Here is a 115,343-nt window from a genome sequence, read left to right as displayed (position 1 = left end):
GTCCCGATAGCTATCGGGATGTTGTTCTGGCTGCTTGTGCGGCATGGCCTCGTGCGTAAAGAAGCCTCTTGCCGATGAGCCTTTTGATTACTTTTTGGCTAAAAAGTAATAGCCCAACCCGCGGCGATTGAGCGGGGCTAACATTCACTATAGCACAAACAATCAAAAAAAGCAATAAACCACGCTTCCCCTCCGTTAACCTCCACAAGCAAAGCGCACGCATAATTCCGAAATAAAATTACCTTTGCTTATTATAATTTATGAAGATCTTAGTTACAGGTACAGCAGGATTTATCGGCTTTTTTGTAGCCCAGCGTTTGGCAGCATTAGGGCACGAGGTAATTGGCGTTGATAATATTAACGATTACTACGATGTTAACCTTAAATACGGCCGGCTAAAAGCAAGTGGTATTGATATTAAACTGCTTACCAGCAGTGCACCTATCCAAAGCGCTATCTACCCTAATTACAGCTTTATAAAAATCGATATCTCGGATAAAAATAAAGTCAAAGAACTTTTCGAAATACATCAATTCGATGTGGTATGCCATTTGGCTGCGCAGGCAGGTGTACGTTATTCGATCACCAACCCTTACGATTATGCTTTGAGTAACCTTTCGGGTTTCCTTAGCATTTTAGAGGGTTGCCGCAGTGTGCAGGTTAAACATTTGGTTTTTGCCAGCAGCTCCAGCGTTTATGGTTTAAATGCAAATACGCCATTCTCGGTACATCAGGGTGCAGATCACCCGGTGAGCTTGTATGCAGCCAGCAAAAAAAGTAATGAGATGATGGCGCACAGTTATAGCCATCTGTATAATATCCCAACTACCGGTCTGCGTTTCTTTACGGTATACGGCCCCTGGGGACGTCCTGATATGGCTTACTTCAGTTTTGCCGATGCTATCATCAAAGGCAAGCCCATCAACGTGTACAATAACGGCGAAATGCAACGTGATTTTACTTATGTTGATGATATTGTGGAAGGCGTGATCCGCGTGATTAATAAACCAGCCACACCTAACCCTAACTGGGATAACAAAAACCCTGATCCGGCTACATCAAGTGCACCTTACCAGTTGTATAATATCGGTAATTCGTCTCCTGTTAAGTTGCTTAATTTTATTGAGGCTATTGAAAATGCAGTAGGTAAAAAAGCGATCAAAAATATGCTTCCAATGCAGCCAGGCGATGTAATATCAACCGATGCTGATATGAGCGACCTGGAAAACGATTTCCACTATCATCCTAAAACTGATATACAAACCGGTATTAAGGAGTTTGTGAAGTGGTTTAAAGAGTTTTATTCGGTTTAGAGAGTTTTATTCCAACCTTGTCATTGCGAGGTACGAAGCAATCGCGAACTTTACAGAGCGACTCTGTATATCGGTGCTTCGACGTATATCGGTGCTTCGACGGAGCTCAGCATGACAAAGTTCATACTCGCAATGACGGTGTTTTTTGTTACCGCAATGACTACATAACTTCCTTTCCATTTCTACCGACCAAATTATCAGTACACTCATTCTGATTATTATCTCAAATGAGCTCTGCTAAGTTCAAACCTTATTTTCACATTTTCGCTGGCGCTGTTTTGACAGCATCCTCAATGCATCAATGACTAATGCCCAATGAACTAATGAACCGATAAGAAACAACCAAGCTTTTTTATATTTTTGCAGAAACTATACATCTGCGAAATTCATAACCCAGTGCAATTTTCGTGGTTGCTGCACGTCATACAATAAATGGATATATCTGTAGTAGTACCTTTATACAACGAGGTTGAATCGTTACCCGAGCTAACCGCATGGATAAGCCGTGTAATGGCCGAAAATAATTTCAGTTACGAGATCATACTGGTTGACGATGGTAGCAAAGACGGTTCGTGGGAACTGATCTGCGAGTTAAATCAAGCTAATCCCGCCATCAGGGGCATTAAGTTCAGAAGGAACTACGGTAAATCTGCCGCGTTAAATACCGGCTTCGAGGCCGTGCGAGGTAACGTGGTAATTACTATGGATGCCGATTTACAGGATAGCCCCGATGAGATCCCGGAACTGTACCGCCGTATTGTTGAAGAAAAATTTGATCTGATATCGGGCTGGAAAGCCAAGCGATATGACCCGCTGAGCAAAACCATCCCTACCAAACTTTTTAATGCTGCAACCCGCAAGGCATCGGGCATTGATAACCTGCACGATTTTAACTGCGGTTTAAAAGCCTACCGAAAAACGGTGGTAAAAAACATTGAGATATACGGCGAAATGCACCGCTATATTCCTGTACTGGCTAAGTGGGCCGGCTTCACCAAAATTGGCGAACAGGTAGTTGAGCACCGCGCCCGTAAATATGGCACCACCAAATTTGGTATGAGCCGCTTTGTAAACGGTTTTTTAGATCTGCTTTCTATCCTCTTTGTAGGTAAATTTGGCAAACGCCCTATGCACTTGTTTGGCGCAATGGGCACATTGAGTTTTTTGGCTGGTTTAATTATCACAGTCTGGATCATTAGTGAAAAGCTTTACCACATTGCACACAACGAAAAATATCGCGATGCCACAGATAATCCCCTTTTCTACATCGCGCTGGTAGCTATTATATTGGGTTCGCAACTTTTTTTAACTGGTTTTGTTTCAGAAATGGTTGCCCGCAGCTCTAATGATCGTAACAATTACCAGATTGAAGAAACAGTTTAATTTGGCAATTTGATAATTCGGCAATTTGTCAATTATTATGCATCTATAATCTCATTAACAAATTATCAAATCGACAAATTAACACATTGAAGTTTTCCATCATCATACCGCTCTACAATCGCCCGCAGGAAATTAAAGAACTGCTGGAAACTTTGGTATTGCAAACCTATAAGCAGTTTGAGGTTCTGGTAATTGAGGATGGTTCTACCAAAGATGCTGCCGCGATAGTTGAGAACTTTAAAGATCAATTAAACATCCGCTATTTTGTTAAACCTAATGCAGGCCAGGGTTTTGCCCGTAACTTTGGTTTCGAGCGTGCGCAGGGTGATTACTTCGTGATATTCGATTCAGATTGCCTCATCCCTGCCGATTACCTGGAGATCGTAAACAACAGCCTGCAAACCAGCTGGCTCGATGCTTATGGCGGGCCAGATGATGCACATCCTTCATTCACTCCTATCCAAAAAGCCATCAGCTATTCCATGACTTCGCCTTTTACAACAGGTGGTATCCGTGGTAATAAAAAGGCAATTGGAGGGCAGTTTCACCCGCGCAGTTTTAACATGGGTATTTCGCGACAGGTATGGGAAAAAGCAGGCGGTTTTATCATCACCCGTTTGGGCGAGGATATTGAGTACAGCATCCGCATCCACGGTATGGGCTTTAAAATTGGGCTGATACCCGATGCTAAGGTTTATCATAAACGCCGCACCAGTTTTTACCAGTTTTACATGCAGTTACATTTCTTCGGCAGGGCTCGTATCAATATTTATAAGTTCTTTCCGGGCAGCTTAAAAGCGGTTCACTTTTTCCCGGCGGCTTTTACGCTTTTATTAGGCTTTACATTAATTACCAACATTTTAGCATGGCCAATTGCACTACTGTGCAATATTTTTTTGGCTGTGTTAATTTTGTTAATATTTTTTCACGCCTGGAGTAAAAACAAATCGGCAAAAGTTGCATTTTTGAGCATAATAGCTGCCTTTATACAGTTAACCGCTTACGGGTTAGGATTTATACAGGATTTTTGGAAGCGCGTAATATTTAAACAGTCATAATAGGTATGTATCATCCTTTCTCTATTGCAGATACCATAAAATCTGCATGGAACATTATTAAAAAGAATTATATCTCACTTATTGTATACTCAATAATGTCACTGGCATGCTATTGGGCTATCAGTTTTGTAACGAGCTTTATTTTTGTTTACGATAATGCCTACAGCCAGGTAACTTTTGTGCTGTTTATGATGCTCATCCAATCGTACTTAGTACTTAGTTTCTATAAACTGATACTAACCTTAATGGATAAGGAGTATTACGATTTTGATTTCAGCGATATTATCCCATCCCTAAAAATGGCATTCAATTGCGTTTTAATCGGTTTGGCTTATACCATTGTAATTGGTACTGTCATATTTATAAATCTTCGGTTTAAAGAATATGAAATGCTCATCAGTATACTCGATAAGCTCGAAATGCTCGGCGTAGGCTACCTGCTTATCCGCTCTATATTTTGCCTTTGCTTTATTGTTGACGACGACTCTGGCGCTGCCGAATGCCTAAAACAAAGCTTCAGCATTACCCGCAATAACGTGCTCAAAATCATCGGGATGATCTTCATCGTGCTTTTCTTTATTGCACTGTTGTTACTGGTAATCAACGGTATTATCACCGTATTTGTTGACGAAAACAGCCCGAGCAAGGATTACGCCTTCAAAATTGCGGGCATCTGCTGGTTTGCCATCTCATTCCCATTTGTGCAGGTAATGATTATGGCTACTTACCGCAAACTGGTTTACAGCCACCTGGATGTTGACGACGACGTTACCGAAACTATTTAAGCAATGGGTATCAAAGCATTTTTAGGCAAGCTGTATGCGGGCATTGTGCAGAAAAATATCGAGAATATGCGCAAAAACGGCGTTGCCCTGCAGAATAAAACTTTTCAGCACATTGTACACGAAGCAGCCACTACGATTTTTGGCGTAGATCACGGTTTTGCCGATATAAAAACTTACGAAGATTTTAAGAAGCGTGTCCCTATTCGTGATTACGAAGACCTTCGCCCCTACATCGACCGTATTATGCGCGGCGAAGACGATGTGCTTTGGCCGGGCCGACCAGAGTACCTGGCTAAAACATCTGGTACCACATCGGGCGTAAAATATATTCCCATCTCTAAACAAAGCATGCCCGAGCATATTACCGCGGCACGTAATGCCCTGCTTAATTATGCTTATGAAACCGGCAATACCGGGTTTATAGATGGCAAAATGATTTTTCTACAAGGCAGCCCCGAGCTGCACGAAATAGCTAATATCCCCGTAGGCCGCCTGTCTGGCATTGTGGCTAACCATGTGCCCGCCTACCTGCAAAGCAACCGCATGCCCAGCTATAAAACCAATTGCATTGAAGACTGGGAAGAAAAGGTTGATGCTATCGTTGAAGAAACCTTTAACAAGGACATGACCCTTATTTCGGGCATCCCGCCCTGGTGCCAGATGTATTTCGACAGGCTTTCGGCAAAGGCAGGTGGCAAAAAAATCAAGGATATTTTCCCCAATTTCAAGCTCTTTGTATACGGTGGCGTAAACTACGAACCCTACCGCGCACGTATTGAAGAAAGCATTGGCTTCGCGATTGATACTATCGAAACCTACCCTGCGTCTGAAGGTTTTATCGCTTTTCAGGATTCTCAGAAAGATAAAAGCTTATTGCTGTTGGTTGATGCCGGGATGTTTTACGAGTTTATCCCGGCCGAAGAATTCTTCAATGAGAACCCTACCCGCCTGATGCTAAAGGACGTAGAGCTGAATAAAAACTACGCGTTAATACTCAACACCAACGCAGGTTTATGGGGATACAGCATTGGTGATACCATTAAATTCGTATCTAAAAATCCGTATAAGATTCTGGTTACCGGCCGCATCAAACATTATATCTCTGCCTTTGGCGAACACGTAATTGGCGAAGAGGTTGAGCAAGCATTGATGAAAGTAGCGGGCGAAGAAGGCCTTGATGTGGTAGAGTTTACCGTTGCCCCTCAGGTTAATGCACCGGCAGAGCAACTCCCTTATCATGAGTGGTTTATCGAGTTCGGCAAAGCACCGGCAGATCTGCAATCCTTCTCACAAAAAGTAGATAAGGTACTTCAGGAAAAAAATATTTACTATGCCGACCTTATTGGTGGTAACATTTTACAGCCTTTGATTGTCAAAGTGCTAAAAAAGAATGCATTTGTTGATTATATGCGTTCTGAAGGGAAACTGGGCGGCCAAAATAAAGTGCCAAGGCTCTCTAACGACAGAAAGATTGCCGACCAGCTTACAGAATACATATTAAATTAATAACTTTATCGTTTAAGGCCTGTCCTTACTATTTGATTAATTATAAACCAGCGTACTGGCTTTAAACATGTCTGAAATAAATAATCGTCTGAAAAACATAGCCATATTAGGCTCAACCGGTAGTGTCGGTACCCAGGCGTTGGAAGTGATAGAGGGGAATGCGGATTTATTTAAAGCGTACATTTTAACCGCACAAAACAACGCAGAACTGCTTATAGCGCAGTGTTTAAAATTTGCACCGGCTTATGCCGTAATCTGCAACACCGATAAATATACCCAGGTAAAAGAAGCGCTTGCCCATACCAGTGTAAGGGTTATGGCCGGCCACGATAGCGTTAAAGATATTGTAACCGATGCCGAGATAGACATTGTGTTAACCGCCATGGTTGGCTTTGCCGGGCTTGAACCTACTATCAATGCTATTAAAGCTGGCAAAGACATCGCCCTGGCCAATAAAGAAACTTTGGTAGTAGCGGGTGAAATAATTACCGCCCTGGCCAAACAGCATAACGTTAAATTATTACCGGTTGATTCCGAGCATTCGGCTATATTTCAATGTTTGGCTGGTGAAGAGTTGAACCCGATCGAAAAGATCATCATCACAGCCTCAGGCGGCCCATTCCGTGGTAAAACTGCCGAACATTTGGCTGAGGTTACCCGTAACGAAGCACTTAAACACCCTAACTGGGTAATGGGCGCTAAAATAACCATCGACTCGGCTTCGTTAATGAACAAAGGTTTGGAGGTGATTGAGGCGAAGTGGTTGTTTGATTTAAACCTGGATCAAATTGATGTGGTAATTCACCCGCAATCTATCGTACACTCTTTGGTGCAGTTTCAGGATGGTTCTATCAAGGCGCAACTGGGCCTGCCCGATATGAAATTGCCGATACAATACGCACTCACCTACCCCAACCGCATACCCAACCAGTTTAAACGGTTCGATTTTACGGCATACCCTAATCTTACCTTCGAAAAACCGGATACCCAAACATTCCGTAATCTACAGTTAGCTTATACAGCTTTAGATAAAGGTGGCAATGCGCCGTGCATTATCAACGCTGCAAATGAGATAGCCGTAGCCGGATTTTTAAACAATGAACTGGGCTTTTTAGCCATGAGCGATGTAATTGAAACCTGTATGCAGCGCATAAATTACATAGCAAACCCGGTTTTAGATGATTATTTGAATACTGACAAAGAAACACGCATCTTAGCACAAGAATTAGTACAACAAATGCCTAAGGCATTAACATATTTGACATAAATAAGGAATGAGTATAGTGATTATGGTAGGCCAGTTAATACTGGGCCTCTCAATTTTAGTAATTTTGCATGAACTTGGGCACTTTGTGGCCGCCCGCGCCTTCGGCATTAAGGTAGAGAAGTTCTACCTGTTCTTCGATGCCTGGAACATTAAACTGTTTAAATTCAATTATAAAGGGGTTGAGTACGGTATTGGATGGCTGCCGCTTGGTGGCTATGTAAAAATTGCCGGTATGATTGACGAGTCAATGGATACCGATCAGTTAGCCGGTCCGCCACAGCCCTGGGAGTTCCGTTCTAAACCAGCCTGGCAGCGATTGATCGTGATGCTTGGCGGTGTAACTGTTAACATCGTTTTGGGTATCCTCATTTTCTGGATGCTTACCCTTAAATACGGCGAAAGCTATATCCCTAATGATAATGTGAAATACGGCATTGTACCGGGTATTGTAGGTAAAGAAATTGGTTTAAAAGCCGGCGACAAAATCACCGCCATAAATGGTAAGCCACTTGTTAAGTTTGATGAGCTCATCAGCTCTAAAGTGCTGATGGGTAATACAGAACTTTCTGTTAACCGTAACGGTAGGGATACTACTGTTAAAGTACCTGCCAACATTTTAAATGATGTATCTGATTACGGTATCGGCGAATTTGTTCGCCCGCGTATGAAATTTGCTATTGATTCTGTAGTAGCTAACAGCTATGCAGCCAAAGCAGGGATATTGAAAGGTGATAGTATTAAAGCGGTTAACGGAGTTCCTGTTATCTTCCAGGATCAGTTAAGCGATCAGATAAAACTGTATAAAAACAAGCAGGTTAAATTACTGCTTAAACGCAAAGGAGATACACTTACTGTAACTTCTGCCGTAAATAAAGCAGGTTCATTAGGTTTCCCTGATGGTAGCTGGGGTATTAAAATGTCGGATGATTTTCCAGCCAGCAAAACTATTAAATTTGGTTTCGCTGGTGCATTGCCGGTTGGCGCATCAAAAGCCTGGGGCACTTTCGCTGATAATGCCAAAGGTTTAGGCAAAGTATTTAAAGGCGAAGTAAAAGCAGGTAAAGCGTTTACAGGCCCTGTAGGCATTGCAAACTTGTTTGGCAGTCATATTGACTGGGGACATTTTTGGAGCCTTGTAGGCTTGTTATCAATGGCCTTAGCGTTAATGAACTTATTGCCAATCCCTGCATTAGACGGTGGTCATGCTCTGTTCCTCATCATCGAGATGATTAAAGGCAAACCACTAAGCGATAAATTTTTAGAGCGTGCCCAGATTGTTGGTTTCGTGATATTGGTTACGCTGATGGTGTTTGTTTTCGGTAACGACATCCTGAAACACGTAGGTAAAAAATAACAATCCCGTAGAGACACAATATTTTGTGTCTCTCTGCGCGAAGAAATCATTATACAGAGACACAAAATATTGTGTCTCTACGATTTAAAGCCTGTTTGAAATTCAAACAGGTTTTTTTATTAAATTTACTTTAAAGAGCTTAACCCAATGGCCAAAAACAAAACCACCGAAACTACAGGCAGTGTAAGTGATTTTTTAAACACAGTTGCCGATGAAGGCAAACGTGCCGACAGTTTCAAAATTGCCGAACTGATGCAGCAGCAAACAGGCATGGAACCTAAAATGTGGGGACCGGCTATTGTGGGTTTTGGTAGTTACCATTACAAATATGACAGCGGCCACGAGGGCAATGCCCCGCTTATTGCTTTTTCGCCCCGGGCAAATGCAATTTCATTGTATATGTGCCAATTCGATAGTCGTGAAGATCTGCTCCGGATCATCGGCAAACATAAAATGGCTAAGGCCTGCATCTACATCAAAAAACTCTCTGACATAGATGTTGATGTGTTTAAGCAATTGATCAAGGATGCGTTCGAACAGGCTAAAATCCTGCACGCGTAAGCACTCACAGTTTCCACCTGATTGCAGCCGTAGGATAAATCTCTAAGACATTATCTATTGTATTAACATGGTAAAACATGTTCACCTTCGATCCCACAGAAAACTTTTTGTTGATATTATACCATGCCTGTGGCTCTGCAAAAAAGAAAAACCGCTTTCCCGATTGCCCTTTGGTAGCATCATCGCCATGATTTCTATTCTCTGTCCAGATCGAAAAATCGCCCGCTATTTCAGCTTTGTAGTTAAATAATCCATGGTAAAAATACATCGTATACAGAAAATCATTACTTGGTTTACTATACGGCACATACCTGTAAAATAGTATACTACTCAAATAAGCCTGCCCTATCTTAAACGGGTAACTGATACCTGCCGAATAGGTATTCAAAATATAATAACTATACTGTCGTGGTGTAGTGATACCCAAGCCTCCACTATATTGCAGATCGATAAAAAACTTCGGCCTCCAGAAACGAAACTCTTGCGATACCTGCATATAATACTTGCCGATATTGTCTTGATCGCCAGTAAAATCGGCCTGGGTTTTGAGCAGGAATGAGCCGGGTTTGATGAATAGCTTGCCGGTATCCAACTGTTTATAATATTCGAAATACAATGTCGGGAAATTCTTTGGGTTGCGTTTGGGGGCAATTGTGTGCCTAAAATCGTAATGCAATTGCAAGCTTTGCGAAAATGCGCATAACGAAAGCAGGGATAACAAAATTACAATCAGAAATTTCATATTTTAGAGATTAATCGGTGTGATTTTTGAACCGATACAAATGTGCCCCGGATACTTTCTGCGATGCGGAATTCGTATGGAAATCTGTAGAATTGTACCGGAAACCTGAACACACCGAACCATAACCGACCAAAATGAAGGATTTAAACGATGCCGCTTTTATCAATTTATTTAAAGAAGCCTGCCAAAAATGCTTCGGGCATCCCCTATCCGAACCGCTTTCCGAAACAGAGAGCAGGCATTTAGCCAGCCAGATCTTCGAGGCTACCGGGCTGGTAATTGGTGCAAAAAGTTTAAAGAATTATTCGATCCATGTGGCAAGCGGTACAGATGTAAGGGCCGAAAATCCTTCTGTTGCTACCTTAGACACACTGGCGCGTTATGTAGCAAACGCGCCCTACATCAGTGAAATTCAGCGAAAGGATAGCGAGGGCCACTATCCTTATTGGTTTCAATACAAAAGCAGTTTAGCAACTCCTCCCGTGCCCGAACGTAGAAACCGTAAGTCTAACAGTGACTTTTCTACAGCCACTATAGCTGCAGTTATTGCGGTTGTGATTTTAATAATCGCCGGGGCCATCATCATGACAGGCGTTTACAAGAAAACATCAAATGCGTTTTTTAAAGAGGCCTTCCGTACCGTGAACGAGAACGTATTAACATCGCATGGCTGGATCATTAAAAATAAGGACACCACTTGGTGGAAACAGCGTTACCAAAGGCCAGGCCAGCTTACCCTCTACACCCTGCGCGGCGATAACTGGGCCGACTCGGCCAATAAACCGGCTATCAAGAATTTACTAATGCGAAAATTAACTTCGGACTGCTTCGTAGCCGAATTACGCTTAGATGAGTTTACACCTTTACAAAACTGGCAGCAGGCAGGTATTCTATTATTGGAAGACAGTACCCTTAACAGTAAAAGCGTAAGGTTATCTATCGCTTATAACGATTATTTTGGCGGCTATAAAAAACCCGATGAGATTATAATTCAAGCCATTACTTCTGATAGTACCAATTTAAGTAAACCTGAAGAGATTGTTCACCAGCCTGTATTGACCTTCCAACACGGTCAGTCCAATTTAGCGAGCCGCAACATGCTGCGGTCGGCCCTAAAACTTGTGAAGAATGGCGATCATTTCCGGTTCCTGTACTCTACAGGCGTACGCGATAATTTTGCCTATAAAGAAGCCTTGAGTAAAGATCTTAATATCAAACCCAAATACATAGCCATTTTTGCGCTACAGGGCTTTGTGGATAAGCCGAAACCGATACCCGCGCATATCAGGTTTTTCAGCATTATGGATACGCCTTGTAAATAAGAAATTATTCTCTCCGTAGAGACACAACATTTTGTGTCTCTCTGCTCTTTCACATTTACCTGTATAGAGGCACAAAGTATTGTGCCTCTACGGAAACATCTTTTACCTCTTACAATACACAATCAACGATGCCTTGGCAATCACCTGCCCATTCAGCATAAATCCGGTTAAGGCGGCAGTTGACGTCGCTGTATTACCCAGCTTATCTGTTTTAAGGGCATAAACCGTAATTACATAGCGATGTGCTGCATCATGCTCGGGCGGGCATGGGCCTAAATAGCCTGGGAAACCGGCATCGTTGATACTTTGCAAACTGTTGGCCGGGGCTACGTTTGATTTGGCATCCCCTGCTCCTGCTTTCAACTCATGTACTGTTGCCGGGATGTTGACTATAACCCAATGCCAGAAACCGCTGCCGGTTGGCGCATCAGGATCGTACATGGTAACGGCGAAACTTTTGGTACCTTCGGGTGCATTAGCCCAACTCAGTTCGGGCGATTTATTGCTGCCGTTGCAGCCAAAAGCGTTGGCAGTAAATTCATTGGTGAACTGGCCGCCCAGGTCGTTGCTTTTTAAAGTAAAGGTTTGTGCCGATGCGGTTTTGATTGCTATGAAAGCGATTAGAATACAGAAAAAATTTCTCATGATAATGATTATTTGTTTCTGCCAAAACTACCCAGAGGACGGTATTTAAGAATATTGCAAACAGCCCAAACCAATATTGCAAACGGTTCAAATTTGGCTATTACGGTAAGCCAGCGGAGTTAGTCCGTATTTTTTCTTAAAAGCTGTATTAAAGTTGGACGGATTATCATATCCATATACATGGTAAAGCTCGCTGGCCGCTTTACCTTTTAACAACTCTGCACAGGCAATTTCGAGTTTACGCTCGCGAATGTATCGCTGAGGTGAAACCTGGTATAATTGCTCGAAATCGCGTTTAAAAGATGACAAACTACGATTGGCCAGAAAAGCTAATTCATCAATGGTCAGATTATTAAAGAGATTTTCTTCGATGAGATTTTTGAGCGATAACTGTACGGGCTGCTGTTCATCAAACAAAGAGACGAATTGCTCCGGGAAAAGCTCATATACCGCCAACAACAACTCTTCGAGCTTATGAAGCGCCATTGCGCAAGATAATTGCTGCCCGCTTGTAATCAACGCAGTTAAGCTGCGCAAATACTCATTTAAATACGGTGTGCGTGAGAAAAGAATGTAAGGAGAAGCAGCTTTTGACTGATTACTATGATGAGCAGCGATCGCTTTTTTGGCCAGAAACTGTGTTACCAGTTTTTTAGGAAAAAAAGCGATCAGGCTGCTGTAAAGGTCATCATTTAAAGTACGTTCGGCAATAATAGAATGGCCGCCAGGTATCAGGATACCCTGATGCGAACCTATTACCGTATTACCTGCCGAACGGTAAAGTTCTTTTTGTCCATTGAGCACAAAACTGATGGCGTAATGGCTAAAAACCACCCTGTTTTTACCTGCGCTGTCTTTTTCGCGATAATACACAAAAGAGATTTCGCCGGCATTTATTTGCTGCTGATGCCTAACGTCCTGAGGAACAGAAACATTTTGCATAGCTAAAATTATACAATGGGGTCTTGCTCTTGCAGGGCCGCAGTATCAAACAATGGGGGATCTTTCTTTAGGATGGCTGCAAAAATCATAGAAATTACAAATATGAAGATCAATGAAATACCGAAATTACTGGCAATTTTAGCCGGCGTGTTTTCCCGTTGTTCTTCAAATTTCTTTTTCACGCTTTCTAAGCGGTCATCTATCTGGGCCTGGTCTACGCCTTGCTTTTCCATCATCTCTTCCGAAGCTTTTATTACCGCATCCTGGGTTTTTTCAACCATGTGAGGCTCTATTACTTTGGCAAAAAGAAGGTTGGTACCTACATAATTAATAGCATAACAAACCAAAAACATTACAAAGAAACCGGTAACTGCCTGCCTGAAATTCCAATAACCGCCAATTTTTTTGCGCAGGTCTATACAAAACAGTACTGCAACAATAATAGGTAGGGTAACAGAAAAAATAAGCGGGCCAAACGATACCAGCCAAAATGAGGTGGCAATACTGGTTATAAAGTAAAAAGAAAAAATGCTGAGTACCATTACAACAAGGCCAAGTAATACACCGGTTCCTGCTGCTTTTTTCCTCAATTCCTGATCTGTAACTTTCATGCTTTTATGTGGTTAGGTTGTTTTTATAAATTTTATTCGAAAGTATCTAATATACTGTACACTGCGGTATCAAAACCCGGGTCAATTGCATTGGCTGCAAATTCTTCAGGTGAGCTTTCGCCATTTTGTACGTCTTGGAAGAAAACCATCATTGGGTAAAACAGCTCCTTCAGTTCAGATTCGATATCCAGCTCAAGTGCAACTCTTTTAATTTCACTTACCGGGCTTTCCATTAATATCTGGTTGGCAATTACAGGCTCATAGATGCTGTATTCGTCCTGAAACTCGTCTTCATCAACCAATAAAAACTCTTTCAGATAGTCATCTAACGATGGCTCAATTTCTTCGTCGCGGCACTCGTTAAGGTACAGCAACAGGTTTAACAGCTCGGTACCACGATCAAGGGTTTCCTCTTCAATATCTTCCCACTCCTGGGTTTCAAGGTAATCCTCTTCCAACTTCTTCACATCAGCGCTAAAGAAGTTGATCATCAGCAAATCGAAGAAAATCTCGCGCAAAGGCTCCAGTTGCGGCATGTCGTCAAAAACGGCATCCACATCGTCAACCTTGCTTAAAAAATCTTTGTCAGAAGCAAAAGCTTCATCAAACCGGGCTTCAGCAACTGCTTCAACCGGGTGGTATTTGTTAAACGCCTGCAAAGCAGCGCGAATAGCCGCATGAATTTTTGGATCTGTCATTACTTTATTAGATTAAATAATTGATTATTGTTACAGGTTAACAACACTTGCCCCTTTAACGTTTGCCCAATAAATGGCGAATTGTATGATTTAGAGAAATTATTTTCGCGGGTGTACGTCCACTCCTTTTCGGTATCAACCAAAGTGAAATTAGCGCTGGTATCAACGGCAATATTTGCAGTCGGTGCATTTAATATTTTACGTGGGTTAACCGATAGCTTTTCCACAATCAAATCGAGCGGCAAACCTGCTTTCAAAGCTAGTATAAAGGCCGTCTGTAAGCCAACAATACCAAACTCAGCTACTTCAAATTCTACGTTCTTATATTCTACTTCGTGTGGGGTATGCTGCGATACAATGGTATCAATGGTACCATCTTTTAAACCGGCTATCAGCGCATCAACATCTTTCTGGATACGCAATGGCGGTTTCACTTTATATTGACTGTCGAAGCCCGTTAAAGCTTCATCAGTCAACACCAGATGATGGGCGGCCACATCGCAGGTAACCTGCAGGCCACGCTGGCGTGCCTGACGGATCAGATCAACCGAACGCCAGGTTGAGATCGTAGAAAAGTGGATTGGCGAACCTGTATACTCTGACAAGTAAAGATCGCGCGCCACCATCAACTCTTCGGCCAGTGAGGGGATCCCTTTCATACCCAGCAGGGTACTTACTTCACCCTCATTCACCTTGGCTTTACCTGCAATGGCGGTATCTTCGGGGTACGAAAATATTAAGGCGTTGAAACCGTGTGCATAAAGTAGTGCACGTTCCATCAAACCGGCATCCTGCACCGGGTTATTGCCATCTGTAAATGCACGGGCACCGCTTTGCAGCATGTCGTACATTTCGGCCATATCCTTGCCTTCGCGTTTGTAGGAGATAGCACCCAGTGGCACTACATCAACCAAGTTACCTTTCGATTTATTAACCAGGTACTCTACCTCGGCTTTTGAGTGTACAGGCTTTTGCGTATTAGGCATTAGTGCTATACCTGTAAAACCTCCGGCTGCGGCGGCTGCTGTGCCACTTTGCAGGTCTTCTTTGGTTTCGTAACCCAGTTCGCCAATATTACAATTGAGGTCGAAGAAACCCGGCAGCAGATATTTGCCTGTTGCGTCGAAAATTTCCACCTCGGCTGTTATATCCTTGCCAATTTGGGTAATTACACCGTTTTCAATTAAAATATCGGTAACCTGCTTATTAAAGGGAGAGTTTGGGTCAACAACGGTAGCAGATTTGATGAGCAAATTCATGAATGTTGATTTGTAGCCTGTATTGTTTTGGCTCTTTCAACCTAAGAAACCACTGTTTTGCCCGGTTTATAAAACCTAACTAACAGTATTTCGATGGCCAGAAAAACCAATGCCAAAAGTAGACAAAGTTTCCATAATTGTAAGCCAAAATTTGTTTCGGTTAACATGGTTTTTATCGATGCGCTTCCGGGCGCCAAAACATTACTCTTTTTAGGTAGTAAATTTTGCAGTTCGGCCTTGCTAAAATAATGCAGATCAGACTCGGACCGGTTATTATTAAAGGCCAGCCATTGCACCGTGCTATCCTGCTTCATCAACTGGTAATGGCCGGGTTTGTGCAATTGGTCCGACACATAGAGCAGCGTACTCCCCTCCTGCCTGCGCACATCGGGAATAATTTTTTGATCGCCCTGCACTAGGGTCAAGATCTCATTAGGGCCTGTTTGGATCGGCGCTGTTTCTATCGATTGATTGTTGCCTAAAGTATAATACAAGGCTTGGTCGTGCCCGCTCAGCAATGCAATCCTTAACATAGTGGTTACAAACAACGCGTGGCGTGGCAGGTTGCTAAACGTTTCATCCAACGGCACAGCGCTTATATAAACCTTACCCTGCTGATATTTAAACTGTTCCCAAAATGGCAGGTTACCGGCAAGGCTCAATAGTTTCTCACCTGATGCGGATAGGTTATTGTTTAACTGGTAATAGGCCTTCACTTGTGGCAGATCAGGATTTTGAGGCATGTTCTCAAAAGTATTTCGGTACACCTGAGCTTGCAAATTAATGCCTGTAACTTTAGTATCTCTCTTTATTAATTTTTCAGGAAAAGCTGCATTGAGTGGTTGAAGTAATGATTGGTAAGTACCCAGATCAGCATCGAAAGATGGGAATACAGCCAAAGTGCCACCCTTTTGTACATATACTTTTAATTGCTGAGCCAAACCACCCGAAATGGCTTTTACATTGCTGATAACGATGATAGGGTATTGCAACAGGTTGCTATAATCTACATGCCCATCCGTGGTTTGGGTGATTTTGAAAAATGGATCGCTCCCGAAAACAGCGTTGAGGTAAACATCAGGTTTATCGCCACTCACTAATAGCACAGGCATTTGCGCTTGTACATAAAAGCTAAAGTAAAACTGGTTATCAAAAGTTACCGGGTTATCCTGTAGTTGCAGTTCGACACGCTGCCAACCGGCTTGCAGGCCCGAAAAGGCAAGCGTATCTGTTTGGATTGAATTTGGGTTGATGGTGTAGCTACCCAATGCCTTTTGAGCACCATTTATGCTTAGTTTAAGCGGCACATTCACCCCCTTTTCATCAGCATAATTATGCAACCGGATCACCAGTTTTTCGCTCTCTCCGGGGCGATGGACAGCATTGAGCAGCCAAACACTGTCAGCTGCAATATTGGGTAAGGTGTTGGCTTTAAGCTGGATGAAATTGACGTTCAGATTGGTGTCGATATTCAGTTTGACACCACCCATGTTTTTTTGAAAATCTGATACGATAAAGGCCGAGCCTTTTGCATGTCCCTGCGTTTGCAGCAAGCTTTGCTGTCTGTTGATGATGGCTTGCATAGCACGGCTTTGTGCGCTGATCTTAATAGCATCTACCGCATCATTAAACTCGTCACGGCTTAATAAACGCTGATGTTTCCCTTCAAAATCCTGCGTAAGGATTTGGAAACGGGTATTGATATCAAAGGTCTGGGCAATTTCTTTAGCGCGGGTTTTGGCTTCGTCCAACAAAGTGCCTTCGCGGCTGAGGGCTTGCATGGAGTACGAATTATCTACAAACACACTTACCACCTGTTGTTGCCCGGGTTTTGCGCTGATTTTTCCGGGGAGATAAGGCCGGGCGAATGCGAATACTAAAAAAGTGATGGCCAATAAGCGAGATGCCAGTATTAACCGCTCTTTTAAATTACGGCCCGAGGCTTGCTGCTCCTGCACTTCTTTTAAAAACTGCACATTGCTGAAATAGACTTTATGATACCGCCTGAAATTAAACAGGTGGATAATTACAGGTATTACTAAAGCAAACAGCGCAAATAAGAAAGCCGGATAAACAAATTGCATTTTAAACGTATAGCCTCATTTCAAATATGCAAAATTGTGGCTGTAATTATGGCGGGATGGAAATTAATTATTGACGGTACTTTAAACTACCTGATCGCTACTGCGCCTGAAATGATAATATGGCGCTGTAACATTTGTAAGTACGATGGTAAATGTACTGCCTTCTCCCTGCTCACTCTCAATCGTTAGGGAACCGTCAATTTTAGTAATCAGATCACGGATGAGCATCAGGCCCAGACCGCTGCCATCTTCGCCTGCTGTACCCCTTGAAGTATAATGGCTAAGTCCCTGGATACGGCTTAATGTATTAGGGTTCATACCCACGCCATTATCCCTGATCGAAATCCTGATGTTTCCCCCATCCATTTCAGATGTAAATTGAATAGTGCCATCGGAATTAGTAAATTTTATGGCGTTGCTAAGCAGGTTCCTGAAAATGATCTTCAGCACTTCATTCTCGGCATATATTTCCAGATCGGTATCAACCTTATTAAAAATGAGGATCTCTTTTTTCTGAAGCGATAGCTTTTGTTCTTCAACCAGTGAGTTTAATATCTGGTAAAGGTTTATGGTGGTTTTCTCAACCTTGCCGTCGTGTACCTGGCTTTTAATCCAATATAACAGGTTATCGAGCAAATTTATAGCCCTGTTATATTGCGCTTCTAAATGCTGATATAAGTGCCCGGCTTCCTGGTTTGATACCAGATGAAGGTTAATCAGTTCGATAATACTCTTGGTATTAGTAAGCGGGTGCCGTAAATCGTGCGAGATGATAGATAACAGGGTACTTTTTAAATTATTATCTTCTTCCAGAATGGTATTTTGCCCTAATATCTGCTCGTTAAGCCGGTCAACCGAATCGGCATGCTCATTTATCTGCCTGTTTTTCTCGTTCAAATCGGCAGCATATATTTTAGCCTTTTTGTAATTGTAACTTACCGAAAATATCAGCAGCACCACAATAAGCATAATTACCAAAATACATAAGAGCACAACACTTTTGGTTTCCGATTCTTTCTGGATCTCAGAGATCTGTTTTTGTATGGCCAGCTGTTTCTCTTGCTGTTGCTTTAAAACCTCAACAAAAAGTACGGCATCGTTTCTATTTGCCTCGCTGCTGGCGCGCTCAACCTGCAGTAGCTTTTGCTGCCACTGCGTAACCCCAGCCAGGTCTTCTTTCTGATTGTATGCCTTTATCAATAACTCAATAGCTTCAACCAGTAAATTTTGCGCATGTACGCTATCGGCATTTAATTGCGCGTTATTAGCGTAACTGATAGACTTATTTAGCTGCCCGCCCTTAAGGTATACATTACTTAGGCCAATGTATGATAAGGCTTTGCCAAACTGGTCTTTCGTTAATGTATCTATCCGCAGGGTGATATTATAATAATGGATGGCTGAGTCGGTATTGTTAAGATCAGCGTACATTTCGGCACGGTCGAAATAGCTTTTCTTTTCTCCGTACAAATAATTGATCTTTTTGGCAAGTACACATGAAGCTTCGTACATTTTCAAAGCTTCATCGTGTTTCTTTTGCTTTTCTTTAAGCACGCCAATACGCTGTTGTATGTTAACCATATCAACAGGCTTATTCAGTTTTTCGAGGCGGTTTAAACTGCTGTATAGCAGTCGCCCGGCTTCTTTTAAATTTCCCTGGTTTCTTTGTATCGAACTTAGGTGTTCTTCGGCACGGGCAATATTATACTCGTCTTTATTCTGGCGGCTAAGATCGATGGCGTGATTATACAGAAGCTGGGCCCGCTTTAAATAGCCGCGCTGGTTAAATACTTCGGCCTGGTACAGGTAATTTACGGCTAATCCTTTTTTGTAATTGGTTTTGATACACAATTGCTCGGCATCAGAAAGCATGAGCAGGGTTTTAGCCAGATTATTGTGTATTTGCCTGTAGGCCCTTTCATTAAGCGAATCAATATCAGCATGATTTACCGCATCAGATTTACCTATACGTGCGCCCGCTTTAAAATGCAAGATTAGTATAGCGGCTATACAGTAAACTACGATTCTCTTAATCATTTAATCAGGCTCCCCAGGAATCTAAACCTTTAAGTAAGTTGTTTTACGAATTAACTAAAATATTTGTTTCGAAACGTATAGGAAAGAGAATTTGTCAATTAGGTAATTTGTCGATTTGACAATGGCAGCTCAATTAGCCAATTTGTTGATTAGGCAATTTCAGGCACGTCATGCCAATAAACAAGCACGTCATGCCGAATTTATTTCGGCACCCCACTTGCTAAGTCTGCGATATATAAACCGTAGACCTGTCCTGTGGGATGCTGAAACAAGTTCAGCATGACGTGCGGGGTCAATTTGTCAATGAAGCTTCAATTGACAAATTGCCGAATTATCAAATTGCCTAATTAGAGCTATGGTGCTTTTTATGCTTCTTCTTAGTCTCGGTTTTGGTCGACTTTTTCTTGCCTGTAGTTTCCTTTTTAGATGACGATTTCTTAGTATCACCACTCTTTTTAACTACCGGTGCCGGGGTTACAGCAACATCTGCTTTTTTAGCATTAGCCGAAGTATCTGAACTTACCGTACGTACAGAGAAACTGTTACTGTGCAGGCTATATTCTAACAAACGCTTTTCACCGGTTGGTTTGGTTCCATCAAAAATTGGGAACTGGCGCATTAATTTGCTATCCTTAATATACAGGTTATCTTCTCCACGGTAGCCTTTGCGTTGCGAGGCCGTCATCCGTGGGAAATCTATCTTTTGCGATTTGGTACCATTGTATTCGTACACAAAAACATTGGTGTAGCGCGAAGTATCTATAGATTTGGCCTGGATGATAATTTCCGGGTTACCGTCAATATCCAGATCGGCATTTAATACATCCTGAATAGGGCCCTCCAGGTCGCCGGTAGTACTGTCATATTGCTGGTCGGTAGAGTCAGACCGCAAGATCATGTAAGCACCGCCACCTTTGGCACCACGGCCCCAGCTTAGTACATCATAATACCTGCCGGGAGCTACTTCTATCATTTTATGATATTTAAAGGGCTCTTCGAGCGTTGGCTTTTTGGCTACAGGCGCAACGGTAACCGGCGCAGTTTTTTGATCCTGGTTACAGGACGCTATACCCACACAAGCCGCAACAAGCAGTAGTATAGTTTTAAAGTTCATGGTTTTATATTAGTTAAATCAATTGGCTTAGTTAAAAAGATAGTCGGTTGTAAGATCCATCTTTATTTTGCCCGGCTGTGTCCAATACACCTGTACCGTACCTGCCGAGCCAACATCAAAATACTTTACCTTGAAACGGTGATAGCCTTTTTGCAGCAACACTTCTCCCCCCCGTTCAAAAATGCTGTGTTTGTTATCATTGCTCACAATTACCTGGTCATCAATCAATAACACAGAGCCATCGTACGATTTTACAGAGAAAATGTACTTTCCATCATTATCAATACGAATATAACCGTCATATATTATCCCGAACCCGTTCTTGTAGGCCTTTTTAAAGTCGGTGGTATAGAAACCTTTAGCTATGCCGGTATCAATAGCCGCCGCCGGATTTATCTGATCTGTATTAGCCAACGTACCTGAAACCACCAGGTATTTCAAACCCACTTTAGTTGGCTGATAAGCAATAGCCGGGAAAGCCGGGCGATTATAAATTGTGCCCTTAGTTACCACGCTCCTTTTTCCGGAAGGTGTGATTACAATAGTTTGCAACTGGCGATACTGACCATCTGGCACATTAATAGTGAAGGGATGCTCGTACAGATTATCGGTTTCGCGTGGGGTGTAATCATCTATCGTATAATAGATCTTTGCACCGTCAACCGGACTTTTTAAATTCACATTTAAGGCCGAACCTACCATGATACTGTCGGGCGCACCAATGGCAGAAGGTACACGATAGTTGATATTGTTTTTATCGAGCTGAGCCAGATGTTTAGGCAAACGGTTCTCTTTAAAATCGTTAAAATCCTTATTAGCCAACGGCGACCATGCTACCTCTGACAAAGCCATCAACCTTGGCGACAACATGTATTCCAGTTTGGCATCAGTTGGGATGTATTCCGTCCAGATGTTAGCTTGTACCCCAATGATGTATTTTTGCTGTGCTGGCGTTAAAGCTGCAGGTGTTGGGTTGTAGCTGTAGGTTTTGTTTAGCGGTGCATAATTACCAATGCCGAAAGGTTCCAGATCTGATTTGCCCTGGGCCATATCAAGATATAAACCACCGCTACCCGGGGTCATAATTACATTGTGGTTTTGCTTAGCGGCTTCAATACCACCGGCTTCGCCTCTCCAGCTCATTACGGTTGCATTTGGTGCAAGCCCGCCTTCTAAAATCTCGTCCCAGCCAATAATGCTGCGGCCTTTAGAATTTACAAATTTTTCGATCCGTTGAATAAAATAGCTTTGCAGGCCATGCTCGTTTTTAAGCTTCAACCGCTTAATCAAAGCCTGGCAAAACGCCGAACGCTGCCAGGCATCTTTAGGAGTTTCGTCGCCGCCAATGTGGATGTATTTTGATGGGAACAGCTCCATCACCTCGGTCAGCACATCTTCTAAAAATGCGAAGGTTTTATCTGTAGGGCAATAAATATCGTGAAAAACGCCCCATGTTTGTGCCACCTGGTATTGTTTGTCAGGCTCGCAGCCAAACTCGGCATAAGCGGCCAAAGCAGCTGTTGAGTGGCCAGGCATTTCAATTTCGGGCACTACATTTATATATCTTTCGGCAGCATATTTAACTACATCGCGGATCTGATCCTGCGTATAAAAACCACCATAAGGTGTGTTATCGTATTGCTGTGGTGTACGGTCGTGGTAGTTACCGATAACGGTTTGCGCACGCTGACTGCCAACAGTAGTTAGTTTTGGATATTTTTTAATCTCGATCCTCCAGCCTTGGTCATCAGTTAAATGCCAGTGGAAGGTATTGAGTTTATAAGCGGCCATGAGATCGATATATTGCTTAATCATTTCTACCGAAAAGAAATGACGGCACACATCAAGATGCAAACCACGATAGCCGAAACGAGGGTAATCTTCAATAGCCAGACAAGGCAATTCGGCTGTTCCGGCACGTTCTAAAGGTAATAGCTGGATCAACGTCTGTACACCATAAAACAAGCCTGCACCTTTACCTGCCAGCGTAATTTGCTGCGGGGTAATAGTTAAGCGGTAACCTTCGGCCGGCAAATTTTCTGTACCTGCGCTGGTTAGGATAATAGCATTTGCTGATGTGTTACTTCCTGAATTTGCAGTCAACTGATTGCTCAGCATCCATTTGCTTTTTAGGTATTCGGCAAAAAATACAACAGCCTTGTTGGTTACCGAATCGGCCACCAGTTTGGTTTGCTGGCTCAACACAAAACTACCCGGCGCTTTGGTAAGCGTTACCGGTGCAGGAATAATCCCGGCGTACTTGTCGGCGGTTTGAGCAAATGTATTTTTTGGGGGAAACGAAAGAAATACTATGAATGAGAACGCAAATAGTTTAATCAAATTAGTTTTAATCATCAGAGAATTTTGTGAGAGTTATTCTTGAGCCGTGAAATTAGCAGATTTTTTCACTTACCCATAAGTAAGTGTGTAAAAAATACGTGAGGAACCTTATTATTTATCAATATTTTAAACAAATGATGTTATCACTATATTTATTAAACCAAATTGAACCAAATGGAAAAGCCAACCTTTATACCCATGCTGGGTATTAAAACCGGCACGCAGGAATTAGATTTTTATAAAAATGTTTTCGGTGCTGTAGAGATACGCCGGTTTAGTAATGATGACGGTAGTATCCATGTTTCGGAACAATCAATTAATGGTACCCTGTTCCGCTTTCATGAAGAAAACAAGCACATTAAAAGTCCCTGGGATTTCGGCAACTCTACCGTAAACATACACCTGATGGTTAACCATGTTGATGCCATAATTGCCCGTGCAATTGAATTTGGAGCAACCGATATAAGCCCGGCCGTTGATTATGATTATGGGTACAGGCAAGGCGAGTTTACTGATCCGCTGGGGCACAGGTGGGTGATTGAGAAAGTGATATAGTTAATTCTGTCCTACGTTCAAAAACCACGTCATTGCGAGGTACGAAGCAATCTCAGACCTATTAGCAGTGACTTTGTTAACGCAGAACTTCCATCGCACAATCCGTTTTCCATTAGGAATGGTAGTGTGATTTATTCATCGTCAGTGGATGTTCTTTTCTTTGGCCGCCAAAGAAAATGAACCAAAAGAAAGCTCGTGGCTGCTCTATTTTCTTTTGAAGAGAGTGCTGTGGCAGGGACATTGCTACCCGAAAATCGAGAGGCCACATTTAGGACGGTTATTGGGGGTTTGTGGGAGCAGTTTTTCCTGTTGTTATTTAGAGCGTCGGCTGTCATGTTGTCCCGACTATAGTTGGGACGAAACATGGTGGGGAAAGGCCCTCTGCACCATACTTCGACGATGCTCTGTATGACAACCAACGCGTAGGTATAAGAAAACAAAAAAGCCATTCACCTTTCGGCAAATGGCTTTCATATATCATTAGAATATCTACTTAAACCTTAGCATGCGCCTCAGCTTCTACAGCATATTCTTTATCAGCTAAATATCTTTCGGCTTCCAGAGCTGCCATACAACCTGTACCTGCGGCTGTTACAGCCTGGCGGAAAACGCTGTCTTGTGCATCGCCGCAGCAGAAAACACCTTCGACGTTGGTTTGGGTGGTGCCTGGTTTGGTTTGGATATAGCCGGTTTCGTCCATATCAATAATACCTTTAAAAATATCGGTATTAGGATGATGACCAATGGCAACGAAGAAGCCGGTTACATCAATTATCTTTTCTTCGTTAGTTTGGTTATTTAAAACGCGTACACCTGTTACAGACTGACCGTCGCCTACAATCTCTTTGGTTTCGGTATTGTAAATTACTTCGATGTTAGGGGTAGCCAACACACGGTTAACCATTGCTTTTGAAGCACGGAACTCATCACGGCGAACCAGCATGTATACTTTACGGCAAAGTTTAGCCAGGTAAGTAGCTTCTTCGGCAGCGGTATCACCGGCACCTACCAGGGCAACATCCTGGCCTTTAAAGAAGAAGCCATCGCACACGGCACAGGCAGAAACACCAAAGCCATTATATTTTTGTTCTGACTCGAGGCCTAACCATTTGGCCGAAGCTCCGGTGGAAATAATTACAGTATCAGCAAGGATGGTAACGGTTTCGTCAACCACCACTTTGCGTGGGAAACTTGAAAAATCAACAGAACTTACATAACCGAAACGGATCTCGGTGCCAAAACGTTCTGCTTGCTTACGGAAGTCTTCCATCATCTCAGGGCCCATAATGCCTTGCGGGTAACCCGGAAAGTTCTCAACATCAGTGGTTTGTGTAAGCTGGCCGCCGGCAATCATCCCGGTATATAAAACAGGTTTTAAATCGGCACGGGCAGCATAAATAGCAGCAGTATATCCAGCAGGACCTGATCCAATGATCAGGCATTTTACGTGTTCAGTATCTTGAGACATGGTATTCTTGAAATAGGAAACAAATTTACGATTTATTGGCCAAGCCCCCAAAATAAACCGGTCAGTATATTGTAGTAATTAAAGCCAGTTTTGAATGAGTGAGTTATAATAGTTGTGAATTAGCGAATGAGTGAGTTTTGAGTTGATGGAAGTTTTATTCACTAACTCAAAACTCACTCATTCAAAACTGATTCGCTAACTCATTCATTCACTAACTCAAAACTAAATTCATCGGCCTACATTCGCCCTCAACACCCTTATGAAGTTGCCTCCCATTATATTCTGGATGTCTTTATTGCTATAGTGCAGCTTCATTAGTTCGGCAGTGATTTTGGGGTAATCAGCTACGCTGTCTAAGCCTAATGGATAAGATTCGGCACCATCGAAATCAGAACCGATGCCTACGTGATCGGCGCCAATGAGTTTAACCATATAGTCGATATGTTTGATGAGCAGGCTCAAAGGAGGCCGGATTGCATCAGATTGAGCTTTGTAAATAGTATTAAGGTGTATTGTAGCCAGATCTTCATCCTTGTAAACCTTAACGAGTGAATCGAGCTCCGCTTTATGTGCGTGCAAAAAAGCCGTTTGTTTATCGTTATAGGTACTATCTAAAAAGCCGCTGTAAAAATTCACAAACACTACGCCGCCGTTTTTGGCGAGAGCTTTCAGCTGGTCGTCTTTTAAATTACGTTGATGCGGGCAAAGTGCATACACACAGCTGTGCGATGCAATAACCGGCTTGGTGGTTGCGGCCAGCACGTCGTAAAAAGTATGCTCTCCCACGTGCGATACATCAACCATTACACCTAAATTATTGAGGCGGTATATTACTTGTTTACCAAAATCTGTGAGCCCTAAATGTGGTAATGAGTCAGCTTTATAGCGTTCTTCTTTGGCCGATGTAGCCCAGGGGGTGCTGTTATTCCATGTAAGTGTAAGATAACGCATACCACGCTTGGCGAGGCTATCGATATAATCCAATTTATCTTCAATCATGTGGCCGCCCTCTACTCCTATTAATGCAGCCATCTTTTTATGCATAACCGCAGCTGCCAGATCATGAGCGTTATAAACCAATTGAATTTTATCCGGGTTACGGCGAATCAGGGCATACAATGAATCAATTTCCCTGTTAGCAAAAGCATACGCCGACCCATGCCCGTACTGCGGACCACACCAGACAGAAAACACCTGTACATCAAGGCCGCCCTCTTTAGCACGTACCAAGTCAAAATTGCCATCGGTCTGTTTTTTGGCCAGATCTGCACGGGTGATTATTTGGTTTGATAAGGCATCGTTATGGGTATCTGCCAGTACAAAATGCCTGTGTATAGCAGCGGTATCTTGTGCCGATACTGTGGTTATTGTAATCAGGAATAACAGGTAAAGAAGGTTTTTCATGAATACAATATAGCTCTTTTTATAATTTGTCATTGCGAGCGATAGCGCGGCAATCTCGTCGCCAATGTTTATAGATCTGTATGGCTACGAGATTGCCACGTCGTTCCTCCTCGCAATGACATAAAGAGAAGAAGTATTTAAATATTTAAAACAAAAGTTAAATATTTTTCGTTTAATAACCAAATCACTAATCATGCTCATCATTACCGTAATCTATCTGTGTAAAAGGTTTAATGCAGTTGAACGCGTTAAAACATTTATACTGTTCAGAAAATTAAAGATGGCGTTTGTGTAATTACCGGCTCAGTAATTCAATAATCTTATTTTTATCGGCAATCTGGCTTTCCAGTAATTCAATTTGTCTTTTTAATCCGTCACGTTCGGCAGCGTATTCGGCATGTGATTCTGTGATGCCTATTTGATCCGGTTTCCAGCTTGGCGATTGGGCACTGCCGCGCGGAGAAACAAACTCCCCAAAAAAAGTATGAATAGGGATTTTTAGAAATTCGGCAATTTTTCGGAGTGTTTTTACTTTGATACTTTCGGTCGAAAGCATTTTGTAGAAGCCGGCTTCGGTCATATCAATTCCTGCAGCAAGCTCAGACAGGGTTATTCTTTGATGCTTAGCATGCTGACGAATATTTTGCTCTATTCGTGCAAAAAAAATATCATGTTGATTATCAGACATGTATTTCAGGAAATTATAAAAAAGTTATGGTTTATATTGGTAATACTTAACTTTACTTTTGCTTAGTTGTGTAAAACTTTGCTTAAACATAGAAAATTTTTACTAAAAAAACGATGAATGAACCAGTTTTTAAGTATCGCATCGATGAATTACTTAACAAGCTAACCGTTAAGGACTATCGCAAAGCGCTACTTATTGTGCCCCAACTGCTCAATATAAGCCAAAAAACCTTCAATAATTATCGCAAAATAAAGCTTGAAGATAAGCAGGATATTCCGCACGAAAAAGTTGTAATACTCGAAAAATTATTTGCCATCAACACCGGTGAGCTACAGAATTTCACTTTTATTGTGGAACCGATATTTAGCTTTAACGAAGAAGAGGATTTGGAACCGTTGAGGGTACAGCAGTAGTGAGTAGTGAGTAATGAGTAGTGAGTAGTGAGTAGTGAGTAGTGAGTAGTGAGTAGTGAGTAGTGAGTAGTGAGTAGTGAGTAGTGAGTAGTGAGTAGTGAGTAGTGAGTAGTGAGTAGTGAGTAGTGAGTAGTGAAAATTTCTTTTTTAAATGTTTTGTTTTATTAAATATTTCCTTTTGTCATATTGAACGACAGTGAAATATCTTCTGCGCTAAAATGAATCTGGTGAAGAAGATCCTTCGCTATCGCTCTGGATGACAAATTTAAAGCGTTAATGAGAGGAGACCAATACCTAATGATTAAATTAAATTCCTATCCTTAAACCAAACCTCATCTGGCTCAGCTTTAAAATTATCCATCAGGTTAACCAACTCAATGGCATCGGTTGATGTAATTACCAATTCACGGTTAACAGGTTTCAGGAACTTTTGCTCTACCATTACATCCATTTGCTTCAGCAGGAAATCGTAGAAACCGCCTACGTTCAAGATACCGATAGGCTTTTTGTGCAGGCCTAACTGCAGCCAGGTTAACACTTCAAAAAACTCCTCCAATGTACCGAAACCGCCGGGCAATGTGATAATGCCATCGCACAGATCATTCATCATTTGCTTGCGCTGATGCATGTTCTCAACAATATGTAATTCGGTTAAACCGGTATGGCCAACCTCTTTATTCATCAAGAACTCGGGGATAATACCAATGGCTTTTCCACCACGGTCAATAACTGCATTAGCCAACAAACCCATCACACCTACCCTGCCACCGCCAAAAATAAGGCTGATATCGCGGCTTACCATGATCTCGGCCAGTTGATCAACAGCAGCAGCTAAAGCAGGATCGCCGTTAAAATTAGAACCACAGAATACGCAGATAGCTTTCATTTTAATTTGTCAATTAGTTGATTCGGTAATTTGTCAATGCTTTTCTATCGGTAAAGCAATTTGTCAATTTATTAATTAAGTAATCATTAACAAATTGACAAATTAGCTAATTGACAAATTGCCGAATTAACGTGTATAGTTCGGAGATTCTTTAGTGATCGTAATATCGTGCGGGTGCGATTCGCGCATACCGGCTGCGGTGATGCGTACAAATTTGGCATCCTGCAACTGAGGGATATTGGTAGAGCCGCAGTAGTGCATACCTGCACGTAAACCACCTACGTATTGATAAATTACTTCGGCAAGGGTACCTTTATAAGGTACACGGCCAACAATACCTTCTGGCACCAGTTTGGTTACCACATCAGTTTCGTCCTGGAAGTAGCGGTCTTTCGAGCCTTGTTCCATTGCATCAACCGAACCCATACCGCGGTATGATTTAAACTTACGGCCTTCGTAAATAATAGTTTCGCCTGGTGATTCTTCAACCCCTGCAAATAACGAACCTGCCATAATTGAGCTTGCACCGGCAGCAATGGCCTTCACAATATCACCGGTTTGTTTAATACCACCATCGGCAATTACCGGGATGCCTGTACCTTTCAAGGCCTGGGCACACTCGTAAACGGCATATAATTGCGGTACACCTACACCAGCCACAATACGAGTAGTACAGATAGAACCCGGCCCAATACCTACTTTAACTGCATCGGCACCTGCATCAGCCAGGGCGCGGGCAGCTTCGGCAGTAGCAATGTTACCTGCGATAACCTGCAGGTTAGGGAAAAGCTGCTTGGTCGCTTTTACCATATCAATTACACCTTTTGAGTGGCCGTGCGCTGTATCAATTGTAATTACATCAACACCGGCGGCAACTAAGGCTTTTACGCGATCAATATTATCGCCCGATACGCCAACAGCAGCGCCAACACGCAGGCGGCCATGTTCGTCTTTGCAAGCTTTAGGATAATTTTTGAATTTCTGGATATCTTTGAAAGTGATTAAACCAACCAGTTTATAATCCTGATCAACTACTAATAACTTTTCAATTTTATGGTTTTGGAGTATTTCTTCGGCCTGAAATAATGTAGTGCCTTGTGGCGCAACAATCAGGTTCTCTTTGGTCATCACATCGCGTACCGGTATGTTCATATCCTTTTGGAAACGTAAATCGCGGTTGGTAATGATACCTACCAATGTATTATCTGCGCTGATGATTGGGATACCACCTACACGATACTCACGCATAATTTTAACAGCATCGCCTACCAAAGCATCTTCGTGCAGGGTAACCGGATCCTGGATCATACCACTTTCAGAACGTTTTACACGGCGCACTTCATCGGCCTGGGCCTGTATGCTCATGTTTTTATGCAGTATACCTATACCACCCGCCTGTGCAATAGCAATAGCCAATTGCGAACCGGTAACAGTATCCATCGCTGCAGAAACAATAGGCACATTAAGTTTAATGGTACGGGTTAAAAAAGAGCTGGTATCAACATCGCGGGGTAATACTTCAGAGTATGCCGGTACAAGCAGCACATCATCATACGTTAAACCTTCGGCGATAAATTTAGAGGAATCGAGCATGGCAAATAATATTTTGGGATTGATTACTTGCCGGGCAAAGGTAGCAATTATTTCGGATTTTAGAAACCCTGCCGAGGATTTTGCCGCTTAATGCAATTATATAGCATTAAGATTACAATTTATTTATATCGGATTTCGGATGTTCAATTTCGGATTTAGCACCTTGCATGCTCAAAAAAAGAACGTCATTGCGAGGTACGAAGCAATCGCGAACTACACAGAGCGGCTCTGTAGGTTGGGGATTGCTTCGTTCCTCGCAATGACGCGTAAAGGTAAATCCGAAATCGAACATCCGAAATCTCTTAATACTTCCCTACTATCACCTTATACATCTTATCAAAATCCAGATATTTATTCGCCAGGTCTAAAATATCCTGCGGGGTAACGGCTTTGATAACGTTGGTATAGCGATCGTAATAGCTGTAATCGAGGCCGGAAAAGTATACATTCTTGAACTTATCGGCATGTGAAAACACATTCTCCAGGCTGCCTAAAAGCGAGCCCAGCATATAGTTACGCACCAGGTCCAGTTCTTCCTGCGGTACCAGTTCTGTTTTAAGGCGGTTGATCTCTTTTTCAATTTCTGATAAGGCATCTTTGCATACATCTGCCCCTACTTCTGTAGCGATGAATATTGAACCGCAATGCTTTAGCGAGGTCATGCCAGAGCCAATGCCATAGGTATAACCTTTGTCCTCGCGGATATTAGCCATCAGCCTTGATCCGAAGTAACCACCTAAAATGGTGTTTAACACCTGCAAAGCAGGGAAATCGGGATGATTGCGATTGATAATACGCGAACCGATACGGATAGCTGATTGTATGGCATCGGGCTTTTCGATATAATAAAAATGCTCGTCGGCCGAGCTTATCTCGGGCTGTGTTGTGTCCGCGGCTTCTTCGCCATTTGCCCAGCTATCGCCAAAGGCATCGGTAATGAGTTTTAAGATACTATCATCAATTTTACCTGCCAAAAATATAGTACAGTTTGATGGCTGAAACATTTGTTTAAAATGCACCAACATATCTTCACGCTGTAATTGCTGATAGTCTGCAGCATCGGCAGCCAGACCATACAGCGAATCGCCGTTCATGGCTTTGTTAAAGGTGCGGCGTGCTACCACATCATTTTTTTGCAAGCTTACCTGCAGTTTTTGTTGTTGGTTACGCACGTAGGTTTCCAGTTCGCTTTCCGGGAAAACAGAGTCGGTAACCATATCCTTAATTACCGGCAAAGTACTGCCCAAATGTTTGCTCAGGCTGTACAGCGTAACTATCGAATTATCGTAACCAAATTCTGATTGCAAAAAGGCGCCGTAAAAATCAATCTGATCGGCAATTTGTGAGGCCGAAAGTTTACTTGTACCCTCGGTAAGCATGGTTACTACCGCACTGTTCAACAACGGCTTAGCCGGGTTAAAGCGCAGGTTACCAAATACCCACTCTATGCGTACTAAATCCTGTTCGCCAGAGTTAAAGTAATAAAGGTTACAACCGTTAGGCAATTTAATGTGTCCCGGTTCAACCAGTTTAATATGTTCTATTGCACCAAAATGTGGTGCTAAGGTTCTGTCTAACATTTTAATACTGAGATTATTCAGTTTCTATTTCTTGTGCTGCATTTTGTTCGGCCAGGTAAATTAAGGTCGATGAATTATCCTTGCGGAAAATCTTATTAGCCTGCTCCCTAATCTGCGCTGCAGTAATGTGTAAATAATGGTCAGCTTCCTGGTTTAGCAAATCGCCATCGCCCAACAGCTCGTAATAAGCCAAATTCATGGCTTTATCCAGTAACGACATTTCTGAAAACATCAGTGTCGATTCTGTTTTGTTTTTTACCTTGGTCAGCTCATCAGCCGGGATGTCGTTTTGTTTCAATAACTCCAGTTGCTCCCAAATTGCGGCTTCGGCCTGTTCGATACTCACAGTTTCCAGAGGCTTACCTTCTACCACAAACATTCCGGTATCAAAGCTGCCGGTCATGTAAGCATGGATCTCGCTGAATAACTGTTGGTCTTTCACCAAACTGCGATATAAACGCGATGAGTTACCGCGCGATAGTACATCGCCCATCAAATCAACAGCATAATAGCCATCATCCATCCGCGCTGGGGCCTGGAAAGCAATATAAACATCGTTCAACGGTACTTTTGCAGTAACAGTTTCACGACGTTCTTCACGTTGTGCAGGCTCTTGCGGAATGTTGCGTACATACTTTTCACCTGCCGGTATCGGCCCGAACCATTTTTCGGCAAGGGCTTTAACGTCTTCGGTTTTCACATCGCCCCCAACTACCATAATGGCATTTTGCGGGTTATAATGTTTTTTGAAGAATGCCTTTACATCGTCAATATGTGCGTTCTCGATATGCGAAAGTTCTTTACCAATGGTAGCCCAGCGGTAAGGGTGCTGCTTGTAAACCATCGGGCGCAAACGCAACCATACATCGCCATAAGGCTGGTTAAGATAGCGTTGCTTAAACTCTTCCATTACTACGTTGCGCTGTACTTCAAGGCTTTTCTCGCTGAAGGCCAGGCTTAGCATACGGTCGCTCTCGAGCCAAAACGCCGTTTCGAGGTTTACGGCAGGTAGGGTAACATAATAATTGGTAATATCATTACTGGTGAAGGCATTGTTTTCGCCGCCAACACGCTGTAAAGGTTCATCATAAGTGGGTATATTTACAGAGCCCCCAAACATGAGGTGCTCAAACAGGTGCGCGAAGCCTGTTTGCGACTCATCTTCGTCGCGGGCGCCCACATCGTACAATATATTTACCACCGCCATTGGGGTAGTATTATCTTCGTGCACAAGCACGCGAAGGCCGTTACTTAGTGTAAAACGGTTAAATTTAACCATGTATTAATGTATTATATATGCAGCAAATGTATAATTTTTACCTTAAAACCAACCAAAAGGCTAACCGGCATCGCAGCGGTAAACATATTTTTGCAACCTTAATTAAGCCATTGCGTACAAACGGTAACCGCAAACCTTATAATCTCCGGGCTTTTGTCACAATGCTTAATAAAGATCAACTGTTACAGCAGATTAATGCTACGATGGGTAAAACCAAAGTGCTCGAATTAACAGCAATTCTGCAACATAAGAATTTTAAACTTCGCGACCTGATAGAGCTTACATTTTATGACAATAAAAAGATAGCTTTCAGGGCTGCATGGCTGCTCGAAAATTTGTTTTTACAACGCCCGGATGCTTATTTATCCGATCTGGAATACCTGGTTAACTGTTTCCCCTATATTAACCATGGCAGCTGCAAACGCCATTATGCCAAAATTGCCATGCATATTACTGCACCGCAAGCTTCGCCACGTATTAAACAAGCTTTGTTTGAAATTGATATGGAACCGGTAATAAACCAGTGTTTTGATTGGGTGATTGACCCTAAAGTACTGGTAGCCGTAAAAGCATTTGCTACCGAAGCATTATTTAACCTACGCCATCGTTATCCCTGGATAGCTGAGGAGTTATCGGCCCAATTAGAATACCTGATGCGAGATGGAAGCCCCGCCATACAAAGCAAAGGAGAGAAGTTATTAGCGTATTTACATCCCCTGGCCTAAGCAAGGGGATGTATTATGTTTTAGTTTGAAGCCGTAGGGCGATCCTCGCCATGCAGGTGATCGCTTACCTGGTGATGATGTAATTTAGCCTCAATAGCCGACGAACTGTTATTGGCATAAGTACCATAAGCATCAACCAAAACACCTTTAAGATTGTGTTTAGGCGAAGAGATAGCATATACGATCGACATATCAGACGGGTTACTTGCGCCCTCGAAGCGGTAAAACTCATCTACCTCAAAATCATCGGCAGTAAGCTGTATATTCTGTGATTTATCCTGGATACTGTCTGTTCCGTCTTCGAAACTTAAGTTGGCAGTATAGCCTCTTTGTAAAAGGTCGTTAGTGGCATCCACTAAGGTTTCATAATTTTTCATGGTGGTTGATGTTAAGTGCGACAAGCTTTGCGCTTGCTATATTGTAAACCAATGAGCAGCCAATTTGTTGATTTGGCAATTAGATAATTTGCTAATGTTACCCTGCACGTCATGCTGAACTTGTTTCAGCACCCCACAGGACAGGTATATATTTTGCATAGTTCGCTTAACATGTGAGTTGCCGAAAAAAGTTCGGCATGACGGTACTGTTTGAAGAACCCTCAAACTGATTAACAATAATTAACAAATCAACAAATTGCCTAATTGACAAATTAATTTAACTTTGATTGCTACAAATACTAAGCCCATGTTTAAATCACTTTTTATAGCAGCAAGTTTTATTGCATGCGGTGCTTTAGCAAAAGCACAAAGTTTAAATAGCTACAAATTAGCTCCGCTTGATAACTCTAAAACATTATCAAACCAATTACCACAGTTTAAAATCGATACTTCATTTACTTATAAATTACCACAAACTGTTCCCTATACACAGTTTATGCCTGTACAGCCTTTGCAAAAAGATTATTCTGAATTTTTAACAGCAGATAATTTTAACAGCAACATGCCAGTAGTTAAGCTGCAATCGACCGATAAAATGCCTGTATTAAAGCTGGGTGATAGCGAGACAACGCACTATACTATGTTAATTAAACGCATTGGCAGTGAGGCAACCAACGATAAGCCAAGGCCGTAACTAAGGTATGTTCATCCTATCCAAAGTATTGCTCTTCCTGCTTTTTCCTATTACTTGGGTATTTGCCATCTTTGTATTGGCCATATTCTCCAAAAACCAACGCCGAAAACAGCGTTTAATAATTGCCGGGGTTGTAGTATTTTACATTTTCTCGATGCCTTTTTTGTTGGATAATTTTGCCCGAAACGTATGGGATTACCCTCTTGCAAAACTGGATAAGAACACCAAATATAGCTGTGTAATTGTTCTGGGAGGTTTTTCGTCCGAGAAAGCTGACAGTACAGGCATGTTCAACGGCGCATCTGACCGGTTTATACAAGGCCTAAAACTTCATGCAACAGGGCAGGCATCGCACATATTAATAACCAGCGGCAACGGCACGTTGGATCCCGACGGCTTTTCGGAGGGCAACTGGGTATATACCCAATTAAAACAATTTAACCTGCCCGATAGCAGTATTTTGATAGAAAACAAATCGCGTAACACGATTGAGAACGCAGTATTTACCAAAAAGCTTTTGCTTGAAAAACATCTGTCCCCGCCATACTTACTGGTAACATCAGCCTTCCACATGAGGCGGTCTATGCTGATATTCAAAAAGGCCGGATTAGAAACCGTGCCCTACCCTTGTAATTACATTGCCGGTTTTGGCAAATTCACCGTCTATTCTTTTTGGCCAAGTACCGAGACTTTTAATGCCTGGGGATATTACAATAAAGAATTGGTTGGGTATGTGGTGGCGTGGATGAGGAAGTTTTAATTCAATTTGTTAATTTGATAATTTGTCAATGGGTTCACTATAGATTCGTCATTGCGAGGAACGAAGCAATCGCGAACTGTACAGAGCGGTTCTGTAGATCGGGGATTGCTTCGTTCCTCGCAATGACGATCTGGTGTTGAGAGAGCTCCATAAAACAAAAAAAGCATCCACTTTCAGCGGATGCTTTCTATTCATTAATTCACTGATGCCGTTAGCCATTAACCGGCTCCTTCTTCATCTAATCAATCTAAATCACACAAATCAATCACACATCACTGCCAGTCAACAGACTAACGGTCAAATGAATCAATGAATTAGTATTATTCGTTCAGGAACACAAACTGGTTGTCGAACATGTCCAGTTTTATCTTACTGTCTTTATCAATTTTACCTGCGAGGATCTGTTTAGACAACTCATTCAGGATCTTTTTCTGGATCACACGTTTCAGCGGACGGGCACCATACTGCGGGTCATACCCCAACTGAGCCAGCCAGTCTAAAGCCTCATCGCTGGCTTCCATTGTGATACCCATTTCTTGCAAAGTATTTTGCAATTGTTTAAACTGTAATTTCACAATAGCGCCAATTTCGCTGCGGCCAAGTGGTGTAAACATGATAATCTCGTCGATACGGTTCAAAAACTCCGGACGGATGGTACGTTTCAGCAAGTCAAACAACTGCGATTTGGTACGTGCCATCAGTTCGTCTTTATCACCTTCATCATAGGTCTCAAAGTTCTCCTGGATAATGTTCGAACCAATGTTCGAGGTCATGATGATGATGGTATTTTTAAAGTTTACCACGCGGCCTTTATTATCAGTTAAACGGCCATCATCCAAAACCTGTAACAAGATATTGAATACATCCGGGTGCGCTTTTTCGATCTCATCCAGCAGGATTACGCTGTATGGTTTACGACGAACGGCTTCAGTTAATTGTCCGCCTTCATCATAACCCACGTAGCCCGGAGGCGCTCCTATCAGCCTTGATACCGCATGCCGTTCCTGGTACTCCGACATGTCGATCCGCACCATTGATTGCTCATCATTGAACAGATAATCGGCCAATGCTTTAGCCAGCTCTGTTTTACCCACACCGGTAGTTCCCAGGAATATGAACGACCCGATTGGTTTACGTTTATCCTGCAAGCCCGCACGGCTGCGGCGTATGGCATCACTAATAGCTTCAATTGCTTCTTCCTGCCCGGCGACACGTTTATGCAGTTCATCTTCCAGGTTCAGCAGTTTTTCACGCTCGCTTTGCACCATTTTGCTAACCGGGATGCCTGTCCAGCGGGCAACCACACCGGCAATATCATCGGCAGTAACTTCCTCTTTCAGCATCCGGCTGGTTGATTGATTAACCAGCAATGCTTCTTTCAGCTTATCAACTTCTTCCTGCGCTTCGCGGATGCGGCCGTAGCGGATCTCTGCTACCTTACCGTAATCCCCAGCACGCTCGGCCTGTTCAGCTTCCAGTTTATAGTTTTCTATCTGCTCTATTTTAGAGTTGATACCATCAACCAAATCTTTTTCACTTTGCCATTTGGCGCGTAACTCATCGCGGTCGGCAGATAGGTTGGCGATTTCTTCGCTCAACTCGGTAACCTTGCGGCTATCGTTTTCGCGTTTAATCGCTTCGCGCTCAATTTCCAGTTGCATAATGCGGCGTTCCAGTTCATCAACAGCTTCTGGTACCGAATCCATTTCCAGACGGAGTTTAGAAGCAGCCTCGTCCATCAAGTCAATCGCTTTATCCGGTAAAAACCTGTCGGCAATATAGCGCTGCGACATTTCTACCGAAGCAATAATGGCTTCATCCAAAATCCGCACCTTGTGGTGTGTTTCGTAACGCTCCTTCAATCCACGCAGGATTGAAATGGCATCGGCAGCATCCGGTTCATCAACCTGTACGCGTTGGAAACGACGCTCGAGGGCTTTATCTTTCTCTATATATTTTTGATACTCATTAAGCGTGGTTGCACCAATGGCCCTTAATTCGCCACGGGCAAGGGCTGGTTTCAGAATGTTTGCGGCATCCATAGCACCTTCGCCACCACCAGCACCAACCAACGTGTGGATTTCATCTATAAATAATATGATCTCGCTATCACTTTGGGTAACCTCTTTAATAACGGCTTTTAAACGCTCTTCAAATTCGCCTTTGTATTTGGCACCAGCAACCAGTGCGCCCATATCCAGCGAATACACGGTTTTGGTTTTCAGGTTCTCGGGCACGTCGCCTTTGATAATCCTGAACGCGATACCTTCGGCAATGGCTGTTTTACCAACACCTGGCTCGCCCACCAGTACCGGGTTATTTTTGGTACGACGCGATAAGATCTGGATTACACGACGAATCTCTTCATCACGGCCAATAACCGGGTCGAGCTTGCCAGATTCGGCGTACTCATTCAGGTTGCGGGCATATTTGTTTAACGCGTTATACGTCGCTTCGGCATTTTGGTCGGTCACTTTATTATCGCCGCGTAATTCTACAATGGCTTTTTTAAGGTCTTTCTCGTTAACGCCGGCATCTTTTAACGCATTACCCGCAGGGTCATTTACCGACAGGATACCCAGCAATACATGCTCTACAGACACAAATTCGTCCTTAAATTCTTTCAGGTAGCTCTGTGCCTTTTGCAATGCCGAATTGGCGTTTGATGACAGGTAGATATTGCTGCCACTCACCTTTGGATACGAGGAAATTTGTTTATCCAGTATATCGTTGAGGCGGGTAATATTTACATTTAATTTCTTTAACAGGTACGATACAACGTTTTCATCAGCCAGTAACAAACCTTTGAGCAGGTGCGCATTTTCAATGGCCTGCTGCTGATTGGCAGTTGCAATTTCTGAAGCCTTTTGGATGGCCTCTTGTGCTTTTATGGTATAGTTGTTAAAATTCATAACACACTTATTTCAATTTACTTGCCAGCACTTTAAAAATGATAAAATGACAGCCAGAATTAGTTTAAAGCGACATTTTGGCTACAACCCACCGCTTTGTTACAAACAAAACGGACATAAGGGCGTATATTTAAGTACATCTTATGAATATGAAAAAAGTCGCATTATCTATAATCGCTTTGCTGGCATTAATTGTTTGCATAATTGCTTACTTTCTGGGAATTGGGAAGGATACTTCTAAGAATAGGGCGATTGATTTAAACTAACCGTCATGCCGAATTTATTTCGGCACCCCGCAGGACAGGTGTAAACCAAGCAATCGTAAACTTAACATGTGGGATGCCGAAATAAATTCGGCATGATGGGCGGAGAGAATTAACTCAATCAACCACTCACTTAATCCAACTACTCACTCCCCTCCTGATTACCGAAATAATTTGATATTTTTGGTTAATCATTTAAACTTACATTGGAAACCTACTTTTTCAGAAGCATACCCGCCAAGTACCGCACCGGGTATCGTAAGTATTACATGCTGCAAAATTTGAAGGCAGTATATATTGCCGCGCTTATATTTTTTGCACTGAATGTAATTTTGAGATTGTTTTACACCTTCCTTTCCGAAGGGTTAACCCACGCACAGAATTTCCCGGAGTTTAATATTACCAACTGGATCTATATTGCCGTTACGCCATTTTTTATTCTGATCAGTAATTATCAGATAGGCATATTTAATAAAAGCAAACGACCGAGCAAGGCTTTTTCGCTCACTATCATCCTGTTTTGTATCTATTTGATAACAGGTGGCTTGGTATCGAGTATTATAGCCACACACGATCCGAGAAATAGCCTTATCCTATACCTTTTCGCCATTTTTGTGGTAGCCGTTGTGTTTTTGTTTGAGTACGAGGACACCCTGGCGCTTACCATAGTTACTGAAATACTATTTACTGCAGCCCTGTTTTACTGCAATATTGATAGTACGGAGATTATCTACAATCAGCTGATTTCAGCCTTTGTACTGGCCGGCTTTTTCTTTATGTCGAGATATGCCTACTCTTTTAGGGCAATGCATTACTTGCAGCTGAACGAGATTAAGGAGAAGAATGCCGAAATTGAAAAAGCCAGTGCATTTAAGAACGAAGTACTGGGCATGGTAGCACATGACCTGCGCAACCCCATTGGCGCCATTGAGTCGGTAACGCTGATTATGGAACTGGACGAGATGGACGATGACACGGCCGATAATGTATACATGATCAAGGCTTCGTGCACCAAAGCCATGTCCATCATTAATGATCTGCTTGAGGTTGCCAAAAACGACAATAGCGATGTAATAGAAACCCAGCGACTGGAGCTAAACCAGCTACTACGTAATATCATCGAAATGTGGCGCTTTAGGGAAAATATTAAGAACGATATTGTGCTTACCAGTAACCAGCCCGAAGTATTTGCGGCTATTAACGTTGAGAAGTTTCAGCGGGTAATTGATAACCTCATCAGCAATGCCATTAAATTCTCGAAGGAAACCGACAAGATTGAGGTAAACGTAACCCAAAGTAAAACAGGCATCCTGATAGAAGTTAAAGACTACGGCCTGGGTATCCCCAAAGAAATGCTGCCCCACATCTTCGAACGTTTCTCTAAAGCAGGCCGTCAGGGCGTCCGCGGTGAGCAATCAACCGGCCTCGGCCTAAGTATAGTGCGCCAGATTGTAGAAAAACATCACGGGCAAATTGAGGTGCAGAGTGAAGAGAAAAAAGGTTCGACGTTTAGGATAAGTTTGCCGCAGGCGGTTTAGCCGCCACGTCATCCCGAACTTGTTTCACTGTTGTCCGGTAAAAAATGAAGGAGATAGTAAAAGAGGCATTGAGTGGGTTTTAGAGGGATTAAGTTTTAAAACCAAATTGTGAGCCCCCTAATTTTAATTGCTTTTCCCCGGTGATTGTAGTGGACAGCCTTTCAGGATCGTTCAGAAAATTGAATAGATGTATATAACTCATCAGATGTAACCTGATAATAGCACTCAAATTGGAGAAAGCCCATTTCCTTTTAAGTTGAACCTGTACAAGTTTAATGAGCAGGTCGGCAATAAAAGCACCCCATATTTGGATCTTGATCGCATTTTCATTGTCTCCCAGGAAGTATTTGAGGGGGAAGTTTTGTTTGATCCTTTTAAACAGGATCTCGATTTGCCAGCGTTTTCTATAAAGATCAGCTATCTGTAGTGGTGATAATGAAAAGTTATTAGTGAGGAATTCAAATTTTCTGGCTTTTTGCTTATCGAAAAAGGTAATTTGACGGCTTTTAAGCTTGATTTTTTTACGATGGGTGCGTGTGCCGAGGGTGATCAAACGGTCAGCAATTATACCAGATGCCTTGTCTTCAGGGCTAACTTCATTTGAACCAGTAACCACATACCGGGCATCTTTTTTCTGGCGGGTGACAAAAAATACCCCTTCATTAGTTAAACGTTCATATTGACTGTAATCTACATAGCCTTTATCAAAAACGATAAATGAACCGGCTTCCAGGTTGATCTCCTTTAGAAAGGTCATATCATTTGCACTCGCTGCCGTGAAACTAACCTGAATGGCAACGTCATCGGTTGCATCGATCAGCGTATGTACTTTAATACCGCCTTTCCTTTTACCGTTGAACTTACCCGGACTGGGGGCTTTGAGTATTTGTTGAAACAAAGTGATGGTAGAGGCATCCGCTATAAAAAGTTTGAGGTTATTTACCGACCGGCTGTCCGGTAAAAGTTGCTTATGCCTGCGATAAATCTGCTCATATAATAACTCGAAAACCTTATAGGAACGTTTCATATTGGCATCGCATAGTGTGCTCCTTCCCGGCGCCTTTTGTATACCTGCATGTTCGAGTTTATTACTACAGGCTTTCATCCCGCTAACCACTTCCCGGCTGCTTGTACACTTGTTTAACACACAATAAAGCATGGTGACTAAATGTGTATGCGTATCAAAATAACGATAATAACGGTCATATTGTCCCGCTCTTGCCAATGCCTTTACTGAATTGCGGTCAATCAAATTCAGCAGCTGATTCAATACCGGCTGTCCGGTAAAAAAAGTACTTTTGCCCATGTTGAATATTGAAGTGTGGTAACTCTAATATCAACACAAAAAAGGGGTAGCCGAAAAGCTACCCCTTATCTTTTTCAAAAAAATCGTTTACCGGACAACAGTGAACTTGTTTCGGGATCCCACAAGACAGGTAGCAGACTTTGTATATCGCAGACTTAGCAAGTGGGGTGCTGAAACAAGTTCAGCATGACGGGTGGAGAGGCAGGGCTTCAACTCAATCAACCACTCAGCCAATCAACTACTCACTACCAACAGCATAAAACTTTTCGCTAAAATTAACCAGATATAACTCCTGCCTTGCACGGGTACAGGCAGTGTATAGCCAACGTAGGAAATCTGTGTTTACCATTTCGTCGGTAAGATACCCTTGATCTACAAAAACGGCATCCCATTGGCCACCCTGCGCTTTGTGGCAGGTTACCGCGTACGAGAATTTGATTTGCAGTGCATTGTAGTATGGGTTCAGTTTTAGCTCGTTGAGCTTGGCACGGCGGTTCAGGATATGCTCATAATCCTTCATCACCTCGGTATAAAACTGTTTTTGATCGGTTGATGACAGCGCGGGCGATTCGGCTGTGAGCGTATCCAGCATTACTTTACATTCTATGGTTCGCTCTTCGGTATAATCTAAAAATTGCAGCTGCACATCGGCAAATCGCAAACCGTACATTTCTTCGGTGCGGCGCACACGTTTAACAATAGCCATGTCGCCGTTGGCAATAAAACCGGTGCTATCCTCTTCCTTGTTATCCTGTAGCCAGAAGTAGTTATTGCGTACCACCATAATCTGGTCGCCGCCGGTGAGCTCTTCTTCGCGGTATAAGATCCGGTTACGGATCTGCTGGTTATATAAATTAGCGTTCTTGTTCGATCGGCAGATGATAAGTGTATTCTCCTTACCATATTTACGGTAAGCATACTCCAGGCCTTCTTCCAAACGCTCACCCGTCATGCGGTAAACGTCTTTAAAGCCTTTGGTAGTTATCTGCGGATATGCTTCCTCTTCCTTGCGGATAATATCGCGGATGCCCGTTACATTATATAAAATCCCCGATTTTTTTTGCTGGCGAAGCACATCCGTCAGCTCATAACTATGGATCTCCAATCCGTAATTATCCTTCATCAGCTTGGCATCCAGCGCCGGGCTATACTCCGACCCTACCGGCGGCAATTGTGCAGTATCGCCAACTAACAATAACTTACAGTTCTGATTATTGTAAACATATTCTACCAGATCATGCAGCAAAGTACTATGCCCGATGCCGCCCATCTCGTCGGAAATCATTGAGGCCTCATCCACAATAAACAGGGTATCTTCGGCCAGGTTGGGTGCAGGCATAAAGCCCTCATCAATATTCATGGCCGATTTTTTTCGATAGATGCGTTTATGAATGGTAAAAGCCTTGCGGTCCGAATAACTGGTGATTACCTTGGCCGCACGGCCAGTAGGCGCCATCAATACCGATTTTTGATTATAATACTTCAGTGCCTTTACTAATGCGCTTACAATGGTAGTTTTACCTGTACCGGCATATCCTTTTAAAATAAAGCAATCGTACCCCGTATTGCTGCGCAAAAAGCTATCCAGCTTTAAAAACAGTTCGGCCTGCTGTTCGGTAGGCTGGTGTGGGAATGCTTTAACAATATAATCAACAGCGGACATGGAGGCGTTAGTTATTGGGTTATCAGTTATTAAGTTACGGGCGCAATTTATTAACTTAATAACAAATAACTTTAACAAGAAGTAGCAATAACCATTAACCTAATAACTCAATAACCACATTTAACCAATTTATACTACATTTGCCCATAGCATGACCAGCCACTCTAAACTGTATTTTAGTGATGATTTTAGCCCGGAGAAGGCTAAAGATTATACCCTTTTAATCCAGATCAGAAATACTGATTTCTCTTTCGCCGTGGTTTACCAAAGCGCACTGCTGGCCTGGGGCAATGGCTACCCATTGAGTGAGCTGATCAATCCGACAGATTTTATACACTTCCTTACGCCTACTGATTATCAAAAGGTTGTTATTGGTATTGTACCGGCAGTTTTCAATATCGTGCCAAAAGCAATATATCAGGAAAAGCATTTGGCACAACTCGTAAAATTGTTAGACGTTAACGAAACCGACAAAGTTTACAGCCAAACCCTCGATACCGAAAATCAGGTTGTTTTTAAGGATAATAACGAGATTTTACCTGCACTAACTGCACGCTATCCAAATCACCAGATTGTATTTGGTTATAAGGGATGGCTCGAAGCTATTGCTAAAACAGGCCCTGCTATCGACAATCTGTACGTTGATATACAAGCTTCTGAAGTTCATTTTGCTTATTTTAAGGAAAGTAAATTGCGTTTTTATAACAGCTTTAAATATACCGATCCCAACGATCTGGCATACTTTACAGCCCTTACCACTAATGAACTGCAATTAAACCCCGAGGATACCTATTTAGTAATTAGCGGCGATGCCGACGTTAGCCGTGGCAACCTCAACGAGTTTTTTCCTAATATTGATACTAACCCTATCGGGCAATTACAGGCTTTGCCTAATGGCATTACTGCACAACAATTGCTGTCGCTCACTGCTTTAATATTATGCGCATAATTGGTGGCAAGCTAAAAGGGTTAAAGCTTAATCCGCCCGCCAATTTGCCGGTGCGGCCAACTACCGATAAGGCTAAAGAAGCCCTTTTCAACATCCTGCAAAACCAGGTTGAACTGGAAGGTATTAAGGTGCTCGACCTGTTTACCGGTACTGGCAATGTGGGTTTCGAATTTGCATCGCGCTATGCCGAATCTGTTTTATGTATAGATCGTAGTTTCCATTGCGTAAAGTATGTTGCAGATACTGCCAAGCAACATAAGCTTGATAATATTAAAACTTTTAAAGCAGACGTTTTTAAATACCTGGAGCAGGAAACTGAGCAATACGATATTATTTTCGCAGATCCACCGTACGACATTAGTCGCATCCCCGAGATCGCTACAATTGTGTTTGATCGAAATTTGTTAGTACCTGAGGGTTTGCTGATCGTTGAACATCAATCTATGCAAAACCTGAGCAACCACCCTGCTTTTACAGAGCAAAGAAGATATGGGCATTCGTCGTTCTCATTCTTCACAAAAACAGCTTAACTTTAAGCCAATAAATCAGCCCTATGAAAATAGCCCTGTTTCCCGGTTCGTTTGATCCCGTTACCAAAGCGCATGTTGATATTGTTGAACGTTCGCTGCCATTGTTCGATAAAGTATATATCGGCATTGGGGCTAACAGCTCTAAACAAGGTTTCTTAACAGTTGGTAAACGCGAGGAATTACTGAGGGCCGTATTTGGGCACGAACCCAAGCTCCATATTGTAGCTTACGAAGGTTTAACTATCGATTTTTGCCGCAGCATTAATGCCGCCTATATGATCCGCGGGATCCGTACCGTGTCGGATTTTGAATATGAGAAGGCCATCGCACAAATGAATCATGCGTTGGCGCCCGAAATTGAAAGCATTTTTATTGTGAGCAAACCGGGTTACTCGTCTATCAGTTCAACCATTGTACGCGAAATTTTGAAATACAATGGCGACGTAAGCAAGTTTATCCCAAAGGCAGCGCTTGACTGTCTTTAATAAGTTTACTAACCACCATTACTTCTGTAATTGAGGGAAAGGTATTTTCCAATATCTCTGCCGTGTGTGCTTTATCAAACCAGCGGGCTTCGGTAATTCCTTCTTCCAGTTGCGGCACCAGTTTTCCTTTGCCCTTATACTTCATTTTATACCAGTGCGATTTTTTAATCACCACCTGGCCTTTAATAATGTAAGCATGGTAAGTTTTGCAGATCTTGGCCCCCGATTTATCGATCTCAATTCCGCACTCCTCTTCTACCTCGCGCACAGCACCCATACGTACGGTTTCGCCTTTTTCAAGCTTACCTTTGGGTAAATCCCACTTATCGTTACGGTAAATAAACAGGTATTCGCCTTTTTTATTCTTAACAAGGCCGCCTGCAGCTTCAATTAAGGGTACGCTTTTAACCACCTTTTTCAGGAAAGCTTTAGCGTCGTCGGTAACGATAAAGAAAGTATGTTTAGCAGAATTTAACACTTCGTAATAAGTTTTGGCAAAGTCAAATTGCTGTGTACCAATTTGATCCGTATCCGCCGAACTTTCGGGTGCAGATTCTGTGATAATAATCGCTTTATCGTTGATATAAATTCTGTAGTTTTGAGCCATGTTTAATAAAACTGAGATTGAACAGCAGGTAGCTGAATTTCTGCTGCAAATTAAAGCAATAAAACTACAACCTAATAATCCTTTTACATGGGCATCGGGTTGGAAGTCTCCCATTTATTGCGATAACCGTATTACACTTTCACATCCATCTATCCGTACCTACATCCGCCAGCAATTAACGGCTTTGGTATCAGAAGAATTTGGTATTGTTGATTGCATTGCCGGCGTGGCTACAGCAGGTATCCCACAGGGTGCACTGGTAGCGCAGGAACTGGGTTTGCCATTTATTTATGTCCGCTCTAAACCAAAAGAGCACGGTACAGGCAAAATGATTGAGGGCGAAATTATAACAGGCCAGCGTGTTGCGGTAATTGAAGATCTGGTATCAACCGGTAAAAGCAGCTTACAGGCTGTAGAAGCCTTGCGCGAAGCCGGATATAATGTTGCAGGTTTAGCCGCTATATTTACTTACGAGCTTGATGCAGCTGCCGATAACTTTAAAAATGCTAAATGCCGCTTCTCAACTTTATCAAACTACAGCGCACTTTTAAAATATGCCGAGCAACATGGCGATATTAAAACTGCTGATCTGGAAGTTCTGAAAAAATGGCGTGAAGACCCAGCAACCTGGGGTAAATAATTACAAAGAGTTTTTAACTAAAAAAAGTCCGTGTGGCCATGCCATACGGACTTTATATTTATATATCCTTTTCGTTAAATTGATGTTGACCCCATCAGATCAATTTAACGGTATACCGGGTTTAGTATACTTTTCTTTGGTTCATCTTGTAAACAGCAACAACAACATTTGCTACTACAAGACCTACGATTAATGTTATCATTTTATTTCTTTTAGTTTAATTTCAGAATAAGTTAGGCAAACGTTATTCCAAAAAATTTATAATTGGTTATTGGTATAATATGTAGTACGTTGATTTTGTTTTTCATGTTTCGTTAAAGTTAATTTAACTCACAACCTGTGAGGGTAGCCCCAATACACAAAACCACATCTTTATTAATAAATTGTTATAAAAACACCCCTTTTAGCCGTTATTCTTATAAAATACTGTTAATTAACGTACCTTTGTATTAATTAAGTTTAAGGCGAAAAATGATCACGGTATCCAATTTATCCTTACGTTACGGTAAGAGAACTTTATTTGAAGAAGTAAACATAAAATTTACACAAGGCAACTGTTATGGTATAATTGGTGCAAATGGGGCAGGAAAATCCACATTTTTAAAGATACTATCGGGGGAAATTGACCCCACTTCGGGGTCTGTGAGCTTCACACCTGGGGAACGCATGGCTGTATTAACACAAAACCACTATGCGTTTGATGAGTTCCCGGTTATTGAAACCGTACTCATTGGCCACAAGGAATTATATAGCACCATGAAAGAAAAGGATGCGATATACCTGAAAGAAGATTTTACCGATGCCGATGGCGAACGCGCCGGCGAACTCGAAAACTTATTTGCCGAAATGGATGGCTGGAATGCTGAAAGCAATGCCGCTACCCTACTAAGCAACCTGGGTATTACAGAAGACCTTCACTATAAACTACTGAAAGAACTTGACGGTAACCAAAAAGTACGTGTATTATTAGCACAAGCCTTATTTGGTAAACCCGACATCCTGTTACTGGATGAGCCGACCAACGATTTGGACATTAACACCATCGCCTGGTTAGAGGATTTCCTTGCAGGTTATGAGGCCATTGTACTGGTTGTATCGCACGACAGGCACTTCCTGGATACGGTTTGTACCCACGTGGTGGATATCGACTTTGGTAAGATGACCACTTATACCGGTAACTACTCGTTCTGGTACCAATCGAGCCAATTGGCTTTGAAACAACGTTCTGACCAGAACAAGAAGATGGAAGACAAGGTTAAAGAGCTGCAGGATTTCATCCGTCGCTTTAGCGCCAACGCTTCTAAATCTAAACAGGCAACCAGCCGTAAAAAAGCCTTGGATAAGATCAACCTAGACGAGATCCAGCCATCGAACCGTAAATACCCGGCCATTATGTTTAACCAGATGACCCGCGAAGCAGGTGATCAGATCCTTCAGATTGAAGGCTTGGGTAAAACAGCCAATGGCGAGGTATTGTTCGACAATCTGAACTTAACAGTTAACAAAGGCGATAAAATTGCCATGCTGTCGCAAAACAGCTTAGCTACTACTGCACTGTACAAAATATTATCTGGCGAGGATACCGATTACCGCGGAACTTTTAAATGGGGCGTTACTATTAACATTGCCGAAATTCCGATTGATAACGCCGAGTACTTTAAAGATAAAGATGTAAACCTGATAGACTGGCTGCGTGAGTACTCACCAGGCGAAAAAGACGACCAGTTTATCCGCAGTTTCCTGGGCCGTATGTTATTTACCGGCGAAGAGGTATTGAAGAAAGCAACGGTACTATCCGGAGGCGAAAAGATGCGCTGTATGTTTAGCCGCATGATGCTTCAACAAGGCAACCTGCTGATGTTCGACGAGCCAACCAATCACCTGGACCTGGAATCGATCACCGCGCTGAACAACGGTATGAAAGACTTTAAAGGCACCATGCTGTTTACCTCGCGAGATCATGAGATTACCGAAACGGTAGCAACCCGCGTAGTAGAACTAACCCCTAACGGTACCATCGACAAACTGATGACTTACGACGAATACATTAACAGCGACATTGTACAAAAACAACGTGAAGAGTTATATGCAATGGCATAATAGCTTATTATAATATTATTGAAAGGGCCGCTCATTCGAGCGGCCCTTTTTGTTTTTAAAAATACCTCTAATATACCACGTCATTGCGAGGTACGAAGCAATCTCAGACCGATTAGCAACAACTTACCAACAACACAAACGAGCACAAGCCTGTTATGTTGAGGCGCTCAAAACATGGTGCGGTTGGGCTACACCTGCATTCTATTAGGAATGACGGCGTGGGTATGAATCGTCTGTGGATGTTCTTTTTGCCGAAAAAGAACCAAAACTCGTGGCTGCTTTATTTTCTATTAAAGTTCCTGCTGTGGCCAATGTAGTGCTGCCCGAAAATCAAGAGGCCACAATTGTTAGGTTATTTACGGTTGTGGGTGTAGTACTTTAATAATTTGCTCCCTTTTGTCATTCAGAGCGATAGCGAAGAATCTTCTACAGCTAACGTATTGTACATAAAAAGGCCGCTCTAAAGAGCGGCCTTTTTACTATTTACACGTCTTATCACATTCTCCCGACTTTTTACAGCCACTACTGCAATAATCTGTACAAGTAGGTTTAGTACAAGATTTTGCACACTTAGTGCAATGGTTCATTTTGCTGTTGCAGCAAGGTGTGTTAGCAAATGAGATAGCGCATATAGAGAATAGCATCACAACTGTGATGAAAAGAAATTTTTTCATGATTTTAAATTTGAATGTTTAATAATATTTACCTGTTTATTTAGGCAGATGTATTATTAAGCCTTCGGAGGGTTCCACATAGAGAGTGAATAACCAGAGGGCGCACCAACGTTGTGGATTGTTAACAGTAATTGCCTTAAAACAGGCGCAATAGCATTAACAGTAGTTGGGTCGACCTTTAAAAAGCCACACATAGCGCACGATAAAATGGTATTACATATCCCATCTGCACAACCATTCTTCTGTTCGTGTTTGCAGGGAATATTTTTCTGCATTTTATGGCAGCAGGTTTTTATAACAGAAGAATGCATAGTTTCGGCATTCCCCGGAACTGAGGAAAGAAAAACCAAACACGCAACCATTATAAAAGCAATGACTTTCATTGATGCTATAACGTATGCTTATTGTATAATATTATACAGCCTTATTATATTAATAGCTACGCTTCCAAACCCTATACCAATGCTTATTTTTTGGATAACTACGATGAGACGTAGCATTATTACAAACAATAGCCACCAGCAACAAAATCATCACCCCACTAAAAACAGGACTAACTACATACATAAAACCCAGCGCCTGAATTTTGGCTGATGGTAAATTGGCTATCAAAGCCGTTGCCCCGCCCGGTGGATGCAATGTTTTGGTGATTTGCATGGCCACGATAGAAAGCGATACCGATAAGGCACTCGACAACCAAAGGTTACCGGGAATTAATTTATAGATCAGTACGCCAATAAAAGCAGATATTACGTGCCCGCCAATCAAATTACGAGGCTGTGCCAGCGGACTATTGATAATACCATAAATAAGCACCGATGACGCACCAAACGAACCGATTAAAAAGATATTAGCCTCGGGTGTTAAATAATGGCTGTTGATAAATCCGATTAGGCCAATACCGAAAAACGACCCGATGAAAGTCCATACATGTTCTTTAAAATCGAATAGGGTTTCGGTATAAACAATACGTTTGGTATGGTGGTATCTTCTTTTAATATAATGGCGCATTACAATACTTAAATTTTGCGCAAAGGTATGGCATACCGTTAGCAAGTATTGGTACTATTTACTGATGTAATGGTGCTATTAAGAAGGAATTAATAGAAGCGTTACAAACGCTATGAAGTTTTAAGCACGCGATGCAATCGCGCGCAAGGTTCCTTTTCTTTTTATGTGTTCTGCAATCTCGCGCGCGATTGCATCGCGTGCGCAATACTTCACGGCGTTTGCAACGCCACGCCGTGCAAGTAACAATTTCCCCATTTCCACAACTTTTTCCCCGTTTTTTCTTTTGGGGAAATATTCCACAGTAAACAAAAATGGCCTTTAATGTTATTTAAAGGCCATTTTTAAGTTTTATTCGCGATCGGCATTGAACTTGCCTTAACCTATACATCAAACATTATTAAAACATTTAAAACATAAAATCATGAACACTTCAATCATCATCGCAGGCATCGTAGCACAAGCAGCTCCTTTATTCTTCATCGTTAAAATCATTGCCGCTAAATTGAATAACTAATAAAACCGAAATCAATCATTCACAATTAAATTTTAGAAATCATGAATCACGCAATTGTAATCGCAGGTATCGTAGCTCAGGCAGCTCCTTTGTTTTTTATTGTTAAGATTATTGCAATAAGACTTAAGTAACACTAAAGCACGTCATGCTGTCCCGATAGCTATCGGGATTATTTCAGCAGCCCATGTGACAGGTTGTACAGCAGACTTAGCAAGTGGGATCCCGAAACAAGTTCGGGATGACGATGAGGAAAGAAAAGCAGCTCTCCTACTTGCTCAAATAATCGGGCGGAAAAAATTTCTGACCATATTTTTCTCCAGCTTTTAACATCTTCGCTGCCAGTTCGGGTGGAGGCAGAAACTGGCCATATTCAACCGGCTCACCAATTTCTTCAAACATTTCGTCCATACCCGCTGGGGTTACAATGCACATCAAACGGGCAAGTGTATCTGTTTTGTTCTTAAACTGATGGACCAACCCACCTTTAGGGATATTTACATAATCACCTTTCTGGGCGATATGGTTACCTTCTTCTGTTCTTAGTTCAATCTCCCCTTCGAGGATATAAAATGCTTCCTGCACATCGGCATGCGAATGTGGCGGCGGACCGCTATTTGGAGGCACCAGCATTTCTATTACCGCATAAGCGCCGCCTGTTTGCTTGCCCGGCATAACTGTACGATAAGTGCCGCCGCCGACCGAAACACACGTGCCTTCGGTAGCTTTTGTTAATGCTAATTTATTTTGTTCCATGGTATTAGATTTAGTTTAATATTCATCTAACAAAGTTAGTGCGATATAGTTATGTTAAGATTATTTAAAAAGAAACATAGTGGTGTTTCTTTTTCCTAATTCTATGGGGTTCTAATTTTTAGTACTGGAGGCCGATACATTATAAACCTTGCGAGCGGTGGCCCAGACGCAAAAGCGGGGCCGTGTAGAGAATCTGTGCGGTGGAGCTTTTTTGCGTCTTGATCTTTTGGTTACTTTTGGATCAAGCCAAAAGTAACAGCCAACCCGCGGCAATTGAGCGGGACTGACTTTGATTAAAGCATAGAATAATCATTATTAGTAATTACGTTAATTAAAGCGCCTTCTCTGTAGGTCGGGGATTGCTTCGTACCTCGCAATGACGTGCTGGATGGAAAGGAAACTGTTAACAAAAAAGGCATCCTCAAATGAGAATGCCTTTCTAAAATATTAAGCTTAATACTTACGCTTCCTGCAAAGCCGTACTAAAATCCTTCAAAAGGTCTTCGATTTCTTCGATACCTACCGATAGGCGGATCATCGAATCCGGGATACCCATTTCGGCACGCCGCTCGGCACCAAGTTCAAAGAATATGGTATGTGCAACCGGGATAGCCAGCGTACGGGTATCACCCAGGTTACTTGATTTAATCACGAGTTTTAAGCGATTTAAAAATGCAAACAGATCCACACCATCAACCAATGCAAAGCTCATTAATGCGCCACTACGGCGGAACAAGGTTTTAGCAACTTCGTGTTGTGGGTGGTTTTCTAAACCAGGGTAATATACTTTACTTACTAACGGGTGTTGCTCTAAAAATTGGGCAAGCGACAATGCGTTAGCACAAGCACGCTCCATACGCAAAGCCAAGGTTTCTGATCCTACAGAAATTGCATGTGCAGCCTCAGGGCCTAAAGTGCCGCCACCATCACGTAAACCACGTTTACGGATCTGGCTCATACCCTGCATCTCGGGTTTAATTTGCTCACGGATAATTGGGGCAATGTTTGGATAGTTTGCCCAGTTAAACAAACCGGTATCAGTAACACTACCACCTAGTGCGTTACCATGGCCGCCAATATATTTGGTTAAAGAGTTGATCACTAAACTGGCTTTAGCAGTTACCGGTCTGTACAAGTAAGGCGAAGTCATGGTATTATCTACCACGTATAACAAGCCTTTCTCTTCGCAGAAATCGCCAATCGGGTTCATGTCTGCTATTTGGGTAGCCGGGTTGGCGATGGTTTCAATCAATACCATGCGGGTATTGGGTTGATATGCACCTTTAATATTCTCTACATCCGTAGCATCCACAAACGACATACTGATACCGATATCGCTAAACGTTTGCATAATACTACGGGTATTACCAAACAGGTACGAGCTGGCAATGATATGGTCGCCTTCTTTAATCAGTGCCAATACAGTTGCGGTAATAGCAGCCATCCCTGTTGAAAAGGTAATGCTGGCCATCCCCTGCTCCATCTGGGTAACTTTATGCTCCAACGCTGTAGTGGTTGGGTTACCCTGGCGTGAGTAGGCGTAGCCTTTAGCTTTGTTCTGAAACACATTTACCAAGCCCTGCACATCATCATAACCCCACGTTACAGCGTTATGAACTGGTTGGTGTAATGCGCCAAATTCGGGCTTCAACAGGCGGTCTGAGTGCAGTATGGTAGTGGTAAATCCTTTTTGATCGTTCATGGACAATAGATATTCAGGCGGCAAACTTGCATTTTTTATTTAAAATAATCCACTCTTTCTGATAAAAACCTACCTGATTGGTAGCTTTTTACCAGAAAAGGAAGCTCGCTTTACAAAATTTCGAAAATGTTAATTCGTCGCAGCACCCAATTGCAAATGATAGTATACGTTCTCTCCCCCATTTCGCCTAAAGCACGAAGGCATTTCTTCACTCAATTTTCGTTCAAAACCATTGCGCTCATAGAACCGATGTGCCGCTTTTAACATATCAACCGTACCAAGGTATAGATCTGTAATGCCCGCTTCCCTGCTATGGTTGATCAGGGTATTGAGCAATAGCTGGGCGGTGCCCATCTCTTTACCCCGGTACTCTTTCTTAACAAACATTTTGCGAATGGTACCGGCATTATCTTCGGTTGCAATAAGCGCGATGGTTCCAACCAGTTCATCGTTAACTTTCGCTCCCCAGAAACCACCACCTGTTTGGTGGTAATGGTTTTCAATATTTAGCAAATCCGGTTGGTCGTCTAACGTAATCGGCACATTAAATTCAATCTGCTGAATGGGTAGTATCAAACCAAGTATCTGCTGGCAGTGGTCGTTAAATATTGGGGTGATGGTTAATTCGGTATTTGTATCATTCTTCATGAAACAAACCTCATTAATTACGACAAGAAGAAACAGATACACATTTTAATTATTTAGCTATAACAGATTATTATTTGAAGAAAAACTCCAGTTATTCATTAAGTCATTTAATGATAACCGGATATATTTTTAATATCTAATTATGTTATTATAACATTTACTTATATTAGCGTAATACCCCGCCTAAATTCTTATTTAATGAATAAACGCACAGAAATTTTCAGTGGAAGTGCTTTGGGCTTATTAACAGGCCTTATAATAGGCCTTTCAATTTCCCAGGTTGTAGGGATTGTACTTGGAGCTTTAACTTCTTTATTAACTCTTTTTTTTGGTTTAAAGCCCGACACGCCAAACAGTGCAGATAACAAATTAAACTATAGCTTAATTGGCATTTTTAGTTTTAGTTGTTTCATATCCATTATTCTGGGCATATATATAAGAACTCATAACTTGCTCTCCCCTACCTTAAAAGAAAAGGTAAACCAATGGCATCAAGCTGGTTATAGTAAAACACAGGCATTAAATATCGCTGCCTTTCAGGAGGCTGGTATTGTTATAGGTAATGATAAAATAACAGTAATGCCAGAAGCAAAGCTTCAAAATGAACGGGTGGCAACTATGTCGATTTTAATGTCCCAAAAAATCGCAAATCCGCTTATCTGTAATGATTATAAAACATTAACCGAGTTAAAAAGCCTTTTCACGATCACGGATACTACCTTAAAACCCGTGCTACAAAAAATTGAAAAAGCATCTAAAGATACAGTTGAAGAAAAATTAAAGATTCAAGAATTTCAAAAGCTTTATTGTGAATATTTCAGTAATTAAACATTATTTCGTGTTAATGTTAGTTTTGCTTGCATTTAGTTCGCATTCACAAACTGGTATTGTCAAAAAAAATGCGTCACAAAAAATTGTTCGCATTATTTCCGGTGATCGTTATTCTACCGGCTTTTTATGGAAAAAAGGCAATTGGATAGTAGCAACATTACATTCAATTGGCGATCCTGACAAAGTGATTGTAAAATATAACAACAACGCCTTTAAGAAAGCTGTCATTCGTAAGGTATTAAAATCGGCGGATTTAGTTCTGCTGGAAACAGGGGAAAATATTGCGCCCTACTTTTTTGACAATCACGATGTGCCCACACCAGGAATAGATACCCGCTTATTTACAGTAGGATACTATTTAGACAATCAAAACTATCAAGATGTAGACTTTGAAGTTGGATTGCTACAGGCAAACTCTGGTAATACTAACATTTTAAAAGACCTGCTGCCACCCGCGGTGGAAAGGTCAGTAGAAAAACTGGACTTTCCCAGTACAAATACTCAAATTCTTTTCTTAAAGGGACATTTATTGCATGGCTTTTCAGGGGCTCCAGTTATAGATCTGAACGGAAATTTATTAGGAATCGCTGACGGCGGCTTAGAAAACGGGGCTGCCAATATTAGCTGGTGTATAAAAAAACATTATTTAAATCAACTCGAGTCATCATCAGAATCTTTTCCATCCGGTTCATCTTCGGCAACTAAAATACTTTTTGCGGCTGATTATAGAAATGATGATGGCATAAGGATCTCTTTAGGAGACTTTGTATTCCGTAAAATTAAAACCAGCACCTTTAACGAGCTTAATACAACTGCGCAGTATAGCAATGAGGAAAAAACAGGCTTAGGTGCTATGTATCAATACATGAGCCAATTTTCTTCCAAAATCAACAGCATGAAATTTGATATATATTCAGAAATAAAAAGCGGATATACAATCCTTGTTCCGGCAGGTTATAATTTACAACAAAAAGACGGGCGCTTAGAAACCACCAACAACCAATACGGATTTAAGATGATCTATCAGATTAGCAAGATTAATACAGAAAACTTAAATCAGAGTTTTTTATCAAATCAAAAGTTTTTGATGCCAGAATTCGAAGGTGGCAGTGGCCCTGTATGGTATTTTAATCCACAAGCATCTTATGCCAAGCCAATCTTTACAATTAATAACAGGGTTCAAAGAATGGTTTATAACAGTACCAAAGGGCCTATAATTGTTCAAACAATCGCAGATAAACAATCTGATGCTACATCAACTTATTTTACTGCATCATCGGCCTATAGTTCGTATACGCTTACGCTTCAAAATACTGATGCCGAAAGGGATATATGGACAGTGTTTATGCTATCTTCCTATTTAACTACTTTTTCTAATTAGTTAGAACAGCATTTATGCTATTTATTGGCAGCGAAATATTATCACCCTTAAAAGAAACAGATATAGATTTTTCAAATTCAACTATAACAGATTATTTTTGCCGGCATGAAAGAACCTGCTTACCTGGGCCTGGCCAATAAAATAGCTGCAATGATTGATACAGGCGTTTACAAAGCGGAAGATAAACTGCCCTCGCTGCGTAGCCTGCATAAAGAAAACGGCTTAAGCATAGGCACGGTATTACAGGCTTTCAACCACCTGATAGATAAAGGGCTGATTACTTCGCAGGAAAAATCCGGTTATTTTGTGAATCATCGCTCGAGCAAAAAGCTCCCGCTGCCGCAGGCCTTACCGGTTTCGTTTTCGGAAAGAACAGTGCATATCGATCAACTTTTACAAAATCTAAGGAGAGATAGCACTTCAAGAAACTTTGTATCGTTTGCCAATGCCATGCCCGATAACCGGCTGTTACCATTCAATAGCATTAAGAGGGCTATTCAGAATACATCGAGAGATATTACCGGCAGTTACTTAACACTTGAAGACCGCAAAGGGAACCTGCAATTACGTGAAGAAATTGCCAAAAGGTCATTCTTCTGGAAAGGATCTGTACATGCCGATGAACTGGTGATTACCAATGGCGCGATGGAGGCCATCATTTGCTGCCTTAAAACAGTAACGCAACCCGGTGATACTGTATTGGTACAAGATCCATGCTATTACGGAGTTATGCAGGCCCTCGAATGCCTGGACCTGAAAGTTGCCACTATTCCCTCCCATCCGGAGACTGGTATTAATGTAGAAGATTTAAAGCATGCCTGCAATAAGCTCCATATCAAAGCCTGTTTACTGGTGAGCAATTTTAATAACCCCGATGGCGCTTGTTTAAGCACTGAGCAAAAAAAGCAGATCGCAGCCTTTGCCAACAAACAGCAAATGCCCGTTATTGAAGACGACCTGTATGGCGAACTCTTTTTTAAAGGCAGCCGACCCGATACCATTAAAGCTTATGACGAAAATGGTTGGGTGATGTATTGCAGCTCGTTCACCAAATCATTGGTGCCGGGCTTTCGTATTGGCTGGTGTGCGCCGGGGCGTTTTGTGCACCAGGTAGCGCGTACAAAATCCATGCATAATGGTTCGACTTCAAATTTGGGGCAACAGGTGGTGCAGCAGTTGCTGGAACAGGGCACTTATGACCGCCACCTTCAAAAGTTCAGGCTGGAGTTGAATAAGAACCTTATCCGCTCCACCAATTTAATTGAACAGCACTTCCCCGATGGTACCAAGATAAGCCGGCCGAATGGCAGTTTGGTGTTATGGGTTGAACTGCCCGTTTGCCTGAACACTACACAATTGCAGGACGCCGCATTTCAACAAGACGTTGCTTACGCTCCCGGCGAATTATTCTCTAGCGATGGCAACTACCAAAATTACCTGCGCATCAGTTTCGGCAACCTGTGGGAACCCAAGATTGAGAAAGCATTGATTAAGCTGGGCGAATTTTTTACTGATGCTTATAAAAAAGCCCAACCATCTGTAGCTTAATACTTATTCGTAATAACAGATATAAGCCAAATCCGCCTCACAGCTTATTTGAAACTTAACATTCGCCTGTACATCAAAAATTCCCTGCGGGCCATAAGTATTCCAGGTTTCACCATCAAGGCTCACTTTTGCAGTACCGGCTACGATAATCATTTTTTCGGGGCTTGAGGTACCGAACTCATAACTTCCGGCTTTCATAACACCTACTGTTGCTTTACCATCTGTGGTTTGCAGGCCAAGGCTTTGTACTTTGCCATCGAAATAGGTATTATGCGATACAGTATCGGTCGGATTGCTCATTGTAGAATTAGATTGTGGTTATTAAATATTTTCACGGTCGCCATGTGCTTTGGGTTCCGAGATAACAAGTATACTGAGTTCTTCCGAATTTTGGTTACTGATGCCATGTTTAGTTAAAGCCGGGATATGGATACTTTCGCCCGCATTAACCAGCACATCCCTGCCTTCAATATTAAAAGTCGCCTGTCCTTTCAAGATATAAAACACCTGCTGGGCTTTATAGTGAAAGTGGTATTGCTCGGCTGTCCCAACCGGCAATTTTTCTTCAATAACACTTAACGTATCAGTTTTTAGCAGGTGCCAGCCCTCGCATTGGTTTCCCCAGAAATAGTGTTCGGCATTGACGATTGATTTAATCATGGCAACAAATTTTGATCTACAATTTTCAGCAAAACCCGTTCAACATAAAATATACAGTTACCACATACTTTACTATAACAGATTTCTAAAATTAATTGCACAATACAATTAAACTATAATTAAAAAAATTAATCAAATAAAACAGTTAGCGCTATTTGATTAAGGGTATGAAAGATCTGTACTACATTTTGGGAACGGATAGCAATTGCAGTCCGGATGCGATAAGCGAGGCCTATCGTAAACTGGCTAAAAGATTTGAGCCTGCTTATGGTGAAGAAGATGATTTTCTGGAAAGCCATTTCAGGGAAATCAGCGAAGCTTATGAAATACTGAGCGACCCGGCCCGGCGCAAATTATATGATGCCTCGCAACGGAAGATTCATAAAAAACAGGTAGCCAATTTTAAAACCAGGTATCTCAATATGGCCTTAACAGGCTCTTTGATATTGTTTACAGGGGTATTTGGGTTTTATGTAGTGCGATCGCTTAATATTAATCACACACAACAAGTTGCCGAACCTGTTAAAGTTGCCACTGTCGCGTCTATCGCGCCTCACGTCATCAAACATCATAAAAAGAAAACCCACAATAAAATTGCAGAACCTGTTGCCGTCTCCGATAAACCTGTGGCGGCAAAGAAAGATACAATTAAAGCAGAAGCTGTAGTAGCAATTAAGCCAGCACCGATTACAGTAGCGGCAGTTAAGTCAACTCTCGCCCCGGTTAAGGTTGTACAAGTACCGGTTGTTACCAAACAACCTGGTGCTCCGGTCGATTCATCATATACCACTTATCTAAAACCCAATTTATCCGGCTCCATTTACCTGCACCAGATGGCCGATTATATGTCGGCTGTGGTAACTGTATTGCCACATAATTCATTGGTTAAGGTATTGCAAAAAGGGCCGAGCTTTTATAAAATAGCATACAACAACCAGGTGGGCTATTTACCACGATGGATGGTGGTAAACCCTTAAGGATTGAATAATATCGAATAATGAATTTTGAATATCCAACATCGAAGTTCTCTTTCATTATTCGATATTGGATATTCTATATTCGATATTAAATTCCCTTAACTTGATAACTTGATTACTCACTTCTTAAGCTCTTCACCGGGTTTAGCAAAGCCGCTTTGATGGCTTGGAAGCTCACTGTAAAAAGCGCTATAAACAATGCCATCATTCCGGCTAAGGCAAACATCCACCAACTAAGTGTTACGCGGTAGGCAAAGGCCTGCAGCCATTTGTTCATGCCATACCAGGCAATTGGTGTGGCTATAATGAATGAGATAACAACCAGTTTCACAAAATCAACCGATAATAACTTCACAATCCCCGATACGCTTGAGCCCAGCACTTTGCGCACGCCTATCTCTTTCCGGCGTTGCTCGGCACTAAAGGCCGCCAGCCCGAATAAACCCAGGCAGGAGATCAGGATGGCTATCAAAGTAAATGAATTGATGATCTGCGAGAGTACAATCTCTGTTTCGTATTGCTTTTGTACCTCGCTATCCAGAAACGAATATTCGAAAGGCACCAATGGCAAGTTTTTATGCCATACCGCACTTATCTGGCTTAATAATGCTTTATAGTTTTTACTGTTCGTTGCCACCACCATGCTGTTAAAAGACCATGCATGCGTATCGTAAATCAGCATAAACGGGCGTACATCATTATGCAACGAATTATAGTTAAAATCTTTCATCACCCCGGCAACGGTAACGTACCATGCCGGGTTAGGCGCATAATGCGAATACAACCTTGCGCCAATAGCTGTTTGCTCGGTAAGGTTAAGCCTTTTGGCTAATGTTTGGTTAATAAGCACCTTGCCCGAATCGCCCTGCATCAAATCGCGGCCGCTCAGCAATTTAATGCCGTTTGCTTTTACAAAATATTGGTCGCATGTTATATTTTGGGCGTCGATAGCCGTCTCCATATTGCCGCCTTCGGGGTAAACGCCATGATCGTGCATAATAAACTGGCTCAGGTAGTTATCAGCACTGCTAACAGCCTTAACACCTGATAATTGCCGCAAGTCACTGGCTAAGGCGGCCATCCTGTTTTGTGCATCGCTGGTATAGAAATTAAAAACCAGCTTCTGACTTTGATCGAACCCTAGATCCTTTGCTTTAATATAGTTCAGCTGACTATAAATAATAACGATGCCGCTTATTAAAACGATAGACAAAACAAACTGAAACACCACCAGTGAACGGCGGATACCCGCCGCTGATATCTTACTACTAAAGTTGCCTTTAATTACTTTTACAGCCTCAAACGCCGATAAGTAAAATGCGGGGTAACTACCTGCCACAAAGCCGGTAACAATAACCAACGATGCCAGCATAAGCCATAAACGGTAATCGCTGAAGAAAGTTAAGCGGATATCGGTATGTGTGATGCTGTTTAAATAAGGTAATACAGCCCATAATAAAGGCAAAGCAATAATCACGCCTATAAAAGCGAGTAAAAATGATTCGCCCAAAAACTGTTGAATTAAATCGAATTTGCCTGCGCCAATCACTTTGCGCACGCCAACCTCTTTAGCCCGTTTTGATGCGCGCGCGGTTGACAGGTTCATGAAATTAATACAGGCTATCACCTGGATCATTACGGCAATTAATACCAATATTAACAGGAATGATGGATCGGCAGTTTTACTGGGCTCTGCATCATACCCAGATGTGGTGTGGATTGTGGTAACCGGTTCCAGGTTCATTACTTTCTGAATACCCAGGTTTTTTAACTTTTGGCCTGCATATTTATTCAGAAATGCGGGTAGTTTTTTCTCTAAAGCTTTAGCATCAGCGCCCGGTTTAAGTTCTATGTAGGAGTATGTATAATTATTGCCTGCCCATTCGCCGTCATTAGCCAGTGAGGTACCGGTTTCGCCGCTTTTCATGGAGATAAACATATTACCCTCGATATGCGATTTTCCCAGGCTTTCGTCTACTACACCGGTAACTTTAAAATCGTGCTTAACCCATTGATCGTTAATGTTGATCACCTTGCCTAATGCACTTTCGTGTCCGAAAAGTTTATCGGCTATTGGTTTTAGTAATACGATAGAATAAGGCTCATCTAACGCATGAGGTGCCTTGCCTTCTACAAAGTGGTAGCTGAACAGATCGAAAAAGGTAGAGTCGACATAAAACGCCCCTTTCTCATAAAATGATTGTTCCTGGTAACGGAGCAAATGCTCTTTAGCACCTAAATTATCTGTTTTTAATACGCGCGTGTAGCTTTTAACCTCGGGGAAATCACTTTTTAATGCAGCAGCAACAGGCGGCGAAACCGAAGCAAAGCTATGTTTATCGCCGGTAAGCACCATTGAGGCGGTAATGCGATAAATATTTTTCGCGTTTGTATGCTGCTTATCGTAGCTATATTGCTGCTGTACATATAGCAATATGTATAAACAGCAAAGCGTACCAACGGCCAAACCAAAAATATTAATGAAGCTGAACGTTTTATTCTTTAATAAAAAACGAAGCGCGGTTTTAAAGTAGCTTTTTAACATAGCGATTAGATTATGCAGTATTACAAATACCTGATAACCCAATAAGATGCCAATGTATTAAACCATTTAAAATAAGGCACTTAATTAAAAAATCGAATCTAATATGCGTTCGGATATGATACAGTGATTGTTCGGTTATAGCATATTGCCATAGCTTAAAACGCTTCCCGCATGTTTAGATAAATGCCAGAGAAACCATGCCCTATACCGTAATCGGCAGTGATATTGGTTCGGTCGTTTTTATTCATTTTAATGCGGAGCCCAAAGCCGCCGCCGGGTGCTATGGTGTTAAACAGGTTTTGACTGGTGAGCGGCAGCGGGTTACTGGCCGTGGTACAATCTAAAAAGGTAACGCCTCCTAGCAGGCCATTGCGGGTAAGCCGGAAACGAAATTCGGATTCGGCATAAAACATATTATTTCCCCTGAACCTGCCCTGGATATACCCCCTGCCCGACCGGTTATAGGTATCCCAGGTAATGGATGGCAGTTCTAAATAAGGCACATGGCCCGATATTACATTGATACCCCAAAACCAAAATGCAATAAGGTTTTGAGGGATAGCTTTGTTTACATTAACATAAGTGCGGTACTCGTAATAAAGCACAGAACTGCTTTGCGAGCTGCCCAGAAATTTGGGATTTACCCGGTAGTAAGCGTTAAAGTAATAACCTTTATAGGGGTTTACCGGGTTGTCGCGACTATCGTGCATAATTTGGGCCGAGATGCCATTGGTGCCGTAGCTGGTTGTATTAAAGCCATAATATTTTGAGTAGGTATAGTGCGAAGTTATGTGTACGGGCGAATCTAATTTTAACGATTCATCCTGTATTTTAGAATTATAATCTATCATTACACCCGCACCGGCATACCAGTGATTATCATTGATCTTCCGCAAAAAAGTTTCATACAAGCGCAGGTAATTATATTTCAATGGTTGCGACAAATCACCTTTGGTGGTACCGCTAATTCCATTCCAGCTAAAACTGTAAGGTTGGCTGTGCAGGCCGTAGATACCCAGGCCGTAAGTGGGCTGCGTAAAAAACAATAAGCGGTTATCGCCCGATATGTACCATTTGTTTTTCGGGGTATAAAGATCATACCTCAGTGATAAAATAACCTGCTCTTTTGAGGTGACAGAAGCATTAAGTAAGGCAGTTGTAAGCCGGGTTGTTTGCGGATCGGCCAAATATTTGGTGATACTTGCCGTAGCCCCTATTATTCCTCCGTTTGCAGGGCTATAACCAATAACGGGCAAAATAGAAAGGTTCCGCTCGCCAGCTTTGGGAGTATCTACAACTTTAGGTGGCTTTTTGGTTATTTTTCTGAGCACATCAAAAATATCGATTTGTGCAGCCGGTTGTATAGATTCGGGTTTTACAACTTCCTTTTGCGCATAACCTTTATCCCCAATTATAATCAGAATGGCAAAAACCGTTGTAACAATACGCAACGGATTAAGAAACTTTTGAATGAAGTACATGCGCCGGGGATTAAGAAATAACTATGCGGAAATAAACCCTATTTCTGCAATTATTAAAGTTAGAGTGATCGGGCGCTTTAACGTAATTGTAAGGAACAATCTAAGTTCCATATTCCAAAATGCAACCAGAGGGCAGCTTATCCGGCAGTTGCCAAAAGTTGAAATAAACAAAAAGGGCAATTTTCTGATTGAAAATCGCCCTTCTGTTTATTTAGTATTCAATTAGCTTTTCAGTAAAGCAAAATTTATGGTCTGCTGATTATTATCGGCCCCAGTTGTAATTGTAAATACACTTTGGGCTTTGTCTTGCTGATTAAGTTCGGCGGCATGTAACAGTAAAAAATAGCCTGCTGTTCTAACATAAAAATCCTGGGTGCCAATTAAACTCAGCTCATTATTAAAAATGTTTTTAAAAGCGGTATACGATGCCTGGGTATCAATTGCGTGTTTCAAGTCTGTAAAGCCCTGGATATATTGTTTTAATGCATTAAGCATGTTATTATCCATGTTAATAATATTAGCGTAGGTGCCGGGCCAGTTTCCTCCTTCCCAATTAGCCAGATTATTATAGGTGTTTCCTAATGTTTGGATCGTATTCTTAGCTGTTCCGGCAAAATCAGTTTGAGGGTCATTTTCATAATTATCAAAATAAAACTGCCACAGCTGTTTATAAATGGCTACACGATCTGTAACAGATGTACGCCCTGCCTGATTCTCTTAAGGCAACGCAGCGCTCATCGCTTTGGTTAGGTAAGGGATATTGTTTACCCAACCGGTAGTGGCTATTTTTTCGATAAGCGGCTTCATCAAAGCCGGTAAAAACGTAAGTTTATTTTCTATTGTAGCCGGCTGATTAAGGATAGAACTTGTGCCGGTTGTGTATTTGACGGTCAGCGCTCCGAGATCGCTCTGCTGAACGGCATCCCACACCACAGCAAAATCAAAGTAGGTATTTAATTCGTCCGCATTAACACCGTTATTTTTTAAAGCAGTGCTCAGCAAAAATGTAAAATCAAACTGATCAAGTGTCGATGCTCCGTAAGCAGGCATTTGGCCATTTATCTGGCTCAGCCACGAGCCCGAGCCATTGCCGAACACCCATTTATATTGCTGCGTTCCCTCGGTGCTAACTTGTTGTGCGCCTGCAAAATTTTCGTTAACTACATTCTCAAGCGTAAATATATCCTGCCCCAGCAGCGTAAAGCTAAACACAGTTAACCCCAACCCCCAGGTGCTGGTAATGGTCAAAGTTTTCTGGTTTAAATAACTATTCAATTGATAAGGGATAACTCCGCCGCGCATATCGCTCAGTAATTGGGTAATATCGAAACGCAGTAGTTTATCGTGATAATTCAACAAATCGGTGGTGGCTATATTTACCGAGAGTACATCTTTCTCCAGGTCAATACGCTTATACTCATAGCTAAAGTTCAATTTAACGGTTGCTGTTGCAACGTCACCAATCAGGTTTGGCACGTACTGTTCTATAGCGTTTACTTTGGCAATGAGCTGGTCTATAGCATCAGCAACGCCTCCCAGATTGTAACGGGCAATCAGGCCGTTTACCAGTTCGTTCTGGGTAGCAATTGCAATTCCGCTTTTTACATTAGCCAAAGCCGTGTTAACATCCGTAATGGAATTGCCGAACACCGATTGGATCAACTGATTATAAATCGCTGTCAGCTGTGTTTTGGCTGCATCGCTATCTTTAAATGAAATATCTATACCTGCCGATGCCGTGGTATCCGTACTTACAGATTTGGTCTTTTTAACCGATAACAGGCATTGGTTACCGGCCAGCTTTTTTATAACCAGGGCAAAGGCATCGGTTACTTCTACTATAAACTCTACTGATACAGAAGGGCTCAGGCTCAGGTCGAGTGTAACCGGTGTGGGTAAATATTCGCCCAGCACACTCAGGCTTTGCGAAAATATGTTAGACCAGCTCACTTTCAGGTCACTCTTTAACGAGCCGTTTACACTAAAAGTAAGCGCATCGCCCTCGGCCAGGCTGGTAATATCATCTGGTATAAATACGGTTTTAATCGCTTTAATATCGCCCACAAATGCGGTATTCATCGCGTCGCCGTTATTGTGTTGTTTGTAATAGGCTGCAGCAGCGTTGCCACTTACACTCAGTTTTTCATCAAAACCAATACTTGCAATCGGGATATTTACACCTGCAGTAGCACTTACTGTAATACCGGCTGCATACTTAAGATAAGCATCAGTGGCTGTATCAGGCGCTATAATGGCATCTTGAGTACCAATTACACCATCGGGGTCGTTATCTGTGGCCTGGTTAAACAACATTACATCAAGCTCGGCGCTGGCATTAATGTTAAAAGTAACATCGGGCAAAGTAAAAGGCAATGCTTTTTCTGCCGAAAGCTTTACAGGGTTCGGGTCATTATCCCCGCCTGTCATTAATGTTGTATCCTTTAGTTGTTTAGTGCTCAACAACGATCCCGCTGCTGCAAACACCTGTGATAAATCGGCCATGGTGATTAAGGGTTTTGAAGTATTTTTAATAATTGGGGTTTACTAATCACTTGCAAATTAATGGTTTAATATTTTAAAACCGACCGTCAAAACACGGTATTTAAAGATTTAATGCTGGGTTAATATGAATAGTAATAAATAACAAAAACGCTAAAAAATTTAGCATTTTATTTATATTTGAAAAAAAATTGAATATATAAAATGGCAACTCTTAGCAACCTGAAAAGCGAAGCCAAGGCTTTTATAAAGCGAAAAACCGGCCCGGACGAGGTGATCAGGATCTTACCCGAAACAGCGCCCGGAAACGCATCACCACGGTATGTTTTGTATACTGCTTTTGATGAAAACCCCGATTGCCTGGGTAAGATATTATTTGACGAAAAGGGCTATTGGATTTACGATGGAGAAATACTTTCGGTAGAAGAGCAGGAACAAATTGCCAGGTTCATTATCAATTATGTTGAACCGCTGTAGGGACTGAAATCCTATAGGGAAATTTATAATTGAGCTTATCAAACTGATAATTATCCGGGGCAAACAATTTTAAATTATCTGGCATACGGAGGTTTACTGTATTTCGGGAACTTGTTAGCAACAATACCTTTCCGGATAAAAACTGTTGTGTTACCGGAGCCTGCTCATTGAAAGATCGAACAGGGATATTTTGCGGTAACCCGGATGGCCCCATACTTACCTGGCCAAAATGCCAGCCCGATTTAATACCCACTTTAAAGTTGAAAGCTTCTTCGGTACAAGTGAGCTGCCTTGGCGTGCCTCCTACCTGGGCATGCACACTGACTGCCAGCAGTAATATAATCGCACTTAAAAATAGCTTTTTCATATCGCCTTAATGTATATACGTTAAAAACCCGCTATAGTTGTTTTGCCGGATATAATTTTGATTAGACGTGTTTCAATCTTTAAAACCACTTCGATTATACCCCTTATTAAAGTTAGAAGTGGTAGCACTGTCATTGCATTCCCCTAAATTAGGGGAACACTAAGCCATTGCAATTTGCAAAAGCATTAATAAGGGGTATTATTTAGCTGATCAGATTTACAGCTTACATGCAACCGGCAATAATCAGCTGTTTTTAATACGCTCCCGATGGCCTTTCCCCCATTTAATCATTTCGAGGATAATATCGCCAAACGAGCGGCAATAGTCAGACGCTGTATACTCAACCATTACCGGGCTTGTTGGCGTAACCGTGCGCACAATGAGGTGGTTGGCTTCCATTTCTTTTAGCTCGCGCGAAAGCATCCTGGTGGTAATACCGGGAATACTGCGTTCAATCTCCCTGAAACGCCTATTGCCATTACATATCGAGTTAATAATAGGCAGTTTCCATTTACCGCCAATTACATAAATGGTGTCTTGCAGTGCCTGCACTTCCTCTTTTTGATTGCGTGGATTAGCAAGCACTTCTTTTACAAGCTCAAGTCTTTTATCGTCTTCCATACTGGTATACTCTGTGATACTGGTTACAAAATTATACCATTTGCAATATACATTTGCACAGAATTTAAAAAAAGACAAGAAATGGAAACATTAAAAGGTAAAATAGCCCTGGTAACAGGCGGAAACAGTGGCATTGGCTATGCTGCTGCTAAAGAATTAAAAGCACAGGGTGCAGAGGTAATTATTACCGGCAGAAGAAAGGAAGCAATTGATAAAGCCGCTGCCGAACTTGGCGTAACGGGCATGATTGCCGATCAGGGACAGGTTTCAGCCATTGAAGAGCTGGCAGCGCAGGTTAAAGATCAATATGGTAAAATTGATATCCTGTTCATTAATGCCGGTGTGCTTGAATTGACTACCATTGAAAACGCAACCGAAGCGGCCTTTGATAACGTAATTGGCGTAAATTTTAAAGGCGCTTACTTTACGCTAAGCAAACTTATCCCGTTGTTGAATGATGGCGCTTCGGTAGTTTTTCTGTCCTCGAACACGGCAAGTACCAGCGGTGCAAATTCTTCGATCTACTCATCGAGCAAAGCGGCACTTAACAGTATCATGAAAATTGCTGCAGTAGAACTGGCTCCGCGCAAAATCCGGGTGAATAGCGTTAGCCCAGGGCCGATCAAAACGGAGATCATGAATAAGGTTGGGTTCGACGAACAGCAACTGAAAGATGTTACCGAATGGATGATTGGTAGAATACCATTGAGACAAATAGGTAAAGCCGAAGATGTGGGCAAAATGGTAGCCTATTTCTGCGGCGAAGCTGCCAGCTTTATTACCGGTGCCGAGATTATAATGGACGGGGGCATGAGCCTAAAGGCTTAATATTGGAGATTTTAATTTAAAAGCGTGGCTATTTCAGTTGGTTGAAATAGCCACGCTTTACTGTTTAAGGCAAACCATCGCCTCTATATTTTGTTGAAAACAAATAAACTTATAATTAATTTATCATGCCCTGGTATAACGGAGATTACCCGCCATCCTACAAAAACCAACCGAAGAAGCTTCGGGATAAGGCGGTAGAAATTGCCAATGAGGTTTTAAAAACAACCGGTAATGAAGGTGAAGCCATAGCAACCGGTTTAAAACAAGCGCGTGCGCATTTTGCCAAAGAGAAAGAGAAGGATAAACAATAAGCTAAGCCATGCATTATAATTTAAAACGCTTTACAGAGGCCCAGGAGAGAGATTACGAACTTGCCCTGGCTGAAATTAAAAACGGACGAAAGCAAAGCCATTGGATCTGGTATATCTTTCCGCAGATAAAGGGTTTGGGCTCCAGCGATATATCAAAGTTTTATGCCATTAACCGCATTGAAGAGGCTGAAGCTTATTTGAAAGATCCTGTATTGGGAAACAGACTGATAGAGATTAGCCAGGAGTTGCTGAACCTGCCCGATGATAATGCAACTGATATTTTTGGTACGCCCGATGATCTTAAACTAAGATCATCTATGACATTATTTGCCTCGGTGCCCGGTTCACCTGAAGTATTTCAAAATGTATTAGACAAATTTTTTGATGGTGTGAAGGACGATAAAACAGTTCAGATCTTGAGTGAGATATAATCCGCTTATTCCTGTTCTTCTACAAAATCTTTTAACAATAACAGGTTATTCATGGATGCGCCCATCGTGTTGTTGAAATAAGTATAAACTGTTTTATCCTCCTGCCATTCTTTAACGTAGCTGGCGTATTCGGCAAGCACATCGTCTGGGTAACTGCCCCTATAACCTCCGTTGGGGCCGTGGAAACGGAGGTATACAAAATCATCAGCGGTGGTTAATAAAGGCGAAGCAGAGGCAGGCAGATCGTGTATTACCATACCTGCATTGTAGCTACTCAACAGCTCATAAATCCCCTCGTCATACCATGATTTATGCCGAAACTCTACCGCAATTTTCCACTGCTGATTTTCATTGGCTTCTCTAATCGTATCTATCAATAACTGCAACTGCCTGTGCTGCGCGATAGTTATACTTGGTGGGAATTGAACCAGCAAACACCCCTGCTTTGAACCCACAGCACCGATGATCTCCATAAATTTAAAAACATCATCGGGGTTAAAGGCCAGCCCTTTGTTGTGGGTAATGCCCTGCCATAGTTTGAAGGTGAATTTAAAATTATCCGATACTTCGGCAGCCCATTTACTCAGCGTTTTGGCTACCGGTATTTTATAAAATGAGCTGTTGATCTCAATACTGTTAAACAGCGAAGCGTAAAATGTCAACCGGCTTTTATCGGCAAATTCTGGTGGGAAATCACGTTTAGGGATGGGGGTTTGCAGCCCACTAATGCCTCCATAAAAAGTTTTTAGCTGAGGCATTATTTACCGAATATGCTTTGTGCCTTCTTAATCGTTTTTTCCAGATCGATCCCCTTGCCTAAAACACCTTTAAACAGGTCGCCGGTTTCTTTCAGGCGGTCTATGGTATTAAATATAGTAAAGTCTTTCATGGTTAAACCTGGCTTAACCTCGTCCCAGCTTACCGGCATCGATACCGTTGCACCGGGCTTAGGCCGCAGCGAATATGGACCAGCAATGGTAGCGCCGGGGCGGTTTTGCAAAAAATCGAGGTACATTTTACCTTTACGGTTGGCAACCATTCGCTCCAGGCTGGTGTAATCAGGGATTTGCTTATGCACAATCCCTACAATGATGCGGGCAAAAAGCTGTGATTGATCGTAAGTATATTTGGACTCCAACGGTATGTAAATATGCATCCCGGTTGAGCCTGAGGTTTTGGGGAAACACGGCACATCAATAGCATCCAGCACCTTGCGTACTTCCTGCGCTGCTTCAATCACCTGGTCAAAAGTATTCTTGTCCGGGTCAAGGTCAATCACGCAATAGTCGGGGTTATCCGGCGATTGCACGCGGCTAAACCAGGGGTTCATTTCAATGCAGCCAAGCGATGCCATCCAAAGTAAATAAGATTCATCCGAGCCTACCAAATATTCCTTGTGTTCCCCATCACTGGTGGTGTACGGAAAAGTTTTGGTCACCCAGTCGGGCGCTTTACCTTTTATATCTTTCTGGTAAAAACTCGATCCGTGTATCCCATTCGGAAAACGGTTGAGCGACATCGGGCGATCCTTCAGATAAGGCAAAATATAATCAGCCACCTGGTAATAATAGTTAAACATATCGCGCTTGGTAACGCCATCTTCGGGCCAGTAAACCTTACTTAAATGAGTAAATTTTAAATCGTGCCCGCAAATCTTTCTAACCTGCGTTTCTTCGGTCGGGTTAAGCAGTGTTCTTCGCTCCATTTCTTTGGGTGGTTTAATGGCTTTGGCATGTTTGCTTTCGGATTGTTGTTCAACTTCGGTAACGGCTTCGGCTGTTTCTTCCGGTCGCTCCAGTACAACGTCCTTCGCTTTCTTATCTATCCGCATACCCTGGAAAGATGCCTGGCGAAAAACACCATCACTGGTAACCTCGGCAAAAGCCACCTCTCCTACCAGTTCCGGTTTAAGCCAGGTAGGTTTAGCCCCCATCCTTTGCGGGCGGAAACGTGAGGGCTTATCTACATCCGGAATAACATCAAACGGGCTCTCATCGGTAATGAGGGGCTTAAATTGCTCCATCATTTCTTTCTGTAGTTTATCAGAAAAACCCGTACCTACCTTACCCACGTACTTAAGTTCGCCCTGATCGTAAACGCCCATAATCAATGCACTAAATGCCTTGCTGGTACCTGCATTTTTGGTAAAACCGGCAATAATTACTTCCTGGCGTTTGTGCGCTTTGATCTTCAGCCAATCCTTAGAGCGCAAGTCTGAAGTATAAGTGCTACTGGCTTTTTTGGCTATGATACCCTCCAACCCCATCTTTTCAGCGGCATTAAAAAACTCGGTACCGCTTGCCCGAAATACCTGACTGATGCGGATCCGGTCATCATCTGTTGGGATTACCTGTTGCAGGATAGCCTGCCGTTCCGTCAGTGCCAGCTCCATCAGGTTTTTGCCTTCGTACCACAGTATATCGAATACGTAAAAAACGAGTTCGCCATCAGCTTCACTTCGCCAGTTTTGCAATGCGCCGAAATCTGAAATGCCTTTATCGTTTAATACCAGTATCTCGCCATCAACAACAGCGTTAAATTTCCATTTTTTAAGCAGGTTATGGATAGGATAAAATCGCTCATTGAATGGGATATTATTGCGGGAAATCAATTCGGCATCATCATTATTAATTACTCCAACAGCCCGGTAACCATCCCATTTCACTTCATAAACCCAATCGGGGTCATCAAAAGGCTCATCAACCAATGTGGCTTTCATTGGCTTAACACCAGTTGGAATTTTGGATTTGGGTGCTTTTTTAAGAAGGGCTTCTACATCAACTTCATCCGTATCATTGTCCTCATTTTCATCAGCAATCAGTACTTCGGGTTTAGTTGGGGCTTTTTTTTTACTTTTCTTATCAGCTTTCTCTACCTCTTCTTCATGTCCGTGCTGCCAAACTTTTTCGCCTGTTTTTTCCATTTGCGGGATGGTTTTGCCTGAAAGCACCGATTTATCTTTCTTAGTAATATCCTTATCGCTGGCAAACTCATCGTTATGTTTAATCAGCAGCCAGGCGTTTTCGCCCATGCCGTGGGTTTTCACTAAAGCAAATTCGCCGTCCAGTTTTTCGCCATGTAGTTTTATTTTGAGCGAACCCGATGCAAGTTGTTTAAGCAAATGCTTTTCCTGTGCTTTTTTACCCTTAATTTCTTCTATCGGCTCATATGTACCCTGATCCCATACAATTACGGTACCCCCGCCGTATTCACCTTGCGGGATAATGCCCTCAAAATTGCGGTAATCAAACGGGTGGTCTTCCACCATCATGGCCAGGTGCTTCTCTTTGGGGTTGAGTGAAGGGCCTTTAGGCACCGCCCAGCTTTTTAATACGCCATCCATCTCCAGCCTAAAATCATAATGCAGCCTGCTTGCATCATGTTTCTGGATCACAAACATCAAATGATCTTTATCCTTACTTCTTCCGGCTTTGGGTTCCGCGGTCTTGGTAAAGTCCCGTTTCTCGGCATATTTTTCCAGGCTCATAGCTAATTATTTTTTGAGATGTTTGCCAACTGCTTTGGCCGAATTGCCAACTGCTTTAACTGCTGTTTTTAGTTGCTCTGCACTCACACCAAACTTTTTAGACCAATATTGAACTTCATAATCCTCACTCACGTTGATTAGATCGCTGTCCGGGCTACCGGTTTTTGCCTTATTGTCCATCTTAATTTATAATTGATTTATTATCACCTAACAACACAATCAAGTGTTGGTTTGCCGTGCGGTAGAAAGAAATAAGCCCCGAACTAATTTTTGATGCCTGGCATTTTTTAACCCTGAAAGCTTTATGGACGATTTCGTCCCTGTTTCTGTTTCACTTTTCGATATGGAACGCGTTTATGGTTCAATTTCTCCCGTTGATAGTGAAGCGGATTTAACTTTACAGCTATTCCCGAATAACCACTCACTTAAACAATCATATAAATGGATCACAATAAGGATTATGCGTTTGCTTCCGGCGGAATAATCTGGAAAATTATTGATCGCCCTAAGTTTGAGGCTCAAAGTTTAAGGTATAAAATACTTTTAGTTTTTGCGCTGATGATGTTGTGCTGGTTGCCAATCGCACTGCTTTCCTTGTCCACATTGGGTTTGCAGAAGTTTTATCTCCTCTTTATTCGCGATATTTCTACACATGTGCGTTTTTTACTGGTACTCCCCATTTTTCTTTTTGCGCGGCGTTCCATTAATAATAGCTTCAATCACGCGGTATCTTTTTTCTACGAGACCAAAATAGTGGACGATACCAATAGCAATGAATTTGAACGGCTAATCAACAAGATTGAGAAACTGAAAACTTCCGGTTTTGTAGACTTTTTAATTATCCTGCTGGTTTACCTCTTATTTTTTGTCCAGGAACGAAGCAGGGTTAACAACGTTGCTAATTATGCCCCCTGGCATTTGTTAAACAACCATATAAGCCCAGCCGGCTGGTGGTACCTGCTGGTAAGTTTACCTATATTCCAGATGCTGCTTTACCGTTGGATCTATACCATTTTTTTGTGGATCTATTTTTTAAGCTCGATTTCCAAAATCCATCTTAACCTGTCATCGCTTCACCCGGATGGTGTAGCTGGGCTTGGTTTTTTGCGATACACACAGCTTAGTTTCTTCCCGGTAGCCCTCGCCCTTTCGGCACTTACCGCAGGTATTACAAATAACCTGATCATTTTTTCGGGGATCTCCCTTACCGATTATAAAATAGCGCTTGGTACTGTTTTAGCGCTGTCAATATTGCTGTTTATTTTACCGCTGTTACTCCTCCTGCCTTTATTAGCCAAAGTAAAACGGAAGTATTTTATGCAGTACAGTTCAGAATCGTGGCCTATTGCACGGGCATACGAAAAGGAACTTGATGCCTTTTATAAAACCGGAGAAGACAAACCTGATGCCTCATGGCATGTTGACCTGATTGGAAGTTTTGAACAAACACAGCAAATGAAAATAAGCCTTGTAGATAAAAGCATTTTACTTGCTTTTATAGCGGCTATTATTATTCCATTTTTGCCCGTAGTAGCGCAGCAAATACCATTGAAACAAGTATTTTTTGATGTTGTAAGCAAGGTTTTGGGATAGGCATAATTGATTTATTGACCAAACCAGTAATCCTAATCTTTCTTAAAAAGGCCTAAAATTCGGGCGACTGATCAACGGTGAAAACGACCAGGGGATTGAGCTTAAAATAATAAGCAAAGCTATTGTGAACCAAATAGCCATTGTTTTAAACCGTTCAACATCCGTTGTTTTGCGTTTGGCTCTGGCAGAGCCAATTGTAATGACGGTTATCCCTATCAGCATCATGGTAACGTGCTCCATGCCGAAAAACCGGACTGCACGTTCATGCACAGCAACACTAAAATGGTGTAAAAAATAACCCGCTATAGGGCTAATAATATAAAGCCAAATACCCAATACCAATTGGATATGAGCTATTGTAGCCGTTATATGCCTTACAGCATTATCGAACCTTAAATAAGGTTTGTGAAGCAGCCAGCCGCGATAAGCAAGAACTATAGCAAAAATAAGGCTGCTTAATACTAACCAACGCGTTAGTGAATGTAAGGCTAATAAGGTTGTGTACATATTAAGGAGACGATTGTGCCGCTAAGATATTTTAACTGATGCAAATAAAAAAGGCACCACATTGTGGTGCCTTTAAAACTTATTGAGGTTAAAGCCTCAAAACGATTTGTAATTAAGCAATATCAAACCTATCAAGGTTCATCACTTTAGTCCATGCTTTTACAAAGTCGCTCACAAATTTCTCCTGCAAATCTGAGCTTGCATATACCTCGGCAACAGCTCTTAATTCGGAGTTAGAACCGAATACCAGATCGGCACGGGTAGCAGTCCATTTTACTTCGCCGGTAGCGCGGCTGGTACCTTCATAAATTTCCTGTTCATCTGATACGGCCTTCCAGGCAGTGCCCATATCGAGCAGGTTAACAAAGAAATCATTGGTCAATACACCAGGGCGCGAAGTAAATACGCCGTGCTGCGAACCATCGAAATTTGTACCCAATACACGCAAGCCACCTAATAATACAGTTAACTCTGGTGCTGTAAGCGTAAGCAGATGTGCCTTATCTATTAATAAAGCTTCGGTAGATACAGCATGCTTTGTTTTACGGTAATTGCGGAAACCATCAGCAAGCGGCTCCAGATAGTCGAATGATTCTACATCGGTTTGTTCCTGCGATGCATCCATACGGCCTGCTGTAAAAGGCACTGTGATGTTATGCCCGGCATCCTGAGCTGCTTTTTCAACAACTGCACTACCTGCCAGAACGATTAAATCGGCCAGTGAAACTTTTTTACCATCGGTTTGCGCTCCGTTAAATTCATTTTGAATCCCTTCAAGTACATTCAATATTTTATGTAATGACACAGGATTATTTACCTGCCAGTATCTTTGCGGAGCTAAGCGGATACGTGCACCATTGGCACCACCACGCTTATCTGAACCACGGAATGTTGAAGCCGAAGCCCAGGCCGTAGAAACCAGCTCAGACACGCTTAAACCTGATTGCAAAATTTTAGCTTTCAGTCCGGCAATATCATTTTCGCTTACCAATGCATGGTTAACTGCAGGGATAGGATCTTGCCATAACAGTTCTTCCTGCGGTACATCCGGGCCCAGGTAACGCTCACGCGGACCCATATCACGGTGTGTTAGTTTATACCAAGCACGTGCAAAAGCATCAGAAAATGCTTCATGATCTTCTAAAAAGCGTCTTGATATTTTTTCGTATTCCGGGTCAAACCTTAAGGCAAGATCGGTAGTCAGCATCGTTGGTTTATGCTTTTTAGAGCCATCATAGGCATCCGGGATAATATCGCCTGCGTCTTTAGCTACCCATTGGTGAGCACCCGCCGGGCTTTTGGTTAATTCCCATTCAAAGCCAAACAGGTTTTCAAAAAAGTTATTGCTCCATTGAGTAGGTGTTGTAGTCCAGGTTACTTCCAAACCGCTGGTAATGGTATCAGCTCCTTTACCTGCACCATAGCTGTTGCTCCAGCCAAAGCCCTGTAATTCAATACCAGACGCTTCAGGTTCTTTGCCCACATTATCGGCAGAGGCCGCACCGTGGGTTTTACCAAAGCTATGGCCACCGGCTATTAAAGCAACGGTTTCTTCATCATTCATCGCCATGCGGCCAAATGTATCACGGATATCTTTGGCTGACATCACAGGATCGGGGTTACCATCCGGGCCTTCTGGATTTACATAAATTAAGCCCATTTGCACAGCAGCCAACGGTTTCTCCAGGTTACGGCTGTGGATATCGCCATCAGCATCATCGTCTGATACCAATACACCATGACCTTCAACCACACCCGGGTCGCCATGCGCATAACGGATATCGCCGCCCAGCCAGGTGGTTTCAGAACCCCAGTATACAGATTCGTCTGCTTCCCAGGCATCAACACGACCACCTGCGAAACCAAAAGTTTTAAAACCCATTGATTCGAGGGCGATGTTGCCGGTAAGTATTATTAAATCGGCCCATGAAATTTTGCGACCATATTTTTGTTTGATAGGCCAAAGCAAGCGACGTGCTTTATCAAGGCTTACGTTATCCGGCCAGCTGTTAAGGGGCGCAAAACGCTGCAAACCGGCCCCTGCCCCACCACGACCATCGGTAACGCGATAAGTACCGGCACTGTGCCATGCCATACGTACAAATAAACCACCGTAATGGCCAAAATCGGCAGGCCACCAGTCCTGCGAATCGGTCATTAATGCATGAAGGTCTTGTTTTACTGCTTCCAGATCGAGGCTTTTAAAAGCTTCCGCGTAGTTAAAATCTTCACCCAACGGGTTTGATAATGCAGAATGCTGGCGAAGGATGTTCAGCTTTAACTGATTTGGCCACCAATCGTGGTTCCGGGTGCCGCCACCGCCAACATTTTGCTTCAAATCGCCATTAAAGAATGGGCATTTACTGATGTCATTTGATCCGTTTTCCATATTTTATAGGTTTATATTTTAAATCACCTTAAGTGTTTTATTGATATAAAATTACGGCATTGGATATAACAATCACAATCATTTAATTCTATACCGAATAACTAAAAACTATAGGATGACATTTGAAATATAGATATTGCAAATCAAATCTTTGTTAAGATGATTTTAAATAACATAGTTTTTTTATTACTTCTCCTGATGCGCCTTTATTAATGCCAGAAAACCTTTACCGGCAGCCCTGTTAGCCGCATGCAGCTGTGTAAAGCTGAGCGGCGTAAGGGTAATACGATCTTTATCATAAACAGCTACTTCGCCTTTTTGCATGGCGGTTTCAAATAACACAAACAAGGTTACACGGTCATCATCTTCTTCAACCACAAAAGCGGGGCTGTATTTACCTTTTTCTTTAACATAGAGTAGTACCGGCCGCCAGGTGGTTTCGGCATCTTCGAGGTCGAGCGTGTCAGCAGCCAGTAATTTGAGTTGGTTTAGCGAGGGTACAAACTTTAATATAATATCCTCAACCTGCTCGCGGATGGTGGCCACTACAGCAATACGCATCAGCAGGCCCAAAAACAAAATAATGAGGATGATGAGTATAATAGCAAATATGGTGAGTGTGAGCTCGCCCAAAACGTGCGCTACGCCAATTTTATGCGCCACCGGGGCTATAATTTTGGTAAATACGCCAACAATTTTTGCAAACACATACAATACAATGGCAAGCGGTATGGCAAGTGCCAGGCCGCGCCCTAAAGCTTTTTTAAATGCGTTTAACATAATGTATTGGGTTATAAATAATGTGGTAAGCTATTAATTGTTATTGTTTTGTTTCGGGGAATTAAGGGCCCGGATATTAACAGGTAATAAATTCTTGAGGTTATGAATCAAATTTAATTAATGGAATATGTGCTACTACATGATACCGAACTCCTGATGTTGCAATTTTAAAAATGGAACAAAATTATAATCAAAAGTTTCGGTTAATGATTGGTACAGAAAACAAACACCATCACATCAAAAAAAACACCTGCAAGTTAATAACCTGAAGGTGTTTGATTTTTTCGAAAAATGAAGGGAATAATATTAATTTCCGGCTTCTACCGGCGCTTTATAATTTTTATGGATGCGGCCTTTCAGCACATCTTCCCAGTCTATTAATGGGTAAATGTTGTTCTTTTTGGCCTGATCATCAAACAAAGCTTTTAGCTCGTTTAACTTCTCGGGATATTTTGCGGCAACATTTACGCGCTCGTTAAAATCGGTACGTAAATCGTACAGTTCCCAAACATCATTATCGAAGTTATTGCCACCTGCCGGTGCAGTGTAAGTTGTTTGTTTGGTGAGATCATTAAAATCAGGATGGTGGTATACCTCTGCCTTCCAGCCATCTTTATAGATAGACCGTGAACCGAAAATATAATAATATTGTGTTGTATGTTTTGATGGCGCGGCTGAATTATCAAACGAATAAACCAATGACGTACCCTGTAGTGTATCCTGCTTTATGCCTCTAATATATTCCGGATTTTTGATCCCCAGAAATTCTAAAGTAGTTGGCAAAATATCATTCACATGGCCGTATTGTGTACGGATACTACCACCGTCTTTAATCGTTTTAGGATAGTAAACAATCAATGGATTGCGTGTACCACCTTCAGAATTGGCATCCTGTTTCCAGTATTTAAACGGCGTATTGGCTGCCTGTGCCCAGCCTAAAGGATAATTGGCCTGCGTACCTTCGGGTGCACCAATCTCCCCTATTTTTTCGAGGTTATGTTTGATGTTTTCTTCCTGTGTAGATGATTGCAGGAATACCTGGCGGTCGATATCGCCATTCAAAGTCCCTTCTTTACTGGCGCCGTTATCACCTATAATTACAAATATTAACGTGTTATCCAACTGGTGACTTGTTTTCAGGTAATCAACCAAACGGCCAACCTCGTGGTCTGCATAGGTTAGGTAACCAGCATAAACTTCCATAAAACGGGCGTACAATTTCTTTTCATCCGCAGGTAGCTTATTCCATGCTGTTACGTTGGGGTTACGAGCCGGCAATACCGCATTAGCCGGGATAATGCCCAATTTTTTCTGCCTGGCAAATACCTTTTCACGAAACTCATCCCAACCACCATCAAACTGGCCTTTGTACTGGTCGCTCCACTCAGTAGCCACCTGGTGCGGGGCATGGGTTGCAGCTGGTGCATAGTATAAAAAGAAAGGCTTATCGGGCGCTACTTTACGATGTTTGGTGAGGTAGCCAATCGCTTTATCAGTGATCTGCTCCTCCAAATGGCGGCCATCAGGTGTTACGTGCTGGTTATCCTCAACCAGATCTGGTTTGTATTGATCTGTCTGCGAACCCAGGAAACCAAAGAAATGATCGAAACCCTTACCCAGTGGCCAGCGATCAAACGGACCGGCATCTGTAGCATCTTCATCAGGTGTTAAACCATACTTACCGGCAGCAAAGGTGCTGTAGCCATTCTCGCGCAGAATTTCGGCAACTGTACCTTTATCAGATGGGATCCGCCCATCCCAACCCGGGAAACCAGCCGACATCGCCGTATGGGCAAAACCGCCCATGTGTACATAGTGATGGTTTCTGCCCGTTAACAACGCAGCACGGGTTGGCGCGCAAATACCAGCCGTATGGAAATTGGTATAACGCAAACCCTGACTGGCCAGCGTATCAAAAACAGGCGTTTTAATGATGCCGCCAAAGGTAGATGACGCACCAAAACCAACATCATCCAATATAATCCAGACAACGTTTGGGGCTCCTTTGGGTGCTTTAACGGGCGTGGTCCAGGCTTCTTTGGAGTCGCCGAGGGTTTTGCCAATCTGCCCCTTAAATGGCTCTTGTTGCTGCGTTACGTTTTGCGCAGATACATAGCCAATCGAAATTAACCCTGCCGTGAGCAGGGTTAACTTTCGTTTCGCATTTTGTGATAAATAATTCATTTTATGGTCGGTTGTTTTTAGCTTGATTGTACGGTTGAAAGCTGATAGGTTGTAACTTCTTTTGGCTTATCGTTTTGAGGTAAGGTAATGGCCTTAACCGGATCATCTAAACGCACCATCGGCCCATCGGCAGCCAGCTCACTACCCTCTACCTTCGATTTAAAGATTGGCCATAGCAATTGCGCATACCATTGGTCGCCCTCGTAATGTGAAATACCGTAGGCTTTAGGATACTGGCGGGAGATATGCGCTGTACCGAAAATAATATCCCAGATAAAGAACATGTTACCGAAGTTGCCCTTGTAATAGCCGATACCATCATCGGTACTTGCTGCGTGGTGTGCATGGTGCGTAGCGGGGGTTGATATGGTACGCTCCAATACCCAGGCAATTGGGTTAAGCCACTTAATCTGGTAAAAAGGTTTATCCCACGGGATGCTCGAGTGCGCTAATGTGGTGATTGTACCTTTAATAGCCCGGATCACTACAGCCGGGATACCCAGACCGAGGTAAACCAAAGCAGTGGTTAAATAGATCTGCGAGAAGAACAGGGTATACAACAGATTCTGCCTGCTGGCCATGGCCATACCCATATACGATGCCGAGTGGTGCGTACGATGGAAACGCCATAACCAAGGAATCTCATGGTGCAAACGGTGGTACCAGTATTGCGTTAAATCATCGGCAATGGCAATAATAGCGCATCCCCAGAAGAAAGGAACCCAGTCAAAAGCGTTTTTTAATCCAGGTAAGGCCAGCGGTAAAAACTTTAATCCGAAATAGGCAAATGCGGGCTGCACAACCAGTCTTGGTAAGGTAAAGCAGGCAATATCAACCCAGCGTTCGTTTTTAGGCCATTTGCCCCGGTAAAGGCCAAATGAAAATTCTAATACCCCGATAAAAAATACCAGGAAAGGGAAACCTAAACTGTTCAGGTTCTCTATACCCTTTTTTACAAATTCAATCGTTGCTTCCATTGTTCAATGTGTTTTTCTTGTTTTCAGATTTTACGTTCTCTTTTTCATGTTGCTTTTTTTCCCAGGGGCGTTGGCCGCTTACGTAAAAAGTTGCGAACATGAGCGCGATGGGTAGTATGTAGATAAAGAGGCTCAGAATTACATTCCTTACTATCCTATCTTTGGTTTCAACTGCCATTTTCATAGTATGTCGGTTTTAATTTGGTTTCGAAATTTGTTGAGGTTCTTTATGCTTACCGGTCAGCAGCTTTTGCGTAAGCCACAGGCCACCGAAAATGATTATGAAGGGTACCAGTGTAATTACAATACCAACCAGTATTTTTTTCCCAATAATTGATACATCTGTTAGTGTCATATAATTAATTTTTTAATGGTTACAGATTTTGATTAATAGCCCGGGTTTTGTTTCAGCAGCGGGTTTAACTGCACTTCTACCAATGGAATAGGGAACAGGATGTTTTTTGAACTCGCTGCCGATTTTGCCGGGAGTTTATGCACAGCAGTCAATAAAGCCGTTTCGCCCTGACGAACCAGATCAAACCAGCGGTTTCCTTCCTGAATAAATTCTTTTCTCCGCTCCAGAAAAACAGAATCACGGAAACTGGCCTGGCTTAAACCGGCAGTAAGGTTTGCTATACCCGCCCTTGTACGAACCTTATTAATAGAGGCATAAGCATCCGGTGTTGGCGCACCGTTTAGTTCGTTTTGCACTTCAGCATACAGCAGCAATACATCCGAATAACGGATAACCGGGTAATTGATTCCGCTTTGCGCCTGTGTGGTTAATGGCGTTAAGCTATAATCCACAAACTTGTTATAGTATGGGGTATAGGCGTTGTTATAAACCACAGTTTGGCCGGTAGCGGCATTATAAACACTACTGTAGAAAGTAACAGCCCGGCGGGTATCGTTGGCGCTGTATAATTTGTAAACGCTGCTATCGGCTGGGATATCTATCGGGAAAGTGGCTGTGTTGAAGGATACAAAACTCTGACTGAGGTACTGTGTACTGTTTACCGCACCCAGATTGGTTTCGAACTGTACCGAGAAGATATGCTCTACCCCATTTTTGGTAGGTTTCTGAAAAGCATCCCTGAAATTGGGGAACAGCGCATAACCATATCCGCCATTAATAACCGTATTCAATTGTGTCAATGCATTGGCCCATTGTTTACGGGTTACATAAACCTTAGCCAGTAAAGCATGTGCAGCACCGCCTGTAGCGCGGCCAATGTTGGCACCGGTATAGCTTTTAGGCAGGTTGGTGGCGGCCTTTAAATCGGTGATAATCTGGCTGTAAACGGTATCGATGTTGGTGCGCGGTACCTGTAAGCTGCTCAAATCAATGCTGGTTGGGTTGTGCAGTATTAGCGGCACATCGCCATACAAGCGTACCAGGTTAAAGTAAAGTAGTGCCCTGATGAATTTGCTTTCGCGAACCAAACGTGCGTTGGTAGCCGTATCCATTTGAATGGCCGGGATATTATCTATAGCGATATTAGCACGGTTAATGCCGTAATAAAGCTGCTGCCAAACTTTTTGGATGCGGCTGTTTGACGATATATACGTCTCTGTACCTAATGCCCTTACATCGGGGTTGGTATTACTTGGGCTATAGATCTGATCGTCGCCTGCGTTATCGGTCAGCAAGTTAAGCTGACGTCCATACAATGGAAAATCTCCGGCAGGGTCACTATTCAATGTACTGTAAACCGCGTTAACTGCCGAGTTAGCATCAGATGCCGTTTTGTAGAATTGTGATGATACGATAACCGAGTCGGGGTTCTCGTTCAGTTTTTTGCACGACGATAATGTGCCTATAATTGCCGCCGTAAGTAGTAATATTTTATATGTTGGTTTCATGATTGTCGGTATTAAAAAGTAACATTAAGGCCAGCCAGGAACGTGCGTACCGATGGATAAGTGCCATAGTCTATCCCCTGCTTGGTGTTGTCGTTATCGTAGAAATTCACTTCCGGATCCTGGCCTGTGTATTTGGTGATGGTTACCAGGTTTTGAGCCGATACATAGATCCTCAGCTGTTTGGCATGGATGGCCGAAAGCGCGCCGCCTTTAAGCGTATAGCCAAATGAAGCGTTCTTCAGTTTCAGGTACGATGCATTTTCGATGTAGCGGTCGGTAACCTGCGGAACCGGTGAGTTAGTTGCCCTTGCAACCGTTCCGTTTGGATTTTCGGGGCTGTAACGGTTCAACAAAGTGGCCGAGGCGTTGAGCGATAATGTTGGACGTTCTAAACTCTGTTTTAACAGGTTAAACACCTTGTTGCCATACGATCCCTGGAAGAATACCGACAGGTCGAACTGTTTATAAGTAAATGTATTGGTAAAGCTGCCTGTAAACTTAGGCTGTGCACTGCCCAGGTTATGTTTATCGGCAGTGGTAATTTTGCCATCGCCGTTGGTATCAACATATTTGGTATCGCCAACTTGCTGCGGTACACCTGCCAGGAGCGGTACGCCTTTAGCAATATCACTGGCGGTTAACAAGCCATTGGTATTATATCCCCAGAAAGTACCAACCGGCAAACCCTTCTGCACAATTACCGGCGACACCTGCCCGGTTGGTGCTATCGGGAAATAACTGGTAATACCCGGCCCCAGGTTTAATACCTTGTTACGGTTAATAGCAAATACGATGTTAGATTTCCAGCTGAAACTTGCTGATTTAATGTTATCGGTATTAATACCCAACTCAATACCCTTGTTTTCTACACTACCCACGTTCTCCAGTTCGCTGGCGTAACCAGTGTATAATGGCAGTGGTACGTTAAGCAGCAGGTCGCTTGTTTTTTTGTAGTATGCATCGAAGGTTAGGCTGATGCGATTGTTGAAGAAACCTACATCAAAACCTGCATCATATTGTGTGGTAGTTTCCCATTTTAAATCGGGGTTGGCCAGTTGTATGGGTGCAATACCTGTAACCAGTGTGCTGTTGAAATAGTAATTGGTTGGCGCTAATGAAGCCAGTGAACTGTATGGTGGCACTTCGGAGTTACCGGTTTTACCTGCGCTTAAGCGGATCTTTAAATCGTTAACCGTTTTAGTGGCCGATTTAAAGAAGTCTTCCCTGGCAGCATTCCATGAGAAACCTACCGACGGGAAATACCCCCATTTGTTATTGGCTCCCAGTTTTGATGAACCATCTGCACGCTCAGACAGGGTTAAGTTATACTTGTGCTGATACGAATAATTGATCCTGGCCAGGTATGAGTTTAATGCAGAACTATTACTGCTTGACGCTGGCAGATTGGCAACACCGGCGTAAGATAGGTTATGATACGATGTTAAATCGTTCGGAAACTTTTGCGCACTGGCAACAGATGATTCGTTCTTTGAATACTGGGTAGTATAACCCGCCAGCACATTCAGGAAATGATCTTCGTTAAAAGTATGGGTATAGGTTAATGTGTTTTCATTTAACCAGCTTAATGAGTTACCCGAGCCAATAGAGGCATAACCACTGGTTGCATAACCATTTGATGCACCAGCCGGTGAGCCGGTAAATGATGGTGCATAATAATCCTGCGCAGTATTTAACAGGTCTACACCACCGGTTATCTTCAATACCAGGTCGCTGCCAAATTTGTATTCCCCGGCTACATTACCCAGTATACGGTTTAAGGTAGTTTTATTAGTGGTGGCAGTAATATCCTGCAATGGATTGGTTGGCGTTACGTTGTAAGGATTGGTGGTATTGTAAGTGCCATTGGCATTATAGATAGCTGCAATTGGCGATGTTAGCAGCAGGTTGGAGTAGGCACTGCTAAAATTAATGCTGTTATAAGCACTGCCGTACAACTTATTCTCTAATGATTGGCTACCGAACAAGTTGGTAGAGATCTTAAAGTTATCGGTTACGTTTTTTTCATAATTAACGCGTGCCGAATATCTTTTAAAGCCTGTGTTCTGCACCGTTCCTTGCTGGTTAAAGTAATCGCCAGAGATTAAGTAACGGGATCTTTCATCACCGCCAGAGATGGTTAACTCATCATTTAAAACCGGGGCACTGCGCAAAGCAGAATTTTGCCAGTCGGACCCTGCACCCACAGCCGCAATCTGGCTGGCGCTGAAAGTTTTGGCTACACCATCGCTCAGGTTAATATCGTTTACTAACTGTTCCCACTGCGAACCATTTAGCAGGTCAAGCTTTTTAGCTACCCGCTGTGTACCGTAATAGGTATTGAAATTGATATTGCTCGTACCTTTTTTACCGCGTTTAGTTGTGATAATTACCACACCGTTAGCACCATGCGAACCGTAAATAGCTGTAGCCGAAGCATCTTTTAAAACCTCGATAGACTCAATATCATTTGGGTTGATGGTTGATAACGCATTTACACTCGTGCCGTTAGAGCCCACATTGGCATTGTCATTATTGTTATAGATAATAAAGCCATCAATCACATATAAAGGCGCGTTACCGAAGGATATAGAGTTACCTCCCCTGATACGAATATTGGCCGTACTACCCGGCTGACCGGAATTTTGGGTTACTGCAACGCCCGATACTGAACCTTGCAGCAAGTTATCGAAAGTAGCTACCGGCTGAGCCAGAATGTTTTTGGGCACAGAACCGATTGAGCCGGTTACATCGCTCTTTTTCTGTGTACCGTAACCAACTACAACCACATCGTTCAGCTGGTTAATATCTTCTTTTAAGTAAATAGTAATGGGGCTGCCATTGGCAACAACCTCTTGTTTTACATAACCTATAAAGGTGATGGTTAATGTATAGGGGAATTTTTGACCGGTTATAAAGCTGAACTTTCCGTTGGCATCGGCTGATACCGAGTGTGTTGTTCCGTTGATGGAAAGTGTTGCGCCAGGTAATGGCCTTTTAGTAGTGGCATCGAGCACCGTACCATGCAAGGTTGAATTGATGAGCGGCTGCGTTGTTTGTTGAGCGGTTGCCAGCTGTATCCACAAAGCATAGATCAGCATTAACACCCCACTCTTTAAGTAGAAATGTTTCATTAGAAATTAAAATGTAATAAGTGAATTCACAGCATGACCAATGGCCCTACCGTAAAAAAATCAAGAAATATGTTTGGGAAAAAGAACTGCTATCAGGACGATATGGCAGTATTAGCAACAACAGCTACAACAGATAGGAAGTACAGAGGCAAGATGTTTGACGTTTTGGGGCTCAACGGCAAAGGGCGAAAAGGAGGACGGTTGAAACGTTGATAACCGCCTCTGTATAAGTACATTTGTTTTCATAAATCAAATGTAGATAAATTCTATAGAATTAGTATACATTATTTATACTTTTAATAAATAATTGATAAATAGATCACTTAAATAAAATTTTTGAAAAAAAACGAGCCGCATTAAACACATAAATATGATTATGCTTTTTTGAAGAGTTAAATATCAAATGAAATAAAATCAAGAGTGGCTCAATTATTACACTGAATTTGTCCATAAATTATTTGGTGGACCAGAATTTATGCCAACTTCGTCATTGCATGGATCGCTCATTCTATCCGGATGCTCTTATGCTTACAACTTAAAACGAAAAAAGCCTGTAAATTTTTGATTCACAGGCTTTTGTTACTTTTGATAGTACTTTTGGCGGTGAGGGAGGGATTCGAACCCTCGGTACAGTTTCCCGTACGTCAGTTTAGCAAACTGATCCTTTCGGCCTCTCAGGCACCTCACCTTTTTTGTTTTAAGTACTATCCCCCGTTTTGGGTCTGCAAATATAGTAAAACAGAAAACGCCGCAAAATAAATTTTCAGATTTTTAATAATCAATTCGCACGTGGTATATGCTCATGAGCATTTTTTTGAAAATATCCTTAATGGTTTGCAGGTCTTTCAGGGTGATGTCGCTATCGTTAAGTTGCCCCTGATCAAGCTTATAGCTCACAATCCGGTCGACCAGATTACTGATAGATTGGGCATCCGGCTCGCGTAAAGATCGTGAAGCAGCTTCTACAGAATCTGCTAACATTAACACCCCGGTTTCTTTAGAAAACGGTATCGGGCCCGGATAACGGAAGATATTTTCGTCAATTCCCTTCTCAGGATAGTTCTTTAGGAACGATTGATAGAAGTAATCCACCCTCGTATTGCCATGATGCGTGCGTATAAAGTCGATCACAATCTCCGGCAAACCATGTTTCCGCGCCAGCTCTGCCCCTTTACTTACGTGGCGGATGATGATCTGGGCGCTTTCCTCATAAGGCAGCTTATCATGCGGGTTAAAGCCCGAGCTTTGGTTCTCTATAAAATACAGTGGATTTTCCAGCTTACCAATATCATGGTACAAGGCCCCTGCCCTAACCAGTAAGGCATTACCGCCAATACTGTAAATTGCATTCTCGGCCAGGTTGGCTACCTGTAACGAGTGCTGAAAGGTTCCCGGCGCACTAAAAGCAAGCTCTCGCAATAACGTGGCGTTGGTATTGGTCAACTCTATCAGCGTAATTTCTGATGTAATACCAAATACACGCTCGAACGCATAAATAAGCGGGTAAGCCAGCAAGGTTAATAATACACTTACTACAAACGGAAAGAAATCCATCCAGTCGATAGCCAGGAAACTACCCTCGCGGATGAAAGAGATCCCCAGAAACGCTATAAAATAGTTGAAAGTGATTATGGCTGCCGATGTTAAAAACTGATCTCTTCTGATCAGGTTTTTGATGCTATAAATAGCCACCATACCAGAACTGATCTCAAAAAAGGCAAACTCGAAGCTATTGGGCACAAAGAAACCCGCAACCATTATTACCAGTAAGTGGATGTTTAATGCCAGGCGGGTATCAAACAGTATCCGGATAATAATAGGGACTATACAATAAGGTATATAATATAAATTAGGCAGCTGCAGCCTGATAGCCCACGAAAGCGTGGCCAGCATGGCCGTAATTACCAGCAAAATAAGCCCTACAAGGCGGTTATCATAATAAATATCTTTTCGAAACAGGTAAAGGAAAACGATAAGCAGCGTTATTACTATTGAAACCAGTAAAAACTGGCCCAGCAGCACCAGGCTACGATTGCCATTGATACGCGCGTTATCTTCAAAAGCTTTTTTATAGGATTCGAGCTTTTGATATACATCATTATTAATAACCGAACCTTTAATTACAATTACCTCACCCTTTTGCACCATACCACTTGTTTCCGATAAGCCCTCGAGCACTTCCTTTTCTAAGCGGTTGGTTAGCTTGTCATCATAAATGAGGTTATTTTGCACCCGGTTTTGCAGCATATTCAGCAGAAATGCTTTATCGAGCGTTGTTGTATTCAGTACTTTTTCGCAATAGGCAAGCGCCTGTTCTTTAGTATATAGGTCGGCTGTATTCTTCTCGCTGGCTACGTTATGGTTGAGTATGGTAACCGGGTAGTTATCTGCATTATGCTGATATTTAACATTCAGGGTCAATACGCCTTTATCATAAATATCGCCCAACAGGTTAAGGCCAACGGTTAGGTAACGGGGTTTAAGATGATCGTTTATGCCGGCATCGTGCCATTTAATTTCAAAATCATTTTTAAAGCCGTCTTCCTGCTCTTCCTTAATATCACTATCGAGTTGGTATACCGGTTTAATGGTTTTTAATGCCGATGCTTTATCACTCTCTATCTCCTGCGTGGTTTTAAGAATGGCGAAATTGTAGGGAGAGATCAGATCCTTCTGGTTCCAAATGCGACCTTTTTCATACTCGTACCTGAATTTGGCTTGTTTGGGCAGCGTAAAAACAATTACACATATACTCGTCAGGATCATGATGACCTTCAGATTACGTGCGTATTTACGCAGAAGAGCCTTTTGGCGCGAAGATGAAAGTGTAGCCATTGAATTTATTAACCCACAAAATTAAGAAAGTTTCGCCCAATAAGTTTAAACACGTAAATTAACTATGTAAGCTATTGATACATTACGCAATCTTATCTTAGTTATTGTTTAAATACCAGTCGTAAACAATCTCAAGCCCTTGTTTAAAAGAATATTCGCATTCGTATCCAATCGTATCTTTTATTTTCTCGATACTGGCGAGCGAGTGTTTAACATCGCCCATACGTTCCTGCCGGTATGTAGGCTGCAAATCTTTGCCTGTAGTTTCCTGTAAAAGCGTAATAACACCATTTAAATCAATCTGGCTTCCGCATGCCACGTTAAATATCTCATGTTGAGCAAGCCCTGTGTACAGCATCGATTTAATATTGGCTTGTACCGCATTAGCCACAAAGGTAAAATCGCGGCTGGTTTTGCCGTCGCCATTAATAAGCGGTTGCGTACCTTCTATAAAAGCCTTGCAAAAAATCGGGATAACGGCAGCATAAGGATTATCCGGGTTTTGCTTGGGGCCAAAAACATTAAAATATCTTAAACCGATGGTATGGCATCCATATACTTTACTAAACACATCGGCATACATTTCATTAACCGCTTTGGTTACCGCATAAGGCGATAGCGGGTCGCCTTCTTCGCCTTCAACCTTTGGTAAAATTGTACTGTCCCCATAAGTAGATGATGAAGCAGCGTATATCATTCTTTTAACAGATGGGGTATCTTTAACCGCAGTAAGCATGTTTAAAAACCCGGATATATTTACGTCATTAGTAGTAATAGGATCGGCAATAGAGCGTGGTACAGAACCCAGCGCTGCCTGGTGACTCACATACTCAATACCCTGCAGGGTGGCTTTACAGGTATCCAGATCTCTGATATCACCTTCAATAAATTCGAAATTTTTGAGGCCGATAAATTCTTCTATGTTACTGTAATAGCCGTTTGATAAGTTATCGAGCACCCGTACTAAGCCTGCGCCATGGTTAATAAGATATTGTACCAGGTTACTGCCAATAAAACCGGCGCCGCCGGTTATTAAAAAAGTATGCGACGATAAATCGCCTTCGTGATACTTTGAATTATACAGGTTCATGCATTAATAAATATTAGGAAAACAGGAGCCGTAGTCTTAAATTATTTGGAATCGCATCAAGCTCAATATTACTCATATTTCTGATAATTTAATGTTATCTATAAAAACATTAATTGGCGAAATTAAAATTTTTCTTCCGCTATATTAATTATACTGTTTTATGTGTTTAATAAAAGGGGGTTATTGCTTTTATCCATCGCAACAAAAAGGCTAAATTGCGCCACCAATTTATAATACAATAAACATGAAAGATGTATATATAGTTGCTGCAACCCGTACCGCAATAGGTAGCTTCGGGGGCAGCCTTACTCCTTTTACGGCAACCCAACTGGGTGCTTTAGCTATTAAAACAGCCGTTGAAAAGGCAGGTATCAAGCCAGAGCATGTGCAGGAAGTTTATATGGGTAACGTGATGTCGGCCAATTTGGGGCAGGCACCGGCAACCCAGGCCGTGCGTTTTGCAGGTTTACCAGATATTCCGGCCACTACTATTAATAAGGTATGTGCATCGGGCATGAAAGCCATTATGCTGGCCGCCCAAAGTATTGCCCTGGGCGAACAGGATATTATTGTAGCAGGCGGAATGGAAAGCATGAGCAACGTACCTTATTATCTGGATAAGGCCCGTACCGGTTATCGCTTAGGCCACGGCCAGATTACCGATGGGCTGGTGAAAGATGGTTTATGGGATGTTTACAATGATTACCACATGGGTTCGGCAGCCGAACTTTGCGCTACCGAATGCCATATCAGCCGCGAAGACCAGGATGCTTACGCGATTGAATCATACCAGCGCTCGCAAAAAGCACAGGCAGATGGTAAGTTTTCGGCAGAGATTACTCCTATCGAAATTAAGGACAAAAAAGGAAACGTAGTTGTTTTTGATACCGACGAAGAACCTGCTACAGTTAAATACGATAAAGTACCGGGGCTGAAACCTGTTTTTGATAAACAGGGCACCGTAACAGCGGCCAATGCATCGAGCCTGAATGATGGTGCTGCTGCTTTGGTATTAATGAGTAAAGAACGTGCAGAAGCTCTCGGCGTAAAACCCCTTGCCCGCATTGTATCTTATGCCGATGCACAGCAGGCTCCCGAGTGGTTTACCACTGCTCCATCAAAAGCTATCCCGCTTGCGTTACACCGAGCAGGTTTAAGCGCTGACGAGATTGATTACTTCGAAATTAACGAGGCATTCTCTGTAGTTTCTATCGCCAACAACCAGATTTTAAAACTCGATCCGGCAAAAGTGAATGTAAACGGTGGCGCCGTGTCATTAGGGCATCCGCTGGGTGCTTCGGGTGCGCGGATTATTGTAACTTTGCTGCATGTTCTCCAACAAAACAACGCCCGCTACGGCGCTGCAGGAATTTGTAACGGCGGTGGCGGTGCCAGCGCAATGGTTATCGAAAATTTGCGTTAATAGGTTTATGATCAAACGACTGTTAATCTGTTTATTAACATTTAGTCCGGTTTTACTGTTGGCACAGGTACGGCCACAAAAAAGTGCTTATGCTACCTATCAGGATAGCCTGAAGCATCTGGGCTTTAAAATGATAAATAATGAAGAAGATCTGGAACGTAAAAACGCCAATTACGCCTTTATTAAAACCCTAACGGCAACTTTAAAGCTTCCGGGATCATTTAACTTCAAGTTCGATTCTGTTAAAACCATTAGCATTGTTACCTCGCCCGATAGCCGGTTCCGCATTTTTAGCTGGCATGTAATGAATGACGACGGTAGCTACCGTTTTTACGGCACCATCCAGATGAATACCGGCACTGCGCCGCTAGAGATGTACCCGCTGGCCGATTATTCGCCTTTTATGGCTAACCCGCAAGATACCGTAACTGATAATACACATTGGTATGGTGCGCAATACTACCAGATTATCCCGGTAGCCGCGGCTACTCCTTATTATGTACTGTTGGGATGGAAAGGCAATACCGTAAAATCGACCAAGAAAGTAATTGAGGCTTTAACCTTTAAAAACGGCAAACCCGTTTTAGGGATACCGGTATTTGCCGATAAATTAGGACCAAAGGACAGGATTGTTTTCGAATATTCGCGTCAGGCATCAATGATGTTAAAGTATATCCCCGAACAGCATATCATTGTTGCTGATCACCTCTCGCCTCCTGATAAAAGGTTTGTGGGTAAGCCTGATACCTACGGCCCCGACCTGAGTTATGATGCTTATCGCTTACGAAACGGACAATGGCAATTGCAGGAAAACATAGATTTGCGCAATGTTTCCTCGCCCGACGATACCGACATAGACCCCAAAAAACAAGCCCGGCAAGACAGGGCCGCTGCCAGCGCAGGGCATAATTAATTGATGTACATTACATTATCAGAAGTAATAGTAAGCACCAGGTGTGTTAACAGAATTAAATTTTGATTTGCGAGATTTATCCTATTTTTAGAAAATTTTTTTATAGTATTTTATGAGTACAGAACCAGAATTAGCGTTAGACCCCAATTTCATAGAACAATCGCCAAAAGGCCATCCTAAAGGGCTTTACGTATTGTTCTCCACCGAGATGTGGGAGCGGTTTAACTTTTATGGTATGCGGGCCTTGCTTACCTTGTTTCTGGTAAATGCACTTGCTTTCTCAGATAAAGACGCTGCCATTATTTACGGTGGCTTTTTGGGCCTTTGTTATTTAACCCCAATGCTGGGCGGCTACATAGCCGATCAATTTTTAGGTAACCGTAACTGTATTATTTTAGGCGGCTTTGTGATGGGCCTTGGCCAGTTGCTGATGTTTTTAAGCGGCTCGCTTTATGGAAGCAACCTCGACCTTGCCAAATTGGTAATGTGGGGAGCACTGGCCGTTTTAATATTCGGTAACGGTTTTTTTAAACCCAACATTTCATCAATGGTGGGGATGTTGTATAAAAAAGGCGATTCGCGCCTCGATTCAGCATTTACCATCTTTTATATGGGTATTAACGTAGGTGCGCTTTTAGGTATGGCTATCTGCCCGCTTTTGGGAGATGTTAAACATGGCGAAATACGTGTTGTAGAAGCTTTTAAATGGGGTTTCCTGGCAGCAGGTTTAGCCATGACCTTAGGAACCGTGTTATTTATTTTTCTTAAAAATAAATATGTAACCGCTCCCGATGGCTCTGCAGTGGGTGCCAAACCGTCACATAATGCATCAACCCTGAGCCCAACAGGTGAAGCAGAAAAAGCAAATTTTTCAAAGGGATCAATATTAGGTGTTGCGGTATTAATGGTAGTACTTTTCTTCGGTATCCATTATGTATCAATCGATCCTAACCCTATTAAGAGCTGGGTATATCCATTTATCTACGCATCTGGTATCAGCTTAGCGGTATTAATCCTTACCGATAAATCGATCACCAAAACAGAGCGCGACCGTATTTTTGTATTGTATATCGTAGCCTTTTTCGTAATCTTCTTCTGGTCGGCATTTGAGCAGGCAGGTTCATCACTAACCTTTGTGGCCGATAAACAGACCGACACACACATTTTTGGCTGGCAAATGCCGCCAAGCGCAGTACAAAATGCCAACTCATTCTTCATTATTGTGTTTGCATTGCCGTTCAGTTGGTTGTGGTTAAAACTGCAGAAGAGAGGATTAGAGCCAATTTCTCCGGTTAAACAAGCAATAGGCCTTTTATTATTAGCCATCGGTTATTATATCATCGCTATAGAAATTAAACCTATCGGTAATACCGGTAAAATTGCTGTAGTATGGTTATTTGTAATGTACCTGTTCCATACCCTGGGCGAATTATGTTTATCACCAATCGGTTTATCACTGGTATCTAAATTGGCCCCTAAACGTTTTTCGTCATTACTAATGGGTGTTTGGTTCTTGGGTAATGCTGCGGGTTATGCCTTAGCGGGTACTTTAGGTTCTATTATCCCTCCAACTGGTGATAAATTTACGTTAGCCTCATCAAAAGGCATTGATTTGCAAGGTATACTCGATGGTAAAATTACAGCTACCGCGCAGCAAATTGCAGAATTGGCTAAAGACAAGATAGACATCCACTACCCTACTTTTGCGGGCTTTACAATCCATAATCTTTATGAGTTTTTCATGGTTTTCGTAATCTTGTCAGGAGTTGCATCAATCGTTTTATTCCTGATTTCGGGCTTTTTGAAAAAAATGATGCACGGTGTCAGATAATTTACAAATTAAATAGCAATTATTTAAGATATTTGAAGCCGTGTAATAGTACACGGCTTTTTTATTTCGTCAAGCATATCAATTTAACCGGTGCCCGACAGTTTAGTTATTATCCCTACCTACAATGAAAAGGAAAATATCGAACGGATGATCCGTAAGGTATTTTCGCTTACTCATGACTTTCATTTGCTCATCATTGATGATGGTTCGCCCGATGGTACAGCCAATATTGTGAAAAACCTGCAATACGAGTATCCTCATAAATTATTTATCGAAGAACGTGCCGGCAAACAAGGCTTAGGTACTGCATACATCCATGGTTTTAGATGGGCTATTAAACATAGCTACGACTATATTTTTGAGATGGATGCCGATTTTTCGCACAATCCCGAAGACCTAATTAAGCTACGCCAGGCTTGTATCGATGGTGCCGATGTTGCCGTGGGTTCGCGCTATATTAAAGGCGTAAATGTGGTTAACTGGCCAATGAGCCGTGTGCTGATGAGTTATTTTGCATCGGTATACGTACGCTTTATTACAGGCATTGATGTGCGGGATTCTACTGCTGGTTTTGTTGGCTACAAAAGCCGCGTGTTTGATGTGCTTAACCTCGACAAGATTAAATTTGTAGGCTATGCCTTCCAGATTGAAATGAAGTATACGGCTATTAAACATGGCTTTAAACTGGTAGAAATACCTATCATTTTTACCGACCGTACCGAAGGCACCTCCAAAATGTCGACCGGTATTTTCCGCGAAGCCTTTATCGGTGTTATACAGATGAAGATCAATAGCATTTTCAGGAAGTATCCGGAAGGATAAAAATTTAGTTTTGAATGAGTGAATTAGTGAGTTTTGAATTTTCTTACTCACTAATTCACTAACTCAGTCCCTCACTCATTGATTTTTTTGCTAATTTCGTTGGTAATGAATGAGCATCTTGATCCCGACCGCGAACGCCTTTCACCTACCGAGCGCGACATTGAAAAAGTGTTACGGCCGCAGGCATTTGAAGACTTTACCGGTCAGCATAAAATATTAGCCAACCTACGGATCTTTGTACAGGCCGCCCGCCAGCGTGGTGAAGCGCTTGACCATGTTTTACTGCATGGCCCCCCGGGTTTGGGTAAAACTACTCTGTCGCATATTATTGCCAATGAGATGGGCGTGGGTATCAAGATCACATCCGGCCCGGTACTGGATAAACCCGGCGATTTGGCCGGATTATTAACCAACCTGGAAGCCGGCGATATTTTATTTATTGATGAAATTCACCGTCTTAGCCCATTGGTTGAAGAGTATCTGTACTCGGCCATGGAGGATTTTAAGATAGATATTATGCTCGAATCTGGCCCTAATGCCCGTTCGGTACAGATCTCTTTAAATCCGTTTACTTTGGTTGGTGCTACCACCCGTTCGGGCTTGTTAACAGCTCCACTTCGTGCACGTTTCGGTATTAATTCGAGGTTAGAGTATTATGATGCCAAGTTGCTCACTACCATTGTACTTCGTTCATCAGATATATTAAAAACACCTATCAGCGATGAAGGTGCTTATGAAATTGCCCGCCGCAGCCGTGGTACGCCGCGTATTGCCAACGCCCTGCTGCGCCGCACACGCGATTTTGCCCAGATAAAGGGTAATGGTACTATAGATACCGACATTGCCCAATATGCCTTGAATGCCCTTAATGTAGATGAACATGGTTTAGATGAAATGGACAATAAGATATTGGTTACCATTATCCAAAAGTTTAAAGGCGGCCCTGTTGGTTTAAAAACCATTGCTACTGCCGTTGGGGAGGATGAGGGCACTATTGAAGAAGTTTACGAACCCTTTTTAATACAGGAAGGCTACCTGATGCGTACTGCTCGCGGCCGCGAGGTTACTGATTTTGCCTACAAACACTTAGGCATATTAAGGACAGGCGGAACAGGTACTTTGTTTTAGCAAAACGCTTTAACATTTTAAATTGACGCGTTTATATAGCGTATCAATTTTTTATCAGATATAGCTAAAACGTTTTATTAATTGCGTTAAAACACGCTATCGGATACGTCGTAGTGTTATATTTGCTATTCTATCAGCTCCGATTAATGAAAAAACTATTTCTACCCGTGTTGCTGTTTGCAGCACTTAACACCTTTGCCCAGCAAGTAAACAAAATTACAGACCCAGCCGACTGGGTAAACCCTTTAATGGGTAGCCAATCAAAAGTCGACCTATCTAACGGTAACACCTACCCTGCCATTGCGCTACCCTGGGGTATGAACACATGGAGCCCACAAACCGGCACAATGGGGAACGGCTGGATGTACACTTATGATGCCGATAAAATTCGTGGCTTTAAACAAACGCACCAGCCATCGCCCTGGATGAATGATTATGGCCAGTTTGCCATTATGCCTGTTACCGGTAAAGCCAAGTTTACGCAAGACGATCGCGCCAGCTGGTTTAGCCACAAAGCAGAAATCTCCAAACCCTACTATTACAGCGTTTACCTGGCCGATGCCGATGTAACTACTGAAATAACCCCTACAGAACGGGCAGCACAGTTCCGCTTCACCTTCCCGAAAACGGATAGTTCATTTATTGTGGTTGATCCGTTTAACAGGGGTTCATACATTAAAATTCTGCCTAAAGAGCAAAAGATAATTGGTTACACCACCCGTTATGCACGCGGTAAGTACACCAACTTTAAAAACTACTTTGTGATTTATGTAGATAAACCCTTTACCTATAACCGTACCTGGCATGGCAAAACCTTTGCCGGTGCAGATACTCTGGAGTTACAGAACGACCATGCGGGTGCCATCATAGGCTTTAAAACAGTTAAAGGCGAGCAGGTGCATTTACGTGTGGCTTCCTCATTCATCAGCTCAGAACAAGCCGAACTGAATTTGAAACGCGAGCTGGCTAACGATAGCTTCGATGCAACCAAACAAAAAGCGCATGATGTTTGGAATAAAACCCTAAGTCGTATTAATGTAGAAGGTGGTTCGGTAGATCAAACACGTACATTTTACTCGTGCCTGTACCGCATGCTGTTTTTCCCGAATAAGCTTTACGAGATTAATGCCAAGAACGAGATTGTGCACTGGAGCCCCTACAATGGCAAGATACTGCCGGGTTATATGTTTGCCGGTACCGGTTTCTGGGATACTTTCAGGGCGTTGTATCCTTTCTTAAACCTCATGTATCCATCTATCAACAAAGAGATGCAGGAAGGCCTGATTAACGATTACAAAGAGGGCGGCTGGTTGCCCGAGTGGAGCAGCCCCGGTTATGCCGATATTATGGTGGGCAATAACTCAGCTTCGGTAGTGTCTGATGCTTACGCCAAAGGACTGCGTGGTTATGATATTAATAAGTTGTACGAAGCTTTAATTCACGGTGCTAATAACGAAGGCCCGATCTCGGCAGTGGGTCGCTATGGTGTTAAATATTATAACGAACTGGGCTATGTACCTTATGATGTTAAGATTGACGAAAACGCTGCTCGCACCATTGAGTATGCTTATGATGATTTTGCGATTTACCAGTTGGGTAAAGCCTTACATCGCCCTAAAGAAGAAACTGACCTGTATAAAAACCGTGCGCTGAACTATAAAAACCTGTTCGACCTGCAAACCGGGTTAATGCGTGGTAAAAACAAGGATGGCAGTTGGGAAACGCCATTTAACCCTTTTAAATGGGGCGATGCTTTTACCGAGGGCAACAGCTGGCACTACTCGTGGGGCGTTTTGCACGACATGAACGGCTTAATTAAGCTAATGGGCGGTAAAGAAAAATTCACCAACAAACTGGATTCTTTGTTTTCATTACCACCAATATTTGATGACAGTTATTATGGCGAAGTGATCCACGAGATCCGCGAAATGCAGATTATGAACATGGGCCAGTATGCACACGGTAATCAGCCAATTCAGCATGCCATTTATTTGTACAATTATGCTGGCCAGCCATGGAAAACCCAATACTGGGCCCGCGAAGCCATGAACCGTTTATACAAAGCAACACCAGATGGCTATTGCGGCGATGAGGATAATGGCCAAACTTCGGCCTGGTATGTATTCTCGGCATTGGGCTTCTACCCGGTTTGCCCCGCGGTGGATCAGTACGTACTTGGTGCGCCATTGTTCAAAAAGGTTACGCTTAATTTAGAAAATGGTAAAACAGTTGTTATTAATGCACCTGCTAACAGTGCTACCAACAAATACGTTAAGGCGATGCAATACAATGGCAAACCTTACGATTTAAACTGGTTAAGCCATAGCGGGTTAATGCAGGGCGCTGTTATTAATTTCGATATGTCGGCCCAACCTAATAAAACCCGTGGAACTAAGGAAACATCGTTCCCATATTCTATGTCGTTACAGGGCGATAAATAATATTTACCCATAAATATAAAGCGCCATGAGTTTGATATTCATGGCGCTTTTTTATAATCATAGATTAATCGCCCCAAATACTAACATCAATACGTTAAATAATTTTACTTGCACTACAATTATTATCTTATTTTCGCCACTACTAAAATATATATCTAATATGTCAAAGCTGTTATCTACTATCCTCCCCCTCTGCCTGCTGGCGGCAGTATCATGCCAGTCTAAACCAGTTGAAAAAACCGCAAACACTAAAACTTCAAGCACAACTTCGGTAAGTAAATTGGTTGCATCTGGTCCTGTGGCTTCAGCATCTGTTATTATGGGCCGCAAACAAGTGCCTGTTTTATGTTACCACCAGATCCGCGACTGGAAACCTACCGATTCTAAAACTGCTAAAGATTATATTATCCCTATTGCCGCTTTTAAAGAACACATGAAAATGTTGGCCGATAGCGGGTACCATACCATACTGCCCGATCAGCTTTATGCTTACCTGGCTAACGGTGCTGCTTTACCAAGCAAACCAATTGTATTAACTTTTGACGATACCGATTTAGACCAGTTTACCATTGCCCGCCCGGAAATGAAGAAATACGGCTTTAAAGGCGTATTCTTCATCATGACGGTATCATTAGGCCGCCCGCATTACATGAGCAAAGAGCAGGTTAAACAACTGTCTGACGAAGGTAACATTATCGGCAGCCATACCTGGGACCACCATAACTTCAAGAAATTTGCAGGCAAAGACTGGGAAACCCAGTTAGATAAACCAACCAAAAAACTGGAAGAAATTACAGGCAAAAAAATCGACTACTTCGCTTACCCATTCGGTTTGTGGAACGAACAAGGTTTGCCTGAATTGCACAAACGCGGCTTCAAAATCGCATTCCAACTGGCTGACAAACGCGATGCTAACGACCCATTAATGACTGTTAGACGTATCCTCGACAGCGGTTACTGGAGCACTAAAACTTTGAGCAATAGTATTAAACATAGTTTTTAATGTTTAGTGAGTAGTGAGTGGTTGATTAGATGAGTAGCTCTAATAGCAGAACCATTCACTAAATCAACCACTTAACTAAAAATTGATTAAGTAAATGGTTCTAAAGCAGAACTACTCACTTAATCAACACAATCAACTACTCACTAAAAAATAAAAGCCGTCCCGATTTCATTGGGACGGCTTTTATTTTTTAAAGATTTTCTCCCGCCGGGCCCTGCCCTTTGTTTGATGAGTTGGTGATCGGCTGCTCGGCTGATGAATTAGTTACCGGTTTTTCTGTTGATGGCCCCGGGTCGCCATTATCATTGTCGGGCGTTACGGTTTTTACACGCGGATCGTCAGATTTATCTTGTGTACCGGGCTCATTACCTTTAGCCAAAGCTGCATCGCCTTTGTTATCGCCAAGTGTATCATCGCTATTGTCGGTACTATCGTAGTTGGCTACATCCTTATTCCTGGGATCTGCCGTGTTTGCTTTATCGAATATCATAACATTTGTTTTTATAGGTGAATAATAACTTTATATACAACACCGCTCTTACGGATGTGTTTGCTATTTTAAACCAACAGTTTAGTTAGTTAACTTAATATTAAGCAGATCAATTATTTACTTTAGCCCAGATGCGTATCTTTGCAGCAATGTTCAATAACCGCGCAGCATATAGCCAACTCATTAAAACCGAGGCTCAAAACCTGGGCTTTTTGTTTTGTGGTATAGCTAAGGCAGAGTTTTTAGAACAGGAAGCCCCACGTTTGGAAAACTGGCTACAAAAAGGCATGCATGGCGAAATGACCTACATGGAAAACTATTTCGACAAACGCCTCGACCCTCGATTGCTGGTTGATGGAGCTAAATCTGTTATCTCATTAGGCTTAAATTATTATTCAGATAATCAACAACTTGATCCCTCAGCTCCCAAAATTTCTAAATATGCTTTTGGAGCCGATTACCATACGGTAATTAAAGATAAGCTGAAGCAGTTGCTGGCTATCATTAACGAAAAGATCGGCGAAGTTGGCGGCCGTGCGTTTGTAGATTCGGCTCCGGTACTGGATAAGGCATGGGCAAAGAAAGCCGGCCTGGGTTGGATCGGCAAAAACTCCAACCTCATCAGTAAAAAAACAGGTTCATTCTTCTTTTTGGCTGAACTGATTGTAGATATTGAACTGGAATACGACATTGAACCTACTGCCGACCATTGCGGTACCTGCACCCGCTGTATTGATGCCTGCCCTACTGATGCCATTGTAGCCCCACAGATAGTTAACGGCAGCCGTTGTATCTCTTACCTTACCATCGAACTTAAAAACGAAATACCGGCCGAATTTAAAGGCAAAATGGATGGCTGGATGTTTGGCTGCGATATTTGCCAGGATGTTTGCCCCTGGAACAAGTTCTCCCTGCTTCATCAGGAACAATCCTTCGACCCCCACCCCGAATTACTGGGTATGAACACCGCCGACTGGAACGAAATCACTGAAGATGTTTTCAGAAAGGTATTTAAAAACTCGGCCGTTAAACGTACCAAGTTTGATGGGCTGAAAAGGAATATTAACTTTTTGAAGAAGTTTGATTAAGTGGCAGTAGCAGTCTGCCCTTATAACGTCATTGCGAGGTACGAAGCAATCGCGAACTTTACAGAGTGGCTCTGCAAGTCGGGGATTGCTTCGTACCTCGCAATGACGGGTTTAGTTTGAAAAGCTTCGTTTTTATAAATCCGAAATCGAACATTCGAAATCCGAAATTATTATCCTTTCTTAAATTTATCAGCCAAAAGCTTCAGCATATCCTCATTAACTGGTTTTGCAGGTTCTTCTTTCTTCTTAAAATCCTGATTTTGCTGATAAGGTTTGTTTTGTTGGTATGGTTTATTTTGTTGCTGATACGGTTTGCTAGGCTTCTCAGTAAGCGGTTTCTCAAGTGAAGATGCCTCTTGTTTTGGCTGCTGCACCGGTTTAGGGCGGGCTGCATTGCGGGCTTCGTTCCAACGCTTGTAGATAGTTTCTATTTTACGTTTGGTGTACAACGGAAAATCGCCCTGCATCATCCATGAGTAATAGCTTGGCTCAACCTCAAACACGTCTTCTACCCTTTTGCCTTTGTGTTTGCCAAAGTTAAATACCTCGTGGCCATCAGCATTAAATACCATACGGCCTGCAAAGTCAACATTTTTATTCATGTTGGTAAAAACGTGCAGGGCCTCTACATCAGCAACCACCGGGGTTGATTTATTGCCTTCACGGTCTTCAAATTCCTTATTTTCATAACGCTCCAACTGGGCCAGCAATACTTCCATCGTGGCACGGGTATCAGCTTCGGCACTGTGCGCGTTGATGATGTCTTTGCCACAATAAAAACGGTAAGCCGCTTTTAAGGTACGCTGTTCCATCTGGTGGAAAATGTTTTGCACATCAACCAAATGGCGGTTATCGATATCAAACGGGATGCCTGCACGCAGAAACTCTTCCATCAGCATCGGGATATCGAACTTGTTAGAGTTAAAACCGGCCAAATCGCTATCGCCAATAAATTCGGCAACATCGGTGGCTAAGGTTTTAAAGTTAGGCTCATCCTTAATGTGTTCATCATAAATACCATGTATAATAGATGTTTCATAAGGGATGGGCATTTCGGGGTTTACACGCCATGTTTTAACTTCTTCGCTACCATCGGGCATTAGCTTTATAACAGAAATCTCTACAATACGGTCTACCCCTATATGTGTACCTGTTGCTTCCAGATCAAAGAAAGCCAGTGGGCGCTTTAAATTTAATTTCATTCGGTGTAAAGTCTACACCGCAAAAATCGGAAAAAGTCTGATTATACCTGCACAATATATTTTTTAAATGTTTTTAGCATTCGGCGATAAAATATTAATTTAATGCCCACCTAATTACAATTTAATGAAATACTTTCTACCCCTATTCTTTTTACTCTTAACTATTAATTATCAATCATTTGCTGAAGATTTCGAGTTCGGAAAGATAACCGACCAGGAAATACAAATGAAAAGATACAACAAGGATACCAATGCCCATGCTGTTGTACTTAATGAATATGGCAAAGCATACGTCAGTACCGGCGATCACATCAGGCTACAATTTGAGCATCATGTTAAAATTAAAATCTTTGACAGCAAGGCATTTAATTCGGAGGGAAATATCGTAATCCGCCTTGATAAGGAAGATTCAAACATTTTCGAAACCGCACGTGATATTGAAGCAATAACCTCTTACCTGGATGATGATGGCATTTTAAGACAAACCTCGCTCGATCAGTCAAAGATCTTTCATGTTAACCAGAACAAATATTTCGACCTTGTAAAATTCGATATGCCCAATATGCGTAGAGGTTGCGTTATTGAGTACAAATACAAAACAGAATCGCCATTCCTGTTTAATTTTCATACCTGGGATTTTCAAGATGATATTCCTAAAATGCACTCGGAGTACCATGCCAGCATCCCCGGTGTGTTTGATTACAATATCAGCCTAAGAGGCGCTTTAAAGCTTACAAAAAACACCTCAGAGATAGATAGAGAGTGCTTCTCATATTTCGGCACAAAATGCGATTGTAGTAATTTGGCTTTCATTATGGATGATGTGCCGGCTTTTGTAAGAGAAGAATATATGACCGCATCTAAAAACTTTATTTCTGCCATTTACTTCGAGATGTCGCAACGACAAGATTTTAATACCGGTGCAAAAGTAAAGATTACCAAGGAATGGAAAGATGTTGACTATTCGCTTAAAAGCAATGAATACTTTGGCAGCCAGATTAAGCGAAGCGGGTTAATGAAAGACCGGGTTAAAGATGTGATAGCCGGTAAAACCGATGAAATGGCAAAAGCTAAAGCACTGTACGAATTTGTGCAAAAAAGCTTTAAATGGAACAATTTTTATGGCAAGTACAGTGACGATGGTATCAGGACGGCTTTAGACAAACATACCGGCAATATTGGTGATATTAACCTCACCCTAATCGCTGCCTTAAAAGCATCAGATATTAATACAGAAGCTGTATTGCTTTCAACCCGCGATCATGGTATAGTTAACCGGTTATTCCCGGTAGAGAGTGATTTTGATTATGTGATTGCCAAGGTAAATATTGGAGAAAAAAGCTATCTGCTCGATGCATCAGACCCGCTGCTTGGTTTTGGGATGCTGCCACTGCGTTGTATTAATGATCAGGGACGGGTAATCAGTTTCGAAAAACCATCTTACTGGATCGATATTAAAGAACCGCAAAAGGAAAGCAGCGTAAGTAATTTGAACCTCATTTTGCAGCCCAATGGAAAAATAACAGGAACGTTTAAAGAATTTTCGAGCGGATACGCGGCTTATCGTAAAAGAGAAGAAATAAAAGAATTTAACTCTTTCGATGAGTATGCTGAACACCTGGATGAGCGTTTCCCAAAAGTTAAAATTCTGAAATCTGAAATTGAAGGTCTGGATAGCCTTGATAATCCAATTGCAGAAACGTACGAAATTGAAATAGATGGTTACAAAAGCATGCAGCACGACAGGCTAAGCTTTAATCCGTTTATTTTTGGCCATTTACAGGTAAACCCGTTCAAACTTGCAGACCGCACCTACCCGGTTGACATGGGCGTACCATCTGACGAACGCTTTAGTATGACGCTGCACTTGCCTGACAACTTTACAGTAGAAAGTGCATCAAAAGACCAGGGATTTAGCTTACCGGATAATGGCGGCAGGTTAATAAGCAACCTATCAAACGATACAGAAAGCTGTACCTATTCGCAGGCTTTATCATTTTACAAGCCGGTATACAGCGTTGACGAGTACCCGTCTTTGAAAGAGTTCTACAACAAAGTTGTTCAGGCAGAAGGTTCGGAAATTATTTTCAAGAAAAAACAATGAGATTATTAGTACTTACCTCGGCTTTGTTACTGGGTATTTGTCAGTTGGCTGGTGCGCAAAGTTACCAGGCCGATCTTATCCCCAAAAATCTACTTCCCTATGCAAGTGCGGTAGTCCGTACCGACGAAACGATCGTTACCATTAAGGATAATGACAATGTAACTTATCACTTTAAGCACGCTATAACCGTATTAAATAAAAACGGGGAGGATGATGCAGAGATATATTTGTGGCATAATAAAAACCGCTCTATCAGGGCTGTAAAGGGTGTTATTTATGATGAGTTTGGCAAACCTGTATCTAAATTCAGTGAAAGCGATTTTAAGGATAACAATGCTTATGACGGCTTTTCGCTCTTTTTAGATGAAAGAATAAAGGTTTATACCCCACCAGCTACTGCTTATCCTTACACGGTAGAATACGAGTATGATATACATACCAATCAAACCTTAAATATATCGCCCTGGTTTCCAACATCTAAAAACGGTGTGGCTGTAGAGCATAGCTCTTACAATCTGCTATGCAAACCGGGTACTACTATCAGGTATAAAGAAACCGACTACCCCGGCAAAGTTGAAACAGGCACAGATGAGAAAGGGATGCAGACCTACAACTGGAAAATTAATAACGTGCCGGCACGCCGCAGCGAACCGTATAGCCCCAACAAAAACACCTATATAACCAGTGTACGGATAGCGGTTAAAAATTTTGTTTATGAAGGTGTTAATGGTAGCTATACCGATTGGAATGACCTGGGCAAATGGATTTACGATAAATTACTGGTTAACCGCAGGGGCTTACCGCCAGAAACCATCCAGCAAATGAAAAACCTTACCGCCAATGTTACCGACCCGATGGAGAAGGCCCGTATTATCTATAAATACATGCAGCGCAAAACCCGTTATGTAAGCATACAAATAGGTATTGGCGGCTATCAGCCTTTTCCGGCCAGCGAGGTTGATCAGTTGAGTTATGGTGATTGTAAAGGCTTGGTTAATTACACCCAGGCCTTGTTAAAAGCTGTAAATATAGACTCGTATTATTGCGTGGTAAAATCAGGCAGTGAGAAAGCAAGTCTTAAAAGCGATTTTGCCAGCATGGACCAAGCCGATCATATTATATTGTGCCTGCCTTTTAAAAGCGATACCACTTGGCTTGAATGTACCAACAAAAGCATACCTTTTGGATTTTTGGGTGATTTTACAGACGACAGATGGGTACTGGCCTGTACGCCAGAAGGCGGTAAATTACTGCACACACCCAAATACACTGCCCAGCAAAACAAAGAAGAGATTAAAGCAAATTTAACCTTAGCCCCTACCGGCGAATTAGCAGGCAATATTACCTCGGTATATGAGGGCACGCAATACGATAATGAAGACTATATACTTTCTGATGCCTATACAGAACAGGTTAAGCGTATGCAAAAGCAATACCCGATAAGCAATCTCACTGTAGAAGATTTGAAATTTAGAGCAGATAAAAGCATAAAGCCGGTATTAACAGAAACATTAAAATTTAATGCTCCCGAATATGCGGCTGCTACAGATGGTCAGCTGCAGTTTATGGTCAATGCTGTTAACCGCATTGAAGATGTGCCGCGTGAAGTGCGAAACAGGCATAACCCGGTATATATTAACAGGGGCTATACCGATGAAGATGTGATTACTTATACTTTGCCGGAAGGTTACCATGTTGACAGAACGCTCCTGGATGTAAACCTGCATAAAAACTTTGGCAGCTACGTTGCCAACGTAACCGTTAAAGATAATAAGCTGATTTATACCCGTAAAATGCAGATTATTGACGGTACATACGCCAAAGAAGATTATAATGACCTGGTTGAATTTTACCAGGCAGCAGCCGATGCCGACGATTATAGAATGACAATAGTTAAAAACAAATAACCTGATGAATGTACACGAGGAAGAGGAGATTAAAAAAGAATTTCAGCTGGAGCGGGTAATCCTGTTTAGTGATGCCGTTTTTGCAATTATCATCACCATCATGGTAATTGATATTAAACTGCCGGAAAACCTTAAAAATGGCACTGTAGAGCATTTTCAGGAGGCTTTTTATGAATTAATCCCCAAACTTATCGCTTACGGCTTAAGCTTTCTTATTGTTGCTGCGTTTTGGATGAGGCACCTCAAGATCTTCAGTTTTCTGCGCGATTATAATGCACCATTGCTGGTATTGAACCTCTTATTCCTGTTCGCGGTCTCCCTGTTTCCTTTTACAGTATCTATGATCTCGGGGATACTGGATTCTAATGTTTTGTTCTTCACTATTGGTATTAACGTATACGTAGGCATTATTCTGGCCACTTTCTTTGCACAAACCTTACTCACGTGGTATATCGTAAAAAATAAAGTTACGCTGTGTGTTAATAACAACACCATTGAAGATACTTTGGAGTGGAAAGTACAGCGCGTTAATATTGTATTGATACCCATACTGGCAGCGGCCGTATACGCTATCAACTATTATCACCTCAACTCTAAAACTATTATGTTTGTTGCAGCTGCATTAGGTGCTGTCAATGGGCTGCTTATGCGGGTTTATTATCCTAACCATAGGTTCTCCATCAACCTTGCACAACTGGCCTGGAATAAGGGTAAACAAATAAGAACCGCAAGAAGCAGGAGAAAACAAGCCCGGATAAAAGTAAAGACTGAAGAGGAAAAATAAATAGCTTATTTCCCGTTCGAAGAATCGGCAGTTACAGTCTGCATAATAGAACCCGCACGCGAAAAATAGCGGTACATCGATGGATCCCGCAGCTTCACAATAATTACCCCTCTACGGGTACTTGCATGTACTACATAACCGTTTTGCAGGTAAATACCAACGTGGCTAAATTTTTTTCCATCGAAATCGAAAAATACCAGGTCGCCCTCCTGTAACTCATCTTCGTATTTACGTTTGATAACGTTGATCTGCTGGCTGGTCATTCGGGGGATGTTCACGCCATATACCTGTTGCTCCAGCAAATAAGCCAGGCCAGAGCAGTCGATACCATTCTTATCCAAACCACCAAAGCGATATGGTGTACCGGTCCATTCCTCAATAAAATTATATAAACGGCCATTCTGGATATCGCTTTTATTAACATCCATAATCACGGCATATTTATCAGCAATAAAATCTTGTGGCTTAACTACCTCGCCGGGGCTGCCCTTTAAAACAGGTTTCTTTGATTTACAGGAAGTAACCAGCAATATGGCAGATAATAAAATTAATGCAATTCGATAGGTATGTTTCGAAATCATGCGGGTAAGTTAGCAGGCTTTAATTACAAGTTAAAAGCAATGTTATAAACATATCAACAATCGAGGAAAGAAAAAGGACAGTAAAGATAAAGGAGCAAGGAAAAAAAAATGAGTCTGTCCTTTGATCCTTTACCTTTTCGTCTTTACTCCTTTGTCTTCCCGTCCCTTATCTCTCAGTCTTTGCTTCTTTGTCTCCTTCTGTCCTTTGTCCAGCATTACGCCTTCAGCATCCGCTGTATCTCATCCAGTTTCATCATGGCTTCAACCGGGGTAAGGGTATTTACATCAAGGTTGTTAAGCGTATCGCGGATTTTAACCAGTACCGGATCATCTATCGAAAACATTTGCAACTGTAGTGCTTGTTTCTGCACTTTTTTAATGCTCTCCTTAATATGCTCGCCGCCGGTACGTTCATGTTCCAGTTTTTTGAGGATATCGTTAGCGCGAGCCAGTACCTTTGGTGGCATACCGGCCAGTTTAGCCACATGGATACCAAAACTATGCTCGCTACCACCCGGCACCAGTTTACGCAGGAAGATGATCTGATGGCCAACCTCTTTCACCGTAACATTAAAGTTTTTAATGCGCGGGAACGAATTGCTCAGTTCATTCAACTCGTGGTAGTGAGTTGCAAACAAGGTTTTGGCATGTGCGGTTGGATGCCCGTGCAGATATTCGGCTATAGCCCAGGCTATGGAAATACCATCATAAGTTGATGTACCACGGCCAATCTCATCCAGCAGGATTAAGCTCCTGTCCGAAATATTATTGAGGATACTGGCCGTCTCGTTCATCTCCACCATAAAGGTTGATTCGCCCGACGAAAGGTTATCCGATGCACCCACACGCGTAAAGATCTTATCTACCACCCCTATCGAAGCCTCTTTAGCGGGTACAAAACAACCCATTTGTGCCATCAGCACAATTAAACCGGTTTGTCTTAACAAGGCCGATTTACCCGCCATATTGGGACCTGTAATAATGATGATCTGCTGCGACTCTGAGTCCAGGAAAACATCATTGGTAATATATGCCTCGCCCGGCGGCAAGTTTTGCTCAATAACAGGGTGACGGCCGCCCTTAATATCAATTACACGGCTATCATTGATCTGAGGTTTTACGTAGTAGTTTTTCTCAGATATGGTGGCAAAGTTCAGCAATACATCCAAACGGGCAATCAGTTGCGCGTTTAATTGTATCGGTTTAATATATTCGGTAAGGGCATAAAGCAACTCATTGTAAAGCCTGGTTTCTAAAGCCAGGATCTTTTCTTCGGCGCCTAAAATCTGTTCTTCGTATTCTTTTAGTTCGGGGGTAATATAGCGCTCGGCATTAACCAGCGTTTGTTTACGGATCCACTCCGAAGGTACCTTATCCCTGTGCGAATGGGTAACCTCCAAATAATAACCAAATACGTTATTGAACGAAACCTTTAACGACGGTATCCCTGTCGCCTCTGCCTCACGTTTCTGAATCTCCAGCAAATAACCCTTTCCACCGAACGCAATTTTACGCAGGCGGTCAAGTTCGTCATTAATCCCTTCGGCCATAACACCGCCCTTGGCAATCATTACCGGCGGTTCGGGGTTAAGCTCCTTCCCTATCTTTTCGCAAATAATGGTACAAGGATTCAGTTGCTCTCCTATGGCCTTCAGCGGTTCGCTTTCGGCCTGGCTGCACATACCTTTAATGGCATCAATAGCAGATAATGCCCGTTTCAGCTGACTCACTTCTCTCGGGTTCGCCTTCTGCAAACCGATCTTTGAAATCAGCCTTTCCAGGTCGCCTATCTGGCGTATATTTTGTTTTAGTTCTTCGCGCAGTCCTTCATGAGCCATCAGGTGCTCAACTACATTCAGCCTGTCGGTAATGGGTTTAATTTCCTTTAGCGGCATCACAATCCAACGGCGCAGCAAACGTGCACCCATCGGCGAACAGGTATGATCCAACACATCGGCCAGTGTTATCGCATTTTCATTAGGCGAGCCAATCAGTTCGAGGTTACGGATACTGAAACGGTCGAGCCACAGGTGACGGTCTTCTTCAATCCGCGAAATGGCAGAAATATGCTGTAGCTTACGATGCTCGGTCTCGTTTAGGTAATGTATCGCCACACCGGCCGCTACTATCCCCAGATTCAATCTATCGATACCGAAACCTTTGAGCGATTTTACACCGAAATGTTTCAGTAAAGTTTCCTGCGCGTAGTCGCCGCTGTAAGGCCAGTCGTCGAGGGTATAGGTATAAAAGCGATCGCCGAAGGTTTCCTTAAAATCCTGGGTACGGGTTCTTGGATAAATCACCTCACTTGGCGCAAAGCTTTGCAGCAGTTTATCTATATAGCCCGTATTTCCTTGTGCCGTTAAAAATTCTCCGGTAGAAATATCAAGCAACGCAATACCAATGCTGTTTTTCTCGAAGTATAACGAGGCCAGGTAGTTATTACGCTTTTGTTGCAGTATATTATCATTAGTGGCCACGCCGGGCGTAACCAGTTCGGTAACACCGCGTTTTACAATTGTCTTGGTTGTCTTGGGATCTTCTAACTGATCGCAGATAGCCACCCGCTGACCGGCTCTTACCAATTTAGGCAGATACGTCTCTATCGAATGGTGCGGAAACCCTGCCAGTTCGATATGCGTGGCAGCACCGTTAGCGCGCCTGGTTAAAGTGATGCCCAGAATACCTGCAGCTTTGACGGCATCAGAGCCAAATGTTTCGTAAAAATCGCCAACGCGGAACAAGAGCAAAGCACCAGGATACTTGGCCTTAATCTCGTTGTATTGCTGCATTAGCGGCGTTTCTTTAGTAGCGGTTTTTGCCAAACGGATTTTAAATTTAAGGGGTAAAGTTAACTCCTTATGCGGGTATTTACGGCACGTGTGGAAAAATTTGAAGGGTGTGGAGAGAAATATGATTTCGGATGTCGGAATTTCGATTTCGGATTTACTCAAATTACGTCATTGCGAGGAACGAAGCAATCCCTGTATCGATAGGCATTACCTTAAATAAGGCACTTACTCACTCATTCAAAACTCACTCATTCACTAATTAACATGGGCGTTCCCGCCTATCGGCAGGCCAGGCTATCCGTTACAAGTCCTCGCTACGCTCCGGGCTTTACACTCCTATCCTTAACGCAAGCTCATTTTGGAGTGAAACGTTCCACATGTTCCACCTGTTCCATGTTACAGACTTAAAAGTAAGTATTATACCGGATGGTATAATTATATTTATTTGACAATTAATTAAATGGTAAATCAGATAACTTTTGGATTCGTGACCTGTTCCACTAAAATGACCCGAAAGTCGTTTTTAGCGACAAAATTTTGGCAGTTAGTTAACTTTTAGGTATGAGTTACATTTTCACGTTTCTACATCTTTCGTCATGCCGAATTTATTTCGGCACCCCACTGGACAAGTTGCAAACATACAACGAAGCTCTGAAAACGAAGATTGCTACCGATTAATAGCTTATGAACTTAGCATGTGGGGTGCCGAAATAAATTCGGCATGACGGGTGAATAATTCGAAGCAAGGAGAAGTCTTGATTTGCTTAAAGCCTACTTCACCCTCAAATACGTAGCCCCGAACCCATTATCCGGGCCAGGGTTAATATCGCTAATCGATAGTGTATCCGGGTTACCACGGTGTATGGCATACTTACCGGCAATAATACTATCAAGCTCCAAAACATTAGTAATATAGTAGCCCGGGGCATACTGGTACTTATCTAAAAGTGTATAATTACCACCTGTGGTAAGTTTACCTGCTACCGTTGTGCTGTATAAAGTGTTATTGAAATTTAATATCACCGGCTTAGCGGCATCTGCCTGCGTTATTTTAGTGCCGGCTATCGTTACATAATAAGATGATTCAAATTTCCAGCTGCCAATAATTGAGGCAGAACCCGGTACTTCGTTTGATTTACTGCATGCCGAAATTACGACTGGCACTAACAGGTATAAAATTGTTTTAGCTCTCATTTGCAAAGGTTTATAAAACACATTACGTGTATTAATTGCGGGGCGCAACAGTTGTTTTCATTTTTTGTCATGATTCCTGGCTCTTGATTCCTGATTCTATTTTTCGAAAATAGATGTTATAACATTTACTTTAAACAGTATATTTGTTACATTCAAACACAAAAATCAAAATCGATCCGTCATGAAAAAATTAGTTTTACTTTTCGCATTAGCATTAATGCAAACTGCATTATTTGCACAAACCACCTGGACGAATGACAAAATGCATTCGCAGGCAAAATTTACCATCACCCACTTAGGTGTGTCTGATGTGAGCGGCTTATTTAAAGATTTCGACGCTAAGATCACTGCTTCAAAAGCTGATTTCAGCGATGCTAAATTTGAGTTGGTTGCCAAAACTGCCTCTGTATGGACCGGCGTTGACATGCGCGACCAACATTTACAAAGCGCCGATTTTTTCGACGTTGCTAACTTCCCTGAATTAACATTTACCAGCACCAGCGTTAAAGCTGCAGGCGCAGGCAAATTTAAGGTTACAGGTAACTTAACCATCCACGGCACTACAAAACCCGTTACTTTAGATGTTTGGTACCGCGGCACCATTACTAACCCAATGAGCAAGGCAGACGATGCAGGCTTCCAGGTTACCGGTGTTATCAAACGTTCTGATTTTAACTTCGGCAGCAAGTTCCCTGCGCCAATGTTAAGCGATGACGTTACCATCAAAGTTGATGGCGAGTTTGCAAAAGCAAAATAATTTTTCGACTGATATAAAGCAGCGAAATGCAAAAGGCCTGGCAAATTTGCCGGGCCTTTTGTTTTTATACTTCACGTCATAGTGAACTTGTTTCAGCACCCCACAGGACAAGTATGCGACTTTAAAAGTTTTTACTGAGCAATCGTATGCTTAGCACGTGGGGTGCCGAAACAAGTTCGGCATGACGGGTGGAGAACATGACGGGGGGAGATAAAATGACAAATTTGATATTTCCTGTCTTGTTTCTTGATTCTCGATTCTTGCTTCTATTTTCGCCCTAAACTATCCACCCTATCAAAATACTCATTCTGCAATTTAAGGGTTTGTGTATCAGCCTTTACCTGTTTCAGGGCATCAGTAAAACCGGCGATTTCATGGTCTACTATTAGCTTACCCAGCTCTTTGGTTGCTTTATCGCCCTGGCCTGCATAGTGGTTAGGGAATGATGCATACCACCAGATTGGGGTGTACAGGTTGGTTAAGTGCAGGCGTTTTTGGTCAGCTCCAGATTGCTCGGTACCTTTTTCTACATGGATCAGGTCCGGGCGAAGGTATAGCATGGTTGAGGTTTCGCGTTCCCCGGCGTGCAAATCAGTTGATGGATCAGTTTTGCTCAGCTTTTTATATTCTTTCTGAAATTCGGGATCGTTTCCTGGTGTGTAAAAGTACACGGCGTAATTATGGCGCTTGTTCAGCAGGTTCTGCATAAAAAACTCAATGAACTCAGGGTTGCCGCCATGACCGTTAATAATGATGATCTTCTTGAACCCGTTGCGGGCAATTTCATCGCAGGTGGCTTCCAGCAATTGCATAATCAGGTTGGCAGGCAATGCGAATGTGCCGTATTGCTGGCGTGCTTCGTTAATTTGTCCGTAAAAATAGTCGGGGAAAACTACGGCATATTCGTTCTTCACCACGCGAGCAGCAATTTCGCGTACGTGGATTAAATCATTACCTAATGGCGAATGCGGCCCATGTTTTTCCAGTATCCCGATAGGTAATACACAGGTTTGTGATGATTTTTCGAGGGCTGCGGGCCATTCTACAGCGCTAAGCTCGTCCCAGCGGGTTGGTAATTGTTGCGCGAAAGCACTGCCGCATAATAGCAGGGCTAATACAAGTAAAAGGTTTTTCATAAAATTGGTTAATTGATGGATGTAATTTAGCAAGTGATAACGAAAGTTACCCTATTGTACAGGTAACAATTTACATTACACGTATTCAAAATCTGACAGCGCCAATGTATATTAGCGTCACTTATGAAACGTCGTCAATTTATCTCATCAAGCGCATTATCACTGGCTGCGCTGGCCATATCCGGCAATAAAGCACTGGCATCTATAGCAGCAGCCCCGTATCAGTTTAAACCACTGAGAAACAACGTGGGCATATTTGCCGAACAGGGCGGTACCATTGCATGGCTATCCAACAAAGATGGCATTGTGGTGGTTGATGCCGAATTTCCGGATTCGGCAAAAGACTTGATTGCAGAGCTGAAAAAGCAATCGGACAAACCTTTTCAGTACCTCATCAATACGCACCATCACGGCGACCATACCTCTGGCAATATTTCTTTTAAAGGTATAGTTAAGCACGTGGCTGCGCACGAAAACTCGCTTAAGAACCAAAAGGCGGCCGCTGTTGAAAGCAAAACAGAAGACAAACAATTATACCCCGATATTACTTATACCGACCGCTGGAAGATAAAAGTGGGCGACGAAAAAATAAAAACTTACTACTGGGGTGCAGGCCATACCAATGGCGATACCATGATCCATTTCGAAAACGCAAACATAGTGCACACCGGCGACCTGGTTTTTAACCGTCGCTATCCGTTTGTTGACCGTAAAGCAGGTGCATCTGTTGTAAACTGGGCACAAGTATTGGAAAAAGCACAAAAACAGTTTGATAAGGATACCCTGTTTGTTTTCGGCCATGCCTTCGATCCTGAAAAAGTAACCGGCACACTGGACGACCTGAAAGCCATGCAGGATTATATGGAAAAACTGGTAAGCTTTGTACAGGGCGAAATTAACAATGGCAAAACCAAAGCTGATATTATTGCCGCAACAGCAATCCCTGGTGTAACCGAATGGCAGGGAACCGGTATTGAGCGCAGTTTAACTGCGGCTTATGAAGAGTTGACGTTGTGATGAGTTAGTTGTTGGTTATTGGGTTATTGTTGCATGAGTGCTATTGCAATTTTATAAACTTTGTCTTTTCGAACGAACCAGTTGGGGGATTGCGCGACCGACGGTGAGGAGAAATCTTCTGCGCCTTGCGTCAATGTATATCGTATAAGATTTCTCATCCCTGCACTACACATCCCCTACCCTCCAAGGATTCGAAATGACAAAACTTTAGACATTGCTATAGGTTAAATATCAAAATACAATCCCATATAAAACAGAAAAAGGCCGGGATCTCATCCCCGGCCTTTTTACGTTAATCAACTATGAGCAGGGATCTCACTCCTGCCCATCTAAACTCATGTGCTAATCAGCACTATTTCAATCTGTATGTTATTCCTAAATTGATGGCATAATCAGCAAAGGCTGCATCGCCATGTGTTGGCACGCCGGTTAACTCGGTAGTAATGTGATCTGCAAAACTTGTGGTCCTGTCGCGCACCACGGCTACCGGTACGTATAAATACAACGATAAGTTATGAACGTGGTAAGTTACACCCGGCTCTGCCGAAATAATATAACCCGGTCTGCGGAAACCTGCGCTACCGCCAATTAAGTCATGAGCCGGCAGACACTCATCGCGCACACCCAGTGTAAATGCAAATTTAGATACTGCGTAACTTGCTCCTCCTCTTAAAAGGTACTGATCGGGCACACTCATTACATCGCTGGTATTGGCTACTGTTGCTGCGCTTGGCACGCCGCCACGGGCACTTGATGTACCATTTACCTCGCGCGGACTAAACAGGTAGTAGAAGTTACCATACAAGCCAAATTTATGGCTGAAGTTATAGTAAGCATTTAATTCGGTAGTAAAACCGGTACCGCCATCACCCAACTGGATCGATTGGTCAACCGGGCCTAAACGGCGTGTACCACCGGGGCCAACATTGTAAAAGTAATCCTGGTAATTGTAATTACCTGTGGCAAACTTAATACCCAAACCTGCCTGGATATTTCCTTTCGGATTTTTTTGCGGGTTCAATAACCAGGCGTAGGTAGTAAAACGGATATCACCCACACCGAATGAATGGGTTTCGTGGCGCTCTGTACCGCCGTGCTCGTATAATGATGAGCGGCTATTGGCAATAACTGGCACATCTAATGCAACCGACCAGCGGTTGTTGAAAATACGGGTCAATGAAAGGTCGTTAGTATAAGCG

General features: G+C 42.4%; 99 protein-coding genes and 1 tRNA gene (1 of these 100 cut by a window edge). 42 read left to right on the top strand and 58 right to left on the bottom strand.

Annotated features, from left to right (window positions below; genetic code table 11):
* The first annotated feature begins 260 nt into the window (after nucleotides 1-260).
* The 8 genes from PQO05_RS12515 (at nucleotide 261) to PQO05_RS12480 (ending at nucleotide 9,227) form a co-directional block, all read left to right on the top strand.
* A complete protein-coding gene (locus tag PQO05_RS12515) occupies nucleotides 261-1,313 on the top strand; it encodes an NAD-dependent epimerase (RefSeq protein ID WP_273633255.1) in 1,053 nt (350 codons plus the stop codon).
* 432 nt (nucleotides 1,314-1,745) lie between these two features.
* The gene (locus PQO05_RS12510; RefSeq protein WP_273633254.1) at nucleotides 1,746-2,696 is read left to right on the top strand and encodes a glycosyltransferase family 2 protein; all 951 of its coding nucleotides are present in this window, start codon (nucleotides 1,746-1,748) and stop codon (nucleotides 2,694-2,696) included.
* Nucleotides 2,697-2,782: 86 nt separating this feature from the next.
* A complete protein-coding gene (locus PQO05_RS12505; RefSeq protein ID WP_273633253.1) occupies nucleotides 2,783-3,754 on the top strand; it encodes a glycosyltransferase family 2 protein in 972 nt (323 codons plus the stop codon).
* Between the two features lie 5 nt (nucleotides 3,755-3,759).
* The gene (locus tag PQO05_RS12500; RefSeq protein ID WP_273633252.1) at nucleotides 3,760-4,539 is read left to right on the top strand and encodes a glycerophosphoryl diester phosphodiesterase membrane domain-containing protein; all 780 of its coding nucleotides are present in this window, start codon (nucleotides 3,760-3,762) and stop codon (nucleotides 4,537-4,539) included.
* A 3-nt stretch (nucleotides 4,540-4,542) separates the two neighbouring features.
* Complete coding sequence (locus tag PQO05_RS12495) at nucleotides 4,543-6,045, top strand: GH3 auxin-responsive promoter family protein (RefSeq protein WP_273633251.1); 1,503 nt, start codon at nucleotides 4,543-4,545, stop codon at nucleotides 6,043-6,045.
* 67 nt (nucleotides 6,046-6,112) lie between these two features.
* The gene (locus PQO05_RS12490) at nucleotides 6,113-7,312 is read left to right on the top strand and encodes a 1-deoxy-D-xylulose-5-phosphate reductoisomerase (protein WP_273633250.1); all 1,200 of its coding nucleotides are present in this window, start codon (nucleotides 6,113-6,115) and stop codon (nucleotides 7,310-7,312) included.
* A gap of 7 nt (nucleotides 7,313-7,319) precedes the next feature.
* The gene (gene rseP / locus PQO05_RS12485; protein WP_273633249.1) at nucleotides 7,320-8,666 is read left to right on the top strand and encodes an RIP metalloprotease RseP; all 1,347 of its coding nucleotides are present in this window, start codon (nucleotides 7,320-7,322) and stop codon (nucleotides 8,664-8,666) included.
* Between the two features lie 147 nt (nucleotides 8,667-8,813).
* Entirely contained in the window at nucleotides 8,814-9,227 is a 414-nt protein-coding gene (locus tag PQO05_RS12480) for a DUF1801 domain-containing protein (protein WP_273633248.1), read from the top strand.
* A gap of 4 nt (nucleotides 9,228-9,231) precedes the next feature.
* Here PQO05_RS12480 and PQO05_RS12475 read toward each other — a convergent pair whose 3' ends face one another.
* Nucleotides 9,232-9,969, bottom strand: coding sequence for a DUF5020 family protein (locus tag PQO05_RS12475; protein WP_273633247.1), 738 nt, complete (start codon nucleotides 9,967-9,969; stop codon nucleotides 9,232-9,234).
* 134 nt (nucleotides 9,970-10,103) lie between these two features.
* Between PQO05_RS12475 and PQO05_RS12470 the strand changes: the two genes are divergently transcribed.
* Nucleotides 10,104-11,291: a beta-xylosidase family glycoside hydrolase gene (locus tag PQO05_RS12470; protein WP_273633246.1), complete on the top strand. Its 1,188-nt coding sequence runs from the start codon at nucleotides 10,104-10,106 to the stop codon at nucleotides 11,289-11,291.
* A gap of 102 nt (nucleotides 11,292-11,393) precedes the next feature.
* Here the strand turns inward: PQO05_RS12470 and PQO05_RS12465 are convergent, their stop codons facing one another.
* The 9 genes from PQO05_RS12465 to PQO05_RS12425 all read right to left on the bottom strand — a co-directional run bounded on the left by PQO05_RS12465 (nucleotide 11,394) and on the right by PQO05_RS12425 (nucleotide 23,036).
* On the bottom strand, nucleotides 11,394-11,936 hold the full coding sequence (locus PQO05_RS12465) for a YbhB/YbcL family Raf kinase inhibitor-like protein (RefSeq protein ID WP_273633245.1): 543 nt from the start codon (nucleotides 11,934-11,936) through the stop codon (nucleotides 11,394-11,396).
* A gap of 87 nt (nucleotides 11,937-12,023) precedes the next feature.
* Nucleotides 12,024-12,878, bottom strand: a complete 855-nt coding sequence (locus PQO05_RS12460) for a helix-turn-helix domain-containing protein (RefSeq protein WP_273633244.1) — start codon at nucleotides 12,876-12,878, stop codon at nucleotides 12,024-12,026.
* Between the two features lie 8 nt (nucleotides 12,879-12,886).
* A complete protein-coding gene (locus PQO05_RS12455; protein WP_273633243.1) occupies nucleotides 12,887-13,489 on the bottom strand; it encodes a DUF4199 domain-containing protein in 603 nt (200 codons plus the stop codon).
* Between the two features lie 32 nt (nucleotides 13,490-13,521).
* On the bottom strand, nucleotides 13,522-14,187 hold the full coding sequence (locus tag PQO05_RS12450) for a hypothetical protein (protein WP_273633242.1): 666 nt from the start codon (nucleotides 14,185-14,187) through the stop codon (nucleotides 13,522-13,524).
* The gene (locus PQO05_RS12445; protein ID WP_273633241.1) at nucleotides 14,187-15,446 is read right to left on the bottom strand and encodes a dihydroorotase; all 1,260 of its coding nucleotides are present in this window, start codon (nucleotides 15,444-15,446) and stop codon (nucleotides 14,187-14,189) included. The genes PQO05_RS12450 and PQO05_RS12445 overlap by 1 nt, the downstream gene beginning before the upstream one ends.
* A 41-nt stretch (nucleotides 15,447-15,487) precedes the next feature.
* On the bottom strand, nucleotides 15,488-17,530 hold the full coding sequence (locus PQO05_RS12440) for a BatA domain-containing protein (protein ID WP_273633240.1): 2,043 nt from the start codon (nucleotides 17,528-17,530) through the stop codon (nucleotides 15,488-15,490).
* A gap of 81 nt (nucleotides 17,531-17,611) precedes the next feature.
* Entirely contained in the window at nucleotides 17,612-19,567 is a 1,956-nt protein-coding gene (locus PQO05_RS12435; RefSeq protein ID WP_273633239.1) for a tetratricopeptide repeat-containing sensor histidine kinase, read from the bottom strand.
* 343 nt (nucleotides 19,568-19,910) lie between these two features.
* Nucleotides 19,911-20,681, bottom strand: a complete 771-nt coding sequence (locus tag PQO05_RS12430) for a hypothetical protein (protein WP_273633238.1) — start codon at nucleotides 20,679-20,681, stop codon at nucleotides 19,911-19,913.
* A 27-nt stretch (nucleotides 20,682-20,708) separates the two neighbouring features.
* Complete coding sequence (locus PQO05_RS12425; RefSeq protein WP_273633237.1) at nucleotides 20,709-23,036, bottom strand: family 20 glycosylhydrolase; 2,328 nt, start codon at nucleotides 23,034-23,036, stop codon at nucleotides 20,709-20,711.
* 159 nt (nucleotides 23,037-23,195) lie between these two features.
* Here PQO05_RS12425 and PQO05_RS12420 point away from each other — a divergent pair, with 159 nt between their 5' ends.
* Nucleotides 23,196-23,576, top strand: coding sequence for a VOC family protein (locus PQO05_RS12420; RefSeq protein WP_273633236.1), 381 nt, complete (start codon nucleotides 23,196-23,198; stop codon nucleotides 23,574-23,576).
* A 493-nt stretch (nucleotides 23,577-24,069) separates the two neighbouring features.
* Here the strand turns inward: PQO05_RS12420 and trxB are convergent, their stop codons facing one another.
* The 3 genes from trxB to PQO05_RS12405 form a co-directional block, all read right to left on the bottom strand.
* Nucleotides 24,070-25,044: a thioredoxin-disulfide reductase gene (gene trxB / locus PQO05_RS12415; RefSeq protein WP_273633235.1), complete on the bottom strand. Its 975-nt coding sequence runs from the start codon at nucleotides 25,042-25,044 to the stop codon at nucleotides 24,070-24,072.
* Nucleotides 25,045-25,272: 228 nt separating this feature from the next.
* Nucleotides 25,273-26,448: a dipeptidase gene (locus PQO05_RS12410; protein ID WP_273633234.1), complete on the bottom strand. Its 1,176-nt coding sequence runs from the start codon at nucleotides 26,446-26,448 to the stop codon at nucleotides 25,273-25,275.
* A gap of 295 nt (nucleotides 26,449-26,743) precedes the next feature.
* Nucleotides 26,744-27,136, bottom strand: coding sequence for a helix-turn-helix domain-containing protein (locus PQO05_RS12405; RefSeq protein WP_273633233.1), 393 nt, complete (start codon nucleotides 27,134-27,136; stop codon nucleotides 26,744-26,746).
* Nucleotides 27,137-27,249: 113 nt separating this feature from the next.
* Between PQO05_RS12405 and PQO05_RS12400 the strand changes: the two genes are divergently transcribed.
* The gene (locus PQO05_RS12400; protein ID WP_273633232.1) at nucleotides 27,250-27,549 is read left to right on the top strand and encodes a hypothetical protein; all 300 of its coding nucleotides are present in this window, start codon (nucleotides 27,250-27,252) and stop codon (nucleotides 27,547-27,549) included.
* Between the two features lie 301 nt (nucleotides 27,550-27,850).
* On the opposite strand, the gene PQO05_RS12395 is transcribed toward PQO05_RS12400, so the two are convergent.
* From PQO05_RS12395 to PQO05_RS12380, 4 genes are all read right to left on the bottom strand, one after another.
* Nucleotides 27,851-28,435, bottom strand: coding sequence for an LOG family protein (locus PQO05_RS12395; protein WP_273633231.1), 585 nt, complete (start codon nucleotides 28,433-28,435; stop codon nucleotides 27,851-27,853).
* Nucleotides 28,436-28,561: 126 nt separating this feature from the next.
* The gene (guaB, locus tag PQO05_RS12390; RefSeq protein WP_273633230.1) at nucleotides 28,562-30,028 is read right to left on the bottom strand and encodes an IMP dehydrogenase; all 1,467 of its coding nucleotides are present in this window, start codon (nucleotides 30,026-30,028) and stop codon (nucleotides 28,562-28,564) included.
* A 302-nt stretch (nucleotides 30,029-30,330) separates the two neighbouring features.
* Nucleotides 30,331-31,608: a M16 family metallopeptidase gene (locus PQO05_RS12385; RefSeq protein ID WP_273633229.1), complete on the bottom strand. Its 1,278-nt coding sequence runs from the start codon at nucleotides 31,606-31,608 to the stop codon at nucleotides 30,331-30,333.
* A gap of 13 nt (nucleotides 31,609-31,621) precedes the next feature.
* Nucleotides 31,622-32,887, bottom strand: coding sequence for a M16 family metallopeptidase (locus tag PQO05_RS12380; RefSeq protein WP_273633228.1), 1,266 nt, complete (start codon nucleotides 32,885-32,887; stop codon nucleotides 31,622-31,624).
* A 26-nt stretch (nucleotides 32,888-32,913) separates the two neighbouring features.
* Between PQO05_RS12380 and PQO05_RS12375 the strand changes: the two genes are divergently transcribed.
* Complete coding sequence (locus PQO05_RS12375; RefSeq protein ID WP_273633227.1) at nucleotides 32,914-33,612, top strand: hypothetical protein; 699 nt, start codon at nucleotides 32,914-32,916, stop codon at nucleotides 33,610-33,612.
* Nucleotides 33,613-33,632: 20 nt separating this feature from the next.
* Here the strand turns inward: PQO05_RS12375 and PQO05_RS12370 are convergent, their stop codons facing one another.
* Nucleotides 33,633-33,989, bottom strand: a complete 357-nt coding sequence (locus PQO05_RS12370; RefSeq protein ID WP_273633226.1) for a phosphoribosylpyrophosphate synthetase — start codon at nucleotides 33,987-33,989, stop codon at nucleotides 33,633-33,635.
* 307 nt (nucleotides 33,990-34,296) lie between these two features.
* Here PQO05_RS12370 and PQO05_RS12365 point away from each other — a divergent pair, with 307 nt between their 5' ends.
* Together PQO05_RS12365 and PQO05_RS12360 are read left to right on the top strand one after the other, a co-directional pair.
* The gene (locus PQO05_RS12365) at nucleotides 34,297-34,683 is read left to right on the top strand and encodes a hypothetical protein (protein ID WP_273633225.1); all 387 of its coding nucleotides are present in this window, start codon (nucleotides 34,297-34,299) and stop codon (nucleotides 34,681-34,683) included.
* Between the two features lie 7 nt (nucleotides 34,684-34,690).
* Entirely contained in the window at nucleotides 34,691-35,443 is a 753-nt protein-coding gene (locus PQO05_RS12360) for a YdcF family protein (RefSeq protein ID WP_273633224.1), read from the top strand.
* Nucleotides 35,444-35,763: 320 nt separating this feature from the next.
* Here PQO05_RS12360 and clpB read toward each other — a convergent pair whose 3' ends face one another.
* Nucleotides 35,764-38,355 (bottom strand): ATP-dependent chaperone ClpB, encoded by a 2,592-nt coding sequence (clpB, locus tag PQO05_RS12355; protein ID WP_273633223.1) that lies wholly within the window; start codon nucleotides 38,353-38,355, stop codon nucleotides 35,764-35,766.
* A gap of 469 nt (nucleotides 38,356-38,824) precedes the next feature.
* Here clpB and PQO05_RS12350 point away from each other — a divergent pair, with 469 nt between their 5' ends.
* Nucleotides 38,825-40,156 (top strand): sensor histidine kinase, encoded by a 1,332-nt coding sequence (locus PQO05_RS12350; RefSeq protein WP_273633222.1) that lies wholly within the window; start codon nucleotides 38,825-38,827, stop codon nucleotides 40,154-40,156.
* 88 nt (nucleotides 40,157-40,244) lie between these two features.
* Here the strand turns inward: PQO05_RS12350 and PQO05_RS12345 are convergent, their stop codons facing one another.
* Complete coding sequence (locus tag PQO05_RS12345) at nucleotides 40,245-41,462, bottom strand: IS4 family transposase (RefSeq protein ID WP_273629247.1); 1,218 nt, start codon at nucleotides 41,460-41,462, stop codon at nucleotides 40,245-40,247.
* Between the two features lie 238 nt (nucleotides 41,463-41,700).
* Nucleotides 41,701-43,125: an ATP-dependent DNA helicase gene (locus PQO05_RS12340; protein ID WP_273633221.1), complete on the bottom strand. Its 1,425-nt coding sequence runs from the start codon at nucleotides 43,123-43,125 to the stop codon at nucleotides 41,701-41,703.
* 151 nt (nucleotides 43,126-43,276) lie between these two features.
* Between PQO05_RS12340 and PQO05_RS12335 the strand changes: the two genes are divergently transcribed.
* Genes PQO05_RS12335 through coaD form a run of 3 tightly spaced genes read left to right on the top strand, consistent with a single transcriptional unit; the run spans nucleotide 43,277 to nucleotide 45,089 of the window.
* A complete protein-coding gene (locus PQO05_RS12335) occupies nucleotides 43,277-44,074 on the top strand; it encodes a DUF3822 family protein (RefSeq protein WP_273633220.1) in 798 nt (265 codons plus the stop codon).
* Complete coding sequence (rsmD, locus tag PQO05_RS12330) at nucleotides 44,065-44,604, top strand: 16S rRNA (guanine(966)-N(2))-methyltransferase RsmD (protein WP_273633219.1); 540 nt, start codon at nucleotides 44,065-44,067, stop codon at nucleotides 44,602-44,604. Before PQO05_RS12335 ends, rsmD begins: the two co-directional genes overlap by 10 nt.
* 23 nt (nucleotides 44,605-44,627) lie before the next feature.
* Nucleotides 44,628-45,089, top strand: a complete 462-nt coding sequence (gene coaD / locus PQO05_RS12325; protein ID WP_273633218.1) for a pantetheine-phosphate adenylyltransferase — start codon at nucleotides 44,628-44,630, stop codon at nucleotides 45,087-45,089.
* On the opposite strand, the gene PQO05_RS12320 is transcribed toward coaD, so the two are convergent.
* On the bottom strand, nucleotides 45,058-45,696 hold the full coding sequence (locus PQO05_RS12320; protein WP_273633217.1) for an NUDIX hydrolase: 639 nt from the start codon (nucleotides 45,694-45,696) through the stop codon (nucleotides 45,058-45,060). The genes coaD and PQO05_RS12320 overlap by 32 nt on opposite strands.
* Between PQO05_RS12320 and pyrE the strand changes: the two genes are divergently transcribed.
* Together pyrE and PQO05_RS12310 are read left to right on the top strand one after the other, a co-directional pair.
* Nucleotides 45,695-46,336 carry an orotate phosphoribosyltransferase gene (gene pyrE, locus PQO05_RS12315; RefSeq protein WP_273633216.1) on the top strand — a complete coding sequence of 214 codons (642 nt, stop codon included), beginning with the start codon at nucleotides 45,695-45,697 and terminating at the stop codon, nucleotides 46,334-46,336. The genes PQO05_RS12320 and pyrE overlap by 2 nt on opposite strands.
* 471 nt (nucleotides 46,337-46,807) lie before the next feature.
* Entirely contained in the window at nucleotides 46,808-48,436 is a 1,629-nt protein-coding gene (locus PQO05_RS12310) for an ABC-F family ATP-binding cassette domain-containing protein (RefSeq protein ID WP_273633215.1), read from the top strand.
* 730 nt (nucleotides 48,437-49,166) lie between these two features.
* On the opposite strand, the gene PQO05_RS12305 is transcribed toward PQO05_RS12310, so the two are convergent.
* From PQO05_RS12305 to PQO05_RS12280, 6 genes are all read right to left on the bottom strand, one after another.
* The gene (locus PQO05_RS12305; protein ID WP_273633214.1) at nucleotides 49,167-49,385 is read right to left on the bottom strand and encodes a hypothetical protein; all 219 of its coding nucleotides are present in this window, start codon (nucleotides 49,383-49,385) and stop codon (nucleotides 49,167-49,169) included.
* A gap of 157 nt (nucleotides 49,386-49,542) precedes the next feature.
* Nucleotides 49,543-50,121 carry an HPP family protein gene (locus PQO05_RS12300; RefSeq protein ID WP_273633213.1) on the bottom strand — a complete coding sequence of 193 codons (579 nt, stop codon included), beginning with the start codon at nucleotides 50,119-50,121 and terminating at the stop codon, nucleotides 49,543-49,545.
* Nucleotides 50,122-50,241: 120 nt separating this feature from the next.
* Nucleotides 50,242-50,430: a hypothetical protein gene (locus PQO05_RS12295; protein WP_273633212.1), complete on the bottom strand. Its 189-nt coding sequence runs from the start codon at nucleotides 50,428-50,430 to the stop codon at nucleotides 50,242-50,244.
* Nucleotides 50,431-50,902: 472 nt separating this feature from the next.
* Nucleotides 50,903-51,388 carry a cupin domain-containing protein gene (locus tag PQO05_RS12290; protein ID WP_273633211.1) on the bottom strand — a complete coding sequence of 162 codons (486 nt, stop codon included), beginning with the start codon at nucleotides 51,386-51,388 and terminating at the stop codon, nucleotides 50,903-50,905.
* 460 nt (nucleotides 51,389-51,848) lie between these two features.
* On the bottom strand, nucleotides 51,849-53,090 hold the full coding sequence (locus PQO05_RS12285; protein ID WP_273633210.1) for a cystathionine gamma-synthase family protein: 1,242 nt from the start codon (nucleotides 53,088-53,090) through the stop codon (nucleotides 51,849-51,851).
* 129 nt (nucleotides 53,091-53,219) lie between these two features.
* Complete coding sequence (locus PQO05_RS12280) at nucleotides 53,220-53,738, bottom strand: GNAT family N-acetyltransferase (protein WP_273633209.1); 519 nt, start codon at nucleotides 53,736-53,738, stop codon at nucleotides 53,220-53,222.
* A gap of 198 nt (nucleotides 53,739-53,936) precedes the next feature.
* Between PQO05_RS12280 and PQO05_RS12275 the strand changes: the two genes are divergently transcribed.
* The 3 genes from PQO05_RS12275 (at nucleotide 53,937) to PQO05_RS12265 (ending at nucleotide 57,498) form a co-directional block, all read left to right on the top strand.
* Entirely contained in the window at nucleotides 53,937-54,566 is a 630-nt protein-coding gene (locus PQO05_RS12275; RefSeq protein WP_273633208.1) for a hypothetical protein, read from the top strand.
* Between the two features lie 16 nt (nucleotides 54,567-54,582).
* Nucleotides 54,583-55,950, top strand: a complete 1,368-nt coding sequence (locus tag PQO05_RS12270; protein WP_273633207.1) for a S1 family peptidase — start codon at nucleotides 54,583-54,585, stop codon at nucleotides 55,948-55,950.
* A 105-nt stretch (nucleotides 55,951-56,055) separates the two neighbouring features.
* The gene (locus PQO05_RS12265) at nucleotides 56,056-57,498 is read left to right on the top strand and encodes an aminotransferase-like domain-containing protein (RefSeq protein WP_273633206.1); all 1,443 of its coding nucleotides are present in this window, start codon (nucleotides 56,056-56,058) and stop codon (nucleotides 57,496-57,498) included.
* Between the two features lie 3 nt (nucleotides 57,499-57,501).
* Here PQO05_RS12265 and ppnP read toward each other — a convergent pair whose 3' ends face one another.
* Nucleotides 57,502-57,798 (bottom strand): pyrimidine/purine nucleoside phosphorylase, encoded by a 297-nt coding sequence (gene ppnP, locus PQO05_RS12260; protein ID WP_273633205.1) that lies wholly within the window; start codon nucleotides 57,796-57,798, stop codon nucleotides 57,502-57,504.
* 21 nt (nucleotides 57,799-57,819) lie between these two features.
* Nucleotides 57,820-58,158, bottom strand: a complete 339-nt coding sequence (locus PQO05_RS12255; RefSeq protein ID WP_273633204.1) for a cupin domain-containing protein — start codon at nucleotides 58,156-58,158, stop codon at nucleotides 57,820-57,822.
* A gap of 167 nt (nucleotides 58,159-58,325) precedes the next feature.
* Between PQO05_RS12255 and PQO05_RS12250 the strand changes: the two genes are divergently transcribed.
* Nucleotides 58,326-59,135, top strand: coding sequence for a J domain-containing protein (locus PQO05_RS12250; RefSeq protein WP_273633203.1), 810 nt, complete (start codon nucleotides 58,326-58,328; stop codon nucleotides 59,133-59,135).
* 115 nt (nucleotides 59,136-59,250) lie between these two features.
* Here the strand turns inward: PQO05_RS12250 and PQO05_RS12245 are convergent, their stop codons facing one another.
* The 4 genes from PQO05_RS12245 to PQO05_RS12230 all read right to left on the bottom strand — a co-directional run bounded on the left by PQO05_RS12245 (nucleotide 59,251) and on the right by PQO05_RS12230 (nucleotide 65,663).
* Nucleotides 59,251-61,680, bottom strand: coding sequence for an ABC transporter permease (locus PQO05_RS12245; protein WP_273633202.1), 2,430 nt, complete (start codon nucleotides 61,678-61,680; stop codon nucleotides 59,251-59,253).
* A gap of 155 nt (nucleotides 61,681-61,835) precedes the next feature.
* The gene (locus tag PQO05_RS12240; protein WP_273633201.1) at nucleotides 61,836-63,161 is read right to left on the bottom strand and encodes a BamA/TamA family outer membrane protein; all 1,326 of its coding nucleotides are present in this window, start codon (nucleotides 63,159-63,161) and stop codon (nucleotides 61,836-61,838) included.
* Between the two features lie 222 nt (nucleotides 63,162-63,383).
* Entirely contained in the window at nucleotides 63,384-63,668 is a 285-nt protein-coding gene (locus tag PQO05_RS12235) for a hypothetical protein (RefSeq protein ID WP_273633200.1), read from the bottom strand.
* Between the two features lie 210 nt (nucleotides 63,669-63,878).
* Nucleotides 63,879-65,663 carry a hypothetical protein gene (locus tag PQO05_RS12230; RefSeq protein ID WP_273633199.1) on the bottom strand — a complete coding sequence of 595 codons (1,785 nt, stop codon included), beginning with the start codon at nucleotides 65,661-65,663 and terminating at the stop codon, nucleotides 63,879-63,881.
* A gap of 201 nt (nucleotides 65,664-65,864) precedes the next feature.
* Between PQO05_RS12230 and PQO05_RS12225 the strand changes: the two genes are divergently transcribed.
* The gene (locus tag PQO05_RS12225) at nucleotides 65,865-66,137 is read left to right on the top strand and encodes a hypothetical protein (protein ID WP_273633198.1); all 273 of its coding nucleotides are present in this window, start codon (nucleotides 65,865-65,867) and stop codon (nucleotides 66,135-66,137) included.
* Here the strand turns inward: PQO05_RS12225 and PQO05_RS12220 are convergent.
* Nucleotides 66,115-66,504, bottom strand: coding sequence for a hypothetical protein (locus PQO05_RS12220; protein WP_273633197.1), 390 nt, complete (start codon nucleotides 66,502-66,504; stop codon nucleotides 66,115-66,117). The genes PQO05_RS12225 and PQO05_RS12220 overlap by 23 nt on opposite strands.
* Nucleotides 66,505-66,747: 243 nt before the next feature.
* Nucleotides 66,748-67,125, bottom strand: a complete 378-nt coding sequence (locus PQO05_RS12215) for a winged helix-turn-helix transcriptional regulator (protein ID WP_273633196.1) — start codon at nucleotides 67,123-67,125, stop codon at nucleotides 66,748-66,750.
* Nucleotides 67,126-67,206: 81 nt separating this feature from the next.
* Between PQO05_RS12215 and PQO05_RS12210 the strand changes: the two genes are divergently transcribed.
* The 3 genes from PQO05_RS12210 to PQO05_RS12200 all read left to right on the top strand — a co-directional run bounded on the left by PQO05_RS12210 (nucleotide 67,207) and on the right by PQO05_RS12200 (nucleotide 68,695).
* Nucleotides 67,207-67,953 (top strand): SDR family oxidoreductase, encoded by a 747-nt coding sequence (locus PQO05_RS12210; RefSeq protein WP_273633195.1) that lies wholly within the window; start codon nucleotides 67,207-67,209, stop codon nucleotides 67,951-67,953.
* Between the two features lie 125 nt (nucleotides 67,954-68,078).
* Nucleotides 68,079-68,264, top strand: coding sequence for a DUF2188 domain-containing protein (locus PQO05_RS12205; RefSeq protein ID WP_273633194.1), 186 nt, complete (start codon nucleotides 68,079-68,081; stop codon nucleotides 68,262-68,264).
* 8 nt (nucleotides 68,265-68,272) lie between these two features.
* The gene (locus tag PQO05_RS12200) at nucleotides 68,273-68,695 is read left to right on the top strand and encodes a DUF1810 domain-containing protein (protein WP_273633193.1); all 423 of its coding nucleotides are present in this window, start codon (nucleotides 68,273-68,275) and stop codon (nucleotides 68,693-68,695) included.
* 5 nt (nucleotides 68,696-68,700) lie between these two features.
* Here PQO05_RS12200 and PQO05_RS12195 read toward each other — a convergent pair whose 3' ends face one another.
* From PQO05_RS12195 to PQO05_RS12185, 3 genes are read right to left on the bottom strand one after another with little or no spacing between them, the layout of a single operon-like run.
* Complete coding sequence (locus PQO05_RS12195) at nucleotides 68,701-69,453, bottom strand: DUF72 domain-containing protein (protein ID WP_273633192.1); 753 nt, start codon at nucleotides 69,451-69,453, stop codon at nucleotides 68,701-68,703.
* Nucleotides 69,453-72,182: a DNA ligase D gene (ligD, locus tag PQO05_RS12190; RefSeq protein ID WP_273633191.1), complete on the bottom strand. Its 2,730-nt coding sequence runs from the start codon at nucleotides 72,180-72,182 to the stop codon at nucleotides 69,453-69,455. The genes PQO05_RS12195 and ligD overlap by 1 nt, the downstream gene beginning before the upstream one ends.
* A gap of 6 nt (nucleotides 72,183-72,188) precedes the next feature.
* The gene (locus PQO05_RS12185) at nucleotides 72,189-72,362 is read right to left on the bottom strand and encodes a DUF3606 domain-containing protein (protein ID WP_273633190.1); all 174 of its coding nucleotides are present in this window, start codon (nucleotides 72,360-72,362) and stop codon (nucleotides 72,189-72,191) included.
* 261 nt (nucleotides 72,363-72,623) lie between these two features.
* Between PQO05_RS12185 and PQO05_RS12180 the strand changes: the two genes are divergently transcribed.
* Nucleotides 72,624-73,775 carry a hypothetical protein gene (locus tag PQO05_RS12180; RefSeq protein WP_273633189.1) on the top strand — a complete coding sequence of 384 codons (1,152 nt, stop codon included), beginning with the start codon at nucleotides 72,624-72,626 and terminating at the stop codon, nucleotides 73,773-73,775.
* 42 nt (nucleotides 73,776-73,817) lie between these two features.
* On the opposite strand, the gene PQO05_RS12175 is transcribed toward PQO05_RS12180, so the two are convergent.
* The 12 genes from PQO05_RS12175 to PQO05_RS12120 form a co-directional block, all read right to left on the bottom strand.
* The gene (locus PQO05_RS12175; RefSeq protein ID WP_273633188.1) at nucleotides 73,818-74,282 is read right to left on the bottom strand and encodes a hypothetical protein; all 465 of its coding nucleotides are present in this window, start codon (nucleotides 74,280-74,282) and stop codon (nucleotides 73,818-73,820) included.
* Nucleotides 74,283-74,394: 112 nt separating this feature from the next.
* Nucleotides 74,395-76,671, bottom strand: a complete 2,277-nt coding sequence (gene katG, locus PQO05_RS12170; RefSeq protein WP_273633187.1) for a catalase/peroxidase HPI — start codon at nucleotides 76,669-76,671, stop codon at nucleotides 74,395-74,397.
* Nucleotides 76,672-76,857: 186 nt separating this feature from the next.
* Nucleotides 76,858-77,451 carry a hypothetical protein gene (locus PQO05_RS12165; RefSeq protein ID WP_273633186.1) on the bottom strand — a complete coding sequence of 198 codons (594 nt, stop codon included), beginning with the start codon at nucleotides 77,449-77,451 and terminating at the stop codon, nucleotides 76,858-76,860.
* Between the two features lie 306 nt (nucleotides 77,452-77,757).
* Nucleotides 77,758-79,635: an arylsulfatase gene (locus tag PQO05_RS12160; protein ID WP_273633185.1), complete on the bottom strand. Its 1,878-nt coding sequence runs from the start codon at nucleotides 79,633-79,635 to the stop codon at nucleotides 77,758-77,760.
* A gap of 17 nt (nucleotides 79,636-79,652) precedes the next feature.
* Nucleotides 79,653-80,612, bottom strand: a complete 960-nt coding sequence (locus PQO05_RS12155) for a sterol desaturase family protein (RefSeq protein ID WP_273633184.1) — start codon at nucleotides 80,610-80,612, stop codon at nucleotides 79,653-79,655.
* Complete coding sequence (locus PQO05_RS12150; RefSeq protein ID WP_273633183.1) at nucleotides 80,596-80,796, bottom strand: preprotein translocase subunit YajC; 201 nt, start codon at nucleotides 80,794-80,796, stop codon at nucleotides 80,596-80,598. The genes PQO05_RS12155 and PQO05_RS12150 overlap by 17 nt, the downstream gene beginning before the upstream one ends.
* A gap of 12 nt (nucleotides 80,797-80,808) precedes the next feature.
* Nucleotides 80,809-80,967, bottom strand: a complete 159-nt coding sequence (locus PQO05_RS12145; protein ID WP_273633182.1) for a hypothetical protein — start codon at nucleotides 80,965-80,967, stop codon at nucleotides 80,809-80,811.
* Between the two features lie 32 nt (nucleotides 80,968-80,999).
* The gene (locus PQO05_RS12140; RefSeq protein ID WP_273633181.1) at nucleotides 81,000-82,475 is read right to left on the bottom strand and encodes a RagB/SusD family nutrient uptake outer membrane protein; all 1,476 of its coding nucleotides are present in this window, start codon (nucleotides 82,473-82,475) and stop codon (nucleotides 81,000-81,002) included.
* A gap of 11 nt (nucleotides 82,476-82,486) precedes the next feature.
* The gene (locus PQO05_RS12135) at nucleotides 82,487-85,606 is read right to left on the bottom strand and encodes a SusC/RagA family TonB-linked outer membrane protein (protein ID WP_273633180.1); all 3,120 of its coding nucleotides are present in this window, start codon (nucleotides 85,604-85,606) and stop codon (nucleotides 82,487-82,489) included.
* A gap of 598 nt (nucleotides 85,607-86,204) precedes the next feature.
* A tRNA-Ser gene (locus PQO05_RS12130) sits at nucleotides 86,205-86,294 on the bottom strand.
* Nucleotides 86,295-86,377: 83 nt separating this feature from the next.
* Entirely contained in the window at nucleotides 86,378-88,441 is a 2,064-nt protein-coding gene (locus tag PQO05_RS12125; protein WP_273633179.1) for an HD family phosphohydrolase, read from the bottom strand.
* A 97-nt stretch (nucleotides 88,442-88,538) separates the two neighbouring features.
* Nucleotides 88,539-89,531 carry an SDR family oxidoreductase gene (locus PQO05_RS12120; protein ID WP_273633178.1) on the bottom strand — a complete coding sequence of 331 codons (993 nt, stop codon included), beginning with the start codon at nucleotides 89,529-89,531 and terminating at the stop codon, nucleotides 88,539-88,541.
* Between the two features lie 244 nt (nucleotides 89,532-89,775).
* Between PQO05_RS12120 and PQO05_RS12115 the strand changes: the two genes are divergently transcribed.
* The 7 genes from PQO05_RS12115 (at nucleotide 89,776) to PQO05_RS12085 (ending at nucleotide 99,092) form a co-directional block, all read left to right on the top strand.
* Complete coding sequence (locus PQO05_RS12115) at nucleotides 89,776-90,954, top strand: acetyl-CoA C-acyltransferase (protein ID WP_273633177.1); 1,179 nt, start codon at nucleotides 89,776-89,778, stop codon at nucleotides 90,952-90,954.
* A 7-nt stretch (nucleotides 90,955-90,961) separates the two neighbouring features.
* Complete coding sequence (locus PQO05_RS12110) at nucleotides 90,962-91,867, top strand: hypothetical protein (RefSeq protein WP_273633176.1); 906 nt, start codon at nucleotides 90,962-90,964, stop codon at nucleotides 91,865-91,867.
* Between the two features lie 112 nt (nucleotides 91,868-91,979).
* Entirely contained in the window at nucleotides 91,980-93,698 is a 1,719-nt protein-coding gene (locus PQO05_RS12105) for a peptide MFS transporter (RefSeq protein WP_273633175.1), read from the top strand.
* A gap of 90 nt (nucleotides 93,699-93,788) precedes the next feature.
* The gene (locus PQO05_RS12100; protein ID WP_273633174.1) at nucleotides 93,789-94,520 is read left to right on the top strand and encodes a polyprenol monophosphomannose synthase; all 732 of its coding nucleotides are present in this window, start codon (nucleotides 93,789-93,791) and stop codon (nucleotides 94,518-94,520) included.
* 105 nt (nucleotides 94,521-94,625) lie between these two features.
* On the top strand, nucleotides 94,626-95,648 hold the full coding sequence (gene ruvB, locus PQO05_RS12095) for a Holliday junction branch migration DNA helicase RuvB (protein ID WP_273633173.1): 1,023 nt from the start codon (nucleotides 94,626-94,628) through the stop codon (nucleotides 95,646-95,648).
* Between the two features lie 146 nt (nucleotides 95,649-95,794).
* The gene (locus PQO05_RS12090; protein ID WP_273633172.1) at nucleotides 95,795-98,089 is read left to right on the top strand and encodes a GH92 family glycosyl hydrolase; all 2,295 of its coding nucleotides are present in this window, start codon (nucleotides 95,795-95,797) and stop codon (nucleotides 98,087-98,089) included.
* Nucleotides 98,090-98,249: 160 nt separating this feature from the next.
* On the top strand, nucleotides 98,250-99,092 hold the full coding sequence (locus tag PQO05_RS12085; protein ID WP_273633171.1) for a polysaccharide deacetylase family protein: 843 nt from the start codon (nucleotides 98,250-98,252) through the stop codon (nucleotides 99,090-99,092).
* Nucleotides 99,093-99,282: 190 nt separating this feature from the next.
* On the opposite strand, the gene PQO05_RS12080 is transcribed toward PQO05_RS12085, so the two are convergent.
* Nucleotides 99,283-99,582, bottom strand: coding sequence for a hypothetical protein (locus PQO05_RS12080; protein WP_273633170.1), 300 nt, complete (start codon nucleotides 99,580-99,582; stop codon nucleotides 99,283-99,285).
* Nucleotides 99,583-99,731: 149 nt separating this feature from the next.
* Here PQO05_RS12080 and queG point away from each other — a divergent pair, with 149 nt between their 5' ends.
* Nucleotides 99,732-100,670: a tRNA epoxyqueuosine(34) reductase QueG gene (queG, locus tag PQO05_RS12075; RefSeq protein WP_273633528.1), complete on the top strand. Its 939-nt coding sequence runs from the start codon at nucleotides 99,732-99,734 to the stop codon at nucleotides 100,668-100,670.
* Between the two features lie 170 nt (nucleotides 100,671-100,840).
* On the opposite strand, the gene PQO05_RS12070 is transcribed toward queG, so the two are convergent.
* Nucleotides 100,841-101,872 carry a 3'-5' exonuclease gene (locus tag PQO05_RS12070; protein ID WP_273633169.1) on the bottom strand — a complete coding sequence of 344 codons (1,032 nt, stop codon included), beginning with the start codon at nucleotides 101,870-101,872 and terminating at the stop codon, nucleotides 100,841-100,843.
* A gap of 124 nt (nucleotides 101,873-101,996) precedes the next feature.
* Here PQO05_RS12070 and PQO05_RS12065 point away from each other — a divergent pair, with 124 nt between their 5' ends.
* Genes PQO05_RS12065 through PQO05_RS12055 form a run of 3 tightly spaced genes read left to right on the top strand, consistent with a single transcriptional unit; the run spans nucleotide 101,997 to nucleotide 106,667 of the window.
* On the top strand, nucleotides 101,997-103,976 hold the full coding sequence (locus tag PQO05_RS12065) for a transglutaminase domain-containing protein (protein WP_273633168.1): 1,980 nt from the start codon (nucleotides 101,997-101,999) through the stop codon (nucleotides 103,974-103,976).
* Complete coding sequence (locus tag PQO05_RS12060) at nucleotides 103,973-105,883, top strand: DUF3857 domain-containing transglutaminase family protein (protein WP_273633167.1); 1,911 nt, start codon at nucleotides 103,973-103,975, stop codon at nucleotides 105,881-105,883. Before PQO05_RS12065 ends, PQO05_RS12060 begins: the two co-directional genes overlap by 4 nt.
* A 4-nt stretch (nucleotides 105,884-105,887) precedes the next feature.
* The gene (locus PQO05_RS12055; protein WP_273633166.1) at nucleotides 105,888-106,667 is read left to right on the top strand and encodes a TMEM175 family protein; all 780 of its coding nucleotides are present in this window, start codon (nucleotides 105,888-105,890) and stop codon (nucleotides 106,665-106,667) included.
* A gap of 5 nt (nucleotides 106,668-106,672) precedes the next feature.
* On the opposite strand, the gene PQO05_RS12050 is transcribed toward PQO05_RS12055, so the two are convergent.
* The 3 genes from PQO05_RS12050 to PQO05_RS12040 all read right to left on the bottom strand — a co-directional run bounded on the left by PQO05_RS12050 (nucleotide 106,673) and on the right by PQO05_RS12040 (nucleotide 111,234).
* Nucleotides 106,673-107,248, bottom strand: coding sequence for a C40 family peptidase (locus tag PQO05_RS12050; protein WP_273633165.1), 576 nt, complete (start codon nucleotides 107,246-107,248; stop codon nucleotides 106,673-106,675).
* Nucleotides 107,249-107,463: 215 nt separating this feature from the next.
* Nucleotides 107,464-110,073, bottom strand: a complete 2,610-nt coding sequence (gene mutS / locus PQO05_RS12045) for a DNA mismatch repair protein MutS (RefSeq protein WP_273633164.1) — start codon at nucleotides 110,071-110,073, stop codon at nucleotides 107,464-107,466.
* 738 nt (nucleotides 110,074-110,811) lie between these two features.
* Entirely contained in the window at nucleotides 110,812-111,234 is a 423-nt protein-coding gene (locus PQO05_RS12040) for a hypothetical protein (protein WP_273633163.1), read from the bottom strand.
* Between the two features lie 181 nt (nucleotides 111,235-111,415).
* Between PQO05_RS12040 and PQO05_RS12035 the strand changes: the two genes are divergently transcribed.
* Nucleotides 111,416-111,991 (top strand): YceI family protein, encoded by a 576-nt coding sequence (locus PQO05_RS12035; protein WP_273633162.1) that lies wholly within the window; start codon nucleotides 111,416-111,418, stop codon nucleotides 111,989-111,991.
* A 266-nt stretch (nucleotides 111,992-112,257) separates the two neighbouring features.
* Here the strand turns inward: PQO05_RS12035 and PQO05_RS12030 are convergent, their stop codons facing one another.
* The gene (locus PQO05_RS12030) at nucleotides 112,258-113,127 is read right to left on the bottom strand and encodes a creatininase family protein (protein ID WP_273633161.1); all 870 of its coding nucleotides are present in this window, start codon (nucleotides 113,125-113,127) and stop codon (nucleotides 112,258-112,260) included.
* A 123-nt stretch (nucleotides 113,128-113,250) separates the two neighbouring features.
* On the opposite strand from PQO05_RS12030, the gene PQO05_RS12025 reads away from it, so the two are divergent.
* Entirely contained in the window at nucleotides 113,251-114,144 is an 894-nt protein-coding gene (locus PQO05_RS12025) for an MBL fold metallo-hydrolase (protein WP_273633160.1), read from the top strand.
* 352 nt (nucleotides 114,145-114,496) lie between these two features.
* On the opposite strand, the gene PQO05_RS12020 is transcribed toward PQO05_RS12025, so the two are convergent.
* A protein-coding gene (locus PQO05_RS12020) for a hypothetical protein (protein ID WP_273633159.1) crosses the window boundary here: on the bottom strand, nucleotides 114,497-115,343 show its 3' portion. The gene runs 260 nt beyond the window's last position; only the last 847 of its 1,107 coding nucleotides appear in the window; its start codon lies beyond the right edge, outside the window — the gene reads right to left on this strand; its stop codon occupies nucleotides 114,497-114,499.

It is taken from the genome of Mucilaginibacter jinjuensis (assembly GCF_028596025.1).
GTDB lineage: Bacteria > Bacteroidota > Bacteroidia > Sphingobacteriales > Sphingobacteriaceae > Mucilaginibacter > Mucilaginibacter jinjuensis.
This window is presented reverse-complemented; position numbering and strand designations above follow the sequence as displayed.

Bases quoted from the DNA above. Each gene is read 5' to 3' on its own strand.
- PQO05_RS12515 (WP_273633255.1), top strand. From the start codon at position 261: ATGAAGATCTTAGTTACAGGTACAGCAGGATTTATCGGCTTTTTTGTA.
- PQO05_RS12510 (WP_273633254.1), top strand. From the start codon at position 1,746: ATGGATATATCTGTAGTAGTACCTTTATACAACGAGGTTGAATCGTTA.
- PQO05_RS12500 (WP_273633252.1), top strand. From the start codon at position 3,760: ATGTATCATCCTTTCTCTATTGCAGATACCATAAAATCTGCATGGAAC.
- PQO05_RS12495 (WP_273633251.1), top strand. From the start codon at position 4,543: ATGGGTATCAAAGCATTTTTAGGCAAGCTGTATGCGGGCATTGTGCAG.
- PQO05_RS12490 (WP_273633250.1), top strand. From the start codon at position 6,113: ATGTCTGAAATAAATAATCGTCTGAAAAACATAGCCATATTAGGCTCA.
- rseP (WP_273633249.1), top strand. From the start codon at position 7,320: ATGAGTATAGTGATTATGGTAGGCCAGTTAATACTGGGCCTCTCAATT.
- PQO05_RS12480 (WP_273633248.1), top strand. From the start codon at position 8,814: ATGGCCAAAAACAAAACCACCGAAACTACAGGCAGTGTAAGTGATTTT.
- PQO05_RS12475 (WP_273633247.1), bottom strand. From the start codon at position 9,969: ATGAAATTTCTGATTGTAATTTTGTTATCCCTGCTTTCGTTATGCGCA.
- PQO05_RS12470 (WP_273633246.1), top strand. From the start codon at position 10,104: ATGAAGGATTTAAACGATGCCGCTTTTATCAATTTATTTAAAGAAGCC.
- PQO05_RS12465 (WP_273633245.1), bottom strand. From the start codon at position 11,936: ATGAGAAATTTTTTCTGTATTCTAATCGCTTTCATAGCAATCAAAACC.
- PQO05_RS12460 (WP_273633244.1), bottom strand. From the start codon at position 12,878: ATGCAAAATGTTTCTGTTCCTCAGGACGTTAGGCATCAGCAGCAAATA.
- PQO05_RS12455 (WP_273633243.1), bottom strand. From the start codon at position 13,489: ATGAAAGTTACAGATCAGGAATTGAGGAAAAAAGCAGCAGGAACCGGT.
- PQO05_RS12450 (WP_273633242.1), bottom strand. From the start codon at position 14,187: ATGACAGATCCAAAAATTCATGCGGCTATTCGCGCTGCTTTGCAGGCG.
- PQO05_RS12445 (WP_273633241.1), bottom strand. From the start codon at position 15,446: ATGAATTTGCTCATCAAATCTGCTACCGTTGTTGACCCAAACTCTCCC.
- PQO05_RS12440 (WP_273633240.1), bottom strand. From the start codon at position 17,530: ATGCAATTTGTTTATCCGGCTTTCTTATTTGCGCTGTTTGCTTTAGTA.
- PQO05_RS12435 (WP_273633239.1), bottom strand. From the start codon at position 19,567: ATGATTAAGAGAATCGTAGTTTACTGTATAGCCGCTATACTAATCTTG.
- PQO05_RS12430 (WP_273633238.1), bottom strand. From the start codon at position 20,681: ATGAACTTTAAAACTATACTACTGCTTGTTGCGGCTTGTGTGGGTATA.
- PQO05_RS12425 (WP_273633237.1), bottom strand. From the start codon at position 23,036: ATGATTAAAACTAATTTGATTAAACTATTTGCGTTCTCATTCATAGTA.
- PQO05_RS12420 (WP_273633236.1), top strand. From the start codon at position 23,196: ATGGAAAAGCCAACCTTTATACCCATGCTGGGTATTAAAACCGGCACG.
- trxB (WP_273633235.1), bottom strand. From the start codon at position 25,044: ATGTCTCAAGATACTGAACACGTAAAATGCCTGATCATTGGATCAGGT.
- PQO05_RS12410 (WP_273633234.1), bottom strand. From the start codon at position 26,448: ATGAAAAACCTTCTTTACCTGTTATTCCTGATTACAATAACCACAGTA.
- PQO05_RS12405 (WP_273633233.1), bottom strand. From the start codon at position 27,136: ATGTCTGATAATCAACATGATATTTTTTTTGCACGAATAGAGCAAAAT.
- PQO05_RS12400 (WP_273633232.1), top strand. From the start codon at position 27,250: ATGAATGAACCAGTTTTTAAGTATCGCATCGATGAATTACTTAACAAG.
- PQO05_RS12395 (WP_273633231.1), bottom strand. From the start codon at position 28,435: ATGAAAGCTATCTGCGTATTCTGTGGTTCTAATTTTAACGGCGATCCT.
- guaB (WP_273633230.1), bottom strand. From the start codon at position 30,028: ATGCTCGATTCCTCTAAATTTATCGCCGAAGGTTTAACGTATGATGAT.
- PQO05_RS12385 (WP_273633229.1), bottom strand. From the start codon at position 31,608: ATGTTAGACAGAACCTTAGCACCACATTTTGGTGCAATAGAACATATT.
- PQO05_RS12380 (WP_273633228.1), bottom strand. From the start codon at position 32,887: ATGGTTAAATTTAACCGTTTTACACTAAGTAACGGCCTTCGCGTGCTT.
- PQO05_RS12375 (WP_273633227.1), top strand. From the start codon at position 32,914: ATGTATAATTTTTACCTTAAAACCAACCAAAAGGCTAACCGGCATCGC.
- PQO05_RS12370 (WP_273633226.1), bottom strand. From the start codon at position 33,989: ATGAAAAATTATGAAACCTTAGTGGATGCCACTAACGACCTTTTACAA.
- PQO05_RS12365 (WP_273633225.1), top strand. From the start codon at position 34,297: ATGTTTAAATCACTTTTTATAGCAGCAAGTTTTATTGCATGCGGTGCT.
- PQO05_RS12360 (WP_273633224.1), top strand. From the start codon at position 34,691: ATGTTCATCCTATCCAAAGTATTGCTCTTCCTGCTTTTTCCTATTACT.
- clpB (WP_273633223.1), bottom strand. From the start codon at position 38,355: ATGAATTTTAACAACTATACCATAAAAGCACAAGAGGCCATCCAAAAG.
- PQO05_RS12345 (WP_273629247.1), bottom strand. From the start codon at position 41,462: ATGGGCAAAAGTACTTTTTTTACCGGACAGCCGGTATTGAATCAGCTG.
- PQO05_RS12340 (WP_273633221.1), bottom strand. From the start codon at position 43,125: ATGTCCGCTGTTGATTATATTGTTAAAGCATTCCCACACCAGCCTACC.
- PQO05_RS12335 (WP_273633220.1), top strand. From the start codon at position 43,277: ATGACCAGCCACTCTAAACTGTATTTTAGTGATGATTTTAGCCCGGAG.
- rsmD (WP_273633219.1), top strand. From the start codon at position 44,065: ATGCGCATAATTGGTGGCAAGCTAAAAGGGTTAAAGCTTAATCCGCCC.
- coaD (WP_273633218.1), top strand. From the start codon at position 44,628: ATGAAAATAGCCCTGTTTCCCGGTTCGTTTGATCCCGTTACCAAAGCG.
- pyrE (WP_273633216.1), top strand. From the start codon at position 45,695: ATGTTTAATAAAACTGAGATTGAACAGCAGGTAGCTGAATTTCTGCTG.
- PQO05_RS12320 (WP_273633217.1), bottom strand. From the start codon at position 45,696: ATGGCTCAAAACTACAGAATTTATATCAACGATAAAGCGATTATTATC.
- PQO05_RS12310 (WP_273633215.1), top strand. From the start codon at position 46,808: ATGATCACGGTATCCAATTTATCCTTACGTTACGGTAAGAGAACTTTA.
- PQO05_RS12305 (WP_273633214.1), bottom strand. From the start codon at position 49,385: ATGCAGAAAAATATTCCCTGCAAACACGAACAGAAGAATGGTTGTGCA.
- PQO05_RS12300 (WP_273633213.1), bottom strand. From the start codon at position 50,121: ATGCGCCATTATATTAAAAGAAGATACCACCATACCAAACGTATTGTT.
- PQO05_RS12290 (WP_273633211.1), bottom strand. From the start codon at position 51,388: ATGGAACAAAATAAATTAGCATTAACAAAAGCTACCGAAGGCACGTGT.
- PQO05_RS12285 (WP_273633210.1), bottom strand. From the start codon at position 53,090: ATGAACGATCAAAAAGGATTTACCACTACCATACTGCACTCAGACCGC.
- PQO05_RS12280 (WP_273633209.1), bottom strand. From the start codon at position 53,738: ATGAAGAATGATACAAATACCGAATTAACCATCACCCCAATATTTAAC.
- PQO05_RS12275 (WP_273633208.1), top strand. From the start codon at position 53,937: ATGAATAAACGCACAGAAATTTTCAGTGGAAGTGCTTTGGGCTTATTA.
- PQO05_RS12270 (WP_273633207.1), top strand. From the start codon at position 54,583: ATGTTAGTTTTGCTTGCATTTAGTTCGCATTCACAAACTGGTATTGTC.
- PQO05_RS12265 (WP_273633206.1), top strand. From the start codon at position 56,056: ATGAAAGAACCTGCTTACCTGGGCCTGGCCAATAAAATAGCTGCAATG.
- ppnP (WP_273633205.1), bottom strand. From the start codon at position 57,798: ATGAGCAATCCGACCGATACTGTATCGCATAATACCTATTTCGATGGC.
- PQO05_RS12255 (WP_273633204.1), bottom strand. From the start codon at position 58,158: ATGATTAAATCAATCGTCAATGCCGAACACTATTTCTGGGGAAACCAA.
- PQO05_RS12250 (WP_273633203.1), top strand. From the start codon at position 58,326: ATGAAAGATCTGTACTACATTTTGGGAACGGATAGCAATTGCAGTCCG.
- PQO05_RS12245 (WP_273633202.1), bottom strand. From the start codon at position 61,680: ATGTTAAAAAGCTACTTTAAAACCGCGCTTCGTTTTTTATTAAAGAAT.
- PQO05_RS12240 (WP_273633201.1), bottom strand. From the start codon at position 63,161: ATGTACTTCATTCAAAAGTTTCTTAATCCGTTGCGTATTGTTACAACG.
- PQO05_RS12235 (WP_273633200.1), bottom strand. From the start codon at position 63,668: ATGGATAATAACATGCTTAATGCATTAAAACAATATATCCAGGGCTTT.
- PQO05_RS12230 (WP_273633199.1), bottom strand. From the start codon at position 65,663: ATGGCCGATTTATCACAGGTGTTTGCAGCAGCGGGATCGTTGTTGAGC.
- PQO05_RS12225 (WP_273633198.1), top strand. From the start codon at position 65,865: ATGGCAACTCTTAGCAACCTGAAAAGCGAAGCCAAGGCTTTTATAAAG.
- PQO05_RS12220 (WP_273633197.1), bottom strand. From the start codon at position 66,504: ATGAAAAAGCTATTTTTAAGTGCGATTATATTACTGCTGGCAGTCAGT.
- PQO05_RS12215 (WP_273633196.1), bottom strand. From the start codon at position 67,125: ATGGAAGACGATAAAAGACTTGAGCTTGTAAAAGAAGTGCTTGCTAAT.
- PQO05_RS12210 (WP_273633195.1), top strand. From the start codon at position 67,207: ATGGAAACATTAAAAGGTAAAATAGCCCTGGTAACAGGCGGAAACAGT.
- PQO05_RS12205 (WP_273633194.1), top strand. From the start codon at position 68,079: ATGCCCTGGTATAACGGAGATTACCCGCCATCCTACAAAAACCAACCG.
- PQO05_RS12200 (WP_273633193.1), top strand. From the start codon at position 68,273: ATGCATTATAATTTAAAACGCTTTACAGAGGCCCAGGAGAGAGATTAC.
- PQO05_RS12195 (WP_273633192.1), bottom strand. From the start codon at position 69,453: ATGCCTCAGCTAAAAACTTTTTATGGAGGCATTAGTGGGCTGCAAACC.
- ligD (WP_273633191.1), bottom strand. From the start codon at position 72,182: ATGAGCCTGGAAAAATATGCCGAGAAACGGGACTTTACCAAGACCGCG.
- PQO05_RS12185 (WP_273633190.1), bottom strand. From the start codon at position 72,362: ATGGACAATAAGGCAAAAACCGGTAGCCCGGACAGCGATCTAATCAAC.
- PQO05_RS12180 (WP_273633189.1), top strand. From the start codon at position 72,624: ATGGATCACAATAAGGATTATGCGTTTGCTTCCGGCGGAATAATCTGG.
- PQO05_RS12175 (WP_273633188.1), bottom strand. From the start codon at position 74,282: ATGTACACAACCTTATTAGCCTTACATTCACTAACGCGTTGGTTAGTA.
- katG (WP_273633187.1), bottom strand. From the start codon at position 76,671: ATGGAAAACGGATCAAATGACATCAGTAAATGCCCATTCTTTAATGGC.
- PQO05_RS12165 (WP_273633186.1), bottom strand. From the start codon at position 77,451: ATGTTAAACGCATTTAAAAAAGCTTTAGGGCGCGGCCTGGCACTTGCC.
- PQO05_RS12160 (WP_273633185.1), bottom strand. From the start codon at position 79,635: ATGAATTATTTATCACAAAATGCGAAACGAAAGTTAACCCTGCTCACG.
- PQO05_RS12155 (WP_273633184.1), bottom strand. From the start codon at position 80,612: ATGGAAGCAACGATTGAATTTGTAAAAAAGGGTATAGAGAACCTGAAC.
- PQO05_RS12150 (WP_273633183.1), bottom strand. From the start codon at position 80,796: ATGAAAATGGCAGTTGAAACCAAAGATAGGATAGTAAGGAATGTAATT.
- PQO05_RS12145 (WP_273633182.1), bottom strand. From the start codon at position 80,967: ATGACACTAACAGATGTATCAATTATTGGGAAAAAAATACTGGTTGGT.
- PQO05_RS12140 (WP_273633181.1), bottom strand. From the start codon at position 82,475: ATGAAACCAACATATAAAATATTACTACTTACGGCGGCAATTATAGGC.
- PQO05_RS12135 (WP_273633180.1), bottom strand. From the start codon at position 85,606: ATGAAACATTTCTACTTAAAGAGTGGGGTGTTAATGCTGATCTATGCT.
- PQO05_RS12125 (WP_273633179.1), bottom strand. From the start codon at position 88,441: ATGGCTACACTTTCATCTTCGCGCCAAAAGGCTCTTCTGCGTAAATAC.
- PQO05_RS12120 (WP_273633178.1), bottom strand. From the start codon at position 89,531: ATGAACCTGTATAATTCAAAGTATCACGAAGGCGATTTATCGTCGCAT.
- PQO05_RS12115 (WP_273633177.1), top strand. From the start codon at position 89,776: ATGAAAGATGTATATATAGTTGCTGCAACCCGTACCGCAATAGGTAGC.
- PQO05_RS12110 (WP_273633176.1), top strand. From the start codon at position 90,962: ATGATCAAACGACTGTTAATCTGTTTATTAACATTTAGTCCGGTTTTA.
- PQO05_RS12105 (WP_273633175.1), top strand. From the start codon at position 91,980: ATGAGTACAGAACCAGAATTAGCGTTAGACCCCAATTTCATAGAACAA.
- ruvB (WP_273633173.1), top strand. From the start codon at position 94,626: ATGAATGAGCATCTTGATCCCGACCGCGAACGCCTTTCACCTACCGAG.
- PQO05_RS12090 (WP_273633172.1), top strand. From the start codon at position 95,795: ATGAAAAAACTATTTCTACCCGTGTTGCTGTTTGCAGCACTTAACACC.
- PQO05_RS12085 (WP_273633171.1), top strand. From the start codon at position 98,250: ATGTCAAAGCTGTTATCTACTATCCTCCCCCTCTGCCTGCTGGCGGCA.
- PQO05_RS12080 (WP_273633170.1), bottom strand. From the start codon at position 99,582: ATGATATTCGATAAAGCAAACACGGCAGATCCCAGGAATAAGGATGTA.
- queG (WP_273633528.1), top strand. From the start codon at position 99,732: ATGTTCAATAACCGCGCAGCATATAGCCAACTCATTAAAACCGAGGCT.
- PQO05_RS12070 (WP_273633169.1), bottom strand. From the start codon at position 101,872: ATGAAATTAAATTTAAAGCGCCCACTGGCTTTCTTTGATCTGGAAGCA.
- PQO05_RS12065 (WP_273633168.1), top strand. From the start codon at position 101,997: ATGAAATACTTTCTACCCCTATTCTTTTTACTCTTAACTATTAATTAT.
- PQO05_RS12060 (WP_273633167.1), top strand. From the start codon at position 103,973: ATGAGATTATTAGTACTTACCTCGGCTTTGTTACTGGGTATTTGTCAG.
- PQO05_RS12055 (WP_273633166.1), top strand. From the start codon at position 105,888: ATGAATGTACACGAGGAAGAGGAGATTAAAAAAGAATTTCAGCTGGAG.
- PQO05_RS12050 (WP_273633165.1), bottom strand. From the start codon at position 107,248: ATGATTTCGAAACATACCTATCGAATTGCATTAATTTTATTATCTGCC.
- PQO05_RS12040 (WP_273633163.1), bottom strand. From the start codon at position 111,234: ATGAGAGCTAAAACAATTTTATACCTGTTAGTGCCAGTCGTAATTTCG.
- PQO05_RS12035 (WP_273633162.1), top strand. From the start codon at position 111,416: ATGAAAAAATTAGTTTTACTTTTCGCATTAGCATTAATGCAAACTGCA.
- PQO05_RS12030 (WP_273633161.1), bottom strand. From the start codon at position 113,127: ATGAAAAACCTTTTACTTGTATTAGCCCTGCTATTATGCGGCAGTGCT.
- PQO05_RS12025 (WP_273633160.1), top strand. From the start codon at position 113,251: ATGAAACGTCGTCAATTTATCTCATCAAGCGCATTATCACTGGCTGCG.